A 115,343-nucleotide genomic window follows, 5' to 3' on the forward strand; every position below is an offset into this window, starting at 1 on the left:
GCGTCGCGCGTGTAGCGTCCGTACAACCGGTTGCCGAAATCAATCATTGTCTCCTCGGTTTCTGAACGGTAGATCGTATAGCCTTCATCGTCGCCCGCTTCATCCTCTACCGTGAATACGTCTTGAGACACATCGACTAAGCGCCGCGTCAAGTATCCAGAGTCTGCCGTCTTGAGCGCCGTGTCAATCAAGCCCTTGCGCGAACCGCGCGTCGCCACGAACGATTCCAGGCTCGACAGACCGTGCGTATAGTACGAACGAATCGGCAGCTCAATTTCGCGGTTAGCGGCGTCCACCTGGATACCGATCATCGCACTGGCAAGCTTTACGTTTGAAATATCACCACGCGCGCCCGAGTTGACCATCACGGAAATACTCGTATCCATACTGCCGAGCTTTTCTTTTAGCAGCTTCGTCACGCTATTATCAACTGTACGCCACGCGCCAACTGTTAGGTTATAGCGCTCCGACTCAGTGATCAACCCCTGATCGTACTGATCAGCAATCACTGCTGCGCGCTTGTCGCCGTCGGCAATGAAGCTTTCTGTCTCGCTAAAATGCACATAGTCGTCCTTACCAGTTGATACTGCCGCCACCGTCGCAAATCGGAACGCCAAGCCTTTCATGCGGTCTGCCGTTTTAGCAGTCTCTTCAGCGCCGTATTTGTCGAAGATTTGCGCCAGCACGCGCTTCAGCTCTTTCTTCGTTTGCACGTTATTGTTATACGGAAAATCATCCGGCAAAATCTCGTTAAAGAATACGCGACCGAGCGTCGTGTTGCGGATTTCGCCCTTAGCGCGAATGCGGATCGGGCTCTGCAGGTGCAATTCACCCATGTCGTATGCTAGCTCGGCATCGCGGCTGTCGGCAAACACCGCGACCGTATCGGTTTGCACGCTTGGCTTTTCGTACGTCAAATAGTAATTACCAAGCACGATGTCCTGCCCGATGTTTAACACCGGACTGCCGTCTGCCGGCTTCAACAAGTTGTTAACCGCGCTCATCAGCTCGCGCGCTTCAGCTTGCGCTTCTTTGCTAAGCGGCAAGTGCACCGCCATCTGGTCGCCATCGTAATCGGCATTAAAACCACTTGCTACGAGCGGATGCAGCTGGATCGCTTTCCCCTCAACCAATTTTGGCTGAAATGCCTGAATGCTCAAACGGTGCAGCGATGGCGCACGATTTAGAAGAACATATTTACCCTCAATTACAGCATCAAGCGCATCCCACACGACCGCCTCGCCTGCGTCAATCAAGCGCGTCGCTGAACGAATATTGTGCGCATATTCGCGTTCAATCAGCCAACTAATAACAAATGGCTTAAACAACTCAATCGCCATTTGCTTCGGCAGACCACACTGATTGATCTTCAATTTCGGACCAACCACGATCACTGAACGACCCGAATAGTCTACTCGCTTACCGAGCAAGTTCTGGCGAAAACGCCCTTGCTTGCCCTTTAGCATATCGCTCAAGCTCTTCAGGCGGCGGCGATTGCCTGCAGCGTTTACAGCACGTCCGCCGCGCGCCGCTGAGTTATCAATGAGGCTGTCAACTGCTTCTTGCAGCATGCGCATCTCGTTGCGGCGAATTACTTCCGGCGCATTCAAGTCAATCAACTTCTTCAAACGATTGTTGCGGTTGATGACGCGGCGGTACAGATCGTTTAGATCGCTCGTTGCAAACCGCCCGCCCGCGAGCGAAACCATCGGACGCAAGTCTGGTGGAATGACCGGCAGCACTGTCAAGCACAAACTTGATGGCTTAATTCCTGCGGACTGCATACCTTCAAGCACTTTCAGACGCTTCAGCAATTTCTTTTCACGCTGACCTTTTGCACCATCTGCTTCTTCTTGCAATTTAGCAATCAGCTCGCTCAGGTTGATTTCATCAAGCAACGCTTTCAACGCCGTGCCGCCCATACCAACTTCAATCAGCTCTTCATATTCTTCCGGCAAATTGCGGTAGTCGGTTTCGTTAATCAACGCGCGCCGTACCAAGCTCTCAAGCTGTGATTTCTTCACGTTGAACTGATCTTCCAAATCCTGCAACTCGCGTGTTTGCTCTTCTGCCAATTGCTTGATATCCGCACCATCTACGCCTGCTTCGCGCTCATAGCGAATTTTGATTGCAGCACGACCAGCTTCAGTCTCTGCCTCCAAGTCAGCCAGCATTTGATCGCGCTTTTCTTCGTCGACCTTCAAAATCACATAGGTTGCAAAGTAAGCGATACGCTCCAGATTACGCACCGTGATGCCGGTCAATAAGCTCATCGCACTCGGCGTACCGCGCATAAACCAAATATGCGCAACTGGCGCCGCCAGGTTGATATGCCCCATGCGTTCGCGGCGTACAATTGACTTCGTGACCAACTCGCCATTTTTATCAACCGCCGCTTCGCGCGAACGCACGCCTTTAAGTTTGCTGTCATGCGGGTTGATATCTTTAACCGGACCAAAAATCCGCTCGCAGAATAGTCCGTCGCGTTCTGGTTTTTGCGTACGGTAATTAATCGTTTCCGGCTTTGTTACCTCGCCGTAGCTCCACTTCAGAATGTCTTCCGGGCTCGCCACCGCCAGGCGAACTGCGTCGAAATCAGCGATACCATGCGTGTTAACTGGATACGCCATCTTACGCCTCCTCCCTATCTGCTTGCGTTGTTATTTCGTCGTACATTTCGTCTTCCTCTTCGCTTATATCTGAAATCTGACCTTCATCGTCAATAGCGCGCACGCTCATACCATCATCGTCGCCGACATCACCGATTCCATCAGATTCATCAAGATAGGTTTCTGCCTCATCGTCATCATCGTCGCCGTCATTCGTAGTCGACGTAGCTTTACCGGTAGATCCGCTTGATTCAATCAAATGCTCAGCGTCGATATTCTCGTTTTCGTCGACCAGGTCAACGCGTAAACCTAATCCCTGTAGCTCTTTCACTAACACGTTGAATGACTCTGGCAATTTTGGACCGGTGATTACGTCATTTTTGATAATTGATTCATATGCTTTCGCGCGACCATACACGTCGTCAGACTTAATCGTTAGCATCTCCTGCAATGTTGTTGCAGCGCCATACGCTTCAAGTGCCCACACCTCCATTTCACCAAAGCGCTGACCACCATTTTGCGCCTTACCGCCAAGCGGCTGCTGCGTCACCATCGTATACGGACCAGTGCTGCGCGCATGGATCTTGTCGCTAACCATGTGGTGCAATTTAATCATATGCATCACGCCGACGGTTGTGCGCTCCTCAAACGCTTCACCGCTACGACCATCAAAGAGCTGGCTCTTGCCGTCTCTCGCTAAGCCTGCTTTTTCAAGCTCGCGCTCAATCACGTCATTTGGCACTCCGTTAAACGGCGGAGTTGCAACTTTGTAGCCAAGCGCCCGCGCTGCCATGCCCAGATGCGTTTCAAACAACTGCCCCAGGTTCATGCGGCTTGGCACGCCAAGCGGGTTTAGAACGACATCAACTGGCGTTCCGTCTGCTAAATACGGCATATCCTCAACCGGCAAAATGCGTGCCACTACACCTTTGTTACCGTGGCGCCCTGCCATTTTGTCGCCAACACTGATTTTGCGCAATTGCGCCACAAAAATCTGGATCTGCATCAGTACGCCAGCTTTTAGTTCATGACCGTTTTCGCGGCTGAAAATCTTCACGCCGACGACTTTGCCGCCGCCTGCATTATTCATGCGCTGCGATGTGTCGCGCACGTCTTTTGCCTTTTCGCCAAAAATCGCGCGCAGCAGCCGTTCTTCCGAACTAAGCTCCTGTTCACCTTTCGGCGTAATTTTCCCGACAAGCACATCGCCCGCTTTCACTTCCGAGCCGATTTGCACGATACCATCTTCATCCAAATGGCGCAAACTGTCTTCGCTCACATTTGGAATATCGCGCGTCACGATTTCCGGGCCAAGCTTCGTTTCTCGTACTTCTACCGAATAGTCTTTAATATTTACGCTAGTAAGCGTGTCATCCTCAACTAATCGGCGGCTAATCACAATCGCGTCGTCCATATTGTAGCCGCCCCATGGCATGAATGCTACCAATAAGTCTTTGCCTAGCGCCAACTCACCTTCAGCGATCGACATGCCTTCAATGAGAATGTCGCCTTTTGCAACAGTTTCGCCGCGCGATACGCGAACTTTTTGGTTAACGCAACGATCATCGTTGCTCTTCGCGAAGTGAATGAGATCATAGCGTTTCACACCATCCTTATATTGCACCTCAACGGCATCACCGTCAGCGCGAACTACTTCGCCGTCGGCTTCCGCGACGATCAATTGGCTAGAATCGCGCGCAACGTTTGCTTCAATTCCCGCTCCAACCGTTGGCGCTTGCGGCTGCAATAGCGGCACTGCTTGGCGCTGCATGTTTGAGCCAGTCAACGCACGGTCGACACGGTTCTTTTCGATGAACGGCACGAGGCTGGCTGTTGATCCTAGAATCTGCTTGTGCGACGCGTCCATCAGCGTCACCTCGCTCGCATCTACGCGGCTCGGCTGCAAGAATTTGCGCGCCGACACGCGCTCGTTCACGAAGTTGCCATTATCATCAAGCTTTGCGCCAGCGTCAGCAATTACCTCATTCACCTCTTGCGATGCATCCAAATAGACAATCTCATCTGTCACGCGGCCATTCTCAACTTTGCGGTACGGTGTTTCGATAAATCCGTATTCGTTAATCCGCGCGTATGTAGCCAAATTCAATACTAGCCCAATGTTAGCGCCCTCCGGCGTTTCCACGCTACAAATACGCCCGTAGTGTGTCGGGTGGGCATCACGTACCTCAAATCCAGCGCGCTCGCGGCTGAGTCCGCCCGGCCCCATTGAGCTCAATCGGCGCTTGTGGCTTAACTCCGAAATCGGGTTTACTTCGTCAAGCAGCTGGCTCAATTGGCTGCTCGCAAAGAATTCGCGCACCGCCGCAACCACTGGGCGGGCGTTAATCAGCTGACTTGGTGTCACCGTTTCAATATCGCTCATACTCATGCGATCCATCGCATTGCGCTGCATGCGGAGCATACCCACGCGGAACTGACGCGCCACCAACTCGCCGACAAGTTTAATGCGGCGGTTATCAAGCGCATCAATGTCATCACCCGGCTCCTGCGTGTTATTCATGCGAATTAGCTCGCGGATAATCGCCACCAGATCGTCGAGCCTCAGCACACGATTCTCTGCGGTATTTGGTACATCCAAATTCAATCGTTTATTCATCTTATAGCGACCAACGCGACTGTAGTCAAACCTCTTAAAGTCAAAGAACATTCGCTCAATCATCTGGCGCGCGTTATCAACCGTTGCTAAGTCGCCTGGGCGCAAGCGGCGATACACTTCAATTAGTGCCTCGTTCACGCCGTGCGCCGGATCTTTCTCTAGTGTCGCCTCAATATATTTCGTTTCACCCGTATCAATGTCGGCAAATAGCTCACGAATTTCCGACACCTTACTATAACCAAGCGCCCGCAAAAATGTCGTTACGGCAATTTTGCGCCGACGATCAATTTTTACGTAAATCGCGCCGCTCGCACTTGTTTCAAATTCCAGCCACGCCCCACGGCCCGGGATTAATTTCGCGCTGTACAGATTTTTGCCCGTGCCTTTTTCCGGCGTATAAAACACGCCTGCCGAACGAATCAGCTGGCTCACTACCACACGCTCCGTACCGTTGATAATAAACGTTGCGCGATCCGTCATCCACGGATAGTCGCCCAAGTAAATTTCCTGCTCTTTGACTTCACCCGTCACTTTATTTGTTAGTTCGGTGGTCACCAACAGCGGCGCATCAAACGTCAAATTATTTTCTTTGGCAAATTTTTCATCATTTTTTGGCGCTTCAAATTTATAATCCTTAAAACGCAGTTCCAATTTCTGTCCAGTATAGTCCTCAATTGGATTAATTTCTGCGAAAATCTCGCTCAGACCCGTCTCGACGAAATCTTTCCACGATTCCTTTTGGTGGGTCAGGAGGTTTGGTACCGCCACCGCCGTGTCGTCATTCGTGAAAAACACGCGCTGTGCCGGAGTGTGATTTGCCGTGGTTGCTTTTGGCATGCGTACTCCCGTTTTGGTTAAATTTGAATAATCTCCGCGCTGATTGACAAGAGGTGGGTTGGCTCTATCATTCCCGCACGAGTTGGCGCCGAAGCTTTACTAACCATGGATTACCGCATACTAAAACGCCACGCCACAGGCGCAGTACACTATCAACCCACGTTACACAATCTTCATTGCCTTTCATTGTAAAGGGTTTAGGCGGCTATGTCAATGGGGTGCGTATGATTTTTTCAGAGATCCCAGGCAGTGCTAGCTTTCGTCGTAAAACCAAAAGAAAGAGCCTCGCTCCCCACGCGGGTTGCGCAGGGAACGAGGCTGGATGGGAGCGAGTTAGCGGACAGCCGCTGCCTCAAGCTCCCGTTGTCTGGCATTACGAGCTTGGTGCTCGTAGCGGGCAACAATAACAAGACCGACAATTGCCAAAATATCGCCAATCGCCATGACACTCATGCCAATCGTATACAGTGCAGGGTGACCGCTCACCTTACTCGTGATAACGACAGCAAGCCCTATGCAGTTTGTCGTGCTCATGAATAGTACTGTGCGCCAGTACCACCTACTTGCCCTAGCGCGAAGACTCTGGGACTCAAAGTAGATAACGAAAACTCTTCTGAACTTCATGGGGGCAAACAACTGCCACGCGCTGTACACTGCGCACGCAAAAATGCTAATCAAGAGAACCGCAGCGATGACAGACCAAACAACATCAGACATTTTCTCCTCCTATAACTAGAAATGTCTGTGTAGTCCTACAATATCACATCAATACAAAAATTGCAACAGTGCCTAGCGCCCGCGCCGGATCATTTCGTCTGCCAGCCCATACTTCACCGCTTCATCGGCACTCATCCAGTGGTCGCGCTCCATATCGGCTTTGACTTTGTCGAGTTTTTGTCCGGTATTTTTCGCGATCACTTTCGCAAGCAACTCTTTCATGCGCACCGATTCGCGCAGACTAATCTCCTGGTCGGTCACCATGCCCTGCGTACCGCTAGACGGCTGGTGAATCATCACGCGCGCATTCGGCAGCACGAACCGTTTGCCTTTAGCGCCGCTGCTTAGCAAAAACGCACCCATGCTCGCCTGCAGCCCGATACCTATCGTCTGGACATCTGGCTTGATATATTGCATCGTATCGTAGATTGCCAGCCCGTCGTACACGCTGCCGCCCGGGCTATTGATATACAGCTGAATATCTTTGTCGGGATCTTCGTTTGCTAAGTGCAGCAGCTGCGCCACGATCGTATTCGCCGAGCCTTCCGTCACCTCCTCGCCTAAAAAGATAATCCGATCCTCAAGCAACCGGGAATAAATATCGTACCCGCGTTCGCCATCGCGCGTGCGCACGATTACATTTGGCACTAAATAATTTCGCATATCATTCATAGGTTTCATTGTACGCTGAATATTAGCACTCGTCAAGGGAGAGTGCTAATTCGCCCAATCATTCCTACTGCGCCCTGGCCGCCAAACTACTACGTATCGTGGTTATCAACGATTAGTTTATTACGCTCGGCAGTCTTTTCGCGATCCTTGTTCAGCAGCATTTGCGCCTCATCGGTATCAAGCGCAAGAATCTTTGCATATACGCCGCTATCATTCCTGCCGGAGAGCACAAGTATATTTAGCTGCTCGTCGGCGTAAACAACATACTCGTCTCCGTTCTCTAGGTTGCTCATACCGAAACACGCGGTATTAATTTCGGCTGTTCTGCGGCCGTCTTTCGAGACGGCGTAAATACCAATTGAATCTGCCACAAACAGTCCTTCCGGTGTTGTATTGTCGCTTGCAATAAAACCATCCACGTTCGGCCCGATAAACAAGCTGTCGGCGTACGGTATTGCTTTGCGCAATGCGTGATTGCTTGGCAATTCCGCCGTCAAACCAAACATTTTGTCTTTTTCATACGAAAGGAAATGCGCGCCGAGCCGTTTGGCAGCATCCGCCGTCTTGCGCCATGGCTGCAAAAAGTATATTTCCGGCGGCGAATAAATCGGGCGTTTAATATGCGGATCTTTATGCAGTTCATCTTTCTCATTTATTGAATAACTTGAGTCCAGATGCCCCGAGCCCATCACTGTGTGATGTGACGCATACTCATTTGCTTTGAGCGCGCAGCCCTGCTTGAGCAGGTTCTGAATCGTATCAATCGCATACAATTGCACGAGACGCCCACTGCTTTTGTCTTCGACGCGAGCGTCAAGCATTCCCTCATGCTCCAGGCCTTCACCAATCTTCCTTGAACTAAGCAGATGGCCAATTTCATGCGCCGGTGCACAGCCGAACGGATCACCGTATGTTGATATATGAATTCTCGGATTACTCGGATCTTGGTAGGCGATGCCAATTGCTTTTTCGCTCAACTCGGAATAATGGCTATCGAAAACCACCATCGTAATAACCGGCTTGCCATCATAGTCATCGCTCTCTGTGATTTGCTTGCGCGCTTCTTTTACGTACCGCTTAAACTGATCGGTCGTGTACATCGGCGCTTCATCGCTATCGTCTTTGCGCGGGCGCGCACCTTCCGGCTCAACGACTTTTTCGATATGTTTAATGTCTATCTGGTACTGCCCGCCAAGCGTTTGTTCAATTTGGTCAACATTATCTTGCGCTGCGCTCTCTATATGCTCGCGTCCCCACCGGCGCCGACTGTCAGTGCCATTGCCATCGCAGCTATCAGGGTCAATTGCCGAACCGTAAATCGCAACGACTCCCAGCGTCATATCTACGGAATCATTTGGACCAATCCGCTCAAAACGGTCGTATAAATACTCGACCGCACCCTCGCCAACAGCGCCTACTGCAAGCCCTGCTGTAACGCCAACTGCAAAGTCCCACAAAAACGATCGCCGTGAAATACTCGCAGGGGTTTGCTCGTCCGGCTCAATACAATCCGAATCATCATCAAAGTCCTCCGAATCATCAGAGAGATCCGGCGTCTCTGCGGAATCCGAAGCGCACGGGTACGCAATCACCTCTTTGCAGTGTTCATACATATCTTTTTATTATATACCAAATATATACTTTTGTCAAAATAAACATGAGTAACCCACTCAGCCATGCCCAGAGCATCTATTTAGTGCCTTAATCCGCTACGAGTTCAGTTCAACCAGCTTGTCGATTGTTTTTTCAGTGATCAGCCGATTTGCAACCTCGCGCTGCGCCTCGGGTTTATCAAAGTGTTTTGCCATCTTGGGATTGTTCGAGTATTGCTGCTTATAGGCGTTGATATGCGCCGCCAACTCGTCTGCTGTCGCTTCAATTTTCAGTTCTTTACTTAACTGCGCCAGCACTAGACCCGCCTTGATGCGCGCGTCGGCGGCATCGTTTGCTTCGGCTTTCACCCAGGCATCGCGATCGGCATAACCCTTCTCTTCAAAATACTGCTCTAAAGTGCGGCCTCGATACATCAAATTTTGGCGTAAATCCTGCTCCAGCGAACGGATTTGATCGTCGCGCAATACCGATGGCACGCTCACTGTGCTCTTTGCAACCAGCTGTTTTACCAACTCATCTTTCAGGTCGTCCGTCGCCTTGCGCTCAGCTTGCGCTGTAATCTCCGCTTTTATATCCTTGCGCAAATCATCCATTGACGTAAATGGACCAGCCTTTGCGGCAAATTTATCGTCGAGCGCAGGCAACTTTACGCTATTCACTTTTTTCACTGTAACTTCAAACACAACGTCCTGCCCAGCTAAGTCTTTCGCATGATAGTCCTTCGGAAACGCCAGCTTAACATCTTTTGTATCGCCCGCTTTCAAGCCAATAAGCGCATCTTCAAACCCCGGAATAAAAGAATTTGAACCAAGCACCAGCGGATAATCCTTACCCGTACCGCCCTGAAACGCCTCGCCATCTTTTTTACCGACGAAATCAATCACTGTCTCATCACCTATTTTTGCAGCGCGTTTGACTTCTTTCTTTTCCGACAACCCTTTTTGAATTCGTTCAATTACTTCGTCAATTTCTTTTTTATCGACGTTAACCGCCGCTTTTTTTGCCTTAAGCTTTTTGTAATCGCCTAATTTCACTTCAGGCAGTACATCTGCTTCGGCAGTAAACTCTAATAGCTCGCCCGGTACGTATTTTTTAATTTCAACCTCAGGGCGGGCTAGCACCTGCAAATCGTTGTTCAAAAAAGCTTCGGCAACCGCACGGTTTAGCGCTGCGTCTAGCGTTTCCTGCGCCAACGCATTCAAATCGGCATGTTTTTTCACAATCTCAAGCGGCACATGCCCCGTACGAAATCCGTTAACTTTGACTGTTTTTGCTAAGCGCTTTAGCGCCACCTGCTCAGCTGCTGCCAGTTCGGCATGATCCGCCGCGACCACTACTTTCACGCGCGTATCTGATTCGTGTGTTACTGTCGTCTTCATAACAGCACATTATAACAGATATACCGGTGTCTGTCAGGCGTCAAAGCCGTCCAAAAACTCCGACAAGTCAAAATCATCATCTTCGCGGACGCGCACGCGGCGGTCGCTCACGGCTGTTACGATTCGTTCAAACCCGACTGTTTTGTCTGTGCCGTCGCGCAAATTTTTCAGCGTGTACGTCTGCCGTTCCACGCTCGCCTCATCAATAAGCATGACATACGTGATATCTTTTTCTACCGCCGTGACCAGCTGCTCTGCTAACGTTCGACCGGTATAGTCAACTTCGGTATGGATTCCTTCGCTGCGTAGTTTTTCGGCGATTCGCTCCGCCGTATCAAATACGCGCCCAACCGCCGCCACGTATACTTCAGTTGCGCTCGGTAATCCTGCATGTCCGCTTTCTTCCAGAGTCTCAACGATATGCGCCATATCGCCCAACGATGCAACTAACGTTTCCAGCGACGGCGCGACCATTCGCCCACCGCGATATAATAATTTTTCATCGTTCGCGACAATATCAAACAATACGCCGGCTGTGCAATCGGCATACGATAATGTTAAATCAAGTACTACGCCGGTGATACCGAGCACCTCAAGCCGCGCATACAATGCCGCTAAATCTTGGTATGCGTTATGCTCGCGCACCACTTCCGGTAGTTCCTCAGCATTTTTCGCCGCCAATACTTTGGCGAGCTGCTGCAAAATCGTGCCCGCTTGCATACGCCCAACGATATCGATCGCACGGTCGCGGAACTCTACAGGCGTAAGCATGCGCTTTTCTGCAAGCAGGCGCGTCATGAGCTCGGTCTGTATTGCATCCAGTTCTAAATAATCCTCCAAAATCGCTTGCACGATTCGCGCGTCGTTCAATCGTATACGATAGCTCGTGCGCGGCAGCCCGATCGCATCCAGGCTGCGCTTTGCAATAGCAATCGCCTCAACATCAGCACGCGGCGACTCGCAGCCAACATTGTCGTAATGAAAAACCCGCCCCGACCATGAATACGCCGGTCGTCCGAGCGAGCCGTTTGAGATCTTAAAGCGCCGCGCATAATGCACCGACACCGGCATGTCGTCGCCAAATTCTTCGTAGCCGTATAATTTTGCCGTTCGACGCCACGCCGATTCAATATGATAGCGCACACGAACAGATTGCGGGTAGTACAGCTCCTGGCCGCCCACCAAATTGGCTAACGAAGCTTTCATGGAATTTATTATAGCATACTTGACTATATTTTGCAAGCATTTTATATTATGGATACGCTTAATTTTTGTATTAGAAAACACCCTCTAACATAGATGTCATTACAGCCTATGCTGCTGCACCCACGCATACATCGCGATTCCAGCCGCTACGCCGACATTAAGGCTGCGCGTACTGCCAAATTGCTCAATCGCAATAGTCCGGGGAGCATACCGCAATAGCTCTTGGCGAATTCCTGAGCGTTCCGCGCCAAATAGCAGTACAGCATTTTTCGGTAGTTTCGTGCGGCTCAAAGGCTGCGAGCCATCGACATTGTCGATTGCAACCAGTTCTTTGCCCGTAATCGCATGTATAAAGTCATCCGCCGCCGCATAGTAGTGCACGTGCAAGTATTTGTCGGTCATCATTGCGCCGCGCTTATTCCATTGCCGCCGCCCAATAACATGCACGTGCCGCACGCCAAACGCATTCGCGCTGCGCACGATCGTGCCCATATTGAAGTCCCGCTCAACATTATCAATTGCAATCTCTAGCATTGAACCATGCGCGTCCAGATCATTGATAATTTGCTCCATCGGCACGCCTTTGTAACGGTTGACGACGTTGCGGGAGTCGCTAGGCGTCATCGGTAATTTGTTCCGAAACTGAAGCTTCTTCGTCGTTTTGCGTCTTCAAAAAAGCCTGTACCAGTGCATCGTGCGCAACAGCTCCGGCGCTAAATGATATTCGCCAAGAATCTTTTGGCCGCGTATCAAGCACATGCTCGTACTCGCCCTTTATACACGCGACTCCATCTTCTGCAGAAATATCATTTGGTATATCTACGAGCCTGTCCAGCACGGCAGTGGCAATAGCACGCGGATCATGCGGCAAGTCATCTATGCGTGTTTCGACTTGATTGCCATCAATGTCTTCGTGCTTTACCGTCTGCTTTGCCATAGCGCCAGCGAGCGTACCTTGTTGCGACCGAATTCGATCGAGTGGGAACCTTTCAACTGTCATATAATCCTTTCTCGTTTGCATCATGATATACGAGCGGCAAACGTTTGATTTATTATTGACAATCTCTACATTGTATCATGTTATATAATAAATATGAATTCATGCGGCTATTTACTTTGCGCCGAAGTGCCGGTATAATCAGATCGTAAGAGTCCGGAGCGACTAAAACTGGTGCACTTTTATACCCATTATGCATGCGGATGTGGCGGAATTGGTAGACGCGCTAGCTTCAGGTGCTAGTGCCAGCAATGGCGTGGAGGTTCAAGTCCTCTCATCCGCACCAAAATTGAGATTTATAGCCATAACTCAGGCGCAATGCGTCTGTTTTTTATATTTTAGCCTTTGTCGCGGATAAAGCGCCTACGCGCATCTTATGAACAAGTAGCCACGAAAGTCCCCCGCTAGATTAAAACCGAAGCGTACCATCAATCATGCCGGCAAGCTGGCGTACGTCATTGAGCTGCTTAACGCCAGGATTAAGCGTACCAAGCGGATCAAATAGCTTGCGGATCGCACGGTACATATCAACGCGCCGCGCGCCAATGCATTCGTACGCAAATCGGCTTAGCAACCGCCCTTCACCGTGCTGACCAACGATTGCGCCGCCATACTGATGAACGAGCCGCGCTGTTTCGTCAAACAAACGCATAAGCTTCTGGCGGTCGCTTGCCTGCGCTATCGGCGCAAGCGGATATGCCGACACGAGTTCAGTCAAACCGTCTACCGCAATTGGCAGATCCACGCGCAACTTATTACCGAGCGCCGCCAGCGCTTTCGTGAAATCCTCAAACCGTTCCGGCGGCACGAACCAATCGGACAACAATGGCGACATACCAACGCCTGCACGATCTGGCAGCGTAGAATAGCGCGCAATATCAAGGAGCGGCGATAGCGAAGCGTGCGCATCATCGTCCAATACCAGCGAAACGTCAGCTACGCCACCGCATAATTTTTCAAGCTTTTTCTTTCCTTTCGCACGGGCACGCGCGTTAAAATCGTCAAACCCAACAAGAATAACCGCCTGCGGCGCTTTACCGCCAACCTCTTGAAACCACGGCGCCTTATAGCCAACTTGTACCGCCCGCCGTACGAGCGCCGCATCAAAGTACTTCACAAACGCCGGCGCGAACCGGCGCAGTTCATCAAGCATGTCGCGCGCTGTGTCTGCCGAAGCAAATACAAGCGCCGCCGTATCCAAATGCTGGCTGCGAAAATCAACGCGCAAAATCATCTCGCTGATAATACCAAGCGTACCCTGGTTGCCGATAAAGAGCGGCGTCAGATCAATACTGCCATCGCGGTCGCGTACACGCACGATACTATTATAGCCAGTCTGATCGCGTTCGTGGATTGTACTGATTTCATCGGCGTAATCTTCCAAAATTGTTTCTACACCGCGGTAAATATCGCCCTCTAAATCCTGCTGGCCTTTCTTGCGGCTGAGCTCACGTTTACTAATTTTACCAGTCTGCAGCACATCGCCGTTCGCCAGCACAACCTCTAACTGGCTCACATTCGCCGCAAGCGAACCATACTTGCCCGCCAGATACCCCGCAGCATTGTCGGCAATCGCGCCGCCAATCGTGCCGCGCGAGTCAAGCCCATCAAGCGCCAGAACTCCCGTGCCCTGCAAGGCAAGCGCCGATTGAAGCGCCTGAATCGTTACGCCGGGCTGCAAACGTGCCAACCGTTGCTTACTATCGTATTCAAAAATCGTGTTCATGTGCGCCGCGAGAGAGATTTGTGCGCCGCGACCGACGGCACCGCCGCTAATGCCATAACCGGCACCGCGCGCTACGAGCGGCAACGCGTGTCCGCGCTCAGACAGCTGCCACGAAAAACGCGCCGTTTTGCGAATATCGCTCGTATTTCGCGGCGACACGACCATTTCAGGAGCAATCGCCAAAATCCCCGCGTCCCTGGCGCGCGCCGCACGCAAATCCGTGCGAAAATCTACCTCGCCTGCCAAGTGTCCGCGCAAATAGGTTGCGACTTTGCTCATTATTGCCCCTTATTCCTAATCATTTACGTCTGGGTTTATTTTAACACAAGCAGAGTTAGATAGAAAATAGTATTAGCAACAGACCCAATACTATTGACGAGCCACAAGGCTGTATGGCAACCTCTCGTAATTTCACTCGTTGTTTGCTATACTGGATTTTACGCGTTTACGCGCGCCATGCGGATGTGGTGGAATTGGTAGACACGTATGCCTTAGGAGCATATGCCTCACGGCGTGAAGGTTCAAGTCCTTTCATCCGCACCAAAAGATAAAACCCACCTAAAGGATTAGTGCTTTTAATTTGGAGCTTCTACCACCCGACTGCTAGCACTCCAGCACCATCACTTTTCAACTGATCGACAATTACGCCATTTGCATTGACTGCCATCGTCGGACCGTTAATACTTGCGGTTACTATGGTAGTTTGTGCTTGTATGGCATGTAAGCTTATGTCAGCAGCATGAAATTGTTTTTGTAAATAGCCGTAGACAACGTCGTCTAGCGGAGCATAAACTGTATCACTGCCTTTCATGCGATTTACAACATCGGGATAATGCAAATCATAGCAAACGTACGCAGTGATCGTCCGCCCTCCAAAACGTACATTTTGCGCCGAAACGCGCCCGACACCTTCTTCATCCGGCGCAATGTGCTGTTTATAATTCACCAGCGCGTCTTTGCCGTCTTCGTCTAATATGACGACCTTTTTGTAGCGTCGATCCCCGATAATTTCTTGCGTATGGTAAACTAACCGCAGATGATTATTTCGAGTAAAATCACGCAGCTGTTCACGACTTGACGCAGGTAATGAATTCTCCGGCCAGACTATCGTTACCCCTGGTTTGGCGTGGCGTGATTTTAGCGCTTGGAGAGATAGTTGCTCCAGTCGCTTAACGTCGTTTTTGGTCGCCGGCACGTTGACGCCGCCCTCAGTCATAGACTGAACTGCTATAGTCGGCAGTATCGGCTGGGCTGGCAGTTTTGCAACGACTATATTTGCTGCTATCACAACTACAGCTACTACCCCGCTGGCTATAATAAATTGCATGCGTTTTTGCCGACACCACAACCAGGCTAGCCCGACGCCGATTGCTAGCAATGCAAACTCAATCGCCGCTTCGCCGCCCCAGCGCCCTAGCATGAGTATTCCATTGTTGCGCCAAACTGTATAACCGAGATGCGGAATCCACCAGTCTTTCATTACTGGCGCATGCAGTCGTATCAAAGTAAAACTACACCAGACAATAACAAATAGTACGCTAACCGCTTTTACACCAATCCAGCGTCGTAGCAACACTATCCACCAAATATTTGCGAGTAAAAAGATAAAACCGACACTTGCCAACACCGCCACAATAGGCGTCATAAACTGATAGTACCAATATGTCGTCGGCAATAACCAGCAAGCGCAAAATGTTAGCCCTAAAAAATACGCATGCCGCGCTGTTGCTCGCCGCAGCACCACAAATACTGCCGCCACAGCAAACAACGCCGGCAGCTGCAACCACCACACTGACATATGCGCCGCAAGCGCCAGCATCACGCCAGACGCTGCCATAATTAGATAGTCCTTAAGAGAGTGGTGCTTCGTAAAAACTGAGTACTGCATTATTCTTAGTATAATATTTTTGACACAACGACAAACCCGACGTTGTGTCAAATTACAAATGACTGTCGTGCGTGCAGAGAGATCACCTCTCTCGGCGGAAAGAGGTGAGAAAAGCATTACCATAACTACGATTGTCCACCACAACAATTTCCTTAGTCAGATTTGGAAACTCACCTCTTCCTGGATGTGATAATACCATAAGCGCCCCAGGTTTGAGAAGACTTAAAAGTTTCAATACTGTGGAAAACTGCGTATCGTGATATGGCGGATCAGCAAAAATAATGTCATAATTTTCTGCCTTGCCAGATTTCAACCATGTGCTAACAGATGAGTATACCAATGAGACGTCGTTTTCGACACCAAGCGATACCATATTTTTACGTAATATATTTTGTGCAATTTTATCACGCTCAATAAATGTAACATGCGCCGCGCCGCGGCTAAGCGCTTCAAATCCAACCGCGCCCGTTCCCGCAAATACATCAAGTACATATGCACCGCGAACTTCACTGCCAACTCGATTGAACAGCGCATTGCGAATACGCTCGCCCATCGGTTTAGTGCGCGTATTGTTTGGCTTCGGCGCATCAAGCTTACGTCCGCCGTATTTGCCGGCAATGACGCGAATTGACGTCACAAAACCGCCTCGCGGTATGCCGCGTACCACGCATACATCACAACCGCACAGATTTTCGGGATTAGCGTGCGGCGCGTTTGGTTCGCGAGGCGCGCCGTCCACCCGTGCTTCCAAAATATTTCATACATATTTAACGCGTAGACCTCCTGCACTGCCTCCAAGAATATGCGCTCTAGCCCTAAGTTGTCCGCACGCTTCACCCATTCTTTACTCGGCGCAGAGTCAGCGAACGTCGTCGTTTTGATCGCTGTCGCCACGCCGATTTCAAACAGTAAATGCGTCGCAAACACGCCTTTTGCGCCCCAGTACTCCCAGTTGCGCCCCATCGTATCGCGCAGGTTATTGCCTTTAATAATATTCTTGTCCTTGATTGATAAGCGCTCTTCTTTCGGCTTGCCCCACAGTTCTTCAATCTTATCGCTAAGCGGATAGTGGTGCGCCGGCGTCAAACCGTCGGTAATCGCGTGCGCCATCCAGGCGGCTTCAAACGCAGCGCGCACCCGGTTCGTATCGCGAAGCGCCTGCACTAAATTTGCATAGTGATCGTTAATCATACCGGCAAGCGCCCGGTCGTTCGGATTTGCCGGGTCAATGTAGTGCCACGGTTCGTCAACGCTCGGGCTCTTGCGTTTAATGCCGTCCGGACCGTTATTACCTTCAAAGTGCAGGATCTCGCGCGTTGTTGGGAAAGAATGCTCTACACCCGTAAACTTTCGCATGTTGCGCCGCGCAATACGGTCAATCTTTTGATGAACCCCGAGAAAATTTCCTGAATGGGAACGAAATGTCGTACCACTGTACATAATTATTTATTATACCATGCTAGTTAAGCGTCGTTAGGCGTTGATTGCGGCGGACTTCGCGCGCAAGATCTGGGTAATCCGCCAGATTATCGCCGCTCGCGATAAATGCCTGCGCCGCCTTTTGGGCGCGGGCGATCAACTTCGTGTCGGCGAGCGTCGCGATTTGGAGGTTGAGCGCACCGTGCTGCATGCGCCCGTAAATTTCACCGGGGCCGCGCAAACGCATATCAACTTCTGCTAGATAAAACCCGTCGTTTGACTTCTCAATTTCGCGTAAACGCTCGCTTGGTTTATTATTCGTACTCATCATCAAATAGCAATAACTTTGGTGCTTGCCACGCCCGACACGCCCGCGCAGCTGATGCAGTTGACTGAGGCCAAATTGCTCCGCATCTTCAATCATCATGATAGTTGCATTTGGCACGTCCACGCCAACTTCAACCACCGTCGTACTCACTAAAATATCATATTTTTTATCTTTGAAATCCCGCATGACGCGGTCTTTTTCGTCTGGTTTCATTTTGCCGTGCAATAATCCGATCGTACGATGACCAAACACACTGTTTTTAAGTTTTTTGTACTCAGCTTCAACGCTTTTGCGATCGTTTTCGGGATTATCGCGGATCAGTCCGCAAATGATATACGCCTGACGACCAGCTTGCAGCTCACGCTCAACCCGCTGATAAATTTTATCGCGCGACGGTGGCGAGACGAGGCTTGTCTTAATCGGCTTCCGTCCACCAGGAAGTTCGTTAAGTACCGATACGTCTAGCTCACCGTATACCGTGAGCGCAAGCGAACGCGGAATTGGCGTTGCCGTCATTGCCAGCAAATGCGGCAGTACACCCGATTTACCAAGCAAGCGCTGGCGCTGCTCTACGCCGAATCGATGCTGTTCATCGATTATTACGAACCCGAGATTATGAAATACAACTTTATCCTGAAACAATGCGTGCGTACCAACTACCACATCAACATCACCATTAGCAATCTGCGCGTATAACGCCGCGCGTGCCGCGCCCTTCACGCTGCCAACAAGCAGCCCAACTGTCACGCCAAATGGCGAAAGAAGTACGCGTAGCGTTTCAGCATGCTGTGCCGCTAATATCTCCGTCGGTGCCATCAACGTAGTTTGGTAACCAGCACTCGCCGCCTGACGTGCCGCAATACCCGCTACTACTGTTTTACCGCTGCCAACATCACCCTGAAGCAAGCGATTCATCGGCGTAGCGTGCTCGAAATCCTGCAATATATCCCACGCCGCCCGACGCTGTGAATTCGTGAGCGCAAACGGCAATTGCGACACAAACTGCCGTACCACATCAGGCTCAAACGTAATCTGATAGCCCTGTAGTTTTTGGTTCTCAATTTTATTTAATTGGCTTGCCAAGATCAACTGGAATAGTTCTTCAAACGCTAGCCGCTCGCGAGCGCGCACCACGTCGCCCGCCCGGCGTGGAAAATGCATCGCGCTGATTGCATCGGCGCGCGACATGAGGGCTTCATGCGCAACAACGCTTGGCGGTAGCGTCTCCGGCAACACACTCATCAATGGGCGCAATTGCTCAATAATTTTGCGCACCGTTTGCGACTTAAGTCCATGCAGTTGGCGATATACCGGCAGCAGTCGCTCGGCTTGCACCGGCAATTCCTTTGCAAGCTCAGCGCTCGGGTTCGTCAATTGGTAGCGCCCGTAATTGTACTCAAACACGCCGCTAAAGAAAAAATATTCATCGCTTGCGCCAAGCTGCTGCGTGCGGTACGGCTGGTTAAACCACACGGCGTTTAGCTTACCGCTATCATCCGCTAATACTGCCGTCGTCAAGCGCAAACCGCGGCGTACGGGGCGCGTGTTAATCTTCTCGCAGCGGGCGCGAATTGTTACGTTTCCAGGTTTAAGTTCGACGATCGGCGCAACATTCGTGAAATCTTCGTGCTTGCGAGGCAAAAACGCCAGCAAATCACCGACCGTTTCCAGTCCCACACTACGCAACTGCGCCGCCGTTTTCGGTCCAACGCCTTTGACCTGCTCTAATTTGGTTGCTAGATTCACGTTCCCGACTATTCCGTCACGCCGAGCACGCCGTCTAACGCATATGCCGTCGTCTCCCAGCCGTCAACCGCAATGCTATCAACGCCCATCATCTTAACTGGGTAGTCGTTGCCGCCCTCATTGAGTTTGTCTCCAAAAAAGAGCACTTCATCTTTAGAAATGTCAAGCGCGTCGATCAGTTTGCCGATACCATACGCCTTATCAATGCCCGGGCGTGTGATATCCGTGCTCGTCGTACCGCCGATTCTTACCTCAAGTCCTGGCAGCTGTTCGGCGACTTTGTCGCGATATACCGGTCGCACATCTTTGAACTTCTCTGCCCACGCATACTTATCCTCGGGCGCCGCCTGCTGTCCAAGCGCCGACATCGTGATTTGGCTGATACGGTCTTCAATGATTTCTCCTGCCGGCTCCTCGCACCAAATACCCATATCTTTGGCGGTTTTTTCAAGCACGTCAACGATATGCGCACGCTCCTTTTCGCTCAAATCCTCGGCGTACTGCAGTTCCCATTCGCCCCCAAGCGCATCGTACCGGTAGTAGCGCGTACCGCAGGTCGGCATCGCATGAAAGCGCGCCAGTTGCTGCGGCGATACGTTCAAGCGGTCAATTACTTGCGAGCGAATTTGTTTGAACGTACCGCCCGTAATCACACAAACATCGTAGTGCTCTAATAAACGGCCTAGCAACACTGCCATGCGATCGCTAACCGGCGATTTTGTCACCGCCAGTGTGTCGTCTAAATCAAATGCCAGTACTTTCTTCATGTATTCTCCTTTAACGAACGAGTACGAACCCGTTTTTACCTCTCTTAATTAAATTGATGCCCGCTAATTCGCGATCGGCAGTAATCTTTTCGCCATTCACGCTAATAGCGTTGTTTGCGATCAAGCGCCGCGCCTCGCCGTTACTCGCGCATACGCCCGCCTCAACGAGCGCCGAGACGACGTTTTGCGGCGACACGGTCGGAATTTCTGCCGACAGCGCGTCAAGGTCTGCATCGGTCAATTTTTGAACGCTTAGTCCGCCGAAAAGCACGCCCGTGACACGCTCGACGCTCTCGCGCCGCTCGCGCCCGTGCACAAGGTCGGTGACTTCGCGCGCCAAGGTTTTTTGCAGTGCTCGCTCGCCCGGATTTAAGTGGTGGTTGTCAATCAGCGCTTCAACCGTCTCGCGCTCAAGCAGCGTATAAATCTTAATGAGATCTTCGCTTGTCAAATCGTCGCAGTTCAGCCAGAATTGATAGAATTGGTACGGACTGGTCTTGTTCGGGTCAAGCCACACTGCGCCGCCTTCTGACTTGCCAAACTTCACGCCGGTCTGCCTGTTGATAATGAGCGGCGCCGTAAATACATGCGCGTCGCCGCCTTCAAGTTTGCGAATCAAACTTACGCCCGTGACGCTATTACCCCACTGATCGGCGCCCGCTAACTGCAGCGTCGCACCCTTTTCACGATACAAATGCAAGAAATCATAGCCCTGAATCAGCGCGTAGCTAAACTCGCCATAGCTGATGCCGCTGCCGCCCTCGCCGATACGCTGCTGCACAAACTCGCGGTCAAGCAATTGCGTCATACTGACGTGCTTGCCGATTTGGTGTAAAAAATCAATATAGTTAATATCGCGAAACCAGTCAGCGTTATCAACAATTTCAAACTCTTTGCCGTTAAAAATCTGCGCAAATTGCCGCCGCAAGCCCTCAACGTTTCGCGCCACTGTCTCGGCATTACGCAAATCGCGCTCCTGCTTTTTACCGTCTGGATCGCCGATCATACCGGTCGCGCCGCCGACAAGCAGAATCGGCTTATAACCATGCTCGATGAACTGGCGGCACATCATCATTGCCGCCAAGTTGCCGATTTGCATGCTGTCCGCACTCGGATCAACGCCGAAATAAAACGTACGCGTCTCGCGGTCAAGTTCTTTGATATCAGAGAATGTCATTTGATTGACAAACCCGCGCCAGGTCAACTCTTCGCTCAGCGTCATTTCATATCCTTTCGTACGCTTATAAATAACTAGTGCCAGTGTACCATAAAAAGGCTAGGCACGCGACATAAATGGTGGTATGATGGAGGGTAATATTGCTTATGGGAAGAAAATTACTGTGGGGAAAAAACAGGGACCGACAAAGAAAGGCGTGAGCGTTTATTCTAACCTCGCCCGCAAACGACAAGTTAAAAAAGACGCTAAAGCACGAAAGAAAGCGGAGTACTTAGCGACGCTGCCGAAACATCCGCTGAAGCGTTTATTGTACCGGTTACACCCGAAACGCGTAGCGAAGTATTGGTTCAGCCGGCAGGGATTATTTATGTTCCTGAAGATTATCGGCGTATGCATGTTGCTGCTCGTACTGGCAGGCACGGCGCTTTTCGCTTATTTCCGCAAAGATCTCGACCAGATCAATCCCGACACGCTATCGCAGCGCGTACGCACCACAGTGACAAAGTATTACGACCGCAATAATAAATTACTATGGGAGGACAAAGGCGATGGCGACTATACGCTAGTTGTCGACCATAAAAATATTGCGCCATGCATGGATCAGGCGACGGTCGCGATCGAAGACAAAGATTTTTATAAACACGGCGGCATTAGCATTTCCGGCATCATGCGCGCCCTGCTGAGCAACGCCCAAGGAAACGCCGTGCAGGGCGGCTCGACACTGACGCAGCAGCTGATCAAGCAAGTGTTCTTCCGCGACGAGGCGGCAAAACGCGGACTAGCGGGTATTCCGCGCAAAATTAAAGAGATTATTTTGGCGGTCGAAGTTGAACGCATGTATAGTAAAGACCAAATTTTGGGGCTCTACTTAAACGAATCGCCGTATGGCGGACGGCGCAATGGCGTTGAGTCGGCAGCGCAGACATATTTTGGCAAATCATCGAAAGATTTGAATTTATCGGAGTGTGCACTACTCGCGGCAATCCCAAACAATCCGAGCGCCTATAATCCGTACAATATCGCCGGGCGTAATGCTCTGCTCGCACGCCAGCGCAAAGTGATTGATAATATGGTTGAGATGAAATATATCTCCAAGGAGCAAGCGAATCAAGCAAAAAGTGTCGCTATTATGGACACTGTAAAGCCGCTTGCCGATCAGTATTCTAATGTGAAAGCGCCTCATTTTGTGCAAATGGTCAAAGAGCAGCTGGAAGGCGAACTCGGCAAAACGATCGTCGGCGAAGGCGGACTAACCGTGAAGACGACGCTTGATATTGACGTACAAAATTTACTTGAGTCAAATATGACAGCGATGTTCAATGGCAGCATGACGAGCCGCGATTGCAACTATCGAAATTGTCCGAACCATGCCGGCTTTACGAACGGCGCGGCAGCGATTGAAGACACGAAGACCGGCCAGCTGCTAGCGCTAATGGGTAGCCGCGATTTCAATTACACCGGATTCGGCCAGGATAACGCCGCAAAAGCGTTTATTCAGCCGGGGTCGTCGATCAAGCCGTTCGTCTATGCGCAGCTATTCAGCGACCAAGGCAGCGGCAAGCAGAACTACGGCAGCGGTTCGACGCTCACCGATACCAAAACGACGTTCCCAGGTAATTACACGCCGCAAAACGCCGACAATAAGTTTCAAAATAACATTAATATCCGCCAGGCGCTTGACCGCTCGCGCAACATTCCCGCCGTCAAAGCGATGGCGATTAACGAGCAGAACAATTCTGGCAGCACCTGGTCGCTAATTCGTGCTGCCGGTAATAAATATTACTGCACCAATGGCGCCGACGCGCAGGCTGGCTTGTCGAGCGCACTCGGCAGCTGCGGCACGCGGCTGATTGACCACGTCAATGCTTACTCAACATTGAGCCGCCAGGGCGTCTACATGCCGCAAACGTCAATCATAAAAGTCACAAACAGCAACGGCGAAACACTCAAAGAATATAAAGCATCAAGCAAACAAGTCATCAACCCGCAGGCGGCGTACATTGTGACCGATATTCTAGGCGACGCGAAGGCGCGCGCCGGGCTTGGCTGGAATCAAGATTATCTACCGGCGCTCACCGGAATCGGTGTTCACGCTGCGGTCAAAACGGGAACAAGTAACGGCGAAAAAAACGGCAAGGTCGCGTCGAAAGATATCTGGGCGGCCGGCTACACGCCAAACCTGTCAATGGCAGTATGGTTCGGCAATTCCGACACATCGGTCCTCAAGAGCGGCAACTCGCTCATTCCTGCAATGTTCTTTGATAAAACGATGGCGGCAGTGTCGAAATCGTACGCCGACCAAAAGAAATTAGCCCTAAGCGATTGGTATACGGCACCGAGCGGTATCCAAAATATCAAAGGCGAACTCTTTCCGTCGTATTACAACAAATCAACCGGTACATCAACAGCAAAGATGACGTTCGATAAAGTGTCAAAAAAGAAGGCGACCTCATGTACGCCGGAAGATGCGAAAATTGAAATCGGCGTCATCAAAGCGAAAGATGATTTTACTAAAAAAGAAATCATCACCTCGACCGATAGCAGCTACGACGCCAACGCCGACGACGACGCCCACCAATGCGACGACGCCAAACCAACCGTATCAGTCAGCACAACATCAAGTGGCACCGTCTCCGTCACGTATACGCACGGGCGCTACACGCTTCAGTCGATTGAATTACTATCCGGCAGTACGGTTGTTGCCAGCAAACAGGTCGACAGCAACGGTACGTGGACATTATCGCCGACCGACTTGGCGTCCGCTACAAGCGGCACGATCACCGCAAAAGTGACCGACGTCGGCTACTACACCGCAACAAATAGCACGAGCTACCAAAAGAGCAGCAGTTCATCAAGCGGCAGTTAGCAATAAGTTCGTTTCCAAAGGCTGCCCGAGAAATCTGCTCGCTACTGCTCATTCACGAGAGCGATCAAGTCATCCTCGTGATTTTTGCGGCGCGAATGATTCGTACGGCGCGGCGCGGAATTTACATTTGGTTGCGAGCGCGAAGCCTGTGCCGCCGTATCGTCTTTTCCTTTTCGCGAAGTGCGCGTCCGGCGAGAAGCTTTGCTATCTTCGGGCGTGCGCTGCATGCGCGACGACTGCGCTGTTTTTACCGGGCGCGCTTGGGTTGCCGTACTACTACGCTGCACGCTTGACGTGTTTTTACCTCGACGGCGTTGATTTGAAGTAGACGGGGCAGCCAACTCGTTTGATGTATTGTTTGCTGCTTGCGATTTTGCCGTTTTGTTTAGTTCGCCTGACGCCGCAGTAGAGATTGCGCCGTGCGATTTTGACGATTGGCGCTGCGTACGGCGTTTTTCCGGCTGAACCTCATCTACTAGCTTCGCAAACATCATGCGCCCCGCCGCTGTTTGCAGGCTGCGCACGATTTCGACCGTATGTGTTTGCCCAATTTTACTGCTCGCCTGCTCAACGACGACCATCGTGCCGTCCGGCAAATAACCGACCGCCTGGTGCGAGTCTTGTCCTTTCTGAATCAGATCGAGAAGAAGCTTTTCTCCCGGCAAATATTCCATGCGCAGACTCTGCGCCAGCTCATTCAGATTCAGCACTTCCGTGCCTTCCACCGCTGCGACTTTGTTAAGATTATAGTCAAGCGTCATGATAACCGCGCCGTGTTGTTTTGCAAGCAATAGCAGCCGATCGTCAACACCTTCGCTGGCGCGGCTGCCATCCTGCAGCAGCTCCACTGCGACACGCTCCATCGCCTGCAACTCCGTCACAACGTCAAGCCCATGGCGCGCGCGAGCACGTTTATCGCTATCGGCATGGTCTGCCAAAAATTGCAGCTCACCGATCACCGAGCGCGGAATCACCAGCGTGCCGCCAATGAATCCCGTGCCCGCTACCGCAACAATCCTCCCGTCCATCAGTACCGATGTATCGACTAGAATCGCGCGGTCTTTCGCTTTAATATTCGTCTTTGGCAGCCGCGTCAATAAATATGATACTTCGCCCAAAATTAACAGCGTCACCGCTAGCAATACAATATCTTTTGTTTCCATACGTTCCTTTCTTTTCGCGAGATTTAATCTCTGTTGGCAACTACTTCATGTAGTCAATGAGCGCCTGGCGCAAATCATGCGCGCCGCGCACAAATGAATTCTTTTTGCCCGATTTTGGAGCAATCGCCTGGGTAAAACCGAGCTTCTTCGCCTCAGCAATACGCTTATTAGGTAGTCGCGCCGAGCGGATTTCACCGCCCAAACCAACTTCACCGAACACCACCAAGCCATCGTCTAGCTTGCGCCCCGCTGCCGCCGAAGCGATCGCCATCGCAACAGCCAAATCGGCCGCTGTATCCGCCAACTTCAGTCCGCCCACTACATTGATATAAATATCTTTGTCAGATAAGTTCAGTTTTGTGCGTTTCTCAAGCACAGCAATCAACAGGTTGAGGCGATTCAAGTCGAATCCGCTCGCCGTCCTTTTAGGATACCCGAAATTTGTCGAATTGACAAGGGCTTGAATTTCTACCAAAATCGGACGATTACCTTCAAGCGTAGCAAGCACTACCGATCCATCAGCATTTTGACGCTCGGCAAGTAATGCCGCCGACGGATTTTCGACCACGCTCAAACCGCGTTCACTCATCTCAAAGATCGCCGCCTCGCTAGTTGAGCCGTAGCGATTCTTTACCGCGCGCACTACTTTGAAGCCACCATAGCGGTCGCCCTCAAACTGTAGCACGACATCAACTAAATGCTCCAATACTTTTGGTCCGGCAATTGAACCTTCTTTCGTGACATGTCCGACCAAAATCACTGCTGCACCGGACGCTTTAGCGGCACGAATAATGACGTTGCTTGAGTTAGTAATTTGACTGACCGTTCCCGGCGCGCTCGCCACCTCTTCAAGGCTAAGCGTTTGAATGCTATCAATAATAACAAGTTTGTAAGCGCCGCTGCGAATCGTCGCCGCAATATCGTCAGCGCTCGTGCTTGCGACAAATTGCAAATGGTCGCCCGCCACCGCACCCAAGCGCCGAGCTCGCAGTTTAACTTGCGACGCCGACTCCTCGCCGCTCGCGTACAGCACTAGCGCGTCCTCAGAGATATGCGCCGCTATTTGCAGCAATAGCGTCGACTTGCCGATACCCGGTTGACCAGCCAGTAGCATAACGCCGCCCGGCAAAATACCGCCGCCCAATACCGCGTCTAGATCGGCAATACCCGTGCCAAGACGCGCGGTTGATACTTCTGCTGAGATTGAACGCATTGACTGCGCTTTCAATATATTGCCGTGCGCAGCACTCCGCGCCACTGCTGAATTGCCCGCCGCATGCACAACCTGCTCCACGAGTGAATTCCACTCGCCGCAATTCTCACACTTGCCGACCCATTTCGGGTAGCTCGCGCCGCACTGCTGGCACACAAATTGGCTGCGCGCTTTTACCACTACTTCACCTCGCTCGGCGCACTCACGCCGTTCATGCTTTGATTCAGCTGCTGCGCCCGCACGGCAAGCTTGTTGTATTCGACAATCATCGTATTATACGCTGATATACGTGCGTTTAACTGATTTTGCCGGCGATTTAACGCCGCAACGCGCCCTGAAAGCACATTTCGCGCCGCATAGAACTCTTGCGATGAAAAATCACCGCTTGCCGCCCGCTGGTTGAAGCTTTGAATATCGGAGTTCAGTTGATTCAATTCATTCTGATAAGTATCCGTCTCGGTTTTGAGCGCTGATTCTTCAGTAGAAATTTTCGTCTTTAACGATGCCGCTTGCTGGTCTAATTCCGAAAATACTTGCGTATAACGCTGGTTCAGCGCTACGATGCTCGCACGGTTCGTGAAATAGCGCGCGTAATGCCGCTCTAGTTCGCTGTCGAGATTTGCGATCGTTGTGCCTAAAATTGAGTGCAATTCATTAACCTCAGCGCCTGGCTCCGCCTGTTTATAATACTCCATTAAGCGTTTTAGCGTCGGCTCGTCTTTCACTTTTTGATACGCTGCGCGCACTAATCCGTCCACTTTCTGCCGTTCAAGTGCGTTCAACCGCGCATACGCTGCATGCAGCAACTCATGCGCCGCCGTCACGTCAAGCGCGCCATCAAGCTCATCGTTTTGCACATTATACAAATAAATCCGGTCACGGTAGTAGCACCCCAAGATTGCCGTCGTCCGCTCCACGCTATGACAACTGCTGTTAAATTGCTCTGAGCCCTGCACCTCAGGACTAGTCGCGTGAAAAATCCGTTTACCCGCCGATGTTAGCGTTACGCGCTGTTCAATCGCTGAGATCTGCGATGACGGCGTATATTGCTGCGCGCGAAACTCGTCAAGCAGCTGCGGGCCGAACCAATACGCCGCCGCCAGCCCGCCAGCAGCTACCGCGATCGCAGCAAACGATCGTATGAAGCTAGTTCGTTTCGGTTTCGCTGCTCCGTTCAATCGCAATTGCCTCCTTGGTTAATACTACTTCTAGAATATCGCCTTTTTTATACGAATTTGCCAGAACTCCCTCGGCAATCGCATGCTCAACCTCATCCTCAATGACACGGCGCAGCGGGCGCGCGCCATACTTCACCGTATAGCCTTTGTCGATCAGATAGCGTTTCGCTGCGGGCGCAACTTTCAACGCCAAACCTTGCCGCACGAGCCGCTGGCGCAACTCTCCAATTAGCAGGTCAAAAATCTTACCGACCTCCGCCCGCGTGAGCGCACGGAATGTAATGATGCCATCGAAACGATTAATAAGTTCTGGACGCATGTATTTTTCAAGCGCTTCGCGCGTTAAGCGGGCATTACGTTCGTGCAGCGAGTCAAGCTGCCCGTTCTTAACGCTATGCGCGCGAAATCCAAGCTCCGATTCTTTCATCATCTGATCGGCGCCAAGATTACTCGTCAGAATAATAATCGTGTTGCGAAAACTCACCTCCCTGCCTTTTGCGTCGGTCAACACGCCGTCTTCAAGCAGCTGCAATAGCAAATTAAATACGTCAGGGTGCGCTTTTTCAATTTCATCGAACAGCACAACGCTGTAAGGCTGCCGCCGGATTTTATCAGTCAACTTGCCGCCATCCTCATAGCCAACATAACCCGCCGGCGCGCCAACAAGCCGCGATGTATTGTGCTTTTCACCGAACTCGCTCATATCAATTTTAACAAGCGCGTCTTCGCTGCCAAACACTTCACGTGCCAGCACCTTAGCAAGTTGCGTTTTACCTACGCCTGTCGGCCCCATAAACACGAAGCTGCCAATGGGGCGGCGGCTGCTTGCGACGCCAGAGCGGCTGCGCCGAATCGCGCGCGACACTTTCTGAATCGCCTCGCGCTGTCCGATAATATATTTACTTAAATGCTTTTCAAGCTGCCGCAGTAACTTTGCTTCACTGGTCTGTACTTTCTCGACCGGTATGTTAGTCATTACCGCGATAGCATGCGCCACGTTATCATCGGTCAGACGAATCGCTCGTTTGCCCTCTTGCGCAATTTTTTCGACCTCTAGCTTTTCGTTAATCTGGCTAATCCGCTGCTTGTAGAGCGCCGCCCGCTCATAATCTTCATGCGCGACCGCCTCTTCCATACGCTCGTTCAAGTGCTTAAGCTCTTTCAGATAATCGCGCTGCCGGCTCGGCACATGCCCTTGCTTAACTCGCACGCGCGCAGCCGCTTCGTCAAGCACGTCAATCGCCTTATCTGGCATGAAGCGATCAGACACATAGCGGTCGCTCATGTATACCGCCGATTCGATCACATCATCAGTAATCGTCACGCCGTGATGTTTTTCATAATAACTTTTCAGCCCTTTCAAAATTGCAATCGTTTGCGCGATCGTCGGTTCTTTCACGACAATCGTCTGAAAACGCCGCTCTAACGCCGTATCTTTTTCGATATGCTTGCGATATTCGTCAAGCGTCGTCGCGCCAATCATATGCAACTCGCCGCGGGCAAGCGCCGGCTTCAAAATGTTTGCCGCATCCATGCTACCTTCGGCCGCGCCAGCGCCCACCAGCAAGTGCAGCTCATCAATAAACACGATAATATTCGCGTGCTTCTTGATTTCTGCGACGACCTTTTTCAACCGGTCTTCAAACTCGCCGCGATATTTCGTGCCTGCGATCATCGCCGCCATATCTAGCATAATCACGCGTTTGTCAAGCAAATGCGCCGGCACGTCCTCGTGCACGATACGCTGCGCCAAACCCTCAACGATGGCTGTCTTGCCAACGCCCGGCTCGCCAATCAGCACAGGATTATTTTTTGTACGCCGGCTCAGGATCGTGATCATACGCTCTAGCTCCTTATCGCGCCCGATCATTGCGTCAAGCTCGCCCGCTGCCGCTTTCGCCGTCAAGTCAATCCCGAACGCGCTAAGCGCGCCACCGCGTACCGCCCGCCGCCGCGGCTCGGTCGCGACATCGCCGTGCTCACTGCGATTTTCCTCGAACGAATCTTCAAGTTCATTCATTACTTTATCAACGTCCACGCCCATATCGCGCAACAGCGTCGTAGCCCGCGCGTTACCTTGGCGCAGCACGCTATAAAGAATATGCTCGGTGCCCAAAAAATCGTGATTATATTCTTTAGCAGCCTCCCACGCCATGCGCAGTGTCAACATCGCCGTCTCGCTTAAACCGACGACACCTGTGCTTGTTACGACGCGCGACGGTTTGATATCAAGCGCTATTTCCGCCTGCTGCAGCGTTACGCCCGCGTCTGCGAGCACTTTTGCCGCTGAACTTGAACCCTGCGCCAATACACCTAGCAATAAATGTTCGGTTCCAATATAATTACTCCCGTTACCACGCGCAATTGCATCAGCATGCTGCACGCTCGCGCGCGCATTATCAGTCAAATGTGAAATAAAATCTGCAAAATCCTCTGGCATTATTCGTTGTGCTCCGTTTCTCTGGTATAACAGCCCATATATCTTAGTATACCGATAATGTTAGCACTCGTCAAGGGAGAGTGCTAATTTTCTTATAGTTTTTACCCGCCTCGCCACACAGAACCGCCGATAACGCGCCCAGCCAAACAAAAAAGCCTCTCAGGGATTGGGAGACTTTCTGCTGTAGTAGTAAATTCTATTCTTGATTTTCAATCGCCGCGAACAGCCCATCTTCAATGTTTGTGCGCGGTTTTTTCTCGGCCGGCTTGGCGGTTGCTGTTTCGATATCCAGCTCGTAGCCCGTCAAGCGGCTTGCCAGACGTACGTTTTGTCCGCCGCGGCCGATCGCGATTGATTGCTGATCCTCTGTGACATAGACTTTCGCCGATTTATGTTCTTTATCAATTTCAACTTTCACAATTTCCGCCGGACTAAGCGCGTTGCGAATATACGTATCAATGTTCTCGTCGTAAGTTACGATATCAATTTTTTCCTGATCGCCGATCTCATTCATTACCGCATTCACGCGCGTGCCATGCCCGCCAACGAACGTGCCGACCGGATCAACGCCCGGCACTAAGCTCGCGACTGCCAACTTCGTGCGGCGGCCCGCTTCGCGTGCAATGCCCTTGATTTCGACCGCGCCGGTTTCCATTTCCGGCACTTCCTGGCGGAATAGATATTCAATAAAAGCTTCGTTGCCGCGGCTAAGTACTAGCTGCGCACCACGCCCGTCGCGCTCAATATCCTTAATAAATACTCTGAGACGCTGCCCAACCGAATAATACTCTCCTTGAATCTGCTCGCTTTGCGGCAAAATACCCGTCGCCTTACCTAGCTCAACGCGTACAACGCGCGGCTCTACACGCTGCACGACGCCCGTCACAACCGTGCCGATTTTATCCTCAAATTCAGCCAGCACAACCTCGCGCTCTGCTTCGCGCAGGCGTTGAATAACGACCTGCTTAGCAGTCTGCGCCGCTACGCGCCCGAAACTCGTAACGTCATGCGTTTCTGTTACGACCTCAGCGCCAAGCTCAGCGTTTTCATCAATTTTTCGCGCATCCTCCAGGCTAATTTGATTAGCGTCGTTCTCGACATCCTCGACAACCGTTTTCACGACCGATACTTTTGCCGTACCATCGTTAATATTGAGTTCGGCGCGTACGTTTTGCTCGCGCTCGCCGTTATCGCGGCGCCACGCCGCAGCAATGGCCTGTTCAATCACGCCTAGTATAACATCCTCGGGAAGCGCTTTTTCTTCAGCGATCGTGCGCATCGCCAGCGTCATTTGTTTCACGTTCAAGTCTTGCATAATGTTCCTTTCTTACGAAAAATTCCGACCTGCCGGCCGGATTAGTACAATTTTATTGTATCAATTGCAGCGTACGCTGTCAAGAACCGCCCGCTACGTCTTTCCTCACTATTTATATTGACGCGCTCGCCACTGAAAGACGTGCTATACTGATGCCTATGCAGCTATCCGATTTCCATTATGATATTCCACACGAGCTCATTGCCGACCAGCCGCCCGCTGTACGCGGGACATCGCGACTGCTTGCACTTAACCGCCGCACTGGTGTAATCAACGACCGCCATTACCCTGATATCGTTGACTACCTAAATGCGGGCGACGTGCTCGTCATCAACGATACGAAAGTACTAAAAGCCCGCCTGCACGCCCGCAAGCCAAGCGGCGGCGAACGTGAACTAGTGCTCGTCGAGCAGCACGGCTCACGCGACGACTGGTTTCGGCATAAAGTAATTTACCGCCGCAAGTTGCATGCTGGCGATACGCTTTTTGTTGGCGATGATGAATTAGTTGTTGAGGAAATTTTGGGCGGCGGGATTGCTGTCGTTCGCAGCCAGCGCAGCCTGCTTGACATTGCTGAGGAATACGGCTCAGTGCCGCTACCGCCCTACATGAACCGCGACGCCACGCCCACCGACATTGAGCGCTACCAAACCGTTTTTGCGCGCGAAATTGGTTCAGTCGCCGCACCAACTGCCAGCCTCAACATGACCGACGAGATCCTCGCGCAGCTGCACGCCAAAGGTGTTATTATTGCGCACGCTACGCTGCATGTCGGGCTCGGCACATTTCTGCCGATTCGCGTAGATGATGTCGCCAAGCACACGATGCACCAAGAATATTTTTCAATCCCTGCCGCCACCATAGCCGCAATCCAAGCTGCAAAGGCGAGTGGTAATCGCGTCATTGCACTCGGCACGACAATGACACGCACGCTTGAATATGCCCACCGGCAGATCCTGCACGAATCGCCGCACGACATCACCGGCGAAGCAGATATATTTATCTATCCGGGCTATAAATTTCAGGTAATTGATGCGCTGATTACAAATTTTCATTTGCCAGAAAGCACCGTCCTCATGCTCGCTGCGGCATTTGCTGGCTGGAATATACTACGCCCTGCATACGAGCACGCTGTCGCCGAGCAATACCGATTTTTTAGTTATGGCGATAGTATGATAATTGCATAGGGCAGCTAAACTGTGCGTGCTACTCTGTATCATTGGCAGCTAGGTTTATGCGATGATATTCAAACTATGAAAAGTGCCCAGGGATTGTACGCCCCCTGGGCCTTGGCGTTGACCGCTTCGCGCCTGTGCTGGGCTCTCCGAGCGAGCACAAGCAGCGAGCGGTTTATATTAAGAGAGCTTTATTGCTCAAGCGTGCAAACTTGAGCAATAAAGCCGCATGCAAGGACAACGAATGCTAGCGCTCGTTGTCCTTGTGCCGGTCGTGCCGGCGCGGCAGGAGCATCAGCGCAATGAGCGCTAACACTGCCACCACGCCGGAAACAGTAGCAGTATAGATAGGAAGCATCACACCTCCTTCCTCCTTTTGCGCTTCAGAAACAAGTTTTTTTCATCGCAGCCAGGTGGCGTACCTGACTGTAGTGAAACGACGAGGGCGCGCTCCAAAGAACGCGCGGCGCGCTGCAGCGACGCTGTCATAAGTGCCATCATTGGCAACAATATGACCCGCTCGCCTGAGAGGGTCATACTGAACGTTCCAGCACCCATCCTGGACGGCATACATACCGTCCAAATGAGCAGAACGTCTCGCGTTGCTAAAGTTAATCAATGCTCCCCACTGTTCATGGAGGATTTCACCGTCTTCGCAAAGAGCAAGACGGATAACAATCTCTTTGCTACCGCCCTCAGTGGCAGCTATAGCAAATTGCGAGGGGCTCGGCCCCCCCAATAATTTTTACTGAATGCAAAAAGACAGACATTCTGCCCTTTCTCTCAAAGTTCCTTGCCGCCAGGATCGGCGACAACACGCCTTACTATACCACATCCCATCTGTTGGCGCAAATGCGCTATACTATATTCATGGACACTGCGCTTACTTTTGACATTACCCGCCGCTTACCCGGTACGCTAGCGCGGGCGGGTGTCATTCATACGCCGCACGGCGAAATTCGCACGCCGGCATTTATCGTGGGCGGCACTAAAGCAACAGTAAAAGCGATCACTCCCGAGCAAATTCGCAGCTACGGCGGTCAGGCGGTGCTAGCGAACACGTACCACCTGATGTTGCGACCAGGCGCAGACATTGTGCGAGCTGGCGGCGGACTGGGTTCATTCATGAATTGGGACGGACCAACATTTACCGATAGCGGCGGGTTTCAAGTATTCAGTCTGGGAATCGCATACAAAAAAGGCATTGACGCGGTAGCACACACACAGAAAGGAAACGCCAAGCTGGCGGTGGTGTCGCGCAACCAACTGGTAAGAGTAACAGACGAGGGCGCAGAGTTTCGCTCGCATATTGACGGTGCGAAACTGCTAATGACACCAGAGTCTTCGATGGAACTGCAACATACAATCGGCGCAGACATTCACATGGCGTTCGACGAGTTGACTGCGCCTCTCGCCTCACACGAAACAATTGCGGCAGCGATGAACCGGACACACGCCTGGGCGGAGCGCTGTTTGAAACGCCACTCGGACCTCAATATGGAGCATACGGAGCGCGGCGAAAATCTACAGGCGCTCTACGGCGTCGTGCAAGGCGCGCGCGACAAAGCCTTACGGCGCGAATCAGCCGCATTTTTAGGGGCGCGCAAGTTCGACGGTTACGGCATCGGCGGCGTATTTGAGCCAGGCGAAATCTCAAGCGTCGTTCGCTGGGTGTGCGAGACGCTGCCGGCAGAAAAGCCGCGCCATCTACTCGGCATGGGGTCGCAGCCAGCGGACTTATTCCTAGGCGTAGAATATGGTATTGATACATTTGATTGCGTAGCGCCAACCCGCCAAGCGCGCAACGGTGCGCTCTACACGCTCAATGGTCGCATCAATATTAGCAACACGCGCTTCAAAGCAGATTTTTCGCCAATTGACGCCGCATGCGATTGCTATACCTGCCAGCATTACACTCGCGCTTACGTCAATCACTTATTCCGCGCCGATGAAATTCTAGGCGCGACGCTCGCAAGTATCCACAACGAACGTTTCGTCGTACGAACAGTCGACCAAATTCGCGAATCAATTATCAACGGCACATTTTTTGCATTCAAACAACAATTCCTGGCGCGCTATTACGGCGACAAATTACCGGCAGGCGTATCGTTATAGCTAATCCAGCAAGTGCTTTGCAGGCAATTCGTACACATCAGTTTGCTCGCGCTGCTTAATGGCGTGAATTAAACGCATCGTCACGGGCGAAATGATAATCTCCACTGCCATTTTGATCGCGAACACCGTCGCGATCAGCTGCACAAGCGATGCGGATGGCATCGTACCAATAAATGCAATGACACTAAACAAAACTGTGTCGACTGAGTCGCCCACCGCCGAGCTACCGATCAGTCGCAGCCACAAGCCGTTTCCCTTGGTCTGTACTTTGGCGCGCGCCATCACGTATGCGTTCAAGATTTCACCGAAAAATAGCGCAACAAGCGACGCCGCAACGATACGCCATACCACACCAAGCGTTAAATCATACGCCGCTTGGTTCGTCCAATCAGCGCTCGCCGGCAGCACCTGCACCAACCAAAAGGTCGCCGATGTCAGCAGCATCATCGCCACGCTAATGACAATTAGCCGGCGCATCCGCCGAAACCCGTACACTTCGGTGATGATATCACCCGCGATATACGCCAGCGGAAACAGCACCGTACCGGCGTCGAGGACTAACGGACCAACGGCAATGATCTTCGTACTAGCAATATTGCTCACGATAAGCGTTGTGAGAAAAAGCGCCGCGAGTACATCATAAGCGGAGAATGATTTTTTGCGTTTGCGCGTAAGAAAATTAAACATGGTAGAAATTATACTGCATAGAGCGTGCTTCAAGCAAAGTGTACCCATTCAGCGTGATACACTATTTACATGATCAAACCATGGAAATTCATCGCGCGAAAACATATTTTTCAGCATCCGCGGCTACAGCTTACCGAAGATACAGTCGCCCTGCCAAACGGCAAAGAAATATCTTATTTACGCGAAGAACCAGCGAAAATGCATAGCGTCGCCATCATCGCAATAAACGCCGACGAACACATTTTATTGCAAAAAGAATATAGCTACCCGCCGAATACAGTACTCTGGCAACTTCCCGGCGGTGCGATAGAATCAGGCGAAAATATTATTGACGCCGCCCGCCGTGAATTAGCGGAAGAATCAGGGTTCACTGCGAATAGCTGTACGGTAATCGGTAGTTACTATTTGAACAACCGCCGCTCCGACCGCAAACAGTTTGTTATAGCGTGCAGAGATCTGCGAGAGGAAACACTTCCATCAGACGATGAGGAATTTATCGAAAGCGTATGGACAGACCGCGCAGAAATCACACGCATGGTTGCGGCAGGTGAAATCGAGAATATCACATTGCTCGCAGCGCTGCAGTTATATGATTCGTTCAATAATTCCGCTTTTATAATTTATAATTTATCTATCAGTCTGAAAATCAGTAATTTACTTAATTGTATACCTAACCTCGCAGCCTTACGCCGGCATAATCTGCTCCGGGCACGACGATAATACGCGCGCCATGGCGGCTTTTTCCGGCTCGGTGACCCAGAGCGCATACTTTCGCTTGACGGCAATTTGGCGCGCAATATATTGGCAGCGAAACGGCTTGTTGCTCGGCAGCCACGTCGCAGTGTCGCCATCGCCTTTTTGCTGATTCGCCGGACCGTCCACCGCCAGCAGCTCCAGCGGATCGTTCGCCAACTGCACGCGGCGCTCAGCAGAAAGCTGCTGCGCTCCCGTTTGCCACGCATTGCTCAGCGCTACCACGTGGTCGATCTGCACCGCTGCGCTCGTCGACGCGCCGCGTGCAAACGCGATAGCCTTGCCGGTATACGGATCGTTCAACGCGCCCGCACGAACCTTGCACTTATCATCTTCTAATACAACGTTTTTCAAATCGCGCTGCAAAATCAAATTTCGGGTATCGCAATTGCCAAGCTTCGCCCATCCATCGCCGAATTGCGCCCGCTTATAGCCGGTCTTTGGCGCGCGGCCTTTCACCGGCAACATCTCCAGCGCTGCACTCGCTAGCTCGCCATTGCCACTTCGTTGCTGCGTCGGCGCGGCTGGCTGCGGTACCGTTTGCACAATCCACGCCACTAGTGCCGCTAGGAGCACTATCACTGCTATTATTCGTCGCCGCCGTTGCTGCATATGCTTAGTATAACGCACCTCTGCTATACTAAATATATGAACCGATTATTTTCTCAATTTATTCCCGAACATTATACAATTCAGTGGAATCTGTCGCGCGCACGCGACAAGCGGCGCATCACCGGTACAACGATTATCGTTGGGCAGCAAGTTGTCGACGGTACGATTCGCTTGCACGCAAAAGATCTGAGTATATCGCGCGTGCTCGTAAACCAGCAGGAAGTATCAGAGTTTTTTGCCAAAAACGACGAGCTGATTATTCCCCATCCAGGCGCAAATCAGGTGACAATTGCGATTGAGTTTTCGCTGCGCCTGACCGATGCCATGCATGGTATTTACCCTTGTTATTTCAAAGTTGATGGCAAACAGCGCGAGCTTTATGCTACGCAGTTTGAAAGCCATCACGCCCGCGAAGCTTTTCCGTGCATAGACGAGCCGGAAGCCAAAGCAACGTTTGATATTTCGCTTGTATCGGATCAACCTGTATTGCTTAGCAATATGCCAGTCGTTTCACAGCAATCAGGCGTCACAACTTTTGCAACCACGCCGCGCATGAGTACATATCTCGTCGCATTCGCTGCGGGCGATCTGCAGCGCGCTACCACGCGCACCGCAAGCGGCATTGAGGTAAACGTATACGCCACGATGGCGCAGCCCGCTGCCAGTCTCTCGTGGGCGCTTGATCACGCGGCACGGACGATTGACTTTTTTAACGAGTACTTCGGCGTACCGTACCCGCTGCCAAAATCCGACCATATTGCGCTGCCTGATTTTTCGAGCGGCGCGATGGAGAACTGGGGGCTTATCACCTACCGCGAGATCGCGTTGCTTGCCGACCCTGCCACTACCAGCATATCAAGCAAACAATACATTGCCACAGTCATCGCGCACGAACTCAGCCATCAGTGGTTTGGCAACCTCGTCACGATGAAATGGTGGAATAACTTATGGCTCAACGAAAGTTTTGCCACGCTGATGGAATACTTAGCGACCGACGCGCTCCATCCCGAATGGCGGCAGTGGGATGAATTTGCCAGCAACGAGGGCGTCGCTGCGCTGCGCCGCGATTGTATTGACGGCGTACAGCCTGTGCAAGTCGACGTATCAAGCCCAGCGGAGATCAGCGCGCTTTTCGACGGCGCAATCGTTTACGCCAAAGGTGGGCGCCTGCTGCGCATGGTGCAAACCTGGATTGGCGACGATGCGTTCCGCCGCGGTTTAACCGATTATTTCACCAAATTCCAATACGACAACACGACCGGCGACGACTTGTGGCAGTGTCTCAGCACTGCCAGCGGCAAAGACGTCGGCGCGCTTATGAATACATGGATTTCGCAGCCAGGCTACCCCGTCGTGCGGGCAACGCTTGCCGACGGCAAACTCACACTCTCGCAAGAGCAATTTTTCGTCGGACCGCACCAGCCGAACAACCGCCTATGGCCGATTCCGCTCGGCGCGAACGACTCGCGCATACCAGATATACTCGCCGACGCATCCGTCGCCGTATCATATGCCGGCAGCGACATGCTACTGTTAAACGCCGCGAATACCGGACACTTCATCACGCTGTACGACGATGAATTGCGCGGACGAATTATGCGCGAAATTTTGGCGGGCACGCTTGAATCATCGGTACGCGCGCAGTATCTAAACGAGCAACTGCTTCTGATGCGCGGCGGGCTGTTGCCAAGCAGTACGCTTGTCGATTTATTATCTGTCTACAAAAATGAATCCGACCAAAAAGTTTGGGAAATCATATCGCTCGCACTGAGCGAACTCAAAAAATTCGTTGATCATGATACAGCTGCCGAGCACATGCTGCGCACTTTTGCCGCCGACCTAGCACGGACGCAATATACACGCCTAGGCTGGAGCGCCGCGCCAGGCGAACCTGAACAGGACACCAAGCTTCGAGCGATCATCATCGGTTGCATGCTGTACGGCGAAGATGCCGGCGCAATCCGCCAGGCGCGCGAGTTGTATCGCGCCAACACGCTGGAGCAGCTTGATGCCGAATTGCGCCCGCTTATCATCAGTGCTGTTGTCCGCCACGACCAGCAACCACATAATATCGTCCGCACATTGCTTCAGATGTACGAGAACTCTGCATCTGCCGAGCTGCGCAGCGACATCGCATCGGGCGTCACCGCTACGCGCGACCTCGGTGAGTTAAAACACCTGATCCGCCTGCTCACCAACACGCGCGTTATTCGTACCCAAGATACCGTACATTGGTTTGTTGATTTATTGCGCAACCGCGAGGGGCGCGAGCTCGCCTGGAAGTGGCTGCGCGATAACTGGAGATGGATCGAAAAGACTTTTGCCAGCGACAAAAGCCACGATTACTTTCCGCGCTACGCCGCCAGCCTACTGATGACGCGTCAGCAGCTCGCTGAGTACCGCGAATTTTTCACGCCGCTGCGCAACGACCAATCGCTCGTGCGCGCCATTGACATGGGGCTATTAGACCTTGAAGGCAAGCTAGATCTCATCGACCGCGACGCTCCAGGAGTGATCGCTGCGTTATCGCGGTGATTTTGCGGAAAAACCAATGCGGCACTTATTATTATCCCGCAACTTGTCGCGCCTGCTCCATAGGCGCGCGCCTTGCCGACAAACCCAAAAAAAGATGAGAGTAAACTAATCCATCTCAACAATCTGCCGCACGCATGGCGGCTCGCCCGATGCATCCGCCGCAAGCAAGTGAACTTCGCACTTGCCAAATTGCGGATTCTGCGCCAAAAATAACTCCGCCGCAAACCGGATCTGCCGTTGCTTGCGCGGAGTAATCGCCGCCAAACCGTCGCCGTGAACAGTGTTTTTACGATACTTTACCTCGGTAAAATATAGCTTGCCGCCACGGCGCGATACAATGTCGATCTCGCACCACTTCGTACGCCAATTACGCGCCACAATCTCATGCCCGTCAGCTATCAACGCCTCAGCGACAGCCGCCTCGCCCGCGTCACCGATCAATCTAGTGGCTGTGGCTGATTTTTTATTACCTCGGACTGCAGGGTGCTTGGGGAACTTGCCGGCGCATGACGCCTCAAGATCCACCTCGCCATTTGCGTACTTTACGAGCGGCGCAAAACTCAGCCGATGCAACGGCGTCACGCCGAATTGCTCAATCGCCGCTCGATGCTTTGCAACGCCATAACCGGCATTGCTGCCAAAACCATACGCCGGATAGCGCGCGCCCTGCTCAGCCATGTAGTTGTCCCTTGCAACTTTCGCAATAATTGACGCCGCCGAGACGCTCGGCACCAGCAAATCCGCCTTTTTCATCGTTGTCACAAACCGCCCTTTGCTTGTATCACGCAAAAAGTTCACCGTTCCGTCAATGATAATTTCGTGATAACTCGCACCAGTTTTATCAACCGCTTCAACCGCCCGCCGCGCCGCCAAGCGCAGCGCCATACTCAAGCCAATATCATCAATCTCCGCCGCACTCACCCAGCCCAAACCATAGCCAGCCGCTTGTTTGCGAATCTCAATATCTAATGCTTCACGCTGTTTTTTCGTCAGCTTTTTACTATCCGTTAAACCATCAATTTGCGCGCCGCCCAGCACCACCGCGCCAACCACCAGCGGTCCCGCCCACGGTCCGCGCCCAACTTCGTCGATACCGAGGATCATACGTTTTATTGTAACAAAAATCTACAGATAGACCTGTCTATAGCCGCAAAATCCCCCGAAGCTAACGTTCGGGGGATTTTTTCGCTAAGAATCGTACGAGGAACTACGCTTCTTTGTGCCGCGCTGCAACTTCCGCCGCTTTAGCGTCAAGTTCAGCTTGCTTCGCATCTTCCGCGGCTTTCTTCTCGGCAGCCGCTTTAGCTTTCTCTTCTTTTAGGCGTTCCGCCTCGGCTTCGGCGTGCTCGTCGCGAATTGCATTAACAGCCTCGCGATCAAACTGCACAGCAGTCAAGCGAGCCGATTTACCGCTGCGCTGACGCAGGTAGCTAAGGAAGTTGCGGCGAACCTTTGCGCGGCGCACAACCTCAACTTTTTCGACCAGCGGACTATGCAGCAAAAACGATTTCTCCACGCCGATACCGCTCGCAACCTTGCGTACAGTAATACGGCTCGTGTGCTGTCCTTTGTTGTCGGTACGGATAACCACGCCTTCAAACATCTGAATGCGCTCTTTGCTGCCTTCTTTAATTTTTTGATGCACGCGCACCGTATCGCCGCTGCGCACATCGACGACTTGGGCTTTTTTCTGCTCGTCGTTCACCTTTTGAATCAGTGCAAAACTCATGTCTCTCTCGCTTATATCATTATTAGTACAATCAACTACCAATTTTAGCACGAAATGCTGAAGAGAGCAAGCGTTACGCCGCCACCTCACGCAAGTCCACGCCTGTCTGCCTGGCAATGTACTCAATTTGGCGCGTTTGGCGATCGTCGGAAGATTTAAGGGCGGCGGTTTCAGCCGTCAAATCTTCAAGCATAGCAGTATGTTGGTCGAGGATATTGTACACTTTTGAGATGTCGTCTTCTGTTGCCATGGTGTCAAGGCGCTTATCGATTTCATCAAAGCGCTTTTCCATATACCTAAACAATTTCGTAAACTGGTCGTCCTTCATGCCTCCAGTATACCAAATGAGCGTATAATAGACATATGGATTACGATCAATTAGCACTCACCCTACACGAAAAGTACAAAGGTAAAATCACCACGGCGCTGCGAGACACGCGCGAGCTCGGACGCGATGAACTCAGCGCCTACTATAGCCCGGGCGTTGCAGCAGTTAGCCGGGCTATTGCCGATAACCCGGCGAGCTTGCCGCGGTATACGTGGACGAATAACCTTGTGGCTGTTATTTCCGATGGTTCAGCAATCCTTGGACTCGGTGATCTCGGTCCAAAGGCTGCTATGCCGGTCATGGAAGGCAAGGCACTATTATTCAAGCACTTTGCTGGCGTCGACAGTGTACCGATCGTCCTTGACGTCCATACGCCGGATGAGATCGTAGCAGCCGTGAAAGCGATCGCGCCAAGCTTTGGCGCCATTAACCTTGAAGACATCGCGGCGCCGAAGTGCTTTGAGATTGAAGAGCGCTTAAAGGCTGAGTTATCTATTCCCGTCTTTCACGATGATCAGCATGGTACGGCTATCGTTGTGTTAGCAGGGCTTATCAATGCAATGAAGGTTGTTCATAAGAAGCTATCAGGCTGCAAGGTGGTCACTGTTGGAGCAGGAGCAGCCGGTACGGCTATCATAAAGCTACTACGCCTATACGGCGTCCGTGAGATTATTGCTGTCGATAGCCGCGGCATTATTAGCGATGCCCGTACCGACCTCAACAGTGAAAAGAAAGCGCTTCTCGAATTCGTAGACCGGGATAAGACCGGCACGATGGAAGATGCAATCGCTGGCGCTGATATCTTTATTGGCGTATCAAAAGGCGGGCTGCTTACGCAAGCGCATATACAGAGCATGGCAGCCAACCCTATTGTCTTTGCTCTTGCAAATCCAATTCCCGAGATTATGCCCGATCAGGCAAAGCACGCTGGCGTTGCCGTCATTGCAACAGGACGCAGCGACTTCCCAAACCAAGTCAACAACGCCCTGGCCTTCCCCGGTATTTTCCGCGGCGCGTTAGATAACGGCGTCAAAAAAATCACCGACCAGCACAAAATCGCCGCCGCCGAGGCGCTGGCCGCCCTGGTCGACAATCCAACCGCCGACCAAGTCATCCCATCGCCGTTTGATGAGCGTGTTGTATCAGCGGTCTCGGCAGTGATCAAATAATACCAAAAGTGAAAAACCCGCCCTTCCGGCGGAGATGGGAGTCTATTCGGTGGTTAAACCAAGACTCGACCATCTCCGCCAAGAAGGCGCGGGTGTGGAGACCTTGAGCGCACTCTCAAGGTCTCGGAAAATGAAATCTGATGCCCCGAGTGCGCGGGGCGATCTGGGCTACGCGGCGTAGCCTGGGGACGAGGTGGAGTATACCACCTCGTCATCGCCAGCGGACAGCGGGTAACCCGCTGCCTGACGCCAGGCCTCAAAATAGGCACCTCGGTAGTCCGGGTCGTACCCGGGCTCAAACTCCAGCCACACGCTGCCGACAAGGCTAGGCGTCGCCCGCAGCGACGACCTGGAGGTCGCCGATATGAAAACAACCTCCTCCCAGCCCGGCTGGGACAGGTCGAGGGTACTAAGCCCCCACCAGTACCAGTCGTCCTGGTACCTCATGGCGAGGGCAGGCACGAAGCCCACCGCCTCGTCGGAGGCCACCACGTGGCGACCTCCAATGGAGTTGTTGGCCACGAACACCGTGGCCGGCGTCACCAACGCAAACGCGTCGATAACCCTCTCCGCACACCGGCGGCGCGCGGGGGAGCCTGCGGAGATGGAGGAGCTGGCGTACGCCAGCTCCTCCTGAGCCTTACGGAGAGACTCCTCCGCAAGGCTGACATTCGTAAAGCGGTTAAAGGCCGCCGCAGCGGCCTCGGGGGTGACGATGGCGATGTACTCAGTGGAGGCCATTTTGACCCCTTTCTACGCCCGACTATGGGCGCGCTAGCGAGTCCAACCTTTTCAGACTCTCTACTCACACATAAACGCGCAAACAGCCAATGGCTATTCGCGAAAAATTTTTATATCTTGATAGAGAGTCTGAAATCCTACGGCGCTAGTCGGCGCTTCTCAGATTTCATTTTTAAGTATACATACCGACTCAACCTGCTAGAGGGAGTGGTATACTATTATACTATCACACATCACGCTGTTTGTCAAGAGTTTTAGAAGTGTTTTTGTTGTTTTTGTCAAATCCGGACAACCGTCACCACCCAACTTTCGCAAAAAACACCAAAAACCAGCTTAAATCACCCGAGCGACCTCTTCTAGAGTCGTTTCGCCGCGGAGTGCCGCCAGCACGCCGACTTGCTCCAATGTCAGCATGCCTTCAGCTTTGGCAGTTTGTTCAATTGATTCGGGATGGACATCTTCAACATCGCCGCGAATATATTTCTGGATTTCCTCGGTCACGATTAGCTGTTCCATAATCACGATACGCCCCTTATAGCCAAACGGCGCGTCATTACTAGGTTTCGGCCGCCATAACTTAAACGTATCTAAGTCCGGACATTCAACATCAGCCGGTATGCCTGCCAACACACGCTTCACGTAATTGCGCGTCGCCTCGTCCGGCTCGTATTCTTCTTTTGTCGCATCAACCAGCCGGCGCACTAAGCGCTGCGCGATCACTAAGCGAATCGCGCTTGAGAAAATCGGGTTCACGCCGATCATGTCAATCATGCGGCTAAATGCCGTGCTCGTTGAATTTGCGTGAAAGCTTGATAGCACCAAATGCCCTGTAATCGACGCCTGTATCGCGGTGCGCGCCGTGTCGGTGTCGCGAATCTCGCCGACCATCACGACGTCTGGGTCGAGACGAAGCACGCTGCGCAGTCCGTCCGCGAAACTCTGCCCATGCGTCGTGTCGATCGGAATCTGTGAAATACCACTCAAACTGTACTCAACCGGATCTTCAAGCGTAATCAGTTTGCGATCAGAAGTATTCAGCGCGTTCAGCACGCTATAGAGCGTAGTCGATTTACCGCTGCCCGTCGGCCCGACCATCAGCATAAGCCCGCGCGGGTGGCTCACTACTTCGTCAATTTCGCGGCGCTGGCGCGGCGGTATGCCTAGCAAGTCCAAGTTCAGCAAACTCTCGTCGAAGTTGAATAAACGCAGCACCGCGTCTTGCCCGTACACCGTCGGCACAGTCTCGACGCGGATATTAAGCAAGTGCGTACCCTGCTCGGTCGTAATCTCACGCTGCATATGCCCCGATTGCGATTGATACGCCGCCGTACTGATGCCGGCGCGGCTTGCGAGTTCGCCCATAATCACACGGTAACGATCGCGCTCCAAATGCGCCACCGGGTGCAACGCACCATCTACACGCAAACGTACGCGAATGTTATCGCGCTCATTTTCAATGTGAATGTCGCTCGCGCCCAGCCGATCCGCCTGTTGAATAATAAAATCAAACAGGTCACTGCTCGTCACTGTATTAAGCGTTTGACTAACTTGCGCGATCGTGTCGCTATCGCCCTCTTTGGCAATTTTGATATCCTGATACTCGGTGGGGCGCGGCGGGTCGTAGCGCAGCATAAGCGCGCGGTAGCCGCTCAGGCTAATTAGCGAAAATTGAATCTGATCGCCGCGCTCTTCGTACTGGCGGCGCATGACTTGCAGCACCGACTGCGGCGTCTGCGATGTCACGCCAAACTGGTACATCACTTCGTTGCCGCCGCGCACTAGCGGTACGATCCGATCCTGATGCATTTGTTGCACCGGAAGCATATCTTTTACGAGCGGGATTTCATGCTCCAGTTCACGCGTATCTAAATACGGCAACCCCAAAATCGCCGCGCGGCGTTGCGTGGCGCGTTCATCTTGTTCGCGGCGTCTACGTTGGACTTCTTCTTCGTTCACTAGTGCTAGTATAGCAAAAAGCTTACGGTTTTGGCGAGTGTTACAATAGAAAATATGAGAGAAATTATCGTGATCGCGCACAATATTCGCTCGACGCACAACGTGGGGGCGATTTTTCGCACCTGCGAGGGGCTCGGGATCCGCCGGATTATCCTGAGCGGCTACACGCCGTATCCCGACGTATCGCTCACCGCCGCTGCGCCGTTCTGCGCATATAGCGATAGCGAAATTTGCCGAACTGATCCGCGCTTGCCGCACACTCGCGAAAAAATCACAAAACAAATTCATAAAACAGCGCTTGGCGCCGAAGCAATCGTGCCGTTTGAATACCATGACGCGCCGAATTTTGACGAGCTGCAAGCAAATGGCTATCGGATCGCGGCGCTTGAGCAAGCAGAAAATTCAATCAATCTCGCAGACTACCGAGCGCCCGAAAAACTCGCGCTGCTACTCGGCGAAGAGGTCTACGGCGTACCGGCGGAGTTGCTGCGCCAAGTCGACGACATTGTCGAAATCCCAATGCGCGGACAAAAAGAATCGTTCAATGTATCGGTGGCGGCGGGAATCGCGCTGTACGAATTGACGAAATAATATCCTCAAACACTATGGCGCAGCGCTTTCCGGCGCCGGCGCAAAAAAGACCAAAGTCGAATCCTGCTATTTTATTGCCACGCATTCATCGCCGAGGATCTGCACCAAGCCGTCGTGCAATTCGCGCTGCGCATCAACGCGAAATGGCAATCGAATCGCGCGCGACTTATCGCTGCCTAGTACCATGATGATGTCGTTTTGCCCGGGGTGCTTACCGCATAATTGCTTGAGCGCTAACAGCGAATCGTGGTCGTTTGGATTTGCGATTTTGACATAAACTGTTTTGAGCGCAGGTAATGGAGTAGATGCAGCCGATTTTGGCATTTTTGCCGTCACAGCGGCAGCCGGCGCGCCCGCATTCGCCTTTTTAGGATAGCGCTTTTGTTTCACTGCCGCGCGGCCCGTCGGCGCGGTCATTTTGTGCCCATGGCTTTGGTATTCATTTAATTCCTTGTCGGTCACGACGCTAATTTCATCGGCAATCATTTTTGCCTCGTCGGTCATATTGCCGTCGCGGTCGCGCGCGCTAATCTTGCCGGATACTTTCAGCACAGCATCTTGCTGCAGTCCGTCGCCGAGCTGCTCGTACAGGCGCGGGAACACGATCACTTCGCCTTCGCCAGTTTTATCTTCCAACCCGACGAATGCCATTTTCGCGCCCGATTTCGTGACAATCGTGCGCACCGTCGACACCAGCCCGCCGATCGTCACCTGCTGCCCGTCAATATTTGGCGTACAATTATGCAGGGGAATCGTTTGCTCCTCAAAAAATGCATCGTAATTATCAAGCGGATGCGCCGAAATATACAGCCCGAGCAGCTCGCGCTCCCACATCAGCTGCTCCTTTGGCGTATGCTTCACTGGCGCGGTCTTTAGCTCAATCGACGGCATCAGCTTATCGCCGCCAAGCGCCGCGAACATATCGACCTGGCCGCTCAAAGCTTCCTTCTGCAATTTGCTCGCAAATGCCAAAATCGCGTCGAGGTTGAACAGCAAATCGCTGCGGTCGCCCAGCTCGTCAAACGCACCTGCCTTAATGAGCGATTCCCACGCTTTACGGTTCACCTTGCTCGTGCTCACGCGCTTCGCAAAATCCTCCACGCTTTTGAACGGACCGCCGGCATCGCGCGCACGAATGATTTCCTCAACCGCGCCCACGCCAACGCCTTTCACCGCTGCCATACCGAAGCGCACTTGTTTCGCTGCCGGCACGACCGCGAACTCAACATACGATTGGTTAACGTCCGGACTAAGCACTTCCATACCCATATGCTTGCACTCGGTGATTTCTATCGCTAAGCGATCAATATCATCATGGTCGCTCGTCATCAGCGCCGCCATAAATGCATCAGGATAATGCGCTTTCAAATACGCCGTCCAATATGCAATCAAGCCATAACACGCCGCATGCGACTTATTAAAACAGTAGTTTGCAAACTCTTCTAGCTGGCTCCAAAACGTCTCCGCCATTTCACGCGTGGCGCCGCCAACTTTGACCGCGCCCTCGACGAACTCCGGCTTAACCTTTTTCATTAGGTCGATTTTTTTCTTACCGACGGCTTTACGCAGCGTATCAGCCTGACCACCAGTAAAGCCGCACCATTCCTTAGAAATCTGCATGAACTGCTCTTGGTAAACCAAAACTCCGTAAGTGTTTTCCAGCGAATTACGCATACCTTCGTGCAAGTAGGTAATCGGCTCTTCGCCGTTCTTGCGGCGGATAAAGCTATCAATAAACTGTATCGGTCCCGGGCGGTACAGAGCCACCATGGCGATGATATCTTCGAAATGCGTCGGTTTGAGCGCCCGCAGATAGCGTTTCATGCCCGCCGACTCTAACTGAAACACGCCGGTGGTGTCGCCGCGCTGGAATAGCTCATACGTCTCCTTATCATCAAGCGGCAGCGACGCTAGGTCGATATTTTCCTTGTACACTTTGCGAATAATACGCATCGCATTGTTAATGATTGTTAAGTTTGACAGCCCGAGAAAGTCCATTTTCAATAGCCCCAACTCTTCGACCTCGCCCATCGGGAACTGCGTCGCAACCACGCCTTTTTGCGCCATTTCAAGCGGAATATAATTGACAAGCGTGTCAGGCGCGATCACCACGCCGCAGGCGTGCACGCCATGGCTGCGAATCGTCCCCTCTAGCTGAATCGCATAATCAAGCACCTCCTTAGCGGTCGGGTTGTTTTCGTATTCATTTTTCAAATCAACATCGTCAACAATGCTCTTGCTCAAAGGAACGTGGCGGCCCTGCGCCGGCGGCGGCACCAATTTTGCAAGCCGGTCGCTTTCAGCATACGGCACTTCCAGCACGCGCGCTACGTCGCGCACCGCCATACGCCCAAACATCTTACCAAACGTCGCAATATTACTGACATGATCTTCGCCGTATTTATTTGCACAGTATTGAATTACTTCATCGCGGCGCGTATCTTGAATGTCAACATCAATATCAGGCATAGAGATACGGTCAGGATTGAGAAAACGCTCAAACAGCAGTCCGTATTTCAATGGATCGAGGTCAGTAATATTAAGCGCGTATGCCACAATTGAGCCCGCTGCGCTTCCTCGCCCTGGACCAAATACGATCCCCTGAGACTTGCCCCAGTTGATAAAATCTTGCACGATCAAAAAATAGCCCTCGTACCCCATATTTGCCATAACGCCGAGTTCCATCTCAACGCGCTCGCGCACCTCAGGCGCGAGGATTGCCGCAATGTCGTCAACCGTCATCGACTCAACTTCGTCGGCAGTTTTGTCATTATAGCGGCGCGCCAAACCCTGATAGACGAGCTTGTGCAGATACGAATGCTCGCTTTCGCCATCAGGCAGCGGATATTTCGGAATTAAAATCCGCCCTAATTCAATTTCAACATTACATCGATCAGCAATTGCCTTAGTGTTTGTAATTACCTCAGGAAACTCATCGCCCCAATGATCAATGATGTCGCGCGGGTCAGTCAAATGCAACTCAAAATCTTTCAAGCTCATACGTTTTTCGTCGCTCAAATATGCGCCCGTGCCGACGCACAGCAGAATCTCATGCGCGTCCTGGTACGCATGCGTTAGATAGTGTCCATCGCAGGTCACGACCATTGGAATAGCAAGTTCTTTTGACAGCTTAATCAGTCCTTCGTTAATTTTTGCCTGCACATCCCAATGCGTGTTTGATTTCGGATGGCCGTGATCCTGCAGCTCTAGGTAATAGCGGTCGCCAAGTACTGATTTATACCACGCAGCAGTTTCTTTGGCGCGCGCGTAATCATCTTCCTTCAGCGCCACGCCGATTTCACCGCTGGCGCAGCCGCTCAACACGATCAAACCCTCGTTTAGCTCTTCAAGTAAATCGTGATCTATGCGCGGCTTGTAGTACATGCCTTCAAGGTTGGCGCGCGTTGATAACTTCATCAAATTATGAAAGCCGGTGCTATTCATTGCAAGCACAGTCAAATGAAAGCGCTGCTTATCTTTTGCAGGATCGCGGTCAAAACGCGAGCGCGCCGCCACGTACGTCTCAATCCCGAGAATCGGCTTGATGCCGGCAGCTTTAGCGGCTTTATAATATTCTAAAATTCCGCTCATCGTGCCATGATCGGTTACTGCCGCCGCCTCCATGCCGAACTCTTTCACCTTATCAACCAAATCGCCGATGCGCGTCAGTCCATCCAGCACCGAATGATACGTATGGTTGTGCAGGTGAACAAAATCGCTCGGCTGCAATGATTTTGCCGCCTGTTTCGTCTGTGTACTCCCCATAAATCACTTCTCATTATACCGCTTTTGCCTGGCGGTTTCACGAACTTCTTTGTAGTAAAATCAACGATACTTTAGTGGCGCGCCTGCACGATTCGTACGATTTCATCGACAAACCCTGCGATACCCGGAATGAATTGCCCTGTCAGATTCAGCAGCCAAATAGCGCCCGCAATCAGCACTGTACCACCCAGCACCGATCCAAGCCCGAAAAATATGCCGCGTATAAAATTAAATTTATAAACCTGCGCCCGGTTCGTATTAAAGTCGTTAAACAAATCCTCAAGCACACCCTTGCGCGCACCGACTTCGTTATCATGCGCGATTTTCTGCACGATCCGTTTCACGATATTCTGCTGTTTTGCCATAGCCCTAGTGTACGCGAAATAGATCGTTTTCACAATAAAATGCGCCGGAATTAACGCCGGCGCATACAGCCAAAACAGCAAGAGTTCTGCTGCTACTTTTTTCGCGTTTCGCGCGCGCTTTTGCTAAATTCTTCTTTTGCGCTCGCAGCTGCGCGGCCAGCACGCTCGCGGTAATCATCGACGGTTTTGCGTCCCTCTTCGACAGCGGTTTCGACATGTTTTTTCGTGTCTTTGTAGACTTTTTCGCCTTTTTTCTTGGCTTCGTCGACTGCCTTATCGGTATCTTTTTTCAGTTCGTCTGCTTTTGCCTTTAGGTCGGCGCGCGTCTCCTTGCCTGATTTCGGCGCAGTCAATACGCCAGCGATCACGCCAGCGACCGCTCCAAACAGTGCTCCGAGTGCAAATTTACCTTTTGACATAATTCCTCCTTTATTTTTTTGCTCGTTTAATAAACCGTGTGATAATTTTTAATAGCGCCATCGGCGACGTAACCGCCGCAACATTACCAGCGATGGTTTCAAATTTCACCGCTGTACGCTCCGCTACATCGGTGACGCGCTTAATCTGCCGGGTTAGCTTGATAAGTTTTATCGCCAACACAATCGCCAGTAACAAAAATACTGCTAAAAATACCGACAAAATAATGACCAGTACTTGCGCCCATATCATGCGCACGCTCCTTTTTATTTTATTAATGACAAACCAAAATGGTTACGCCTATAACTATAGCGCATTTTGCAAGAATATGCAAGAGTTTATTCGGATATTTCAGATAATTCCGCCACGCGCTGCAGCAAATGTTCGCGAAGCGCCGGACCAAGCTTGGGATGATCAAGCCCGAAATCAATCATTGTTTTCAAATATTCAAGCTTGTCGCCCGTATCGTAGAACTTACCGTCGGTGATTTCGCGCGCATACACGCCCCAGCCGTCGTTGATCATCGCTTGCACGATCGGCTGGATCATGAACTCGCCGTGCCCGTCAAAGCTAGCGTGCGCTTTTTCTAGATAATCAAATATTTCCGGCGTAAACAGAAATTCGCTTACGCTGCCGAGCTCGCTCGGCGCATTCGCTTTACCCGGCTTTTCGATAATACGATCGACTTTAACCTCGCCCGTCTGTTCTGCCGCACCGCTAACGAAACCGTACTTGTCGTACTCATCATCCTTCTCGGCACGTTTACACGCAAGCACGCTGCCGCCGTAGCGCTCGTACGTCTCAATCAGTTGTTTCGTAACACCTGGCCGGCTGACAAAAAAATCGTCCGCCCAAGTGTAGATAAACGGTTCGCTGCCCATCAAATGCGCCGCACACTGAATCGGCGTCGCGTTGCCATACGCGCCTTTTTGGCGCAGATAGACGAAATTCGCCAGATTTGCAATCGCCTCAACCTGGTCAAGCAGCGGTTTTTTCTTGTCGCCGCCAGCCCGCAAATTTGCAAGCAGGTCTTCGTTTGGCAAGTCAAAATGATCTTCAATTGCACGCTTGCTCGCACTCCCAACGATGATGATATCTTTAATGCCCGCGTCGACTAGCTCTTCAACGACATACTGAATGATCGGCTTATCAATAAGCGGCATCATTTCCTTCGGCATTGCCTTAGTCTGCGGCAAAAAGCGCGTACCGAATCCGGCGGCAGCAATAATAGCTTTGGTTGGTCGTTTCATCATTTATAACCTTTCTCGAATTAATTTCTGCGCCAAACTTGGGTTCGCTTGCCCTTTCGACCGCTTCATAACTTGACCGACAAGATAGCCGATAGCCTTATCTTTGCCCGCTTTAATGTCAGCAATCGAAGCGGCGCTCGCAGGATCATTCATAACGTCGTCAACAATAGCAGTGATAGCACTTTCATCCGACACCTGCAATAAATTCTTCTCTTTAGCGATGTCGCGCGGCATCTTGCCGGCGAACGATTCGTCGAACAAAAAGAGAAAAATCTCTTTGGCGTTATTTGAGCTAATTTCGTTTTTTTCTGCCAACAGCGCCAAGTGGACGAGACGGCGCGGCTCAACCAAGCCAGACCGAATACACGCAAGATCAATCATCTCACCAGGCGTTGACGCAAACCAGTTGAAGATCCGGCGCATCAGCGCCGCGTAGACTTGTTTATCCACGCCCAACTCGCTCAGCACACCGCCTTGATCCGAATCTGCCAGGCGATACGTCTGCTGCAATAAATCGGCAACTTCTTGATGACCTAATATCGTATCGACTACCGATTTATCAAGAGATAAGCCAGACCACGACTCGCGATATTCACCCGGCAGCATCGGCATGCCGGCTTGAATATCGGCAATTTCTTCATCAGTCAAAACGATCGGCGGAATGTCGGGATCGGGCATATAACGGTAATCTTGCGCGTCCTCTTTGCTACGCTGGCTCGTCGTTACTCCTCTGTCGTCGTTCCAACCGCGAGTTTCCTGCACAACCGGCTCGCCCGCTTCAACTAATGCAACCTGGCGCTCAAATTCATATTGCGCAGCGTGCTCAACACTCCGAAAACTATTCAGATTCTTCACCTCGGCGCGCTTGCCAAGCGTCGTTGAGCCTTTTGGCGCAATACTAATGTTTACGTCAAACCGCATATTGCCATGGTATAAATCACCATATGTCACGCCTGCGTATGTCATTAAACGGTACAACTCCGTCGCATAGGCGCGCGCTTCTGCTGCCGAATGCATATCCGGCTCAGACACAATTTCGATGAGCGGCGTGCCAGCGCGGTTCAAATCAACGAGCGAGTAGTCATCGTGATGCGTTAACTTACCCGCATCTTCTTCCATGTGCGCGTGCTCAATACGCACGCGTTTTACCGCGCCATCCTCAAGCGGCGCATCAACGTAGCCGGCGAGAATAATCGGCTGGTACATTTGGCTTGTCTGATAACCCTTCGGCAGGTCAGGATAAAAATAGTGCTTACGATCAAAGCGCGACACGTTCGCAATCGGCGCGTTAAGAGCTTTTCCGGCGCGAATCGCTAAATCAACCGCACGCCGGTTCAACACCGGCAGCATGCCCGGCAGCCCAAAATCAATCGGATGAACTTTAGTATTTGGCGCCGCATCGCGCGCATCGTTGTCTGCTGGACTAAATAATTTCGTATCGGTCGCAAGTTGGACATGGCACTCAATGCCGATTGTCATTTCATATTTCTGCAATATTTCTGCGGATGCTGCCATTAAATCGCTCCTAAATCTTTCAATGCTTGTTTATAGGCTGATAATGCGCGCAGGGCGAGATCGTGCGAAAGTTTTACCTCGGTGTCGTGCGCCAGGCGATTACGAATTTTGTGTGCGCCCCAAATATGATTCGGATGCGACCAAGCGTCTTGCGCCGATTTCATACGCTCGCCCATCGTCTCGCCTTTGTATCTGCTTTCGCGCAGAGCTTTATCAACGAGTTTATCGGCATTGAAAATTGCAACGTGCCAGCTCGCCGGATTACTTTTTGAAAAACTATTCTCGATCGCTAACCACTGCGTACGAAACCTCGTTACGTTAAGTTTTGGCGTGGCGCGCGCAAACGCCAAATACAAAATCCCAACGACCGCCAAAATCAAAATAGCAATCAAAATAAACCAAATCGCGAAGCTATTCATACCCGAGCCTCCATACTACCCGCAAGCGCGATCAGCGCCGCATCCGACTTAGTACGGCCGACCAACTGCGCGCCAATCGGCAATCCTTGCGTACTTGCACCCGCCGGCACGCTCAGCGCCGGCAAGCCCGCCAGGCTCGGCGGCACAGTCATGACGTCTGCTAAATACATTTTAACCGGATCGTTCGCATTCTCGCCAATACCGAATGCCGGCGTCGGCGCGGTCGGCATCAACAAGAAATCATACTGTTCAAACAATGCATTAAATTCATTGATAAGCACCGTGCGCGCTTTTTGCGCCTGCAAATAGTAGGCATCAAAGAACCCGCTGCTCAGCACATAGCTGCCGATCATAATACGGCGCTTATTTTCGGTAACAAAGCCCTCGCCGCGCGAACGCCCGTATAGTTCTGCCAGCGTTTTCACGCCTTCGGCGCGGCGACCGTAGCGCACGCCGTCGTAACGCGCTAAGTTCGACGAAATTTCCGCCGGCACAACGATATAATAAATTGCAAGCGCGTGCCTGATGCTCGGCACAGCAACCGTTTCAACCGTGTGCCCTGCCGCACGCAGCCTATCAGCGTAGTTATTCACTGCCGCGCGTACATCTGCATCAACATCGTCAGTCATTGTTTCGCGAATCATACCAATCTTCAGGTTTTTTGGCGCATCATGCTGCACTTCAAAATAATCCGGCAGCGTCGTCGTATCACGCGGATCACGCCCCGCCATCACGCTCGTAACCAGTGCAACGTCGTCGGCAGATTTAGCAAAACAGCCCATTGTGTCGGTGCTTGACGCCATCGCCACGACACCGTAGCGGCTACTCAGTCCATAGGTCGGCTTAAACCCAAGCACACCGTTGAAGCTAGCTGGCTGACGAATTGAACCACCCGTGTCGGTGCCAAGCGCAAACGGCACGACATCAAGTGCCGTCACGACCGCCGATCCGCCGCTTGAGCCGCCTGCAACCTTTGTTGCATCAACTGCATTGTGCGTCACGCCGAACGCCGAATTCTCGGTACTGCCGCCGTGCGCAAACGCATCCATATTTGATTTACCAATACAAATTGCGCCTGCCGCCTCAAGCTTTTCGACGACCGTCGCCTGCAGCGGCGCGTTAAAATATTCAAGCATTTTACTCGCCGCTGTCGTCGGCGCGCCAAACGCCAAGTAGTTGTCCTTTACCACAAATGGCACGCCCGCCAGCACACCCGCGTCTTCGCCATTCGCAATTTTCGTATCAATCTCGCCAGCACGCGCCAACGCCCGCTCTTCAGTCAAACTCAATAATGCATGGTATTCTTCAATACCGCGCGTTTTAGCAATAGACGCTTCGACTTGCTCGCGCGCTGTTGTTTTACGCGCCGCAATTTGCTGTACTAATTCCGCAATTTTCATATTCTATAACACCTTTGGTACTTTTACGCAATGACCGCTCTGTTCTGCCGCTAGATCAAGTAGTTGCTCCGGCGTTACGCTGCCAGCGTCAATTTCGTCGCCGCGCCACACGTTTTCAAGCCCCGTCACTTGGTATGTCGGTTCGACGCCGCTCGTATCGACTTCGTTCAGCTGATTGATATGGTTGATAATATTTTCGAGATCTGCGCGTAGATTTTCAACCTCGCTATCAGATAACTGTAAACTGCTTAACTGTGCCAGATGGTGCACATCATCGGTAGTAATTGTACTCATCAACCCTTAGTATAACGCAAAATTGCGCCAGATGGTAATCGTTTTTGCCTGAGATAACCGCTTATGGTATAATTTGAGAAAATGGCACATCAAATCAAAAAGAACCTGGGCGTCATCACGCACAGAGGCGGCGCGGAGTTTCGCGTGTGGGCGCCGTTCGCCAAACAAGTTTACATTGACGGCACATTTACGCCGAACGGCAAGCAGCCGCTTACCAGCGAGGACGACGGCTATTGGTTTGCGCTGATTCACGGCGCAGAACCAGGACACCAATACAAATATATCATCGAGACGCCAGACGGACGCTTGCTTGAAAGAAACGACCCGCGCGCTCGGGCTATTACGTCAAGCGACAAAGGATTCTCAGTAATTGTCGACAATGAATTCGACTGGCAGAGCGACAATTTTGTAATGCCGCCAAAGTGCGACCACGTTATTTACGAACTGCATGTTGGCACATTCAACCGTCCCGATGCCGCAACTTCCGGCACATTTGATTCGGCAATCGAAAAACTTGATTACTTGCGCGATCTCGGTATCAATATTATTGAGCTTATGCCGGTCACGAGCATGGCATTTAGTAATGGTTGGGGCTACGCACCAAATCATATTTTCAGTGTCGAAAGTATGCTCGGCGGACGGCATGGACTGATGAAATTCGTGCGCGCCTGCCATCAGCACGGTATCGGCGTTATTCTCGACGTTGTATACAACCATTTTTACGGCGATACTGATTTGTGGCGCTTTGATGGCTGGAGTGAGAATGATCGCGGCGGCATCTATTTTTATAATGACGAGCGCGGCGATACGCCGTGGGGCGGACGACCCGACTACGGGCGGCCGGAAGTACGCCAATTCATCCTTGACAACGTCGCGATGTGGTTCGCTGAATATCATATAGACGGTTTGCGCGTTGATAGTACGATTTACATGCGCAATACCGCCGGGCGCGACAACGACCCTGATCACGACATTAGCGACGCCTGGAGTTTGCTGCAAGATATTGTATCGTTAGCGCACAAGATTAAGCCCGACTCGCTCATTATCGCCGAAGATTCTGCGAGCAATGCGCAGATTGTCGCGCCGCGGCTTGATGGCGGCTGCGGGTTTGATAGCCAGTGGGAATTAGGCTTTCCGCACGCCCTGCGCGCCGCGCTCGGGCTATCAACCGACCAGCCAAATTTAGACGGCATCCAATATGAGTTCAACCATGCTTACGGCAGCGACGCCTTTGCGCGTACAATTTTCAGCGATTCGCACGATACTGCTGCTAACGGCTCAGTCCGGCTAAACGAAGCTGTCGCGCCCGCAGGCGGCGCCACGCTCTTCGCGCGCGAAAAAACACTGCTCGCAAACGCTGTTACGCTGACGTCTCCTGGTATTCCAATGCTCCTGCAAGGCAGCGAGTTCTTGCAAGACGGCTCATTCAACGATTGGGCCGCGCTTGAATGGCAAAAAACTGAAAAATACGCCGGTATTGTGACAGCGCACCGCCATTTGCTTGATTTGCGACACAACCGCTACGGACATACTGGCGGGCTGCAGGGGCAATCAACCGCACTCTTCCACGTTAACACCGACGGGCTTGTCATTGGCTATCACCGATGGAATAACGGCGGCATAGGCGACGATGTGATTGTTGTCGCTAATTTCAGCAGCACCGATTACAACCATTACGCTATGCAATTTCCGCTCGGCGGCAAATGGCATATTCGATTTAACAGCAGCTGGCGCGGGTACAGCAAGGATTTTCGCAGCGGGCATCAAAGTATCATTCACGCCGACAAGAATTCCACCGCACATTTTTCGCTGCCGGCGTATACGCTGTACATTTTGTCGCAGGAATAATCACAGAAGATTATGAAAAGGGCGCCCCAAGCATAGAGATTATTTCTACACTTGGGACGCCGGAAAGCGGTTGCTACCGTTTGTGAGTCGTCGGCTGGGGGATGGTCAAATTGTCAACCTGCCGACTCAGCTCAGCGTCAAGCAGCTCAAGCATCCGCTGAGCGCGGGAAAACTCTTCACGAGCACAAATCAGGTGTCGCTCGGCGGTCGCAAATGCATGAAGTGCCTCGTCGCGCAAAACCTGCAGTCGCGCCTTAGCATAACCGCTACCGATATGAGTAATCCAATGGTTAAGCATATCGAGTCGAGTCCGCAGGTCACTCATATGCGACTCAATGCTAGCGATGTAGCTCCCGCACATGTCAACTCTCTCTTGCGCGACCTCATAACGTCGCCCGACCTTCGCTGGCTCAGTAATGTCCATCATGATTTGTCCTTTCACTCGACGGACACAACAGTACCTAATACTATCACACATTACCACCGTAGTCAACAAAGAATAACCGCACCAACTGAGCTCTAGCGCATCACATATCACATATTCTGCTTAATCTCTGCGATCAAATCGCGCAGTTCAGCGGCACGTTCAAATTCCAGGTTTGCGCTCGCTAGCTTCATTTGCCCTGTTAGGTCTTTAACTAAACTTGCGTATTCATCTTTTGGAATCTTTTTGAGGTCAAGCTTCGGCTTTTCATCCTCTTTTTGTGGAATAATCGCGCGTAATCCCTCGTCGATCGCTTTCGTAATTCCCCGCGGCGTAATGCCATGCTCCTGATTATATGCCTGCTGAATACTACGGCGACGTTTAGTTTCGTCAATTGCCAAACGCATACTATCGGTAATCGTATCACCGTACATAATAACCGCGCCATCGACATGGCGGGCGGCACGCCCGATCGTCTGGATAAGAGAACGCTCGCTACGCAAAAAGCCTTCTTTATCGGCGTCCATAATCGCAACCAAACTTACTTCTGGCAAGTCAATTCCCTCGCGCAATAAATTGATGCCAACTAAAACATCATACACGCCCATACGCAGGTCTCGTAAAATATCGCCGCGCTCTAGCGTATCAATTTCACTGTGAATGTACGCCGTTTTCACACCCATATCCGTCAGATAACTTGACAAATCTTCTGCCATACGCTTCGTCAACGTCGTCACGAGTACGCGCTGCTTTTTATCAATGCGATCTTTGATTTCAGTGATCAAATCGTCAACTTGCCCGTCCGTCGGGCGCACACTAATCTCTGGGTCAAGCAGTCCCGTAGGGCGAATCACCTGCTGCGCCGGCGCAGGCGATCGCTCCAACTCATAGTCGCCCGGTGTCGCCGAAACGTAAATCACCTGGTTAATATGGCGATCAAATTCATCAAAGCGAAGCGGGCGGTTGTCAAGCGCACTCGGCAGCCGAAATCCGTGCTGCACCAACACCTCTTTGCGCGCACGGTCGCCATTATACATGCCGCGCACCTGCGGTACAGTCACGTGGCTTTCGTCAATCATCATCAAAAAATCGTCCGGAAAATAGTCAAGCAACGTCGCCGACTGCTCGCCTGGCTCACGATTCGTTAGATAGCGGCTATAGTTTTCAATACCTTTCACAAATCCAGTTTGTTCAAGCATTTCCAAATCATATTTCGTACGCTGCGCTAAGCGCTGCGCTTCCAGCAACTTATTATTCGCCTCAAACCACGCCACGCGCTCATCATATTCGCGGCGGATCCCCTCAATCGCCGCCTGGATTTTCTGCTTCGGCGTAGCATAGTGGCTGCTCGGAAATAATGTGAATTGGCTTGGCTCGTCAATGATTTCGCCTGTTAGCGGGTCAATATGCGTAATCCGATCAACGTCGTCGCCGAAAAACTCCACGCGATACGCCGTCTCGCCGCTCGCCGGAAAAACATCAACCACATCGCCGCGCACGCGAAAGGTACCGCGCGCAAAATCAATGTCGTTGCGGTGATATTGAATGTCCATTAGCTGGCGCAGAAATTTATCCTGCAAACGCCGCTCGCCCGTTTTCACTGTAATTGATAAATCGTAATAATCGCTCGGGCTACCCAAACCGTAAATACAGCTGACGCTCGCGACAATAATTACATCGCGGCGCGTCAACAACGCATCAGTCGCAGCATGGCGCAAGCGGTCAATTTCTTCATTGATCGCCGAATCTTTTTCTATGTATGTATCACTTGAGGCGATATATGCCTCTGGCTGATAATAATCAAAATAACTGACAAAATAGTGCACCTCGTTATCGGGAAAAAATTGCTTAAACTCGCTAAATAATTGCGCCGCAAGCGTCTTATTATGCGCAAGAATCAGCGTCGGCACATTACGTTCAGCAATGATGTTCGCCATCGTAAATGTCTTGCCGCTGCCCGTCACGCCGAGCAGGGTTTGCTCGCGCTCGCCTGACTGCAGACCGCCAACAAGCTGCCGAATAGCCTGCGGCTGATCGCCGGTCGGCCGATAATCGGAACGAAGAATGAATCGATTCATGCAGCTATTATAACAAGCTTGCGCAATGCAGATACAGCCACACTATCACGCTCAGATATTGCTAACACCAAAAACTAACTCCAGCCCTCTTGGTTTCATTCGTTCATGACTGTTGCATGAATAATTTACTGCTTAGCTTCAATAGTCTTCAAAAACGCATTGACTTTCAAATTCTCCGCCACTTCGACTTGCTGTTCGGCTGTTGTTGTTCCGCACGCTGCCTGCGGAGTCATATGAAGATAATCGTAGCCGTTAATACTGCCAACAATTCCCGGTTTTCGAGCAGCATCTACCGTACCTGCCGCATAACGAATAATCCTATGGAATTTGCACATATACGTTCCGTCTTTATTTCTTTTTACATAATCACCGCCTAAATCAGTCTGCCGCTGCGTTCGAAAATCATACGCGTCTAAGCCTGGTACTTTTTCAAACGTAAACGTATTGCCGACGCTCGGCTTAAACCGCACACCCCAATCATCAAGAACGACATAGCCGCCATTAGGGTCGGCCTTCGGCTGGGGTGTTTGAGTAGGCGCAGGAGTTTCTTTTGGCTTTGCTGTCTTGCTTTTATCTGATGTTTCAGTTCCCTTAGTCGTCTTAGTTGTTTCTGCCGTTGTATTATCTATCTTTTTTACAGTGAACATATCCCGCGCGAAGAATCCTAGCGCAGCAACCAGTACAACTGCTAGAACTATAGCCGCAATAACGAGTACTTTTTGCCGCTTAGTATTTTTCTTAACGGGTGATGTCTTAATCTTATTTCTTTTCATATCTTATATACCTTTCTGCTGTTATTGTATAACCATATGCACCACAGGGTAACCATCAAACCGTTGACTACCTTGTCTGTTATGCCATCATAATCTACCAACCTACCGCTATCGCAGGCGCGCCGTCAGTCCAGGCATGAGCATTGTCATTCTGCCGCCATACTTAGCTTCCGAAAAGTTGTTTGAACTCATCGTAATCGTATTCAGCCTGCCTTCACGATCATACCACGTCAATTGGTCGGTCTCTATCTTGCTGTTTCCGTTTTCTACCCGCGAGTCACACACGTAACGAAGACTCACCACGGGCGTACCGTCGGTAATTTCACTTGTGTTAACGGTAAGATCAGAAAAATCACTCGGCTCGTATTTTTTGCAGATAAGCTGCTCGTGGCGCAGTACATCAGTAAGACCGCTGCCACCGGACTGAGCCCGCTCGAACAACGAATTCATCTCGCTTTTCATCTGCGATTTAGACATACCAGCCGAGGTGCCCATCGTCTTTAATTTGCGTGTAGACGACGAAATAATTCATATCTTTATCGCCAAAAACGCGGCGATCGCTAATCGTTCCTTTACGAACAGTATAGTCCCAGCCCTCAAGCGACATTTCTTGCAAGCTGCTCGGATATCTAAATGAAATCGTATCGTTTGTGTAGGTTTTATGCTTTGCGGGATTTGTATAAGGTTCGGTTTTCCTGTCATAATAATCCTTTGTATCTTTGACTGCGCGGTTCATGCTCCCGCTCAGCGCAATAACTCCAACGATGATGACAACGATAGCGACAATAGCACCAGCAACCGCAATACTGACGATCTGCCAAGTTTTTATGCCGCGCGGACGAGGCGGCATCGCCGGCGGTTGGTATGGTGATAGCGCATATGCAGCCGGCTGATTCTGCGAAGGACTATTATTGTCGGCTATGTTTGGTTGGTTGGTTGTCCATAGTTTACCTCTGAATCATCTTATTTCGACACGCCTACTTGTAATAGACGCTGCGAGCTATTTCGAAAGCCTGTTTGTAGTCATCACCCTCGAAAGCCCGCCTTGCCTCTTCGCGTATTTTGTATGATTTATTCTGGAAACTAGCCGTGTAGCCACCGAGCTCTTTTGTGCCCAAAAAATAGGCTGCCGTGGTCTGAATTGCCAGAAGTTTTTGAGCTCATATTGACATTCTTTGCAACAACAATACCAGTTCCTCTGATATCACACCTGTTAGCCTGACTACTATTTATTAACTTGCTAGAGTTCGACAAACCAATGTCCGGAGTAAACTCTGTCTCATCATCATTCGGAATCACCATCGCAACAGCAAAGATTGAATCGTCGACATATGTAGCGTACTCGGCTGGTACAAACGCCCGATACCCCTTGAGGCTGGTCGCTTCTTTGCGTACAATATCGACCGAAAGTTTATTATCATTTTCCGTACACACCCCGCCTAAAGCAGTTAACCCGCTAGCAAACGCCAGTTTTAAGCCGCTTGGATGAGTAAAAGTGATTTTATCGGCATGATACGACTCGCTTGCTTGCACGCCAGTAGGGTGCAGTACTATATCTTCGGCCTCTACGTTCCAGTTGCTCGGATATTTCATGCAGAGTTTTTCATTCGTAGCACACACTTCCTTCGTCTGGGGGTGCCTCCGTTTGCTTTTCATTCGACTTAGCGACTGACGACGAACCGCTGCCTGAGGTCGTACTCTGAGGCGAACGGTCTTTCATCGTGGTATAGGTATAAACAATATATGCCAGCGCCAACAAGAGAAAAACCGACAAAATAACAATTGCCGCTTTATATTTGCGATGATTATGCATTGATGTGTCGTGCTGTGGTTTCATTTTTTGTCTCTCCTTTTATTTGGCAGAAAATACTAGCGTCTATTTAGCAGGATATACGTCATTTGCTGTAATGTCAATTGACCCTACCCATTATGCTTCGCGCTCACCTGCGAGTCGGTGCCGTCGTGCTCGAAGTCGGCGTATTTTTTGTCGAGCGCTTCGACAACGCGCGCCACTAGGCGTTTTGGGTCGGAGTCATAAATTACATCTTTTGCGCCTGGTGCTTCAACGTTTTTAAGCAGCTGCGCCGCATAATCCGCCAACCCGCCACTGCCCACCAAGATACCACACACTTTGCGGCTTTCAAGCGCCGTTGAAAACTCGTGCAAACTACCCATGCGCCCGCCGATCGTGATCACTGCATCAGCGCTGCGCACCAAGTACACGTCGCGCCCGACATATTCCATGCTGGTGAAATTGATATAGTCAAACTCTACAGTCGGCAACCGGTAGGTTGATACATGCTCGCGAAAACTGCTCGCCGGCGAAAACCCCACCGACACGCCTTTAGTATTACTAACGCTCTTGAACCCGCGCGCAGCAGCATGCGGCAATCCGGTTGTCGCGCCCGTTAGCAATGTCTTACCGGCGCGCGCAATCTCCGCACCGAGCATAAACGCTAAATCGTTCGACGCCATCACAGTTTCGCCAGATGCCGCACCCGATACGCAAATTTGATACTTCATCGCCTCCTCCTATCTTGCAATTGGTTTTTCGCTAATTGGCATATCGTGCAAATGCACGCCGCGGCGCAAAATGCCGGCTTTAGCGCCGATTTTTGTCACGACGCTCGTGCTGTTTGCACTCGCGAAAATAATTGAATCTTTCAAACTTTTACCGCGCGCCCATTGGCTCAGAAAACCGCTCGCGAACGCATCGCCCGCGCCTGTCCGATCGACCACCGGCACATCCTCGTACATACCAGCGCGCACAATCGTTTTACCGTCGGTCGCGACTACGCCGTTCGGACCATCGCTTACAATCGCAACTGGCACATAATTCAGCGCGTGCAGCGCTAGCTCCTCGCAAGTCTTACCGCTCACCAGTTGCTGCATCTCTTCCTTATTTGTAATGAGCACGTCAACCGTTTCAAGCAGCGGAATTAATTTGTCTTTTTCCGCCAACTCCGGACCAGCCGGATTAAGCATCACGCTCGCACCATATCTTTCTGCCGCATCAATAATTTCGCGCAGCAACTTCAAACCGCCATGGCCTAAACTCGTCGGATAAATCCAGTCGTACCCCTCAATTGCCGATAGATTAAAATTATGCCGCCCGCTGCGCCCAAACGCATTGCCGCGGTGATTTAAGATCGTACGCTCGCCGTTCGTCGCAATCATAATCACCGAGTAGCCTGACTGATAATGCGGATCTTGCACGACATGGCGCGTATCAACGCCCTCGCGGTCAAGTTCGTGCAAAATCGACTGGCTCGCCGGATCTTCGCCCAGCCCCCACATATACGCCGTCTCAATCCCCTGGCGCGCTAGCGTCGTCGCCACGTTCGTCGCATTACCGCCCGTACTAAATGTAACGTCGTCGACTTCCATTTTGAGCCCGAGCGGAATTTCAGTATAAACTTTTTTGCCGCGCGTGTGCGGATCAAACTCGTCGCTGCGCAAAAATACGTCTTGCGTACCCTTGCCGATCGCTAAAATTTTTACCACTTACGCCGCCTTACCCACGCTGCCAAATGCCTGGATTTTTTCCTCGACGACCGCCTGCACCGCCGCGCACACCTGCGGCATCAATTTATATACTGCGTACTCGTCAGGATTCTCGCGCAGCACTTTCTCAAGCGTCGTACGGAACGCATAGCGCAAATCGCTATTGATATTGATCTTGCTGACGCCGATTTTTGCTGCATCTTCAAAATAATGGAGCGGTGTGCCGCTGCCGCCATGCAAACTAATCTGACAGTCAATCGCCGCACGGATTTCCCGCAGTAAATCTAAATCTAAAATTTTCGGCACGGGATACAATCCGTGCAGATTGCCGATTTGCACCGCCATCGTATCAATTCCCGTCGCCGCTACAAAATCGCGCGCTTCATTTGGCTTGGTGTTCCATTTTTTCACCTCTTCATAGTCAATCGCTTCCTTGTGTACGTTCGAGTCGCCGAAGAAATAGCGCTCTTCCGCCTCGACAAGCGCACCGGTTGAACGCGCATACGCTACGACGTCTTTTGTCTTCATGATAATTTCTTCAAGCGTCGCGTCATGATTCGCCTGCGAAATATCAATATGAATAAATTCAAATCCAGCGTCAATCGCCTGCTGGCACAGTTCAACCGTCGGCGCATGGTCAAGGTTGATATACATCTCTATATTATACGTACTGCGGTAATTACTCACCATGTCGCGGATGTTTTGGCAGCCGCCCATCGTCTTAACTTCGCCGGCGCTCACTTCAACCATTACCGGCGCTTGCAGCTTTTGCGCTGCTTGCGAAATCGCTTGCAATGTTTCTTGGTTATCAATATTAAACGCCCCGACCGCAAAGCCCTCCTGGCGGCTGCGGTGCATTAGTTCGCGCGCGCGCGCGGTATTTTCATAGATTTGCTCGGTAATCAGACTCATAGGCTTCTCCTAAAACACTATTATGGCTATCTAGAGCCTAGTATACCACTTATGGCTTATCGGCGTAACTATGTTGGCTATTCCGTAATAGAAAGGCTATATTTACGCGGCTAATCAAATATTTACTGCTTAAAATCCAGCGCGATATTGCGGGCAATGCGCAATGAACTCTTTTGTTTTTGCAATAATTGCATCGTCTGCCAGTCCAAACTTTTGATGGACTTCAAGCGGTTTACCCGACTCGCCGTAGCGATCTTGCACGCCAATACGCAATAAAGGCGCCGGCATTTCATCGCACAGCAGCTCAGCGACCGCGCCGCCAAAACCGCCAGCAACCTGCGCATCTTCGCACGTTACTGCGCGGCCGGTTTTCTTAATGCTCGCGATAATTGTTGCGCGGTCAAGCGGCTTCACTGTCGGCACGTGCACAACCTCAGCCTGCACGCCATCGCGCGCCAACGCATCTGCTGCCCGCAGTGCGTACGACGTTTCAATACCCGTACTCAAAATCGTCACATCGCCGCCTTCGCGCAGCACATACGCTTTTCCAATCTCAAACGGACTAGCGTTTGTACTGAAAACCGGCGTTTTTTCGCGAGCTACGCGCAAATAATTCGGACGGGAATCGCGCGCCATCGCGCGGGTTGCTTTGTCAGCTTCAATGCTATCGCCTGGGCAAATCACCACCATATTCGGCAATACGCGCATAAGCGCAATATCCTCGAACATCTGATGCGTTGCGCCGTCTGGACCGACCGTACTACCACTATGGCCGCCGATGATTTTCACCGGCACATCATTCAGGCACGCTGTCGTCTTGATTTGCTCCCAGTTGCGCCCGGGGCTAAACGCCGCGTAGCTGGCTGCAAACGGGATTTTACCGGCGCGCGCTAATCCCGCTGCCACCGTCACGAGATTTTGCTCGGCAATACCAACTTCAATATAGCGCTCGGGAAACTCGCGCGCAAACGCATCCATTTTGACGCTTTCTACCAAATCAGCGCATAGCCCAACGATACGTTCGTCCGCTTGTCCGGCAGCCTTTAGTCCACGTCCAAACCCGGTACGCGTTGGCTCAACATCAGGGCTATCGGTGTAGATATTATCGTTAAGCGGGTACATTTATATATCCTCCTGATTAGCCGGTAACTCGGCAAGCGCCTGTTCTGCCTGCTCACTATTTGGCGCGATACCGTGCCACGTGTAATCGTATTCCATGAAATCGACGCCCTTGCCGGGAATTGTGTGCGTAATGATGCAGCACGGTTTATTTTCGACCGCTTTTGCAAAATTCACTGCGTCGATCACAGCACGTACATTGTTGCCGTCAATTTCTTGCACGTGCCAACCAAAACTTTCCCATTTTTCACGAAGATTTTCAAGCGGCATAACATCTTCCGTCGGACCGTCAATTTGGATATTATTACGATCAACAAAGACAATCAGCTGCGCCAATTTGTATTTACCGGCAAACATTGCCGACTCCCAAATATTGCCCTCGTCAAGCTCGCCGTCACCCGTAACGACATACACCCAGCGATGACGCTGCTTATCAAGGTACTGCAGCACATACGCCATGCCCGCGCCTTGCGCAACACCGCAGCCAAGCGGGCCGCTGGTCGTCTCAAGTCCTGGCAACATCATGCGCTCGGGATGCCCTTGCAAGCGCGAACCCCACTGGCGCAAGGTCATTAGCTCGCTTTCGGGGAAAAATCCCGCTTCCGCCATCGCGGCATACTGCACCGGCACGGTATGCCCATTACTAAGCATGAACAAATCGCGCTCCGGATCTTCAGGATTTTTTGGATCAATATTCATAACACCGAAATACAGCGCCGCCACCAAATCCGCCATGCCGAGCGCGCCCGCCGAATGCCCGCTGCCAGCATGTTCAAGCATACGAATGATATTTCGGCGCATACGTGTTGCTTTCTGCTTAATTTCTGCTTCGCTGTACACCATTAGATAACGCTCTCTCTGTTAATTTCAGTCACGAGCTGCTGGTAGGCTTGTGCCGCGTCGGCTGCCTGCGAAATCGCACCGCCGCAATTAATGACGTCAACGCCACCCTGCGCCAAACTAAACGCATTTTCAAGATTCGCGCCGCCGTCCCAGCCAATTTCAACATCGGGATGAATGTTGCGTATTAGCCGCACTTTTTCGAGCTGCATCAGGCTAGCTTTGCCGCCATAGTGTCCCAAATTACCGCAGAACACCAAGACATGATCTGCTGTCTCAATATATTCCGTGACGGTATTTGGCACTGTCGGTTTGAGCAATCCAACGCCTGCGCGAATACCGACCGCTTTCAGCTGCTGAATAACCGGCGCAAGATCTTCTTTTACCTCAGCATGGAAAATCACCGTTGCCGGGCGCATTTGCATCAGCGCTTGAACGTATTGGCTCGGGTGCGCCACCATAGCGTGAATGTCAACCGCCCACTCCTGCGGCCACCAGATTTTATTGATCGGAATACTTTTAGTCGGCGCAAATTCGCCGTCCATGATGTCAATATGTACGCGCGTTGCAAACGGCGACAAACGCTCAACTGCCGCTTTGTAATCGTCTTCCGACTCTACGGTGATACAAGGAACGATGTGCGCCATTAAAACTTGTCCAGTTCTGCGTTTCGCCGTATATACCGCGCTGCGCCGGCAAACGGTGTATCAAGCCATTCGTCGACGATTTCTTTCCAATTATCACGCGCTTCGCCTGGCGGATCAACGACGCGCGCCGGCAGGCACAATACATTCGCGTCGTTATCATGGCGGCATTCATGCGCTTCAAATTTATCCCAAATCACTGCGGCGCGAATACCGCTGAAGCGATTTGCCGCCATCGCCATGCCCTGACCGCCCGTGCAAATCAGAATCGCGCGCGGGTCGTTCGCGTCATCCTCGCCCAGCACTTTGGTTGCTGCCATTTGCGCAAACTGCGGGAAGTCATCGTTCGGATCAAGCTCTTTATCACCGACATCTTCCCATTCAAAACCACGCTTTGTCAAATAAGCCTGCAATTTTTCTTTTAGATAGTATCCGCCATGATCGGCGCCGAGAAATAATTTCATAATAGTAAGTATAAGCGCTATTGCTCTCCCTGTAAAGTTATTGATTATGTACGATTCCGCGCCACGCGCCCAGCGTCGACAGACAACTCAACGAGACGGTTCGCATAGCCCCACTCGCTATCAAACCATACCGCCAACTGTACTAAGTCGCCGCCAATTACGCGCGTCAGCTGCGTATCAACCGTCGCGCTATAGCTGCTGCCGCGCAAATCGAATGATACGAGCGGCTTATTAGTCGTATTGATAATTCCCTGATAAAACGGCTCTTTAGCAGCACGCTCAAAGACTTGATTTACAATCGCTGTTGTTGTCGGTGCAGCAAGCACTGCCGTAATAACCGCCAGCCCGACATTTGCAACTGGCGTATGGATCGACAAGCCGTCAATTGTCTGCTGCCCAAGCGCCTGACGCGACGGCGTTAACCCCGCAAACGGCGCCGGAATAATATTCTGTTGCTGCGTACGCTTCGTACGGAGCGTATCGTCGACCGGCGAGCCGCCGTCAATCACCGTAAGCGCCGATTTCTTCGGCGCAAACGCTTGCTCAAGTACAGCGAGTACAGGCGCAATTGCTACTGCACCCGGCTCGCCAGCGCTGACGACCGGCGAGATCGAGCCGATCGAGTCGTCGTTCACGCCCATAATAATCGTCTCAATCGTGTCCGCCGTCGACATCGCAACGACCTGCTTTGCGCCGGCTACGATATGCTCTTTCAGTCGCACCGAATCGGTATTTGTCGTATCAATCACGACGTCAACCATGCGGTCTTGCCACGACTTTTTAACTGACTGCAAATTTGACACAATATCAATCCGCGATTCGCCGACAGCAATATAATTATCCTCAGGCTTCACGGCGCGCGCATAATTGCCGTACACGGAATCGTGCTTCAATAAATACGCCGTCGTGTTAACATCGTACTCGCTCCGAATTGCGACAACATGGACATCATTGCGCCCCTGCGCGATCTTGAACGCGCTGCGCCCGATTCTATCAAAACCATTGATTGCTATTTTTATCGCTGCCATCCCCACTCCTTGATTTAGCGCTAGCTCTTTAACCTCTAGTGTAGCGCGAATCTGAATTTTTCGCAACTTTTCGCTATACTAAGTGTATGAATAAGCACGAGCTAATCAAACTTGCCAGAGAGCACTACACCGACGCGCAAGTCGAACTGCTCACGCATGCGATTGATTATGCTACCGAGCAGCACGCCGGGCAAATGCGCCAAAGCGGGGAACCGTACATCTCGCATCCGCTGCAGGTAGCAGCGACACTCATTGACTGGGGTATGGATATTGATTCAGCCGTTGCAGGCGTCTTACACGACACAGTTGAAGATACCGACGCAACGCTTGAAGAAATTACTGAACTGTTTGGCAAAGATATTGCGTTTCTCGTCGACGGCGTCACAAAAGTTAGCCAAGCGCGCGCTGGCATGCGCGATCTAGCAAGCTACCTGCCGGCAACACGCGATAATCTGACAAAGTTGCTCATCGCCGTCGGGCAAGACGTTCGCGTCATCATTATCAAGCTATCCGACCGCCTGCATAATATGCAAACACTGCAGTTCAAGAGCGGAGGAAAACAGAAAAAAATTGCCCGCGAAACGCTTAACGTCTTTGCGCCGCTTGCCGACCGCCTGAATATGGGGCGGCTGCGCGTGCAGCTTGAAGAACTCAGCTTCAAATATCTTATGCCCGAAAAGTACAACCAAACCGTCGCGCTCAAAGACAGCCGCATCAAGAAAAGCCAGCGCAAACTTGATACAGTGCGCCGCGCCGTCGACGCGCACCTAACCAAAGAAAATATCGCACACGACATCGACGGGCGCGTGAAAAGCACCTACAGCCTGTACAAAAAAATGCAGCGCGTGCCGAACATCGACGATATTTACGATTTGATAGCTTTGCGCATTATTGTCAACGATATTGACACATGCTATCTCGTACTAAGCGAACTGCATAGCATGTACGAGCCGATGGTTGGACGCATCAAGGATTATATTTCCAAGCCAAAACCAAACGGCTACCAGAGCCTGCACACAACGGTCACGACAAAAAACGGCCAAGCGGTGGAATTTCAAATTCGCACGCACGAAATGCACGACTACGCCGAGCGCGGTTTGGCGGCAAGCTTTCACTACAACGAACAAAAACTGACCGATGCCTATAAATCCGGCACGATGGCGTCGCTGCCGACGGACTTGCATTGGATCCGGCACCTACAATCGGCGGCGGCGCTGATTCGCGAGGGCAAAGAATTTGATACTGAAAATCTAAAAGTTGATTTGTTTGGCGACCGAATTTTTGTGTACTCGCCGAAGGGCGACATTTACGATTTACCGGACGGCTCGTTTCCGCTTGACTACGCCTACCGCGTGCACTCTGATCTGGCGGCGAAAGCAAGCGGCTTTTTGGTAAACGGCAAGATGGAGCCGTTTAGTTATAAATTACAGCATGGCGATACGATTGAAATTCTTACCAACAAAAAAGCCAAGCCGAAACCAGGTTGGAGCAACCATATGATCACCGGACACGCGCGCATGAAGTTCAAAGCGCAGCTGCGTAAAAATAGCTTGCTCGGACAACTCGGCCACGTCGGCGAAATTATTCACCGGACGGCGCGGCGGCGGAAAAATAAAAAATAGCCGGACAACTACCGTACCGGCTATTTTTATGCTCTCCATATATTATGGACTATTTCGCTTGCGGCGGCTGTGGCTGTCCGCTATAGCCTTGAGCCGGAGCTTGCGCTGGTTGCGCTGGCGGCTGGGGTTGACCAGGCTGATAAGCTGGCGCACCCGGATATGCCGCCGGCATCGCCGCGACCGAACCCGCATACGCCGACTTATCGAAACCGAGCATCATATAGCCGACAGGCGGCAGCAATATCAAGAGTGCCGCGAATCCGCCCGATTTACCAAACGCTTTCGCCAAGTCAATCGCCACCATGATGACTACATAAAGGTTTGCGAACGGCACAAATGTCAAAAGCACCCACCATGCCGGACGGCCAACGATCTCAAGCAGCGTAATTAAATTATAGATCGGCACAATCGCCGCCCAGCCTGGCTTGCCGGCTTTGGTGAATACCTTCCACAAACCAATAATCATCAATACCGACGCGACCACTGCCACCAACGAAAAGATCAGCGAAACGACCAGCATCGCACCCGCCGCGGCGCTCGTCGCTGTACTTGTCGTTGTGTAGCTATATGTATCATAATTACTATAGTAATCCATTTTCCCCCCCTTACAGTTACTATTTCAGTGTACTAACGATTATTCCAGCGTTCAATAGCGGCGCGGATAATTTCTTTGGCGCGCGCAGCATCACCGAAGCCTTTCACAACGGTTGAACCTGGCTTTTTCAAGTCTTTGTAATGGTTAAAATGATGTTCAATCTGCTTGAGCAATTGCGGCGGCACGTCTTCTAGCGAATTAATCGCGTTGCCTGTATTGCGGTCGTCTGCCGGCACAACAATAACCTTATCGTCAACTTCGTCGTCGTCCACAAATTCTAATACGCCGATTACTTTTGCCTCCAAAAATACGCCGGTTGCAAGCGGCTGGTCGGTGACAATGAGCGCATCTAGCTCATCGCCGTCCTCATCAAGCGTTTGCGGAATAAATCCGTAGTTCGTCGGTTTCGCAAAAATCGCCGGCTCAACGCGGTCAAGCTGCATCACTGCGAGGTCACGATTCCATTCGATTTTGTGGTTTGATCCCTGCGGAATCTCTACCACCACATTAACAACGCCGCCGTCAACATCGCCTGGCGCGAGTATTTGATTAAAATCTGCCATTATACCTCCTTCATAGTTAGCTATGTATCTAGTGTACCAGCTTTTAGCAGAGAGTAGTATACTAGACGAATGAACGCGTTACATTCACCGAAATTATTACCTGCAGCCGATTATGCGCGCGATGTGGCGAAAAAAATTGCCAAAGCCCGCTACCGCGTCGCGATGATTGCGACGACATTCCGAGCCAACGATGAGCGGTCGCAAGCAATCGTCGACGAACTCGTACGCGCTGCCGAACGTGGCGTTGACGTCTGTATTTGCGCCGACACCTTTACCTACATCGAACCGAAAGAATTTATTTTGCGCGCGCCGAAGCGCCAGCCAGCACGCGCCATGCAGGCGCTAAAATTAGAACGGCGTATCAAAAAAGCCGGCGGATCATTCCACTGGCTCGGGCGCAAAGCAAATACGCTGTTTGCCGGTCGAACGCACAGCAAGTGGACGGTCGTCGACGATACCGCTTACGTCGGCGGCGGCGTTAATATGGACGACGAAAGTTTTTCAAACGTCGATTATATGTTTCGCTTTTCCGACCAAGCGCTTGCCGATAGGCTCATACAGGAACAACAGCACATCTACCGCGCCGATCGCGGCGGCGGTGCGGCGCGCAACCACTCAGCGCCCGTGTCGAAGACCACGACAATTTTGTTTGACAACGGATTGCCGACAAATTCACTCATATACAAACGAGCGCGCGCCCTTGCAAAACAAGCAGAGCACATTGCACTTGTATCGCAATATTGTCCGACAGGCGCACTCAACCGCACGCTAAAACGAAAACAAGCGGTCCTTTATTTTAATCACTGGCGCACTGCTTCATCGCTCAATAAGCTGCTCATTCGCCTCGGTATGATGACGGCGAGGCAAAAAACACTATATAATCATGATTGTTATCTGCACGCAAAATTTTTAATCGCAACAATGCCGGACGGCAGCAAAGCTGCGATTACCGGATCGCATAATTTTATGTACGGGTCGGGGCTAGTTGGTACGCGCGAAGTCGCCCTTGAAACCTACGACCCGCACCTGATACGGCAGCTTGAAACATTCCGCCGCCGGTACGTCGAATAACCCCGCAATGATATAATAGGAACGTTATGCTTGTCATTGGACATCGCGGCGCGGGCGGCTTAGCGCCTGAGAATACGCTGCCGGCGTTTCGTGCCGGCTACGAAGCTGGCGCCGATATGCTTGAACTTGACGTGCGCTTGACAGCCGATCATCGGCTTGTCGTTATCCATGACGCCTTGCTGCTACGCACGCATTATGTCGCAGATAGCGTCGCGTCACTGACGTACAAAAAGCTGCAGGAACTAACGCGCGATAATCCCGTGCCGCTGCTTGAAGACGTGCTACACGAGTTCTTTGGAAAAATCTTGCTTAATATCGAAATTAAAAGCCGCCACACAGGCGACGCGCTCGTGCGGCTGCTTCGGCGTCATTTCATCACTTGCGCCGATGATTGGGATCTGGTGCTGATTTCGTCGTTCAAAGCGCGCGAGCTCATGCGCGTTCGCCGGCGGTCGAAACGCGCTAATCTTGCGCTTTTACACCATCAAAATCCGTTTGCATTTATCGCGTACCACCGCTATCTTAAGCTAACGGCAGTTGGTTTTCACCGCTTGTATTTGCATCGGCTTGCGCTTGAAATTGCGCGGCGCGCCGGCATTTTCATTTACGCATATACTGTTGATCGTACGAGCGCAATACACCGCCTAGAGCATCAGGGCGTGCAAGCAATTGTCACTAATTACCCCGACAAGTGTATCGCGTACATAAATACGCACGCCGAAACACGCGATTAGCTGCCTCTAACCTATATCCAGCCGCGCGGACATAGTACATACAAAACTTATATTATTTACGATCTAAATATTCGCGAATGCTCAGCGCCGCTGTCGCACCCTCGCCGACCGCGCTCGCGACTTGCATCGTCGCGCCGCTGCGCACATCGCCGCTTGCAAACACACCCGGCACATTCGTCGCCAAGTGCTCGTCGGTTTTGATGAGCCCGCGCGCGTCAAGCTCAACGCCGCTGCCCGCCAAAAATTGTGTATTCGGCTTTAGCCCGATGAATATAAATACGCCGTCAACCGCAAATTCAACCGGCTTGCCGTCGCACTGCGCCCGAACCGCCTGGACTGCGCCATTTTCTGCAACAATTTCTTGCGGCACCGTTTTCACATGCACCGCCACCTTGCCGTCGTCAATATACGGCCGCAATTCGTCTTGCAGCACCTTGCTCGCTTTTACCGTACTGCGCACCAGCAAATCAATATGGCTCGCAAACCGCGTCAAAAAAATCGCTTCTTGCACGCCAGAATTACCGCCGCCGACAACCGCCAAGCGCTTGCCTTTGTAAAACGCGCCGTCGCACGTCGCACAATAATGCACGCCGCGCCCGTACAATTCCTTCTCGCCCGGAATACCAAGTTTATTATAGTCACTGCCCGTCGCGATCAGCACGGCGCGCGCCGCCATATCCTTCCCGTCGACCGTCACAATGTTCACGCCGTTTTCGTGCCGCAATGCCGATACATCGCCGTATTCAATTTTCGCGCCGAAACGCTCCGCCTGCTTTTGCAATTGTTCCGCTAGCTGCATACCGGCAATGCCATCAGGAAAACCCGGGTAATTATCAACTTGATCGGTAATAGCTGCCAACCCGCCGACGACACCTTTTTCGTACAGCACCGTATCAATCGCTTCGCGCGTTGTGTAAATTGCTGCTGCGAGCGCGCTCGGTCCAGCACCGACCATTACGACTGGAATAATATCATGTTTCATTTGCACCCCTTATTGATTTCCATACATTTTCATATACGCTTCCATCAGTTTTGATGAGTCCGGCTGAGGAATAGTCGGCGGCTGCGGAATCGCCATGACGACAAATTTCAGCGGCATATTTGCAGGAATTGTCTGCTTGCCGTTCTTGTCTTTCTGCCCCGCTTCGCCGTACGCCTTATCCGACGGGATACTCAGCAAACGCACGCCGCCGATTTTCATACCTTTCAAGCCCTCTTTCCAACCAGCGATTAATCCGGCTTTGTCAAGTCCGTTCGCTACAGCAGTCGGCTCTTTCAGTTTGCTGCCATCAATACTTTGGTCAAATACATTGCCGTTCGCGTCCCAGCCGATATAATACGCCGCAAATTTTGTCGAGCCGTCAATCACTGCGCCGTCGCCTTCAGTTAGATCTTCCGTTTTCAACTCTTTGACGCTATTCACATCATACGTGCCCGCCTGCGTACTGTACTGCTTAAATGTATCGTAATATTTTGCTGACAACTCATCTGCCTGCGCCTGCACTTTTGCCTTGTATGCTTTTAATTGCGTCTGGTATTCATTATTGACTTTTTCATAGTCGGCTTGTATTCGCTGCTGATTTTGCATTGATAAAATCATCACTGCAAACGACCCAAGCGTACCGACTACCGTCACGATCAAAATCGTCATAATTCCCCAACGCTGCACTTTCGATGTTGCCATATTCCCCTCTCGTTATAATCAGCCTATAGTATAGCAAATTCTCTCTGCGCGCGCTAGGCGATTCCGGCGGCAAAAACAAAAAATCATAAGTAACTTTTCGCGTGCAGCTTGCTATAATGAACGGTATGAATTCATTTACGCAACTGGTTCGCCGTTCGTTCGGCAAAATTATTGCCGCGCAAGGTTCGGTAAAAATCGCAGATTTCGAAAAAATCGACAACACGCTCACGCCAAATATGCGTGCGTTGCGCCTCGTCATGACGATGGCAGACCAACTATCGTCAATGGGTATGCCGGCGCATAGCGTCACGAATTTAGCGCTCAATATTACCGATGTTTATTGCCAGCAGAAAGTCCATATTGATATCAGCTACACGCAAATTTTTGTTTCGCAAGACCGCGGTGTCGACCGCGAACCGCTCACGCTAATCCGCACAATCACGCCGCGCGAAACGAACTACCAGCTCATGCAGCAATTGCAAGACCTGAGCGCAAAAATCGCCAACCACACGCTCACGCTTGACGATGCCGAAAAGTCTCTCGACAAAATATTATCGCGCGTGCGCCGTTATCCGCGCTGGGTCATCTATATCGCGAGCGGCGGAATCAGCGCCGGCTCAGCGATTCTCTACTCAGCAACCTGGCCGCTTGTCTTAATTGCATTTTTCGTCGGCGCCGTTACAGCATGGCTGCTCGGAAGGCTCGGGCGGTTGGCTTTACCGCCGTTTTTCACGCAAGTCGTCGCATCGCTATTTATTACGCTATTCGCTTCCGCGCTTATGTGGTTCGTTAGCCATGGCTATGTCGACTTCATGGGAAGCGTCAACCCGACACTCATCACGGTCGGCGGAATCGTCTTGCTTGTTGCCGGTATGGCGATTGTCGGCGCCTTTCAAGACGCAATCGACGAATATTACGTTACCGCCGGCGCACGGCTATTGCGCGTCGCCATGATGACGACCGGTATCGTCGCCGGCGTTGGCATCGGCTTATACGCTAGCCGGAAACTCGGCATTTCGTTCATTCCAACGCCCGACCGCTTAACATTCGCAAGCGCGAGTTATCAATATCTAGGCGCTGTCATTATTTCGGCATCGTTTGCGCTTGGCAACCATACGCGGCTCGGCGGCATTATTTTGACCGGCGCGACCGGATTGCTCGGCTATTACACCTTTTTAGCAAGCAGCGGCGCGGGGCTTTCATCAATCCCTGCTAACGCGCTTGCCGGCATTACGATTGGATTTATCGCCACGCTTGTGTCGCGCGTTTGGCACATGCCAAGCCTTGCGATCGTCAATGCTAGCATCGTGCCGCTCGTGCCGGGGCTAATTCTGTACAACGGGCTAATGGGGTTAATCGCACCGGAGAATGCGCCCGGCGGAGATGATTTGCTGCTGCGTGCTATTCTTATTTCTGTTGCTATTGCTGCGGGCGCATCGTTTGGCGTGCTTGTCGGGCGCCCGACGCGCCGCAGCTTTGTGCTGATTCGCAACAGCTTGCCACAATGGCCATTGCGCAGCGAAGATCGAGAGTAGTATTTTCTCTTATATTTATTACACGCACTCCGCGCCAAGTTTTGCGAGCGCCATCGTCGCCACACGGTCGACAATCGGTTTCGCGTCCGCATCCGTCAGTGTGCGCTCATAATGCGTCATGCGCAATCGGAATGTCGTCGTCTTTATTGAGTGATCATTCGCCGGCTGAAAAATCGCGCGCGGCTCAATTGTCACGGTGATATCGCCTGCCGATTCGTCAACTGCCGCTTGCACCACATGGTAAAGCTCAGCATACGATACATCGCGCGGCGCCCGCAGCGACACGTCGCGGCTCGTCGATGGAAAGCGGCTCAGCGGCCGATAGGCTTGCTCATCGCGCGGCTGCGCTAACAACTGATCAAAATTAATCGAAAATCCAGCAGCATATTCCGGCAGTTTGAAATTCCGGCGTACCGCTTGCTTAAATTCACCAACAATACCAAGCCGCTCCTTACCGCACAGTATCCACGCGCTTCGCTGCCGATCAAATGGCGCAGCGACCTCAAACTCAACGCCGCTTAGTTCTTTACCATCATCGTTCTCAGCCGCCATTGGGATTAATTCAAACTGCGCGCCCAATGAGCCGAGCAATCGCACCGCTATGCGCTGCACCTGGTAATACGGCGCGCTAGCGCGTGCTTTCTTCGCCGCATACACCGCATCAACAAATGTCCGCTCGCTCGGCAAACCATCTTCGCTATGCGGCAACCGCACATCGTGTCCTTTGCCGATCTCGAATAAACAAAACTCATCATGCCCCGCCTTGATATTCGCATGGACTTTGTCAAGCAAACTTGGCAGCACGCTCAAACGGTAGTATTGCAAATCAGGACTTAGTGCATTGCTCAGCTTATACGCTTGGTCCGCATGTTGCTCGGCGCGCTTCAATATATGCTCGTGCACAAAACTATAGGTAAGCGCTTCGTTTGCGCCAGCGCGCGACAGCTGCTCGCGAATTTGCCGCTTCAATTCGCGCCGCGGATTTTTTGGCGCCGGCTTTGTCGAACGCTGCGGCAGCTCGCGCGGTAATTTGCTAAAGTCGTACAATCGCCCCACCTCCTCGACGACATCTTCTTTCAATTCAATATCAGTACGCCAAAACGGCACTTGTACACACGTATAGCCGAGCTTATCTTCTGGACCGTGGCTATGAACCTCAACGTTATTGAGCAACGTATATATGTCGCTATCTGTCAGTTGCAGCCCAAGCCGCTGATTGATGAACGAACTATTAATGTCAATGTTCGCCGGCGTATACTTACCCGCAAAATATTCATCAAATTCATCGCTAAATTGTTTCTTGTCGTGCACTTCACTTGCTTGCTCGCCGCCGATCATACCCATCAACCGCTTCAATACGGGCGCATTTTGCAATGGCGACTGGCCTTTGTTAAACCGGCTTAGCGCGTCGGTAAATACGCCGTGGCGCATAGCAGTTTTTCGTACTGCATACATATCAAAACTCGCGCACTCTAGCACGACATTGTTCGTATCGCTCGAAACCTCCGTATCCGCGCCGCCCATAATACCGCCCAGCGCTACCGCTCGTTCGCCGTCCGCGATGACGATATCGTCTGTGCCGAGCGTGTACGTTTTGCCGTTCAATAGCGCGATAGTTTCGCCTTCGCGCGCCATACGCGCGCCTAACTTACCGCCGCGCAATTTATCATAATCGTAGGCGTGCGTCGGTTGCGCCGTCATGAGCATGATGTAATTCGTCGCGTCAACGATGTTGTTGATCGGCTTACCGCCCATTGCCACTAACTGGCATTGTAGCCACAGCGGGCTCGGCTGCACCGTTACGTTCTTCACCGCTACCGCCATAAACCGCGGTACTAAATCCGGTATATCGTTGTAGACGTTAAGCTTTAGCCCGCTGCCATCGGCAAATTTCTGCGCCACCGTATACCAATCCGGGCTAGTAAATGCCTGTCCGAAAATTCCGGAAATTTCGCGCGCTACACCTAATTGTCCGAAACAATCCGGCCGGTGCGTAAACATCTTATTCTCAATATCAAGCACAACATCGTCCAAGCCAAACACCTGCGCGAAACTATCGCCCGCCTGCAATACTACGCCTTTTGGCATATCTCGCCCGCTGATTTCAACAATACCGTCATGATCTGTGCCAATCGCCAACTCATCTGCTGCCGCCAGCATTCCTTGGCTCAGCACGCCGCGCAGCTTGCGCGCGCCTAATACAAACGGCTCCGCGTCGGCAAAGCTCGCCGGCACCGTACTGTTCGGCGGCAGCCACACTGCCCACATATCGGCGTGAACATTCGGCGCGCCGCAGACCACTTGCACATAGCCTTTATCATCGCGCGGTATATTAGCAACAGCGCCGCCATCATCTATTAAACATACATGCAACCGATCAGCATTCGGGTGCGGCTCGCACTGTACAACATGCACGATCCGCGCGTCTTTGTACTGAGCGCCCAGGTCAATGACCTTCTCGACGCTGCCTAACTGTGCATTCACCCGCGCCACCAGTTCATCTACCGGCGGCAACTCAAAATTAACTAAACTTTTAACGATATTCAGACTGACTTTCATACTATCCCAATTATACGCCATATCTGGAGCATTTTAAAAGCCGGCAAGCCGCTTAGCCGCAATTAGTAGCTGCAAAATAGTTACCCGCGACCCAAAATCGCGTCCAGCATTTTCATGCGCGACGCCATAATTGCTGGGATCGCGCCGCTGATAATTGCCACGACTAAAACGATTTCCGCACGGAAGACCAACTGCGGCGGCGACACATACAATGTCACGTCGGCAATCGGCAACCGAAATGGATGCGCCAGAAAGAACGGCACGAGCCCGCCGAAAAATATCGCCAGCCCCGCCGCCACACCGCAAACCGCATAAAATAACGATAGTAAAACATAGCTAAACACAATCACGCGCGGCTTCACGCCGATCGCCCGCTGAATCCCAATCTGGCGGCGCTTATTGATGATATCAACATAAATTACGATAAAAATCGTCACTGCCGCGATGATAATCCCCACAAGCAGCATAATTGCATCAAGCGATATAAAGCTGCCGGAAATCGTATCCATATACGACGCCGCATCGCGCCAGTCGTGTATCCGCACGTCGGTGTATTTTAGATTTTCAAGCGCCTTCTTTACCTCATTGTCTTTGCCGTTCGCGGCGCGCACGATAATCATAGTCGCAGCAGTACTATTCGCTTCACCAGAAATCTTTTGCCACAGCACCCGAGAAATATATGCCGCATCGTCGGCGTAAATATATTTCGTGTTAGAAATACCGCCAACCTTAACTTTTATGTCCTTGCCGTTAATCTTCATTGAGATCGTATCGCCCACTTTTGCGCCATCAAGCGCCGTCCGTACGAGCAATCGGCTGCCCAAAACAATTTCGTCGTCATTCTTCAAAAACGTGCCGCTCTCAATATGTTTTTTAATATCAAGCGTCTCGCCAAATGTTTTCGAGTCAACGACGTTTACCGCCGCGCGCGTATAAACGTCTCCAGACACCAGCAGCGTATCGAAACTCAGAACCTTATCCGCCATGCGCACACCGTCGATTCGCTTAATCGCAGCAATCTTTTCATCAGCGTTAGCGATAAATTTGCCCGGTTCTTTAGCGTCGAGATATATCTCACCGACCATCAAGCTTTTGACTTGATGCTCAATCGCATGCGTAATACCAGTCAACAGCGACGACGCAAATGCTAAATTTATAAACGCCACCGCTACCAGCAGTGTCGTCAGCGCCAACGTCCATTTTCGTCCGCGCACGATATATTGCCGCATCAGCCGCCAGCCAAGCAAAAACTCACGCCATAAGTTATTTTTCGGAATATTCACAATAATTCCCCCGCCGCCGGCGTGCGCTCGGCTTTTACCACGCCGTTTTCAAACACGATTTGCCGCTTAGCATATTGCAATTCATCCGCTTCGTGCGAAATCATCACCACCGTAATACCGTCGGCATTGATCTTTTTTAGCGTCTCCATCACATTTTTCGACGCAACCGTATCAAGGTTAGCTGTCGGCTCATCGGCGAAAATAATGTGCGGGTCGTTCACCAATGCGCGCGCAATCGCAACGCGCTGCTGCTCGCCGCCCGACAATTCAGACGGGAGGTGCCGCGCCTTTTTCTTCAGACCGACGCGGTTTAATTCCCGTAGCGCCTTTTCGCGCGCCACTCGCGCCGAGCACCACATCAGCCGTGGCAACATTACATTTTCAAGCGCCGTCAACTCGCGAATCAGTGCGTACTCCTGAAAAATATAGCCGATTTCGCGCAAGCGCATTTCGATCCGCTGCTTTTCCGGCAACGCCGCAACGTTCACCGCATCGGCATCGTTCTTTTTCAAATTAAATAAAATCCTGCCTTTTGTGGGATAATCCAGCATCGCTACCTGGTGCATAAACGTCGATTTTCCCGAACCATTACGCCCTGTGATCATCAAAAAATCGCCGTGAAAAATCGAAAAACTCACCTTTTTTAGCGCCTGAGCCGCACTATCACCCGACCCGTACGTCTTGCTCAACTGCTCAACTTTGATGACTTCATGCGGCATACGATAATTATATCGCGCGCCGCATATCCGCGCAACGACGCTCCGCTTAGATTTATAGACCGCGCTACCGCAGAAAACCGCCCTTATACTCCAGCCTGTACATGTGCGACAATAGCTTCACCGAAATAGTTTCCATAGCAAGCTGCTATCCTATGGTCGCTATCAACACTCTGGCGATTTAATCGGTGGACAATACCGTGCATCATCTCCGTGCCATGCCAGAAAATTTTAGCCGCAGCATTATTAAATAAGGAGTCACCTGCTGCCATCTCGCACCAAGCATAATGAGCCAGTGCATGCGTCCACATGTAATACGTGTCACCCGCCGGATCTTGTGGTCCTCTATCAATAGTTTTATACGCCCGCAATGTACGCCGCCACTCTTGCATTTCATGAAGCCGATCATTTTTTGTTGTCAGTTCATTTAACAGCATGTTGCTATCAAGCCATCGCGCATATTGACGAGAGGCTGCCCACAAAAGCATGAGCGCTCGTCCAATATCATCTCCTGCAAGCTGCAACGCTTCGTCAAACTGCTGAACCGCATTTAAGCAGCCATCCCTAGCTGAACACGCGACAAACACATCTTTTAACCGTGCAATGCTACTGAAATCAGGAATTATTTCCAGGTCATTTGAAGTGATTCCTGAATGGTCGCTGAACTGTATAAGGGCACCGCTAAGCATCATATCAGCCCTGCCTAAACAATTCGCCACTACTAACGGTTCCCGCTGCAATAGTAATGCGTGAAGCTCTTCCGTCATCTCCTGAATCGACGGCATCATCGGTTGATAGTTGCCGCAAGACAACCTTTCGCTATCAACATGCAGCGTTTCGTGTGATGGTGTATAGAACAGCGTAAACGCACTTTTTTCCAAAACAACGCATGACTCTTTCGGTACTTTTAGCCGCAGGAGCATATTCAATACTGCGTTCCATAGCTGTTATAATATTATTGCAGGCATTAATTTTCAACTATATGAAGTATTCAAAGCGCTTTTCACATCCAACAGGTCAAACAACGAAAGCAACATTGATTGGCTGTTTACAAGCGATCAAGACCGTAATCTGGACACCGCCTCACGAAAACAGAATCATACACCGAGATGTTAATCAAGCGCTTCTGCACGTAGCCCAGCCAACGAATCCCTCGCTCGCAGAAACGCTCAAGCAAATCCGCTCTATCCTACCCGTGCAATTTACTGTTCATGCAATTTCAGCCAAGGAGCGTCTCGGGTTATTTGCGGCACTGATGCAATTTACGATGTATCTGCCAACAATCCGTCCGTATTTTCGTGCGGACGCCACCGACATAGCAGCTCTCCATCGGCGAATTGCCAAGCAGTACCTACTTTCATCGCGTCCAGTTACTATAGCTGAGCAATTTCATATAGCCGCAGAAATGACTAACGACCCTGTAGAGGCTCTATGGATTCTGCTCGTTACGACTCGACAATACGCACGCTGGTATGATGGTGAAGCAATTATTGGGTTTCGGAACGACCCTACGCCTATCGCCAGGCGGCGAATGATATCGTGGTATAAATCTGTTGCCGCACTTAAACAATATGACGGCATTCACAGTCAAGACAGCGCCGGTGACACATATTATGTATGGACTCACGTTATTGCTAAGCTCGTGTTTGGTCCGATGTCGCCGTGGTGGGCGATTGATGCGTATATCTATCGCTCGGCATTACATATTGGCACGTGGTTAAATCATAATATTGCACATAAAGTCTCACCGCAGTCTACTCCGAGCAATCATACAATCGCTGCACGATATGGTAATGCGATCGGTAAATGCATTGCACAAGTCGCAAAACATCATGTTTAATCGCGAAGGCGGGTGCTTTCTAATCATACTCACGTTCACATCAGCCGCCTTAGCACTATCAGACGACTGTACAAAATTTGATCTACCCACGAAATCACCTACAAAATCGTCAACCTGATGGCGTACTACGATATCAGCGGAAGCGACCACACGCTGTATAAAACATGAGACTTAACGAAGGAAATCGAAACGATGAGTTTGGCGGAGGTTGAGGCGTCTGGGAAGTGGGGTGAAATGGTTGAGTTGATGAAGAAATTGCATTCTTAGTTATCATGAGTTAATTTGACACATCCGCATCCGGAGAAAAAGTTACTGAATTTATCTCCTGTGCCAACGGCACCGCCAAATCAAAATTCCGCTTCGTTCGCTGGATAATTTTATACTGCTCAGGTAAGTCCAATCGTGGTGTTAGAGCAATTATTTTGCCAGCATTGTAAACCGTTCCGGAGCGATAAACATTTTGAATCAGCACGGCTTCAGGCATCGTCTCACTCACGCGGCGAAGCGCCGAAATGTGGCGGCTAGTTTTGCGCGGACGCGTATGCCAATTACCCATCACGCAAAGCGTCGGCTGCGACAAATCCAGCCGCTCAATATTACGTGCCATCACCACCTCGCGCCAGTCTGGGTCGGTAATTTGCCGCCACTGATCAATCGTGTAATCAAACGTTTCGTCGATGTACGCCACCTGGTCTATCGCGCCAGTTCGCAGCAATTCCACCACGGTTTTTAGCATCTCAATCGACAAAACGCTGCTGTCAAACATCGCAGGGTTTAGAAGCGAAATATCCACATCGCCGCGCACCGCCCGCTGCACAAAAACGTCAACCGAAGCGCTATACTCCAGCGCCAACTGTTTAATGCCGAGTGAATAACACAAAGTCCAAACAGCATCGGCATTTTGCCGCGCGCCATGAATCTCGCCACATAAATACAGTCGGCTAGCCGGCAATAAACCTAGCGACTGAATTGGCAGGGTTTGTGGGGTGTGGGTGGTGAATATAGTGTAAATTTGCACTGGCTTAGCCATATTACCAATTTTACACCAACCGCCAACATAAAGGTGTGAGTACAGGTTATATGTTTCTCGCGCACTAACTACAGCCGCCGACGAGATAAAACTGCTCACCTACTCTGAAGCATTCCCCACGCCGCCAACATAGCGTAATTGCGCACTTCACCACGACGAATCATTTGGCTAATTTGACCATTCTCAATCCACTCAGACTCGATAAACTCCGTGTCGTCCGGTCGAGCTTTTTCGTCATCAGTCACGTAATCACACTCAACCACAAATAACCTTGCATTAGTTCGGCGATTATCGGGGTAAAACCAGCCGATACACTTCGCATTTTCCGCTTTAATCCCCGATTCTTCAGCCAGCTCCCGCGTCGTCGCCTGTTCGGGCGTCTCGTCAGCCTCAATCTTCCCGCCCGGAAACTGCCATAAAATCTCATCCACCGGGTACGAATATTCGCGCTGAACCAGTATTTTATCGCCCTTTCGGCAAATCACAATCACCCCGCCGCGACCGCTATATTCTTGCCGCAGATACTGAATCTTTTTGCCGCTCGGTAGCTCAACCTCATCCTCTACCAACTGCATTCGCGGATGGTCGAGTATATGCCGAGAGCTTATTTTTCGCCATTTTTGTATAGCCATAGTCATTGCCTTCTATTATATATCTTTGTACTGTATTGATTCAATCCATCAGAAGAAATAATTTCAGCATCTATAATACCAGACTTAATAGCAGTCGACCCTATAAGAACCGATCTAGAGACGGTCGCCTCACCACCTATCGTAGCTTCATCATCCAAAACATTATTTGATAAACTCAGTCTCATGTTGTTATCATAGTACCTTTTTATAGTGCCAGCATCGTCCCAATAGCCTTCGTCTGGCAGTCTATGTGAAACAACGTTACCAGTATAGATTAACGGCGTGATAAAATCTCTCATTAAACTTCGATGTTCGCCATTCCAACCATTGCGCTTATTGCGAGCTATCCATTCTAGCAACTTTATGTTACTTATTATATAAATCCCGGATGAACTCATATATTCTGACCCTCCTGGGTGGTCACTTATTTCACCAACCGTACCATTATGCGCATGTATGTACTGACCATAAGGTTTAATATCAACACCCAGTATAGTAACATCCGCGTCCATTTCTAAGTGCTTTTCGTAAAACTCACTCAAGTTAATATTCTCTACTACGTGGTCTGCGGGTAATATCAATGAATTGCCTTCGGGATAAGGTTCAAACAGGTCGTATGAAAAAGCAATTAATGAGGCTGCGCCCATACGTCTACTGTCTCGCAACGCAGCAACTTTATCTTTTTTTGACTCCAAGTGATTTTCAAGGTCTTTAGTTTTAGACTCATCAAAATGTAGAGTAACCGTCGTAGACTCTGTTTGACTAGCAATATTCAGCGACCAATCTATTATTTTCTTGCCATCAGACCCCATGGGCAACATAGGCTTTTGCTTTACTAGTGTATGCGGTCTTAAGCGTGTTGCTTCACCAGCGGCTGGTATTATTGACCTAAGCCCTCTTAACATAATCTTGCAACCTTTTTATACTCATCTTCTATATAGTCAACAAAAAACCTCATATCAAATTTCTCAATGGAACTGGTTGCGTTATTCATTAACTTATCTTGTAATTTATCATCTCCAAGCAATCTTATAATAGCATCTGCTAGCGACCGCGAGTTGCGAGGCTCTACAGTTAAGCAATTGTAGCCATTAATACCTATTTCATCCAACCCAGAAGTATTAGACACAATTGTTGGAAGCGAAGCTGCTAGCGACTCGATGGCAGTAAACCCCAGACCTTCATAATATGACGGTATAATAGATATATTAACGCTTTTATACAGTGCTCCCATGTCTTCCTGCGAGACTGGCTTATTCGAAATCAGGATTCTATCGTTGACATTAAGTAAAGTAGCTAACCTTTTCACTGCCTCCTCATATCGGCCTCCACGTCCATCACTTGTTAATAGCAGCTGTGCATCGTATTTTCTGCTTACTTCAGATAACGCATATATTGCCTCCTCGACGCCTTTTCGTTGTGTAATACGCCCTGGAAGCAAAATTAATCTATTTGCGGTAGGTCGCCTGTTAAAATACTTACTAAAGACATCAATATCTCTGTATAGCGACTCCCTAAAAGCTTTCAAGTCAATCCCATGATAGCAAAAAGAGGTTAACTCGCTTTTTGCCCCAAGATGAAGAGCGGAATTATAACTAGCCTTGCTACCGAGAACCATTTTATGATACCTCCCAGACTCTATGATGAATCTAGCTAAAGACAAATCGAGAGGTGAATCGTCATAAAAACCTAATGCTCTTTTTCCAATATCAGGAGCATTCCAGAACGTAAAAAACACTTTTGTATCACCGATAATATCACCAAGAGTGGATAGTAGTAGCATAGGCATGTAGCTATATACATGGACAACGTCATAGTTTTTTCTTAGCTCTTTTGCTATTGCCCGCGCAGGCTTACCGAAGCCTGCTAAACCTGTCATAAAATCTTTGTATTCAGGAATATGTATAATTTTGAAGTCAGGATGACCATTAACCTCACTTAAATATTGATTGTCTTCATCCACGCAGACAGTTACGTTATGACCTCTTTCTGCCATAAATCGCGCTATCAAGCATGTCGCTATACCACTGCCTGCTAAATCAGGATAAAATTGACCGGCTAAAATTAATATTTTCATAAGGATCCATATAACTTTCTAGAGACAGTATTTATTAGCCGGCTATAGTCAGAAGTAGCCCCAGGCTTGTCCCGTTTAAAAACGTGTAAATTCTTACCGAAAATGTAACCTATAGGCGAAAACTCACCGTACGCAACACTGCCAAGCGATGGTGATTTTATATAAACTACACAGCCTCCGCCGTCTTTCTTTATGTCTTCAAGTATATTCAATTGTTGCCTGTTTAATATGTTCCCGTCTTTGAAATTCCACCTACCATTCATGTCACTCTTAATAAGCTTTGGTTCACGCGGAGCATATAACTTCAAATAGTAAACACCTGGGCTGCTGACGCTTTTCACATTATGGTCTTCGCTACTTCCAATCGTCCCAAGCACCTTATTATTTGCGCCTCCTTTAGATAATTTTAATATATAATGAATCAACTCCAGCGGTATCCCATTCGATAAAATAGCATTATAGGTTTGATATAGCGTAGTACCCTGCCACCGCGGATTTATTTCCGTAACATACAGCCTGTATTCATTTTTTTCTCGTTTCACCAAGAAATCAACACCAACGATACCAAAATAACCATACTTCTTGTAAAGAATTTCGCCGATACTTTTTGCAATCTCCATATACAAACTATTAACGGCCTTCGGCCAATTAATCCCCCAGTCATTACCAACACTACAATAAGTACCGTTACTACGACAATCTGCGTCAAGCACTTTGTGAGATAGCGGATCTACAAACACCATACATTCTGCACCCCTTGGAACGATACATAGCGATCCATTGGCAGAATAGGCATTTGCAATTTCAGTACTTACTTTTACTCTCATACCTTTAGGCAGAATCTTTTGAACCCTATTAAAATCACTTTGGTTGCTAATTTTATATGTTCCACCACCAGCAGCAGACACCGCCTCCTGAACGAAAAAAGATTCTCCCGCTTCGGCGTTAAATATTTTTTGAATATAATGATAATTCTTATCTAGCGACATGTTCTTTGATTCTGCTAAAATGCGGTAGCCTAATTTTGACTCAATCCCAGAAAGTATATCTTCAAGTAGAGTCTTATTCTCTAGGTCAATATATTTATCAAAATCGTCCACGGGTGATGTTATCGTAAATTTCTCCCACGCACTCCTCTTTTTGATATAATCAGACAGGGGTTTGTTCGGCGAAGACGCCAATATAGCCACCCTAAGGTCATCTCGGATAACCCTATCCACTTCATCGAAAATGCGATCATCTACTACGCTAAATATTCCATCAAAACTCTTTGAGCTAATTTTAGGCGGAGTTAATATTTTAGAGTTTTTAAACTTACGTCCTAGATCATTATGAGTATGCACTACAGTGAAATCGTCTTCACAAACTATACCCAGGTCGATAAGATTATCACAGTGGTCACGCCGCGCAGATACAAGCCACAGTTCGTCATATGCCGAGAATGACTCTCTACACATAGATATAATAGTATCTGTATTCATGAAAATATTATACAATAATAAAGGTATTTATCAAATTTTATAATCACACTCTTAAATTTTCGGACGAAGTGAGCTTTTAACATAACTCTAAAACTGCCGCAAAAAATCCAACTTCCCACTCTCAAAATGCCGTACGTCCTCAATGCCGTAGCGCATCATGACCAGGCGGTCAATACCGCAGCCGAACGCAAAGCCGGTGTACTCATCCGGGTTGATGTTGGCGGCGCGCAATACGTTCGGGTGAATCATGCCGCAGCCCAATAATTCAATCCAACCCTCGCCGGAGCAAACTTTACAAGACGGATCTTTACCCTCGCAAAATGGGCAGCTCAAGGCAAATTCAAAACTTGGCTCAGTAAATGGGAAATAAAATGGATTGACACGCACGTCAAGTTTTTTACCGTAATATTCCTGCAAAAATGCCTGTAGCGTGGCAATCAGGTTACCGACAGCGACACCCTTGCCAACATAGACGCCTTCGACTTGATAAAACGTATGTTCGTGCCGCGCATCCAGGTCTTCGTTACGGAAGACGCGGTCGGGGACGATAGCAGCAATAGCTTCGCCTCGCTCCAGCTGCGCGCGATACTTTTGCAAGACGCGGTTCTGCATGGTGCTGGTATGTGCCGGCGCAATCAGACGGTCGCCGTTTACGTCCGTCTGTTCGGTCATAAATGTATCGTAATCGTCGCGTGCCGGGTGGCCCTTCGGGAAATTCAAACTTTCGAACATGTGGAACTGGTCGTCGATTTCGCGCGACTCTTCGATACAGTAGCCCATGCGGTTAAATATACCGCTGATGCGTTCAATCTCGGCACTTAAAGGGTGTATCGTACCCTGATCGCTTGGCAAGAGCGGCGGAATATCAGTATTAACATCCATCGGCGCAGTAACATCAATCGGCGGCAAATCAACTTTCTCTAATTCCGCCTGGCGCGCCGACACTGCTAGCTCAAGCGCCTGCTTCAACTCGTTAACGCGTTTGCCAAAGCTGCCGCGCTCGTTAGATGGCAGCGTTTTGATATGCTCGTACAGCGCTTTTAACTCTGGCGCGCGCAAAACTTCGCGCGGTGCGCTTGAGGCGAGCGCTCGGTCGGTCAAAGTCTTTGCAATCGTTTCTATATCCATACGCTACCTACCGGCTCACCAAATACACGAAATATCCAAACACGCCGGCCGCCATCAAACCGACGAGTATCCACGCCGGCGCTAATGTCGTCGTTAATTTCGTACCCTGCAAATACGCTGTATCGTCCACGCCGTCGCGCTCACGGTAATAATTATCGTCGTCGCTGTCTGACGTTTGCTTTGATTTCGCCTCAGCTTTGGCGCGAAGTTCCGCCGCGATTCGCTGCTGCAGTTCGCTTCGCCCTTCGTGTTGTTCTAGATATCGTCCCATGCACGTATTATACCACTCTATCTCTATAGCGCACAGATGAGCGTATGTGGTATACTTATCATATATTTCAGTAAAGGAGGGATATACATGGCTACTAGAAAAGCCGCTTCTACCAAAAAAGCGACCGCCAAAAAGCCGGCCGCAGCCAAGGCAAGCAAAACGACTGTGCGCACTGTAAGCGCAAGCGCTCCCAAAAAGAAAGCGCCCGCCGTGAAGACAGAGCCAGTCGTCACCGTTGCTAAGCGTGAAAAAACAACCACGCTGCCGAAAAATATTATCAACGTTATTTTCGCCGAGCTGGTCGGCACGTTTATTCTGACGCTCGTCGCGCTGACATCGTTTAATGATGGCAGTATCGGCGCAATCGCGATTGGTTTTGCGCTCAGTATTATTGTCATGACGGTCGGCGCCGTATCAGGCGCGCATGTCAACCCGGCAGTAACGCTCGGTTTGTGGTCGGTTCGTAAATTAAAGCCAATTTTACTGCCATTCTACTGGGGGTCGCAGTTCCTCGGCGCGATGCTGGCTGTCATTCTGACAAACACAATCGCGCACAATTCTATCAACTTTAGTTTTGACAACTTTACCAGCATGGACTGGTCAATTTTCGGTATTGAGTTGGTCGGTACGGCGGTGTTTTTGTTTGCATTAACAGCTGCAGTTACCCGCGAGCAACTAAACGTAGGACTTCGCGCATTAACAATTGGTTTGGCGCTCACTGTCGGATTACTCAGCTCAAACTATTTGCTGAATAAAACAAAAACACAGGCGGTCGCCGACTACCAAAAGGCTTCGCAATCGGCGAACAGCAGCAAAGACGTTGAAATTCCGCATTCAGCATACGTCAAAAGTGCAAGCCTGAACCCAGCTATTGCGCTCGCGATGACCGATCACACGAAAGCCGAATTAACAAATAGTTCCGCGTCGGCAGGTGAAGTCAGCAAATCGCGCTTCACGCTTGAATCACTGCTTGGCGCATTGATTGGTGCGATGGTTGGCAGCAATTTATACTTGCTTATTGCAAACAGCAAAAAGAACGACTAGCTGTTGCTACACCTTACCATAAAATAAAAATCCCTTCGCTTAGCCGGAGGGATTTTTTATTTTTATCAATCACGCGCACTCGGGCGATCAATCAATAGCGGCTCAACCGCCGTGTCTCGTCCGGTAATCTTCACGACATCCTTATCGACTTTGCCGAATTCTTTATATGCATTGTTGTAATGATTCACCGTCGTACCAAGCGAGTTACCGAGCTTATTCATATACTCGTCGTACTTCGCGATATGCTGCCCTAATTTACCGACGCGCACTTGAATATCCTTCGCCTGCTCTTCAATCTGCAAGCTGCGCAAGCCCTGTAGCACTGTTTGCAGATACGCCATAAAGCTCGTCGGGCTAACAATGATAACATGCTTATCGCGAAACGCGTATTCAATCAAATCGCGCGAGCTGCCGCCGTTGCCGACGTTATTGATCAGCAGATCATAATATAGCGATTCACTCGGGATAAACATAAACGCAAAATCCATCGTACGCTCGCCCGGGCGGATATATTTGCTCGTTTCGTCAATACGCCCTTTCAAATCGGCTTTTACTTTCACGAGCAATTGCTCGCGCTCCTTGCCGCTGGCGTTAATCATACGATTGTAATTTTCCAAACTGAACTTGCTGTCAATCGGCAAAATCCGCCCTTTGTCAAGCAGAATCACCGCGTCAACAATTTCACCGTCCTTAAACTTATACTGCGTCTGATACTGCCCGGGCGCAAGCACATTTTCGAGCACGCTTGATAAATAATATTCGCCAAATACGCCGCGCTGCTTTGGATTTTGCAAAACATTCTGCAGCGTCTTCAAATCAGTCGCCACATCGACGACGCGCTTGTTTGTTTCGTCTAATTTCGTCAGGCGCTGCGTGACATCTGCGACTAATTTTGCGCTTTCGCTCAGCTGCTTTTGCACCGATTGCTGCGTTGCGAGCTGCGAACGCTCTAGCTTGTCGCCCATGGTCTGCTGCAGCGCCGCAATCGACCGCGACAGCTCCACGACATCGCTCTTTACTAATTCGACCGCGCTTTGCTGCGTAAGTTTGTTAATCTTTTGCGCCAGAATTATTAAGCCGCACGCCAACCCAACGATAATAGCGATAAGCAAAACAACAAGAATAAGTTCCATAGCTTTCATTATAGCACTCAAGGCTACAATACGATGATGCAGCGGATAATCACCGCGATCACAATCGCCACCACTGCCGACAGAATAAACGAACGAATGCGCGCAATCCACGCGAACAAACTGTACGCCAAAGCGCCGACCGCTATCATGCCGGCAAGCGCCCAATACCACGGCAGTACTGCCACAATCGACTGAATGCCCCACAGCGCCAAAATCGCCGCGAGAATAATCAGTAGCGGACGATACACGCGAATATGAGCCAACACTACCACGGCAACAAACGATGCAATAAATGCTGTCGTGATCGCCGCATACGTCGCCGCCTGCCCGCACGCCGCGTTCGCCTGATCGCGGCACAGCACCGCTTGGAATATGTACGTATGGAACAACACGTACAAACCAACGCTCAACGCGCCTATCACCGCACCAATCGCACCGATTCGCGCCAACTCGCGCCACGTCATCGGCACAAGGTTTGATCTCGTTTCGCTCGCCGTTTCATTCATTACTATATTGCTCCGCTCGGTTAACTTTATGCTATTTTACTACATTTTTGCGTATTTTACTAGATCTATTCATAATTTTATCAACGCCGTACCACAACGACCCGACGCACGCAATAATTACACCGCCCGCTACATCAAGCGGCGTATGTACAAGCGCCGCCACGCGCCCCACGCTAATTACCGCCGCTAAAACGACCAACGTTATCCCAAGCCGGCGGTTACGTGTACCATACCAAACAGCGAGCGCTAAAAACATCGTGAAAAGCGCGTGATCCGACGGAAATCCCGGATTATTCAAATATGCCGCGCCCGGCTCCGCGCCAATCAGTTCGAACGGGCGCAGTTGTTCAGGCTGCCACAACAGCCCCGCTACCTTTGCCAACGTATACGCCGTAGCGCCCGCCATCAAAATACAACAATACCGCGCATACCGCAGCCGGTTCGGCACGCGCCAAACAAGCGCATAGAGTGATACAAGCACGACCGGAATCATCAGCCAATCAGCAACAAAGCGGACAAGAAACTGCATGGCTATAGTATAGCGCGCTTACGAACGTTTTGCCACTACGCCCGCAGCTTGCGTGGCGCGCTTGCCGAGCGTGCGGCAAAACGGCTCAACAAGAACGCGAACCATTTCTCCGAGAAAAGAATTTTCCTTCCCGCGGGACTGATTTCTTTTCACTGATCGCGCTTTCTCCTGCTGCAATTTATTTTGATGCATTTTCTGCCGCGCGCGCACGTTTGCCTGCTGCTCGCGCTGGCGTTTGAGCTGCAAATCACGCTGCTGTTCGGCGCGGCGCTTTTTTTCTGCTGCGATTCGTTCTAATTGCTTTTGTTTCTCTATGTTCTGCTTCTGCGATGGCACGCGGTGCAAATCAGTCGCGAAAACCATGTTTCGCGAATTATCACTAAACTGTTCTTTCGTGCTCGGTAAATATTCCCCGCCGCCCAAATCACTCTCCATATGCTCAACGACCGCTTGGCAATTATCATCGTTCACGATATCTGGGCGTTTCAGGCGTGCCGCCTGGCATAAATTAACGAGCGGGCAGGCAGCGCATTTCCCCATATTCACCGCTACCCGCGGATTAACCCGCGGACGCTTCTTTGTTTCCATTTTCTCAAAGTTCTGTTTCATTCAAAAAATGTCTCCGTACTAATACTGCCGCCATCCACGCCGCGCTCGACCAACCCGCGCCACATATCACGCACAAAGTCTGCAGATCCGCAAATCAAATATGCAACCTCATTTGGCGCCGCGCCCACGCATTGGTCTAGGTCGATCCGACCCTTTTTCATACTCGCCGGCACGTCGTGCTGCCTCGTAATGTAATGGTAGATCTTTACGCTGCGGTGTGCCGCCCGGCACGCGTTCAAATCATCAAAAAACGGAATAGAGTCAACCGTTTTATTGCTAAAAAAGAGCTGTGCCCGCCGGCTTGTATTGCGGTGAAGCTCGTTTTTAAGTACGCTCCATATCGGGGCAAGCCCGCAGCCTGCGCTGATACACGCCAGCGGTTTCGTCGTCTGCGGATTAAATGTCCCGTATGCTTCGGAAATCATGAACGAATCGCCCTCGCGGAGCGCATGCAATCGCCCAGAATACTCGCCAACCTTTTTTACCGTAATGCTCAGTAATTTTTCATACGGCGCACTCGACAAGCTATACGCTTTGCCTTCCGGCGTACTGCTTTGTTCGAAAAATACCGTGATGTACTGTCCCGCTATATAATGAAAATCCCGCCCCGGCACCGTGAAAAAAATCGTCGCTATGTCGTCTGTTTCGCGCCGAACGCGTAAAACCTTTGCCGTTAGCCACTCCATCAGCGCACCACGCATTCCGCCACGTGCCGCAGCATGATTTGTTTCGCTTGTTCCATTTCGTCCGGCGAAAAACTCACGCGGTCGCGAAACTGCGGACTAACAAGCGTCGGACCAGTCAAAAAATATTGCAATGCAAACCGCTGCGCGCCATCTACCAGTTCGCCGACCGCCTCAAAATCATCAACCTCCAACTGTCCTTTCACGATCGTCGTCCGAAATTCATGATCAATTGTTTTTATCAGCCGGATTGATTCTTTGATCGCATCCAAATTCACTGGTCGAGCGGCGATTTGCGAATACTTGCTCAGCGGACCTTTTATATCCATCGCGATAAAATCAACCAAACCTTCCACCAAAATATCGCGCAGCATATCCGGATGCGTGCCATTCGTGTCTAGCTTCACCCGAAAGCCCATGTTTTTGCAACGACGTATTAAATCTGGTAGGTCATCGTGCATTGTCGGCTCGCCGCCGCTGATAAATACACCGTCCAGTTTGCCGCGCCGCGACTCCAAAAACTCAAAAATCTCATCTTCGGGAATGCCGCCTGCATATTGCTCTGGCAACACTAGTTCGGGATTATGGCAGTATCCGCAGCGCATATTGCAGCCAACGGTAAACAATCCCGCTACTACATAGCCCGGGTCGTCTACTGTGCTAAATTTCTGTACGCCACCGATTACCATTTCCGCTACCTGTATAGCGTCTCGGAATGCGGTAACTAAACCGTATTCCGAGACACCGCCTCTCCTACTTTTTTACTACTTCAACCACCTTATCATAGTGTTCGCGCATCGCAAACTCAGCCTGCTTGCCTTTATTCCATTGCTCGACCGGGCGCAAGAAACCAACCACGCGCGAATATACTTCGCATGGCTCATTACACTTCGGACAATGCGCCTGCTCGCCAAGCAAGTATCCGTGATTGCGGCAAATACTGAAACTCGGGCTAAAGGTAAAATACGGCAAACGGTAATTATCGCAAATCTTCTTCACGAGTCCTTTAAGCGTTTTTGCATTTGCCATGCGCTCGCCCAAGAAGAAGTGAATCACCGTGCCGCCTGTGTACTTCGTTTGCAACTCATCCTGCAAATCAAGTAGTTCAAACAGGTCGTCAGTATAATTAACCGGTAAATGCGTCGAGTTAGTATAGAACGGATGCTCAACCGCCGCACCGATACCGTTCGCGAAATGCGCCGTTTCTGGAAAGTCCGCTTTGTCAATTCGCGCTAAACGGTACGTCGTACCTTCAGCCGGCGTCGCTTCCAAATTATAGTTATTACCCGTCTCCTTCTGAAATTCAACCAAACGATTGCGCATATAGTCAAGTGTGCGCTCTGCGAACTCCCTGCCTGTGTCGCTACCGATGTCCGCACCGAGTAAATTCAGCGCCGCCTCGTTCATGCCGATCAGCCCAATCGTCGAAAAATGATTTTTCCAATACACACCAAAACGCTTTTTTATATCGCGCAAATAAAACTTCGTGTACGGATAAAGGTTTTTGTCGGTCAGGACTTCAAGCGTTTTACGCTTCACTTCAAGCGACTCCTTCGCCTTCTCCATTAGATAGTCAAGACCCTTACGAAATTCTATTTCATCTTTTGATTTCAGAGCCAAGCGCGGCAAGTTAATCGTCACTACACCAACCGAACCGGTCATCGGATTGCTGCCAAACAATCCGCCGCCACGATATTCTAACTGGCGATTATCAATGCGCAGGCGGCAGCACATACTGCGCGCGTCCTCCGGGCTCATATCGCTATTGACGAAATTGCTAAAGTATGGAATGCCATACTTTGCGCTTGCTTCCCACAAATTCTCAATCACTGGATTATCCCAGTTAAAGTCCTTCGTGATATTGTAGGTTGGAATCGGGAACGTGAACACGCGCCCGCTTGCGTCGCCCTCGGTTAAGACTTCAAGCAGCGCGCGGTTAAACATGTTCATCTCTTCTTGGTGATCGCCGTAATTCGTGTCTTGTAATTCGCCGCCGATCACCACAGGCTGCCCCTGCATATAGCTCGGACATTCCAAGTCAAGCGTAATGTTTGTAAATGGCGTTTGGAAACCAACACGCGTCGGTACGTTTACATTAAACACGAATTCCTGCAGCGACTGTTTCACCTCGTCGTACGACAACTTGTCGTATTTGATAAATGGCGCAAGCAGCGTATCAAAGTTACTAAATGCTTGCGCGCCTGCCGCCTCGCCTTGCAGCGTATAGAAAAAGTTGACAACTTGCCCGAGAATCGCGCGAAAGTGTTTCGCCGGTTTACTGGAAATCTTGTTTTGCACACCTGTGAATCCGCTGCGCAGCAAATCCTGCAAATCCCAGCCCACACAGTACACGCTCAACAAATTCAAATCATGAATATGCATATCGCCCGAGCGGTGCAACCGACCGATTTCCGGTGTGTAAACCTTATTAAGCCAATATGTTTTGCTAACTTCGCTCGCGATGTAGTTGTTTAAGCCTTGCAAGCTATACCCCATATTTGAATTTTCGTTCACACGCCAGTCAAGCCGCGACAAGTACTGATCCATCAAGTCAAGGTGCGCCGCATCGGTAATTTCGCGCAGTTTCTTATGCTGATCGCGATAAATAATATATGCTTTGGCGGTTTTTTTATAACGGCTGCTAAGCAAAACCTCTTCGACAATATCTTGAACTTGCTCGACACCCGGCACTTTTTCCGTTAACTCTTTTTCGGCGCGCGCCAATACTTTTTTCGTCAGCTTGTCTGCTTCGGATTCTGCAAACTCGCCCGTCTCAAGTCCAGCGCGTTCAATCGCCGACATAATCTTGCGGTCGTTGAATTTGACCTTTCGGCCGTCGCGTTTTTTGATGTAGTTATACATACCCCTCCTTGTATAATTTTAAGCGCACAAAAACGAAACACCAACGACGTCAGCGCGCTCCTACTTATTATTTGTTTATTATAATACCGCCGATCGCCCTCCAGAGATACAGCGAAACGCTATATATAGCGTATGTATTTCATGATAGTATACTATATATGCTTATGTCAATTCTTGAAATTAATAATTTTAGTAGCATAACACTAGCGATAGTGTCCCATTCATGTTTATATACGCTATTTATGCCGTTAATGCACGAAAAATCTGCCCGAAACCATCAATTTCCGAGCAGATTTTTTACTAAGAGAACTACGCCGCCGCGCGGACTACGCGCGCCGCCATATACGCGTCAATTTTCGCTCGCGACCAGCCGCGGCGCAACAATTCATCGCGTAATCGCCCGAATAATGCCAAGCGAAACGCACGCGTCGATCCAATACCGCACTCGCGCACGATCTGCGCAAATGAACGCGTGCGGCTCATCTGGCGAAACGTGAGCGCGCTAATCCCCAAAATCTCTGCGCGTAATTCACCTTTGCGATCATGAACCGCTAGTAATTTATCAAATTGTGATTTGCGACGCTGCCGCGGCACGCCAAGCTGGCTTGCCCCAGGCATCGCAGAAGCAACCGCCGTCACCACCATTAGTGATGCAATTGTCTTGGTGGACATTTTCATGTTGTCGTCCTCCTTTCGTTTTTAGCATGAGCTTTGCTCATACTTCAAGTATACTACGTGAAAACGCGTGAAAAGAAAGTGGTTTTTGCAACAGATTTTTAGCAAAACTCAAGCATAAGCGTCTTACGCTTGCAGCAGATCGCAAACATTGCGCACCGGCATGCGGCGATTCTCGCCCGTCTGCATATCTTTTAGCGTTACGTCGCCCGCCGCTGCTTCATCTTCGCCGATCAGCACTGCGTAGCGAACGCCAAGTTTATCGGCATATTTCAACTTTTTACCGATTGCGACATCATCAACGTACGTTATCACCGGACACACCGCGCGCAGTTCATGCGCCGCATCAAGCGCGCGCGCCAACTGTACGGGACTAAGCGGCGCCACCATCACGCGTGCAAGCGTTTGCTGCGCCGGCTTAATAATCCCCGCTTCGCGCAATTTATAGAACAACCGCGACAGGCCGATCGAGATCCCCACGCCCGGCAACGACCGCTTGGAATAATTCGCCGTCAGATTATCATACCGCCCGCCCGAACACACGCTGCCGACCTCTGAGTGGTCGTTCAAACTCGTTTCGTACACCGTACCGGTGTAATAGTCCAAACCGCGCGTAATTGTCAAATCAAGCTTCACGCGGCGCTCCGGCACATGCATTGCACGCAGCGCTGTCAGCACCTCATGCAATTCACGCGCGCCCGCCTGGAATTGTTCGTTATTGATGCCAACCATTTCAAGTTTGTGCAGAATTTCGTCATTCTCGCCCTGAATCGTAATAAACTCTAACAAGCGCGCAACTTGCTCGCCGCTGCAACCAGCATCGTGCAACTCAGCCACCAAATCGCCGCGGCTGATTTTTTCAATTTTGTCGATAATCCGCAGCACGTCAGTCGCCGCCGCACTCAAGCCAAGTTCCTCAAAAAATCCATTTAGCACTTTACGGTTATTGATACGGATCGTAAACTCGCCAAAATCAAACTGCTCGAAAATCTCATTGATGATCGCCGGAAATTCCGCATCTACCACCGAACTATCGCTGCCGATTACATCAATATCGCACTGATAAAACTCGCGGAATCGCCCCGCCTGCGCCCGCTCCGCGCGGTGCACTTTGCCAATCTGATAGCGTCGAAACGGAAACGCCAGCTCGCCTTGATGCTGCGCAACATAGCGCGCAAGCGGTACCGTTAAATCAAATCGCAGGCTTAAATCGTTTTTACCGCGTTCAAACCGATAAATCTGCTTTTCGGTCTCGCCGCCGCCTTTGGCGAGCAACACCTCGCTCAGTTCGATGTCTGGCGTATCAAGCGGCGCGAAACCATAGCGCTCATACACCGTGCGGATAATCCCCAGCAATCGGTTAAACTCAATCTGTTCCGCCGGCAAATATTCATTAAACCCGCTCGGCAAACGCGGCGTCGTAATCTTACTCATACCTCTATTATGTCGAGGTTAGGGCGATTTGTCAAAGGATGAATTACATTATCTATCTCGTCATATTCTCAGGCTGGTCATCTGGAACAAATTCTAGCTGAATACCGCGTTTGTTACGAATGAACCGTCCATCCGCGATCGCGCCGATGGCGATTGCCCTGATGTAGTCTGGGTGTAAATACACTGGGTTATCGGGCTGAAAGACCTGCCCTTCCTCGGTATTCACAAGAGACTCGGCGGGTCGATTTGGATCGTCGTTATCAAACGGACTAGCCATAATGATTGCCCACTCGGGAACATTATAATACGACTCGCCTTGCGCTACGCAGTAGTAGTTGCCTCGTATTATTTCAATATCTTCGCGCGAGAGATCGCCCCAGTACACCTTTGTGCCATCTGGTCGAAAATACGACGGGTCTTTGTGCGGAACGACGCGCGCATCACTCGATTGACCGGTATGATCATATTCCCTGATAATCTGTGGATTATTAGGAAACAAACTAATTTGCTCGTCCGGCTGATTTTCGTCAAACGGAGGCTTGAACCAAAATGAATCAGCGGGCTGCCACTCAGCCAACAAAGTTTCTCCAGCCTGGTCTTTGATAACAGCTGGCTTGAATAGTGCGCCCTGAATCTCCTCGGAGTTAATGCCCTTGGGCTTGATATACTTGAGCAGAATTGTCAGCACTTCTTCAGTATCTTCGCGCGCCACACTGTCGCTGATTTCACTAGCGATTTGCTGCCGACGTCGATAGTCATAGCGAGGATCGCCAAGCTCTAAAATATCGAGTTCTCCAATCATCATACCTACCAGCTGCTCAACACCAACTGACCGGCTATCTTCTCCGTTTTCAGCCCGTCGAAAACCTTCATTATACAAACTAGAGGCGTACTCCCAGAAGCATTTCACCACTTCAGGAGTATCCATTCCACGCTCTTTAACATACTTGGCTGCGAGATCTTCTGAAATGAATTGCCCCCACAAATAACCATGCCAGTTAGTCAAAGTCTTGTCTTGAAATAACCATCGAGTATAGGTTTCTAATGACGATGGAATATAGAGGTCGTCAGGGCTGTCAGGGTCGTAGCAAAACGCCTCGGCGGCACGTTTGTTCGAGAGTGGCGGATTATCCATCACTCCTTCTAGCTCTTTTAGCACATCAAACAGCGACTCAACATCGCCAATTTCAGTTGCGTCCGTCCAATCACTTGACGAAGACAAAGAAATTATATCAGCCAGATGACTATTAGGGAGCCTGTCAAGAGCAGCTAACAATTCTTTAGCTTCCTTGGCGCGGCGATTCCGCTCCGCACCGGCTTCATGCCGCAAAAATTCAGGGAAACCCTTGATAAAGTCATCGAATGCAGCACGTCGGCTTAAGGGTGAGTCTGACGATAGCTCATACTTATCGGGGTCGTATAAGTCTACTCTGTTAATCTCAAAACTACGTTTCTCTACAAAATCCTCTATAGACATAACGCTAATAATACCATAACTTGCTTCTAAAAGCAAAAAATCAAAGCCGGTAGTTAGTTGAACGAATCCGACGCGCATAACTTGACTATATCAGCAAAGTGTGTTATTATAAAAAGATATGGCACATGAGCGAGACGAATACTCCAGTAGATTAACTAGTGATGCGCACGAATATGCTTTGGGGCAGCCTCATTTTTCGAGCGAAGCAGCGAATTCTACGATAGGAGAGGTAGATATCGATGAAAATTCTAGTGCAGAAGCCACAAGAGAGAAAAGAGCATACGGGGCGATGTCCGCTATGGCAATCATTCATTCTTTTCGCGAGACGCTATCAAGCTCCGCGTACGTAAACACGACAGAGTCGGAGTGTGCTTATGACAACCAACCGCGCTTTCAGGGCGATACTACCGACCCATCTCAGCATGACCCGACGAATTTTAGGTATTTAGTTCATGCTTTGAATCCGGGCGCAAAGATGAGCGCTATGCGTATAGCGGTTGATTTTAGCGATCACATCGATTCTTCGCACGGCAACCAGTCAATAAACATGTATGAACAGCCAGAGAGAGTGGCGGAGCGCGTCTCTTTAAGTATGTCGCTGATTGATCAAGATCACACTGCTACATGGGGACGTGGAGGCTTGATAATTTCAGCGCCTGAAGAAAATATCGCTTTGACTTCGAGGACTGATGCCGGTGCGCATAATAACGACAAGAATTTTCTCTTGGAGCAAAGTGTTAGACACGGCGTAATGTCGGCGGAGCAATTGTTAGCTAGTACATCACCGCAGCAATACAACGAAGTTGTAGCTTTGGCGGACAACGACGGTAGTAAACTAGAGACGATAGGTTTTTTCTATAAGGTTACTTCCAAGGGCGAACCGGTTGATTTAGTGATTGCGCAGCAGATGCGGATGCATGCCGAACGGTTGGGTTTGCCGGTGGTAGAAATTCTACAGGAGAATAAACTGGGCGAAGATAGAGTCGATCGTAGCACAGACGATGACCAGAAATTACTTGCAATTGTATACGGCGGCGAGCGGTATTTATTGTCAAACTCGGATTATAGAATACTTGACGAGGCTAGTAGCTTCAGATTGCCTCGCCCGAAGAGGTGAGCGCTGCGCTTCAGTTTGCTGTTAATGCAAACAATATGACCGAGGCGGAAGCGCAACAGATACTGGATGATTACGCCGAAGTACGCGAGCGTCGAATGACGCCGACGGCTTATTATGACGACGAGGGTAATTTCGAAAAGATTGTGTATTATGATGGCTATGGCGACGATGAATTGAGAGTTACGCTTTATAATTCGGGGTATATCCGACGAGTAAATACAAAGCGGGAGAGCGAGAAGAGGAAGAGGGCGATGTTAGGTGGTTTTGTCCGTCGTGACACTCAAAGCCGTAGTATTCCAGTTCAACCGCATAAAGCTGACTCTATGGTGAAACGCGCCAAAGAAGGTTTAGACGAGGCTAAGGCAGATGAGTTGCAGCAATGGTACGATAGGTGTCGAGAAGCTATTGAGCAAAACTGGAGCGTATACGTGCAGAGACGCTGTAGAGAAAAATCAGTGAAGCTCAGCCCTAAAACTATATCTCAATTGAAACCCTTTAGACAAAAAAGTTGAGTTTTTGACCCGAAGATGCTATAGTCTAAAGTACTCGTCGTATTTCATTTGGTGTTTCGAGCCAGTATGTTGGGGATTCGCCAAGTGGTAAGGCACCGGGTTCTGGTCCCGGCATTCGGGGGTTCGAATCCCTCATCCCCAGCCAAGTGAAATATGATGAAAAACAGAATTTTGCGCTACGCTTTTTAGGTTAGTAGATCGCGTGTGCTACTTTCTATTTCTATTGAAGACTAGCCCGCGCGAACAAACCGCCAGAATACTCAACCATACGACACTTAGCACGGCATAAACACTAGACGGCAGTCGCGAAACAAGCGCACCAAACAAGGCAATCGACTCCCCAGAGAGCAATGCATACATGCTAGCGACAAACCATAATGTAGGCGCAACCACCGCCAGCACGCCAGAGAACCGCCGAACAGCACGCGGCAAATCCATCGACAGCAAAAAAGGCAGCGACATCAGCTCGACAGCGACGATTGCGACCGCGAGCCAGGTTTGTACATCGCTCGGCAAGCCGCCAAATGCGCCGGGAAACTTTTCAAACGCAAACAATTGCAGTACAAGTACCGCGACCGTCCACCACGCCAAACCAAACGCGGCATAATTCGCCCGTGTTGTAAAAAATTCTTTTGGAAAAATACTAGCTATAAACTGTTTCATATCTTTAGTATACCGTTTTTCCACATGATTTTTTCAAATTTGTCCAAAAAATACTTGCCACATACCGTAATTCCGTGTATTCTACAGATAGCGAAGTTACAAAAACAAACACCAAAACTTGTATCGATCGCTCTCCGATATATCCACCACAACATCCTAAATGCCCTGCTTTTTGCAGGGTGTTTAGGTTTCTGGGAGTGCACATAGTCTGCAAAAAACTCGGGCGAGATACACCCCGAAACCGAATGACCCCTAGTCTGCCTTGCGGCTATGTACTGCACGCCACGTAGCGATATTATCATGATGACCGCTCAGCAACACCTCGGGAACTTTCATGCCGCGCCATTCTTCGGGGCGCGTGTACTGCGGAAACTCAAGCGTTTCGCCATCACTGAAGCTTTCAATTGCCGCGCTGTTTTCGCCGCCAAGTACGCCCGGAATAAGTCTCACAATGCTATCGATAATCGTCATCGCCGGCAGCTCACCGCCTGTTAACACATAATCGCCGACGCTCAGCTCTTGATCGACAAGCGCCATAATCCGTTCATCATATCCTTCGTACCGTCCGCAGATAAAGATGTACCCGTGATCTTGCTCGCTATATTCTTGCGCAAGCGCCTGCTTCCAACGCATACCACGCGGCGTCATGATGACAACTTTTGCAGTTGGATCGTTTTCTTTCGCCTGCTCAACCGCCCGCCATAACGGCTCGACCATCAGAAGCATACCATCGCCGCCGCCATACGGCGTATCGTCAACCGTTCGACGCGGACCAAGTCCAAACTCGCGCAAATTAATCGTCGATAGCTCAACATAACCGTCCTTTTGCGCTTTCCACATCATAGAGTTGCCAAAGACACCGGTAAACATCTCAGGGAATAAGGTGACGATTTGGAATTTTCTCATAATTTATAGTATAGCAATATTTGACTAAAGCGTCTATTTATATTTTTAGTGTACTTGCGTATACGCTTACTTCATTGTTATATATAAGTAGCATTATTTGTATAATTTATTTTATAGCTATGTTTGTAAAAATATACGTAATATTATAAATTATACATTGCTACTTTCATCAAATAATCCTTACACGTCTTGCAAGCTGCGCCGCCAAAAATAAAATACTATACTCTTTTTTCACGCAACCAACAAAAAAGCCACTCCGCTAGATAGCAAAAGTGGCTTTCTTGCACAAATAAGTCTCTCAAACCATTTGTTGGTTCGCTCGCAATAAGAGCAATTTGTATGTTTTCTCGCAGTTCAAGGTTCTCGCATGAACTTACTTATGATTATATATCAAGGTCGTCTAGTTCCGCAAGCTCTTCGCGTGACTTTTTTGCGAATTTACTTGGTTCATCAGCACTGTTTTCCACAGTATCAGTAGTTGCACTGTCCACAGGTTCTTCGCTTGATACATTTGCTACTGCTTCGTCCGGGTTGTCGTTGTTGACAATTTTCAGGTTGTAGCGCGCGCTATTCTTCGTTCCGAGCGCCCGCAGTAGTGTCCGCAAGCTTTGCGCTGTACCGCCGCGACGACCAATTACACGGCCTAAATCTCCAGGATTAACCGTCAGCGTCAATAGCACGCCCTTCTCATCAACGATACGGTCAACCGATACATCGTCTGGGTGTTCCACCAAAGATTTTACGATATATTCTACAAATTGCTGGTCTATTGTCGACATATGCCCTCATGCCTCCTTTTCGGTCTTACAGGTTATCGTACTTTTTCAGTATACCACGGAACACAAGCAAAATAAAAAGCTCGCCGCTGTAAACTTTGGGCGAGCTTTTCGCACTTCAACTCTCTAAGTTAGGCTTCGGCGGCCTCGGACTCTTCTGCAGCGTCTTCTTTTGGCTGATTCTTACGCAACTTCTCGGCGTTTTTCACCGCTTTCGTTTTGTTGCCCTCAAACTCTTTTACCCAACCCGGCAACTTCACGCCAGCACTTTTGAGCAACTTAACAACACGCGGCGTCGGCTGTGCGCCATTATCCAAATATTTTTGCGCCAATTCAACATTAATATTTGAATCTTTAGTGTGCGGATTGTAGCTGCCGACATACGCGACCACGCGGCCGCTTGACGGATGGCGCTGAGCTTCTTGTACCGCCAGCCGGTATACCGGATAAGCTTTGCGGCCGAGGCGTTGCAAACGAATTGCGAGCATAAATGTAATATTCCTTTACTTCACTTTACAGGTTTACTCTTTTACTTCTTAGACATTCTACCGGATTTTACGATAAAAGTCAATCTGACTTAGCGCTTTTTTGCTTCGCATAGGCTTCAAGCGCTGCTTTTGCCGCTTCTTGCTGCGCCGACTGTTTGCTTGACCCAATCCCTTTGCCCATCAGCGTATCGTTGACATATGCGCCGAGCGTGAATACTTTATCGTGGTCTGGCCCCTCCTCAGAGAGAACCTTGTAAACCGGCGTTGCGCTATCAACCTGCTGGCTAATTTCTTGTAAATGGCTTTTTGGGTCGCGCCATGAACCCTCGGCAAGGATTTTATCAAGCTTCACGATCGTATACTTCTGTATAAACGCCGCTGCGTCATCGTAGCCGCGCTCTAAATAGATTGAGCCTATCACTGCTTCGTACGCATTTGCTAGAATCTGACGCCGCGCTCGATCTGAACCATGTTTCTCACCTTTACTCATACGCACCAATGGCTCATACCCCAACTCTCTTCCAGATTCTGCATTGCTAATCGTATTCACTAATGCCGCACGCCAGCTTGTCAGAATTCCCTCCGGTTCGCTATAGTGCTGAAACAGATAATCGGTCACGACCAGTTCAAGTACTGCATCACCCAAGAACTCAAGCCGCTCATTGTGCTCGCTTACCGATTTACGGTGCTCGTTTACATAGCTGCGATGCGTCAAAGCAGTAATCAGAAGTTGAATATCGCTATATTCAAATCCCAATTTCTGCTTCGCCCAGTCCTGATATGGTCCTGTCGGCATGCCTGACATTTATAACTTCTCCTCTCGTATACGTGTTTTTGCCTTTAACATTAGTTTTGCAATATCTTCATATTCAATTAAGTCGAGAGCTTCATTGAATGGAAACCACTTAATACCTTTCATCCAATCCTCTTTCTGAATTTCATCGCCGCTCGTACGGACGCGCACTAGATAGATTTGCGTTGTCATCAGTACGAGCTTATCAATCCGGCGGTACCGAAAATGAATTTTACCGAGCCATCCGAGCATATCAACATCATGCAATCCTGCCTCTTCGCCAATTTCGCGGCGCGCTGTTTGCACTGCAGTCTCACCCTCTTCAATATGCCCTTTCGGGATCGTCCAACGATCTTTGGCGTCTTGAATCAATAAGATTTCCAGCCCATTTACGCCATGGCGAAAGATCACGCCGCCACTTGTCGGCTCGCGTACAATTTCTTGAATCGATGCCGAACGCGAACGCGTCAAGTACTTGCGGATGTGATCAAATCTATTTTTGCTTTGTTGTTTCTTTGGCGGTTTCGTCATTATCCGATGCCCCCTTTACCAGCGTGCGGTATGCCGTACCAAGCACACCGTTCACAAACCGGCTTGAATTATCGGAACCAAACGCTTTCGCAAGCTCAACCGCTTCGTTGATTGCTACTTTTGGCGGCACGACATCGCTGCGGTATAGTAATTCGTACAGGCCGATTCGCAGCACCGTGCGGTCAACACGCGCTATCTGCGAAATCGGCCAATCTGGCGCAATCGGCTGCAGCGCCGCGTCAAGCTCCGCCTGCTTATCGACGACACCATCTGCAAGCTCTTTTACAAACGTAACGTCGTCAATCGCTGATTCGTACCGAACAATATCGCGCGCAACAATAGCCTCAAGCGTATCCGATGTGTCGCCCGCTTGCGTGCGGACTTCATATTCATACAGTGCCTGCAATGCGACAATTCTACCCAGATGCCGGTTTGATGCCATACGCGTCAGTTCCTTATTTAGTATTTTTCCTCTTAAAATAAGATTCTATTAACCTACTACTTCGCAGATTTTTGCTTCGCTGCTTTTACCGGCTCGCTCGTTTGATTATCTGCTAGTTGCGCCACCTGTGCGGTTGCCCGTTTATTCTTGCCGATATACACTCGCACCGGCGAGGTGCGGTTAACGCGCTTCGCGAGTTTCTCGACCAAGTGGCTGCGACGCAGACCAGTCTTGCGAGGACTTGATTGCTTCTTTGGCTGTGCCATGAAATATTCTCCTTCTCTCGGATTTCTTGTATAAACTTGAACTGTATTATACGCGAAAATGATGTTTTTCTCAAGTTACTTGACTAAATTGCCATTTTTATTATAAAATATTGACTTTTCATTATGCTTGTGTTATTGTAATATCTATGAATACATTACATGAACTATCCAACACAGAAAAATCAAAATCAACCGCAAACCGCGTCCTAGCGCTCGCGAAAAAGACAAGCGCTGAGATTGCTGTTCTCGCCACGCTGGCAACGGGGTTAGGAGCGTGCGGCAGCGAGACAGAAAGCGGCGAAGCAAAAGAGCCGCTATCACCAGAGACACAGGTTGCTCAAATTGTTGATAATTACATTAAAGACCCCGAAAATAACCCATTACCTGAGGGCGTTGAGATCGTGGAAGTAACTATAAAGGATGGCGACGGTTCCCAAAGCGCCGGTGAAAGGATTATAGCTGAGCAACAAAAATCGGGCAATTTTTCTAACGCTGATGCTAATAATGCACGAAGCACTTCAGCCGCTACGTCAATAAATCTATCAAGAAGCATAGAAAGTGACGGCAAAGGCGCTATGCACCCTGGAGATACAGCTTACGTAGCCGTCGGACGCATAAATGGTGACAAACTCATAGATGTCGCGAATTTACGATTAGAGCGAAAGGCTGAGGATTAGGCTAAATTACTATACTAATTAGCTTACCTTTCACATAAATCACTTTCTTCGGCTCGCCCACGACATAGCGCATGACACTTTCATCGCTCAGGGCGAGCTGTTTGATTTTATCTTCACTCGCGCCGGTTGCTACCTGTAATTTGGCGCGTACTTTACCATTGACTTGCACGACAATCGTCATCGTATCCTGCATAATTTTTGCATCGTCAAAATCTGGCCAATCAACGAAATCAAGCTGCGAATCATGCCCAAGTTGCCGCCACAGCTCAGCAGCCATATGCGGCGCAAAAGGCTGCACAAGCTGCACAAGCGTCTCAAGTGCCGACCGCCACGCAGGCGAAAAGCCCTCAGTTTTTAGTTTGTACAGATCATTCACATACTCCATCAGAGCGGCAATCGCCGTATTGAAGCTTAAGCGGTAAATATCGTCGGTAACCTTTTTAATTGTTGCGTGCGTCAAACTATCAAGCTTTTTTACGTTTACTTGCGCTGATTTATCGCTTTCGTCGTATTCTTGTACAAGCGTCCACAAACGATTCAAGAATCGATACACGCCAGCGATGCCGCGGCTCGACCAACTGGAGTTTTCGGTAATTGGTCCTAGGAACAACTCAAATGTACGAAGCGCATCGGCGCCATAGCCTTGATCAATAACATCAAGCGGGTCAACAACATTGCCGAGGCTTTTGCTCATTTTGCGCCCATCTTCAGCTTGAATTAGCCCATGATATACAAGCCGCTTAACCGGCTCGGCAAATTCTGTCAGCCCGAGATCGCGAAATACGTGCGTCCAAAAACGAACATAGAGTAAGTGCGCCGTTGCATGGTCGCCGCCGACATACATGTCGACCGGCGCCCAGTAGTTAACTTGTTTCGTGCCCCATGCGCATTGATCATTGTGTGGATCTGTGTAGCGTAATAGATACCACGAGCTGCACGCATAGCCATCCATCGTATCTGTTTCGCGCATTGCTGGACCGCCGCACTTTGGGCAAGTCGTATGCACCCAATCTTCTTGCGCCGCCAATACAGATTTACCGTCGCCGCGCGGCACAAAATCGTCAACATCTGGAAGTAGCACCGGCAAATCATGTTCCGGTACAGCTACTGCACCGTCAATCGGACAATGAACGATCGGGATTGGCGCACCCCAATAACGCTGGCGGCTAATTAGCCAATCACGCATCTTATATGTTGTCTTAGCGCGGCCAACACCTTCTTGCTCCAACCACGCAACGATCTGCTCGCGCGCGTCTTCACTCCGTGCGCCGTCAAACGCGCCAGAGTTTACGAGAATCCCCTCGCCATGATAACACTGCTTAGCACTCGCGTCGTCCTCGGGACGCTCAATGACTTCAACGACCGGCAGCTCAAATTTCTCTGCAAATGCAAAATCGCGTTCATCATGTGCCGGCACGCCCATCACTGCACCCGTACCGTAACCACCGAGCACATAATCAGCCACCCAGATAGGCATTTTTTCGCCATTCGCCGGATTGACCGCGTAGCTGCCGGTGAAAACGCCCGTCTTCTCTTTAGCGTCATTCGTGCGATCAATTTCAGTTTTTTTCACCGCTTCGTCAATGTATGCATTTACTGCCGCCTGGGTATCTCCGTCCGCTAGCATTCGCGCCAAGGGATGCTCAGGCGCAAGCACTAGATACGTCGCACCAAAAATCGTGTCGGGGCGCGTCGTGAAAACGGTAATTGGCGGAATATATTCAAAATCATATACCGCAACTACGCTATCTAGCGTCACATCATTACCGTAAAATTTCTGAAAATCAGCAAGCTTTTCATTATCATCGCGATAACTCTCATGTCCGGGCATATTATTCGGTACTTTTTTAAGCGGTAGTTTCTGAGCATTCGTAATTTTCGCATAACCAAACGATTCTACGGTATCACCGTCGCGCATCATAAGTTCAGCGACATCGCCCGCTGCAAGATTTTTTGCTCCTAAGCGAATCGTATTCGTCTTAGCGCCAGCCTTGATTTTCTCTGCTAACTCAGGCGTAAATTTCAGCGAATCAGACGGCTTACAGTCAATCAGGAAATTTACCTCCGCACCCTCGCTTTTGCCGATCCAGTTTCGCTGCGCTATTTTAATTTTGTCCGGCCAATCCATCTCGGGCAGCTCGGCGAGTAATTCATCAGCGTATGCCGTAATTTTGAAGAACCATTGTTTCATCGGCTTCTTGACGACCACAGAATCACAGCGCCAGCACTTGCCATCAATCACCTGCTCATTCGCAAGCACTGTTTTGTCTTTTGGACACCACCATTGGAGCGAATCTTTCTGATACGCGAGTCCGCGCTCAAATAGCTTCGTAAAAATCCACTGCGTCCACTTATAATACGCTGGGTCGCTAGTGTTAATTTCGCGCGTCCAATCAATGCTTGCACCAACGCGCTGCAGCTGATTTTTGAAGTTCGCAATATTTTCGGGTACGGTTTGTTTCGGCGACTTGCCTGTTTTAATCGCATAATTTTCCGCCGGCAATCCGAAGCTGTCCCAACCCATCGGATACAATACGTTATACCCAAGTGCCCGGCGAAACCGCGCAACCGTATCAACGATGGAGTGCTCCAAAAAATGCCCTGCATGCATACCTGCGCCGCTTGGATACGGGAACATACCCGTAATGTAGTATTTTGGTTTATCGCCAAAATCAACAGCGCGGTAGCGGGCATCATTCGCCCAGATTTGCTGCCACTTCGGCTCAATTTCAGATGGATTATAGCGTTTCATTAGCTATAGTATATCAGATTTTGCGCCGATCAGCAGAGGATAAAACTAGCTGTCGCCGCTTGACGACGCCGAAGAATTGCTTATATTCATTGCCTCGTTAAGACGTTTATTCCATTCGTCGGCATGTATCACTTCCGAGTCATTCGGCTTCGCAGTCGCCACGCCTTTCGAGAAATCGAATTTAGTGTGGCTCTTCGGCGAGAACCGTGCGTCAGACCCGCCTTCAATATCAAGCGCGCGCAGCTCGTGCGACCATGGCGATATCCACATTGTAAATTTCGTTTTACTGTGTCCGAGCACCGAATGTGAAGGTGCAGGATTGGCGTAGTTATCATCTGTATCGTCCGGCACTACAGAGGAATTATCGTGCGTTGATGGGCCGCAAGCTTTTATATCCTGCGCAATTGCCGTATGCGCGAATGCCTTGTTGAATTGCCGCCATGTCACTGGTTCAATCCATACCGTATACCCGACATTACCGTCCTTTGGCTGTGCCATACTTTCAATCATCACAAATGGATATTTGCGGTAAGTACTCACGATTTCCCTACGTTTTTTACTGTCTTTAAGACTACGTTTATAAACATTTTGTACGCACCGCGCCCGTTCTGCCGCGCGCTGATTATTCTTGTATAAATCATTAATCTCGTATCTCACCCACTTATTGCTCACTTTTTCAAGCTGATTTTTAGCGGACGCCGGCAATTCCTTGCTGCCCGTAAATGCACTCAGCGCTTCTGCGAGATTTTTAACTTTGAAATATATCGTGCCGTCGTCAGTCATGAGTGCAGACGCTTTCACCGAAGTATCACGACCGCCGACGCTCATTTGCAATGTAGCATTAGCATCAACACTTGGCGACGAATTCATGCCGGTATCAAGCGTCAACTTTTTGAACGAAACATCTTTCGCGCCGGCATCATATTTATAGTCCATAGTGATCTCTGTATGCGTCGAAAACTTATTCGCTGATTGCAGTTTCGTAATCGCGTCAAGCACGACATTTTCGGGGCGCTGATATATTGAGTACGCCAGCACGCCGCCGCAAATCGCGAGTAAGAACAGCACGCCGCCCGCGATACAGCCAATAATAATAAGCACTAACTGCGACGACGATGTGCGCGGCATGTATGGTATGGGCTGCTGCGGCAATGCCGGCTGCAATGGCTGCGGCGCTGGCTGAACGGGCGCGACAGGTTTCGATGATTCCGTGTTAGCTATCGCCTGTTCTGCGTTCGTGCTGGCAGTTGGTCGTTCTACATCTTTCTTCTTCGCGCGTTTCTGCTTCGGTTTCGGTTCTTTCTCTTTCGCCATAGTGTTTGCTCTCCTTACTTAAATTGCTGGAAAAACGCTTCTTTTTTCGCCATCCACTGCGCATCTTGGCGGACAAGTTTAACATCTTCTGTCATATTACACAATACTTTCACGCATTCTTCCAGATAAATCGTGTCCTGCGACCCCTTCACGAGCACAATCGCATTTCCCTGCGTCACCGAACGCACGAACTCGCCTGCTTCAATCGCATTCCGCGCAATATGAACCTGGCAACCGCGCCGCCGCGCCGCAGGAGCAATATAATGTTCAGACTCCGGACCAACGGTAACTACCCAGGCAAGTAAATTCGGATCGCACATTGAGCCGAGCTTTTCGTGCTCCATTTGGCTGCTTGCGCCAAGTTCGCGCATATCGCCGAGCACAACAATGCGTTCGGCAGCATCGTCAAACGAATAGAGCGTTTGGAGCGCGGCAGCGGCAGCGGCTGGACTTGAATTATACGTATCATCAATCACCGTAACACCGCCGATCCCGTGCAGAATATTCATGCGCCCCGGCACAGGCTTGATCATACTCAAGCCGCGCACAACTTCTTCAGGCGCAAACCCAAACATAATTGCAGCAGCAACCGCGCCCATAATCGGACGCAGGCTGTGCTCGCCCGCAACTTTGATCGTCGCCGGAAACGAACCGTACTCCGACGCGATAATCGTACCACTATAGCCGACATCAGCATCAAATCGCTGCGGCTCAAACCGAAACTCAGCGCTGCCAGACGTACCGTACGTACTGAAATTTGGATTGTTAATGAGATCCGCAAACCGCCCGTCGATATCATCGCGGTTGATGAGTCCGACTTTCGAAAACGACAACACCGACAATTCTTCTTGCGCCACTGCCTCAATCGTGCCAAAGAACTCCATGTGCTCTGGCGTCACCGCAGTCACAAGCGCAATATCCGGACGTAAGTATTCGCCAAACGCTGCCATATCGCCCGGATGATCAACGCCAAGTTCTTGGACGATAACATCAACATCAGTTGGCTGCCGAATCCGCCGCCGCGCCGCACGAAATACGCCGAACCACGAAAACGGATTTTTTAACTTCGTTGGCAAAGCAATACCGAGAATCGCGAGCGGTACCGACACTTCAGAGTTATGATTGCCTTCATGCATGCGCACGCGGTAGCGCTGTACGAGCAGATCGCCAAGTGCACGCTTCGTACTTGTCTTGCCAACACTGCCGGCAATAACAATGAGTTTGATTTCGGGGTGATACGCAAAATAGTCAATGACGTATCGCTTCATTTTCTTCAGGACATATTTTTTGAACATATACTTATGATACCGTATGTGGTAAAAATACGAAAATAAAGGCAAAAGAAAAACACCCTCTATACCATCCTAGAGCGTGCTTTTCTGGTGGCTCCTACTAGACTCGAACTAGTGACACAAGGCTCTTCAGGCCTCTGCTCTACCAACTGAGCTAAAGAGCCACACCTCCTCTATTCTACTAAACTCTCTTTGTTTGCACAATAGAGGAGAGCGTGCCATTATTCTGTCCGGTTTTCCTCAAGCGATGTTATCTTCTTAATCATCGGCAGCACAAGATAAACGCCAACGGCTGCCGCCGCAAGCAATCCGCCAACGATACAATAATATGTCAGTGTAAGCGTTGGCTTAACTGTGTTTGAAAGCGACGATAAGAATATAGTCGAAACCCACACTCCCAAACCAGCCGCCACAAGCGATACGCTCACGAGCGGGATAAGCGACTCAATCATCACAATCTGCTTTAATTGTCCAATCGTCATACCGCCGAGGCGCAGTGTCAAGAGCGAACGCCGGCGCTCCAGCAATCCGCCAATTGTCGATACGATCATACTGCAAACCGCTACTGACATAGTCAAACCGATACCAGTATATGCCATTTCGGCAAAACTTTTAACCACCGGACTGATGTGCGGCTGCTGTGCGTACGTGCCGCTGATAATATAACGATTCGCGGTTTGCGAACTATTCTCTGCAATAAGCGTACGCAGCGCGTCGATATTGTCATTGCTATTCAATGCCACCATATACGTTGACAGCGTCGCGCCTTTATCAACAGCATCGACTGTCGCAACCGTTTTAACCACTTTTTCGTTAAAATTCACCACCGCATACTCTTTATTGTCTGGACAAATGTGGCGCGTATACACGGGCAGGGCTTGGCACGGAATGTATGAGTTGTCATCTTTACGATACACTTTTTCGACCGACCTTACATAGCTCTGCGAACGTAGTGTCTCAGCCAAATCATTTCCTGCCGGCTCAACCATAACGAGCGCCGTATCTTTTTTAAGCTGTGAATAACCATTATCGTTCACGGCGTCGGCATTTAGTTTATCGACGCCGCCAACTGCTGTGAGGTAAAAACTACCCGCAAAGAGTGCTAAAACCACGCCGCTCACACTACGGAACACCTGTTTTGATTGGCCAGAAATTCGCCTACCTGCGATAAGCGTTGACGGACGTGCCGTGAAGCGGGCGGCAACGCGAGACAATATATATGTTAGCCACGATCCCGCCAGAACCAAACCAAACATCACAAGTACAATACCGCCCATCAACGCCAGCATTGGCATCATAGCATCATCTGCACTTTTTACCCATTTTACACCCTCCGGCAGCGTCATCCAGACAAAGATACCGAGTCCAGCGAGCAATGGAATTACGCGCCATAACCGCGGTTTTTTCGCGACTTTCTGCTTGCGCGCCACACCAAGCGGCGACGTTTGCACGTGGCGCATACCCCACCAGTTTGCCGCCAGGCTAAGCACGAGTGTCAGACCGACAATCAACGCGTATTGCCCCCAGCCAACGACCATGTCCTGCGACATAAAACGCATATCGTCAAATTTATATTGCTGCAAGAGAGGCAATGTTACTAGATACGCCAACGAGCCGACAACGACTCCGGCGAGCGTTGCGATAAATGATTCAAACAAGAGAATCTTCGTCACTTGGCGCCGCGTACCGCCGATTAGTCGAATTGCTGCGTAACGCT

At 50.5% G+C, this 115,343-nt stretch carries 107 protein-coding genes and 4 tRNA genes (2 of these 111 only partly in view); 20 read left to right on the plus strand and 91 right to left on the minus strand.

What is annotated here, in order from left to right; translation table 11 throughout:
* The 9 genes from rpoC to SEML1_RS02465 all read right to left on the minus strand — a co-directional run.
* Window positions 1–2,630: the 5' portion of a DNA-directed RNA polymerase subunit beta' gene (gene rpoC / locus SEML1_RS02425; protein WP_376753657.1), read on the minus strand. Its footprint begins 1,240 nt before the window's first position; only the first 2,630 of its 3,870 coding nucleotides appear in the window; the start codon lies at window positions 2,628–2,630; its stop codon lies off the left edge, out of view.
* Between the two features lies 1 nt (window position 2,631).
* Window positions 2,632–6,063, minus strand: a complete 3,432-nt coding sequence (gene rpoB, locus SEML1_RS02430; protein ID WP_376753658.1) for a DNA-directed RNA polymerase subunit beta — start codon at window positions 6,061–6,063, stop codon at window positions 2,632–2,634.
* Between the two features lie 333 nt (window positions 6,064–6,396).
* On the minus strand, window positions 6,397–6,597 hold the full coding sequence (locus SEML1_RS02435; RefSeq protein WP_146425207.1) for a hypothetical protein: 201 nt from the start codon (window positions 6,595–6,597) through the stop codon (window positions 6,397–6,399).
* 255 nt (window positions 6,598–6,852) lie between these two features.
* Window positions 6,853–7,452 (minus strand): ATP-dependent Clp protease proteolytic subunit, encoded by a 600-nt coding sequence (locus SEML1_RS02440; protein WP_376753659.1) that lies wholly within the window; start codon window positions 7,450–7,452, stop codon window positions 6,853–6,855.
* 89 nt (window positions 7,453–7,541) lie between these two features.
* Window positions 7,542–9,065 (minus strand): hypothetical protein, encoded by a 1,524-nt coding sequence (locus tag SEML1_RS02445; RefSeq protein WP_376753660.1) that lies wholly within the window; start codon window positions 9,063–9,065, stop codon window positions 7,542–7,544.
* 96 nt (window positions 9,066–9,161) lie between these two features.
* The gene (gene tig, locus SEML1_RS02450; RefSeq protein WP_376753661.1) at window positions 9,162–10,445 is read right to left on the minus strand and encodes a trigger factor; all 1,284 of its coding nucleotides are present in this window, start codon (window positions 10,443–10,445) and stop codon (window positions 9,162–9,164) included.
* Between the two features lie 33 nt (window positions 10,446–10,478).
* The gene (locus SEML1_RS02455) at window positions 10,479–11,651 is read right to left on the minus strand and encodes a His/Gly/Thr/Pro-type tRNA ligase C-terminal domain-containing protein (RefSeq protein ID WP_376753662.1); all 1,173 of its coding nucleotides are present in this window, start codon (window positions 11,649–11,651) and stop codon (window positions 10,479–10,481) included.
* Window positions 11,652–11,750: 99 nt separating this feature from the next.
* Complete coding sequence (locus tag SEML1_RS02460; RefSeq protein WP_376753663.1) at window positions 11,751–12,275, minus strand: TrmH family RNA methyltransferase; 525 nt, start codon at window positions 12,273–12,275, stop codon at window positions 11,751–11,753.
* Window positions 12,265–12,588, minus strand: a complete 324-nt coding sequence (locus tag SEML1_RS02465; RefSeq protein ID WP_376753664.1) for a hypothetical protein — start codon at window positions 12,586–12,588, stop codon at window positions 12,265–12,267. Before SEML1_RS02465 ends, SEML1_RS02460 begins: the two co-directional genes overlap by 11 nt.
* A gap of 259 nt (window positions 12,589–12,847) precedes the next feature.
* Between SEML1_RS02465 and SEML1_RS02470 the strand changes: the two genes are divergently transcribed.
* A tRNA-Leu gene (locus SEML1_RS02470) sits at window positions 12,848–12,934 on the plus strand.
* Window positions 12,935–13,057: 123 nt separating this feature from the next.
* Here the strand turns inward: SEML1_RS02470 and SEML1_RS02475 are convergent.
* Window positions 13,058–14,653: an FAD-binding oxidoreductase gene (locus tag SEML1_RS02475; protein WP_376753665.1), complete on the minus strand. Its 1,596-nt coding sequence runs from the start codon at window positions 14,651–14,653 to the stop codon at window positions 13,058–13,060.
* A gap of 179 nt (window positions 14,654–14,832) precedes the next feature.
* Between SEML1_RS02475 and SEML1_RS02480 the strand changes: the two genes are divergently transcribed.
* A tRNA-Leu gene (locus SEML1_RS02480) sits at window positions 14,833–14,917 on the plus strand.
* A gap of 46 nt (window positions 14,918–14,963) precedes the next feature.
* Here the strand turns inward: SEML1_RS02480 and SEML1_RS02485 are convergent.
* The 6 genes from SEML1_RS02485 to tyrS form a co-directional block, all read right to left on the minus strand.
* The gene (locus SEML1_RS02485) at window positions 14,964–16,262 is read right to left on the minus strand and encodes a hypothetical protein (protein ID WP_376753666.1); all 1,299 of its coding nucleotides are present in this window, start codon (window positions 16,260–16,262) and stop codon (window positions 14,964–14,966) included.
* 82 nt (window positions 16,263–16,344) lie between these two features.
* Window positions 16,345–16,899, minus strand: coding sequence for a 16S rRNA (guanine(966)-N(2))-methyltransferase RsmD (gene rsmD / locus SEML1_RS02490; RefSeq protein WP_376753667.1), 555 nt, complete (start codon window positions 16,897–16,899; stop codon window positions 16,345–16,347).
* A complete protein-coding gene (locus SEML1_RS02495; protein ID WP_376753668.1) occupies window positions 16,896–17,702 on the minus strand; it encodes a hypothetical protein in 807 nt (268 codons plus the stop codon). The genes rsmD and SEML1_RS02495 overlap by 4 nt, the downstream gene beginning before the upstream one ends.
* Before the next feature lie 19 nt (window positions 17,703–17,721).
* Window positions 17,722–19,755 carry an ATP-dependent DNA helicase RecG gene (recG, locus tag SEML1_RS02500; protein ID WP_376753669.1) on the minus strand — a complete coding sequence of 678 codons (2,034 nt, stop codon included), beginning with the start codon at window positions 19,753–19,755 and terminating at the stop codon, window positions 17,722–17,724.
* An 8-nt stretch (window positions 19,756–19,763) separates the two neighbouring features.
* Window positions 19,764–20,522, minus strand: a complete 759-nt coding sequence (locus tag SEML1_RS02505; RefSeq protein ID WP_376753670.1) for an HAD-IIB family hydrolase — start codon at window positions 20,520–20,522, stop codon at window positions 19,764–19,766.
* A 10-nt stretch (window positions 20,523–20,532) separates the two neighbouring features.
* Window positions 20,533–21,744: a tyrosine--tRNA ligase gene (tyrS, locus tag SEML1_RS02510; RefSeq protein ID WP_376753671.1), complete on the minus strand. Its 1,212-nt coding sequence runs from the start codon at window positions 21,742–21,744 to the stop codon at window positions 20,533–20,535.
* Window positions 21,745–21,823: 79 nt separating this feature from the next.
* Between tyrS and SEML1_RS02515 the strand changes: the two genes are divergently transcribed.
* Entirely contained in the window at window positions 21,824–24,565 is a 2,742-nt protein-coding gene (locus SEML1_RS02515; protein WP_376753672.1) for a transglycosylase domain-containing protein, read from the plus strand.
* Window positions 24,566–24,606: 41 nt separating this feature from the next.
* Here SEML1_RS02515 and SEML1_RS02520 read toward each other — a convergent pair whose 3' ends face one another.
* The 5 genes from SEML1_RS02520 to nusA form a co-directional block, all read right to left on the minus strand.
* Window positions 24,607–25,728: a PIN/TRAM domain-containing protein gene (locus tag SEML1_RS02520; protein ID WP_376753673.1), complete on the minus strand. Its 1,122-nt coding sequence runs from the start codon at window positions 25,726–25,728 to the stop codon at window positions 24,607–24,609.
* Between the two features lie 40 nt (window positions 25,729–25,768).
* A complete protein-coding gene (gene radA, locus SEML1_RS02525) occupies window positions 25,769–27,121 on the minus strand; it encodes a DNA repair protein RadA (protein ID WP_376753674.1) in 1,353 nt (450 codons plus the stop codon).
* Window positions 27,121–28,119, minus strand: coding sequence for a GumC domain-containing protein (locus SEML1_RS02530; RefSeq protein WP_376753675.1), 999 nt, complete (start codon window positions 28,117–28,119; stop codon window positions 27,121–27,123). Before SEML1_RS02530 ends, radA begins: the two co-directional genes overlap by 1 nt.
* Complete coding sequence (locus SEML1_RS02535; protein ID WP_376753676.1) at window positions 28,088–30,559, minus strand: ATP-dependent Clp protease ATP-binding subunit; 2,472 nt, start codon at window positions 30,557–30,559, stop codon at window positions 28,088–28,090. The genes SEML1_RS02530 and SEML1_RS02535 overlap by 32 nt, the downstream gene beginning before the upstream one ends.
* A gap of 196 nt (window positions 30,560–30,755) precedes the next feature.
* Window positions 30,756–31,874 carry a transcription termination factor NusA gene (gene nusA / locus SEML1_RS02540; RefSeq protein ID WP_376753677.1) on the minus strand — a complete coding sequence of 373 codons (1,119 nt, stop codon included), beginning with the start codon at window positions 31,872–31,874 and terminating at the stop codon, window positions 30,756–30,758.
* A gap of 158 nt (window positions 31,875–32,032) precedes the next feature.
* On the opposite strand from nusA, the gene queA reads away from it, so the two are divergent.
* Window positions 32,033–33,061, plus strand: a complete 1,029-nt coding sequence (queA, locus tag SEML1_RS02545; RefSeq protein WP_376753678.1) for a tRNA preQ1(34) S-adenosylmethionine ribosyltransferase-isomerase QueA — start codon at window positions 32,033–32,035, stop codon at window positions 33,059–33,061.
* Between the two features lie 345 nt (window positions 33,062–33,406).
* Here the strand turns inward: queA and SEML1_RS02550 are convergent, their stop codons facing one another.
* Window positions 33,407–33,550, minus strand: a complete 144-nt coding sequence (locus SEML1_RS02550; RefSeq protein WP_376753679.1) for a hypothetical protein — start codon at window positions 33,548–33,550, stop codon at window positions 33,407–33,409.
* Window positions 33,551–33,919: 369 nt separating this feature from the next.
* Between SEML1_RS02550 and tgt the strand changes: the two genes are divergently transcribed.
* On the plus strand, window positions 33,920–35,164 hold the full coding sequence (gene tgt, locus SEML1_RS02555) for a tRNA guanosine(34) transglycosylase Tgt (protein ID WP_376753680.1): 1,245 nt from the start codon (window positions 33,920–33,922) through the stop codon (window positions 35,162–35,164).
* Here the strand turns inward: tgt and SEML1_RS02560 are convergent, their stop codons facing one another.
* Window positions 35,165–35,851, minus strand: a complete 687-nt coding sequence (locus SEML1_RS02560; RefSeq protein WP_376753681.1) for a queuosine precursor transporter — start codon at window positions 35,849–35,851, stop codon at window positions 35,165–35,167.
* Between the two features lie 69 nt (window positions 35,852–35,920).
* On the opposite strand from SEML1_RS02560, the gene SEML1_RS02565 reads away from it, so the two are divergent.
* On the plus strand, window positions 35,921–36,571 hold the full coding sequence (locus SEML1_RS02565; protein WP_376753682.1) for an NUDIX hydrolase: 651 nt from the start codon (window positions 35,921–35,923) through the stop codon (window positions 36,569–36,571).
* Here SEML1_RS02565 and SEML1_RS02570 read toward each other — a convergent pair.
* Window positions 36,536–37,216, minus strand: a complete 681-nt coding sequence (locus SEML1_RS02570; RefSeq protein WP_376753683.1) for an HNH endonuclease family protein — start codon at window positions 37,214–37,216, stop codon at window positions 36,536–36,538. The two genes, SEML1_RS02565 and SEML1_RS02570, sit on opposite strands and share 36 nt — an antisense overlap.
* A 36-nt stretch (window positions 37,217–37,252) precedes the next feature.
* On the opposite strand from SEML1_RS02570, the gene SEML1_RS02575 reads away from it, so the two are divergent.
* Window positions 37,253–39,751: a M1 family metallopeptidase gene (locus tag SEML1_RS02575; RefSeq protein WP_376753684.1), complete on the plus strand. Its 2,499-nt coding sequence runs from the start codon at window positions 37,253–37,255 to the stop codon at window positions 39,749–39,751.
* A 105-nt stretch (window positions 39,752–39,856) separates the two neighbouring features.
* Here SEML1_RS02575 and SEML1_RS02580 read toward each other — a convergent pair whose 3' ends face one another.
* The 3 genes from SEML1_RS02580 to SEML1_RS02590 all read right to left on the minus strand — a co-directional run bounded on the left by SEML1_RS02580 (window position 39,857) and on the right by SEML1_RS02590 (window position 41,808).
* Window positions 39,857–40,855 carry a ribonuclease HII gene (locus SEML1_RS02580; RefSeq protein WP_376753685.1) on the minus strand — a complete coding sequence of 333 codons (999 nt, stop codon included), beginning with the start codon at window positions 40,853–40,855 and terminating at the stop codon, window positions 39,857–39,859.
* A gap of 103 nt (window positions 40,856–40,958) precedes the next feature.
* Window positions 40,959–41,480, minus strand: coding sequence for a 50S ribosomal protein L19 (gene rplS, locus SEML1_RS02585; RefSeq protein WP_376753686.1), 522 nt, complete (start codon window positions 41,478–41,480; stop codon window positions 40,959–40,961).
* Between the two features lie 73 nt (window positions 41,481–41,553).
* On the minus strand, window positions 41,554–41,808 hold the full coding sequence (locus SEML1_RS02590) for a hypothetical protein (protein ID WP_376753687.1): 255 nt from the start codon (window positions 41,806–41,808) through the stop codon (window positions 41,554–41,556).
* A 35-nt stretch (window positions 41,809–41,843) separates the two neighbouring features.
* Here SEML1_RS02590 and SEML1_RS02595 point away from each other — a divergent pair, with 35 nt between their 5' ends.
* Window positions 41,844–42,977, plus strand: a complete 1,134-nt coding sequence (locus SEML1_RS02595) for an NAD(P)-dependent malic enzyme (protein ID WP_376753688.1) — start codon at window positions 41,844–41,846, stop codon at window positions 42,975–42,977.
* 168 nt (window positions 42,978–43,145) lie between these two features.
* Here SEML1_RS02595 and SEML1_RS02600 read toward each other — a convergent pair whose 3' ends face one another.
* Both SEML1_RS02600 and SEML1_RS02605 read right to left on the minus strand, forming a co-directional pair.
* On the minus strand, window positions 43,146–43,718 hold the full coding sequence (locus SEML1_RS02600; protein ID WP_376753689.1) for a hypothetical protein: 573 nt from the start codon (window positions 43,716–43,718) through the stop codon (window positions 43,146–43,148).
* A gap of 333 nt (window positions 43,719–44,051) precedes the next feature.
* Window positions 44,052–45,674: a GspE/PulE family protein gene (locus tag SEML1_RS02605; RefSeq protein ID WP_376753690.1), complete on the minus strand. Its 1,623-nt coding sequence runs from the start codon at window positions 45,672–45,674 to the stop codon at window positions 44,052–44,054.
* A gap of 54 nt (window positions 45,675–45,728) precedes the next feature.
* Between SEML1_RS02605 and SEML1_RS02610 the strand changes: the two genes are divergently transcribed.
* A complete protein-coding gene (locus SEML1_RS02610; protein ID WP_376753691.1) occupies window positions 45,729–46,265 on the plus strand; it encodes a TrmH family RNA methyltransferase in 537 nt (178 codons plus the stop codon).
* A 66-nt stretch (window positions 46,266–46,331) separates the two neighbouring features.
* Here SEML1_RS02610 and dnaE read toward each other — a convergent pair whose 3' ends face one another.
* The 9 genes from dnaE to gatC form a co-directional block, all read right to left on the minus strand.
* Window positions 46,332–50,030: a DNA polymerase III subunit alpha gene (dnaE, locus tag SEML1_RS02615; protein WP_376753692.1), complete on the minus strand. Its 3,699-nt coding sequence runs from the start codon at window positions 50,028–50,030 to the stop codon at window positions 46,332–46,334.
* A gap of 71 nt (window positions 50,031–50,101) precedes the next feature.
* Window positions 50,102–50,395, minus strand: a complete 294-nt coding sequence (locus SEML1_RS02620; RefSeq protein WP_376753693.1) for a DUF5665 domain-containing protein — start codon at window positions 50,393–50,395, stop codon at window positions 50,102–50,104.
* A 92-nt stretch (window positions 50,396–50,487) separates the two neighbouring features.
* Window positions 50,488–50,814, minus strand: coding sequence for a YtxH domain-containing protein (locus SEML1_RS02625; RefSeq protein ID WP_376753694.1), 327 nt, complete (start codon window positions 50,812–50,814; stop codon window positions 50,488–50,490).
* Window positions 50,815–50,824: 10 nt separating this feature from the next.
* Complete coding sequence (locus tag SEML1_RS02630) at window positions 50,825–51,064, minus strand: hypothetical protein (RefSeq protein ID WP_376753695.1); 240 nt, start codon at window positions 51,062–51,064, stop codon at window positions 50,825–50,827.
* A gap of 86 nt (window positions 51,065–51,150) precedes the next feature.
* Complete coding sequence (locus SEML1_RS02635; RefSeq protein ID WP_376753696.1) at window positions 51,151–52,065, minus strand: UTP--glucose-1-phosphate uridylyltransferase; 915 nt, start codon at window positions 52,063–52,065, stop codon at window positions 51,151–51,153.
* Window positions 52,066–53,577: an Asp-tRNA(Asn)/Glu-tRNA(Gln) amidotransferase subunit GatB gene (gene gatB, locus SEML1_RS02640; RefSeq protein ID WP_376753697.1), complete on the minus strand. Its 1,512-nt coding sequence runs from the start codon at window positions 53,575–53,577 to the stop codon at window positions 52,066–52,068. It abuts the gene before it with no gap.
* The gene (locus tag SEML1_RS02645; RefSeq protein ID WP_376753698.1) at window positions 53,577–53,996 is read right to left on the minus strand and encodes a hypothetical protein; all 420 of its coding nucleotides are present in this window, start codon (window positions 53,994–53,996) and stop codon (window positions 53,577–53,579) included. The genes gatB and SEML1_RS02645 overlap by 1 nt, the downstream gene beginning before the upstream one ends.
* Window positions 53,993–55,396: an Asp-tRNA(Asn)/Glu-tRNA(Gln) amidotransferase subunit GatA gene (gene gatA, locus SEML1_RS02650; RefSeq protein ID WP_376753699.1), complete on the minus strand. Its 1,404-nt coding sequence runs from the start codon at window positions 55,394–55,396 to the stop codon at window positions 53,993–53,995. The genes SEML1_RS02645 and gatA overlap by 4 nt, the downstream gene beginning before the upstream one ends.
* Window positions 55,397–55,399: 3 nt before the next feature.
* Complete coding sequence (gatC, locus tag SEML1_RS02655) at window positions 55,400–55,690, minus strand: Asp-tRNA(Asn)/Glu-tRNA(Gln) amidotransferase subunit GatC (protein ID WP_146425654.1); 291 nt, start codon at window positions 55,688–55,690, stop codon at window positions 55,400–55,402.
* Window positions 55,691–55,771: 81 nt separating this feature from the next.
* On the opposite strand from gatC, the gene SEML1_RS02660 reads away from it, so the two are divergent.
* Window positions 55,772–57,538, plus strand: coding sequence for an alpha-amylase family glycosyl hydrolase (locus SEML1_RS02660; RefSeq protein WP_376753700.1), 1,767 nt, complete (start codon window positions 55,772–55,774; stop codon window positions 57,536–57,538).
* Window positions 57,539–57,611: 73 nt separating this feature from the next.
* On the opposite strand, the gene SEML1_RS02665 is transcribed toward SEML1_RS02660, so the two are convergent.
* The 15 genes from SEML1_RS02665 to SEML1_RS02735 form a co-directional block, all read right to left on the minus strand.
* Complete coding sequence (locus SEML1_RS02665; protein ID WP_376753701.1) at window positions 57,612–57,965, minus strand: hypothetical protein; 354 nt, start codon at window positions 57,963–57,965, stop codon at window positions 57,612–57,614.
* A 107-nt stretch (window positions 57,966–58,072) separates the two neighbouring features.
* Window positions 58,073–60,040: an excinuclease ABC subunit UvrB gene (uvrB, locus tag SEML1_RS02670; protein ID WP_376753702.1), complete on the minus strand. Its 1,968-nt coding sequence runs from the start codon at window positions 60,038–60,040 to the stop codon at window positions 58,073–58,075.
* A 125-nt stretch (window positions 60,041–60,165) separates the two neighbouring features.
* Complete coding sequence (locus SEML1_RS02675; protein ID WP_376753703.1) at window positions 60,166–60,813, minus strand: hypothetical protein; 648 nt, start codon at window positions 60,811–60,813, stop codon at window positions 60,166–60,168.
* Window positions 60,814–60,921: 108 nt separating this feature from the next.
* Window positions 60,922–61,290, minus strand: coding sequence for a hypothetical protein (locus tag SEML1_RS02680; protein WP_376753704.1), 369 nt, complete (start codon window positions 61,288–61,290; stop codon window positions 60,922–60,924).
* Complete coding sequence (locus SEML1_RS02685; RefSeq protein ID WP_376753705.1) at window positions 61,283–61,663, minus strand: hypothetical protein; 381 nt, start codon at window positions 61,661–61,663, stop codon at window positions 61,283–61,285. Before SEML1_RS02685 ends, SEML1_RS02680 begins: the two co-directional genes overlap by 8 nt.
* Window positions 61,664–61,896: 233 nt before the next feature.
* Entirely contained in the window at window positions 61,897–62,406 is a 510-nt protein-coding gene (locus tag SEML1_RS02690) for a hypothetical protein (RefSeq protein ID WP_376753706.1), read from the minus strand.
* Between the two features lie 10 nt (window positions 62,407–62,416).
* Entirely contained in the window at window positions 62,417–62,650 is a 234-nt protein-coding gene (locus SEML1_RS02695) for a hypothetical protein (RefSeq protein WP_376753707.1), read from the minus strand.
* A gap of 83 nt (window positions 62,651–62,733) precedes the next feature.
* A complete protein-coding gene (locus tag SEML1_RS02700; RefSeq protein ID WP_376753708.1) occupies window positions 62,734–63,336 on the minus strand; it encodes an SLOG cluster 4 domain-containing protein in 603 nt (200 codons plus the stop codon).
* A gap of 9 nt (window positions 63,337–63,345) precedes the next feature.
* Complete coding sequence (locus tag SEML1_RS02705) at window positions 63,346–64,317, minus strand: carbohydrate kinase family protein (protein WP_376753709.1); 972 nt, start codon at window positions 64,315–64,317, stop codon at window positions 63,346–63,348.
* Complete coding sequence (locus tag SEML1_RS02710) at window positions 64,318–65,229, minus strand: class II fructose-bisphosphate aldolase (RefSeq protein WP_376753710.1); 912 nt, start codon at window positions 65,227–65,229, stop codon at window positions 64,318–64,320.
* Window positions 65,230–65,358: 129 nt separating this feature from the next.
* Window positions 65,359–66,351, minus strand: a complete 993-nt coding sequence (locus SEML1_RS02715; RefSeq protein WP_376753711.1) for a transketolase family protein — start codon at window positions 66,349–66,351, stop codon at window positions 65,359–65,361.
* Entirely contained in the window at window positions 66,352–67,191 is an 840-nt protein-coding gene (locus SEML1_RS02720) for a transketolase (RefSeq protein WP_376753712.1), read from the minus strand. It abuts the gene before it with no gap.
* Window positions 67,191–67,835, minus strand: coding sequence for a beta/alpha barrel domain-containing protein (locus tag SEML1_RS02725; protein WP_376753713.1), 645 nt, complete (start codon window positions 67,833–67,835; stop codon window positions 67,191–67,193). Before SEML1_RS02725 ends, SEML1_RS02720 begins: the two co-directional genes overlap by 1 nt.
* Window positions 67,835–68,296, minus strand: coding sequence for an RpiB/LacA/LacB family sugar-phosphate isomerase (locus tag SEML1_RS02730; RefSeq protein WP_376753714.1), 462 nt, complete (start codon window positions 68,294–68,296; stop codon window positions 67,835–67,837). Before SEML1_RS02730 ends, SEML1_RS02725 begins: the two co-directional genes overlap by 1 nt.
* 44 nt (window positions 68,297–68,340) lie before the next feature.
* A complete protein-coding gene (locus SEML1_RS02735) occupies window positions 68,341–69,324 on the minus strand; it encodes a glyceraldehyde 3-phosphate dehydrogenase NAD-binding domain-containing protein (protein WP_376753715.1) in 984 nt (327 codons plus the stop codon).
* 86 nt (window positions 69,325–69,410) lie between these two features.
* Here SEML1_RS02735 and SEML1_RS02740 point away from each other — a divergent pair, with 86 nt between their 5' ends.
* The gene (locus tag SEML1_RS02740; RefSeq protein ID WP_376753716.1) at window positions 69,411–70,946 is read left to right on the plus strand and encodes a RelA/SpoT family protein; all 1,536 of its coding nucleotides are present in this window, start codon (window positions 69,411–69,413) and stop codon (window positions 70,944–70,946) included.
* 49 nt (window positions 70,947–70,995) lie between these two features.
* On the opposite strand, the gene SEML1_RS02745 is transcribed toward SEML1_RS02740, so the two are convergent.
* Together SEML1_RS02745 and SEML1_RS02750 are read right to left on the minus strand one after the other, a co-directional pair.
* On the minus strand, window positions 70,996–71,541 hold the full coding sequence (locus SEML1_RS02745; protein ID WP_376753717.1) for a DUF5684 domain-containing protein: 546 nt from the start codon (window positions 71,539–71,541) through the stop codon (window positions 70,996–70,998).
* Between the two features lie 32 nt (window positions 71,542–71,573).
* Window positions 71,574–72,104: an inorganic diphosphatase gene (locus SEML1_RS02750; protein ID WP_376753718.1), complete on the minus strand. Its 531-nt coding sequence runs from the start codon at window positions 72,102–72,104 to the stop codon at window positions 71,574–71,576.
* A 69-nt stretch (window positions 72,105–72,173) separates the two neighbouring features.
* Between SEML1_RS02750 and SEML1_RS02755 the strand changes: the two genes are divergently transcribed.
* Entirely contained in the window at window positions 72,174–73,175 is a 1,002-nt protein-coding gene (locus SEML1_RS02755; RefSeq protein ID WP_376753719.1) for a phospholipase D-like domain-containing protein, read from the plus strand.
* Between the two features lie 26 nt (window positions 73,176–73,201).
* A complete protein-coding gene (locus SEML1_RS02760) occupies window positions 73,202–73,909 on the plus strand; it encodes a glycerophosphodiester phosphodiesterase (protein ID WP_376753720.1) in 708 nt (235 codons plus the stop codon).
* Window positions 73,910–73,961: 52 nt separating this feature from the next.
* Here the strand turns inward: SEML1_RS02760 and SEML1_RS02765 are convergent, their stop codons facing one another.
* Both SEML1_RS02765 and SEML1_RS02770 read right to left on the minus strand, forming a co-directional pair.
* Window positions 73,962–74,891, minus strand: coding sequence for an NAD(P)/FAD-dependent oxidoreductase (locus SEML1_RS02765; protein ID WP_376753721.1), 930 nt, complete (start codon window positions 74,889–74,891; stop codon window positions 73,962–73,964).
* A gap of 9 nt (window positions 74,892–74,900) precedes the next feature.
* A complete protein-coding gene (locus tag SEML1_RS02770) occupies window positions 74,901–75,593 on the minus strand; it encodes an FKBP-type peptidyl-prolyl cis-trans isomerase (protein WP_376753722.1) in 693 nt (230 codons plus the stop codon).
* Window positions 75,594–75,718: 125 nt separating this feature from the next.
* On the opposite strand from SEML1_RS02770, the gene SEML1_RS02775 reads away from it, so the two are divergent.
* Window positions 75,719–77,128, plus strand: a complete 1,410-nt coding sequence (locus tag SEML1_RS02775) for a threonine/serine exporter family protein (protein WP_376753723.1) — start codon at window positions 75,719–75,721, stop codon at window positions 77,126–77,128.
* 18 nt (window positions 77,129–77,146) lie between these two features.
* Here the strand turns inward: SEML1_RS02775 and pheT are convergent, their stop codons facing one another.
* The 4 genes from pheT to SEML1_RS02795 form a co-directional block, all read right to left on the minus strand.
* Window positions 77,147–79,687, minus strand: coding sequence for a phenylalanine--tRNA ligase subunit beta (gene pheT / locus SEML1_RS02780; RefSeq protein WP_376753724.1), 2,541 nt, complete (start codon window positions 79,685–79,687; stop codon window positions 77,147–77,149).
* A gap of 80 nt (window positions 79,688–79,767) precedes the next feature.
* On the minus strand, window positions 79,768–80,970 hold the full coding sequence (locus tag SEML1_RS02785; protein WP_146425936.1) for an ABC transporter permease: 1,203 nt from the start codon (window positions 80,968–80,970) through the stop codon (window positions 79,768–79,770).
* Entirely contained in the window at window positions 80,967–81,689 is a 723-nt protein-coding gene (locus SEML1_RS02790; protein ID WP_376753725.1) for an ABC transporter ATP-binding protein, read from the minus strand. The genes SEML1_RS02785 and SEML1_RS02790 overlap by 4 nt, the downstream gene beginning before the upstream one ends.
* An 83-nt stretch (window positions 81,690–81,772) precedes the next feature.
* Window positions 81,773–82,567, minus strand: coding sequence for a hypothetical protein (locus SEML1_RS02795; RefSeq protein ID WP_376753726.1), 795 nt, complete (start codon window positions 82,565–82,567; stop codon window positions 81,773–81,775).
* 101 nt (window positions 82,568–82,668) lie between these two features.
* Here SEML1_RS02795 and SEML1_RS02800 point away from each other — a divergent pair, with 101 nt between their 5' ends.
* The gene (locus SEML1_RS02800) at window positions 82,669–83,526 is read left to right on the plus strand and encodes a hypothetical protein (protein ID WP_376753727.1); all 858 of its coding nucleotides are present in this window, start codon (window positions 82,669–82,671) and stop codon (window positions 83,524–83,526) included.
* A gap of 277 nt (window positions 83,527–83,803) precedes the next feature.
* On the opposite strand, the gene SEML1_RS02805 is transcribed toward SEML1_RS02800, so the two are convergent.
* From SEML1_RS02805 to SEML1_RS02835, 7 genes are all read right to left on the minus strand, one after another.
* Window positions 83,804–84,556 carry a hypothetical protein gene (locus SEML1_RS02805; protein WP_376753728.1) on the minus strand — a complete coding sequence of 251 codons (753 nt, stop codon included), beginning with the start codon at window positions 84,554–84,556 and terminating at the stop codon, window positions 83,804–83,806.
* Between the two features lie 95 nt (window positions 84,557–84,651).
* The gene (locus tag SEML1_RS02810) at window positions 84,652–85,131 is read right to left on the minus strand and encodes an NUDIX hydrolase (protein WP_376753729.1); all 480 of its coding nucleotides are present in this window, start codon (window positions 85,129–85,131) and stop codon (window positions 84,652–84,654) included.
* A 59-nt stretch (window positions 85,132–85,190) separates the two neighbouring features.
* Window positions 85,191–86,093 (minus strand): nucleotidyltransferase family protein, encoded by a 903-nt coding sequence (locus SEML1_RS02815; RefSeq protein WP_376753730.1) that lies wholly within the window; start codon window positions 86,091–86,093, stop codon window positions 85,191–85,193.
* On the minus strand, window positions 86,087–87,265 hold the full coding sequence (locus SEML1_RS02820) for a glycosyltransferase family 4 protein (RefSeq protein ID WP_376753731.1): 1,179 nt from the start codon (window positions 87,263–87,265) through the stop codon (window positions 86,087–86,089). The genes SEML1_RS02815 and SEML1_RS02820 overlap by 7 nt, the downstream gene beginning before the upstream one ends.
* Window positions 87,262–88,746 (minus strand): hypothetical protein, encoded by a 1,485-nt coding sequence (locus SEML1_RS02825; protein WP_376753732.1) that lies wholly within the window; start codon window positions 88,744–88,746, stop codon window positions 87,262–87,264. Before SEML1_RS02825 ends, SEML1_RS02820 begins: the two co-directional genes overlap by 4 nt.
* Window positions 88,747–88,833: 87 nt before the next feature.
* Window positions 88,834–89,874, minus strand: coding sequence for a phenylalanine--tRNA ligase subunit alpha (locus tag SEML1_RS02830; protein ID WP_376753733.1), 1,041 nt, complete (start codon window positions 89,872–89,874; stop codon window positions 88,834–88,836).
* 7 nt (window positions 89,875–89,881) lie between these two features.
* Entirely contained in the window at window positions 89,882–90,145 is a 264-nt protein-coding gene (locus SEML1_RS02835; protein ID WP_146425917.1) for a hypothetical protein, read from the minus strand.
* A gap of 87 nt (window positions 90,146–90,232) precedes the next feature.
* Between SEML1_RS02835 and SEML1_RS02840 the strand changes: the two genes are divergently transcribed.
* On the plus strand, window positions 90,233–91,189 hold the full coding sequence (locus SEML1_RS02840) for an MIP/aquaporin family protein (RefSeq protein WP_376753734.1): 957 nt from the start codon (window positions 90,233–90,235) through the stop codon (window positions 91,187–91,189).
* A gap of 65 nt (window positions 91,190–91,254) precedes the next feature.
* On the opposite strand, the gene SEML1_RS02845 is transcribed toward SEML1_RS02840, so the two are convergent.
* From SEML1_RS02845 to SEML1_RS02890, 10 genes are all read right to left on the minus strand, one after another.
* A complete protein-coding gene (locus tag SEML1_RS02845; RefSeq protein WP_376753735.1) occupies window positions 91,255–92,322 on the minus strand; it encodes a DNA recombination protein RmuC in 1,068 nt (355 codons plus the stop codon).
* 23 nt (window positions 92,323–92,345) lie between these two features.
* Window positions 92,346–92,828 (minus strand): hypothetical protein, encoded by a 483-nt coding sequence (locus SEML1_RS02850; protein ID WP_376753736.1) that lies wholly within the window; start codon window positions 92,826–92,828, stop codon window positions 92,346–92,348.
* Window positions 92,829–92,859: 31 nt separating this feature from the next.
* On the minus strand, window positions 92,860–93,357 hold the full coding sequence (locus tag SEML1_RS02855) for a phosphatase PAP2 family protein (RefSeq protein WP_376753737.1): 498 nt from the start codon (window positions 93,355–93,357) through the stop codon (window positions 92,860–92,862).
* Between the two features lie 18 nt (window positions 93,358–93,375).
* A complete protein-coding gene (locus tag SEML1_RS02860) occupies window positions 93,376–93,966 on the minus strand; it encodes a hypothetical protein (protein ID WP_376753738.1) in 591 nt (196 codons plus the stop codon).
* Window positions 93,963–94,652 (minus strand): ferredoxin--NADP reductase, encoded by a 690-nt coding sequence (locus SEML1_RS02865; RefSeq protein ID WP_376753739.1) that lies wholly within the window; start codon window positions 94,650–94,652, stop codon window positions 93,963–93,965. The genes SEML1_RS02860 and SEML1_RS02865 overlap by 4 nt, the downstream gene beginning before the upstream one ends.
* Window positions 94,652–95,338, minus strand: a complete 687-nt coding sequence (locus SEML1_RS02870; RefSeq protein WP_376753740.1) for an anaerobic ribonucleoside-triphosphate reductase activating protein — start codon at window positions 95,336–95,338, stop codon at window positions 94,652–94,654. The genes SEML1_RS02865 and SEML1_RS02870 overlap by 1 nt, the downstream gene beginning before the upstream one ends.
* Before the next feature lie 64 nt (window positions 95,339–95,402).
* Window positions 95,403–97,511, minus strand: coding sequence for a ribonucleoside triphosphate reductase (locus tag SEML1_RS02875; protein WP_376753741.1), 2,109 nt, complete (start codon window positions 97,509–97,511; stop codon window positions 95,403–95,405).
* 309 nt (window positions 97,512–97,820) lie between these two features.
* Entirely contained in the window at window positions 97,821–98,189 is a 369-nt protein-coding gene (locus SEML1_RS02880; RefSeq protein WP_146477281.1) for a hypothetical protein, read from the minus strand.
* Between the two features lie 123 nt (window positions 98,190–98,312).
* Window positions 98,313–99,620: a histidine--tRNA ligase gene (hisS, locus tag SEML1_RS02885; RefSeq protein WP_376753742.1), complete on the minus strand. Its 1,308-nt coding sequence runs from the start codon at window positions 99,618–99,620 to the stop codon at window positions 98,313–98,315.
* Between the two features lie 52 nt (window positions 99,621–99,672).
* A complete protein-coding gene (locus tag SEML1_RS02890) occupies window positions 99,673–101,175 on the minus strand; it encodes a hypothetical protein (RefSeq protein ID WP_376753743.1) in 1,503 nt (500 codons plus the stop codon).
* Between the two features lie 40 nt (window positions 101,176–101,215).
* Here SEML1_RS02890 and SEML1_RS02895 point away from each other — a divergent pair, with 40 nt between their 5' ends.
* The 3 genes from SEML1_RS02895 to SEML1_RS02905 all read left to right on the plus strand — a co-directional run bounded on the left by SEML1_RS02895 (window position 101,216) and on the right by SEML1_RS02905 (window position 102,871).
* On the plus strand, window positions 101,216–102,214 hold the full coding sequence (locus SEML1_RS02895) for a hypothetical protein (RefSeq protein ID WP_376753744.1): 999 nt from the start codon (window positions 101,216–101,218) through the stop codon (window positions 102,212–102,214).
* Window positions 102,215–102,249: 35 nt separating this feature from the next.
* Window positions 102,250–102,726: a hypothetical protein gene (locus SEML1_RS02900; RefSeq protein WP_376753745.1), complete on the plus strand. Its 477-nt coding sequence runs from the start codon at window positions 102,250–102,252 to the stop codon at window positions 102,724–102,726.
* A 70-nt stretch (window positions 102,727–102,796) separates the two neighbouring features.
* Window positions 102,797–102,871 (plus strand) — tRNA-Gln (locus SEML1_RS02905).
* 62 nt (window positions 102,872–102,933) lie between these two features.
* Here SEML1_RS02905 and SEML1_RS02910 read toward each other — a convergent pair.
* From SEML1_RS02910 to SEML1_RS02945, 8 genes are all read right to left on the minus strand, one after another.
* The gene (locus SEML1_RS02910; RefSeq protein WP_376753746.1) at window positions 102,934–103,389 is read right to left on the minus strand and encodes a hypothetical protein; all 456 of its coding nucleotides are present in this window, start codon (window positions 103,387–103,389) and stop codon (window positions 102,934–102,936) included.
* Window positions 103,390–103,641: 252 nt separating this feature from the next.
* Window positions 103,642–104,295: a tRNA (guanosine(37)-N1)-methyltransferase TrmD gene (gene trmD, locus SEML1_RS02915; protein ID WP_376753747.1), complete on the minus strand. Its 654-nt coding sequence runs from the start codon at window positions 104,293–104,295 to the stop codon at window positions 103,642–103,644.
* A gap of 383 nt (window positions 104,296–104,678) precedes the next feature.
* On the minus strand, window positions 104,679–105,074 hold the full coding sequence (locus tag SEML1_RS02920; RefSeq protein WP_376753748.1) for a KH domain-containing protein: 396 nt from the start codon (window positions 105,072–105,074) through the stop codon (window positions 104,679–104,681).
* Window positions 105,075–105,202: 128 nt separating this feature from the next.
* Complete coding sequence (rpsP, locus tag SEML1_RS02925; RefSeq protein WP_376753749.1) at window positions 105,203–105,559, minus strand: 30S ribosomal protein S16; 357 nt, start codon at window positions 105,557–105,559, stop codon at window positions 105,203–105,205.
* A gap of 79 nt (window positions 105,560–105,638) precedes the next feature.
* On the minus strand, window positions 105,639–106,355 hold the full coding sequence (rnc, locus tag SEML1_RS02930; RefSeq protein ID WP_376753750.1) for a ribonuclease III: 717 nt from the start codon (window positions 106,353–106,355) through the stop codon (window positions 105,639–105,641).
* 9 nt (window positions 106,356–106,364) lie between these two features.
* Window positions 106,365–106,883 (minus strand): NUDIX hydrolase, encoded by a 519-nt coding sequence (locus SEML1_RS02935; protein ID WP_376753751.1) that lies wholly within the window; start codon window positions 106,881–106,883, stop codon window positions 106,365–106,367.
* On the minus strand, window positions 106,846–107,325 hold the full coding sequence (gene nusB / locus SEML1_RS02940; protein ID WP_146477265.1) for a transcription antitermination factor NusB: 480 nt from the start codon (window positions 107,323–107,325) through the stop codon (window positions 106,846–106,848). The genes SEML1_RS02935 and nusB overlap by 38 nt, the downstream gene beginning before the upstream one ends.
* 56 nt (window positions 107,326–107,381) lie before the next feature.
* Complete coding sequence (locus SEML1_RS02945; protein ID WP_376753752.1) at window positions 107,382–107,591, minus strand: hypothetical protein; 210 nt, start codon at window positions 107,589–107,591, stop codon at window positions 107,382–107,384.
* Between the two features lie 146 nt (window positions 107,592–107,737).
* Between SEML1_RS02945 and SEML1_RS02950 the strand changes: the two genes are divergently transcribed.
* Window positions 107,738–108,268: a hypothetical protein gene (locus SEML1_RS02950; protein ID WP_376753753.1), complete on the plus strand. Its 531-nt coding sequence runs from the start codon at window positions 107,738–107,740 to the stop codon at window positions 108,266–108,268.
* A 1-nt stretch (window position 108,269) separates the two neighbouring features.
* Here SEML1_RS02950 and leuS read toward each other — a convergent pair whose 3' ends face one another.
* The 5 genes from leuS to SEML1_RS02975 form a co-directional block, all read right to left on the minus strand.
* Window positions 108,270–111,020 (minus strand): leucine--tRNA ligase, encoded by a 2,751-nt coding sequence (gene leuS, locus SEML1_RS02955; RefSeq protein WP_376753754.1) that lies wholly within the window; start codon window positions 111,018–111,020, stop codon window positions 108,270–108,272.
* 45 nt (window positions 111,021–111,065) lie between these two features.
* Window positions 111,066–112,334, minus strand: a complete 1,269-nt coding sequence (locus tag SEML1_RS02960; RefSeq protein ID WP_376753755.1) for a hypothetical protein — start codon at window positions 112,332–112,334, stop codon at window positions 111,066–111,068.
* 14 nt (window positions 112,335–112,348) lie between these two features.
* Entirely contained in the window at window positions 112,349–113,629 is a 1,281-nt protein-coding gene (locus SEML1_RS02965) for a Mur ligase family protein (RefSeq protein WP_376753756.1), read from the minus strand.
* Window positions 113,630–113,714: 85 nt separating this feature from the next.
* Window positions 113,715–113,790: transfer RNA gene (locus SEML1_RS02970), tRNA-Phe, on the minus strand.
* A gap of 57 nt (window positions 113,791–113,847) precedes the next feature.
* Window positions 113,848–115,343, minus strand: partial view of an FtsX-like permease family protein gene (locus SEML1_RS02975; RefSeq protein WP_376753757.1) — the 3' portion only. It continues 694 nt past the right edge of the window; the window shows 1,496 of its 2,190 coding nt (coding positions 695–2,190); its start codon lies beyond the right edge, outside the window; the stop codon is at window positions 113,848–113,850.

It is taken from the genome of Candidatus Saccharimonadaceae bacterium ML1, from assembly GCA_030253535.1.
Taxonomy (GTDB): Bacteria; Patescibacteriota; Saccharimonadia; order Saccharimonadales; family Saccharimonadaceae; genus Saccharimonas; species Saccharimonas epibionticum.

Bases quoted from the DNA above. Each gene is read 5' to 3' on its own strand.
- SEML1_RS02725 (WP_376753713.1), bottom strand. From the start codon at position 67,835: ATGGCGCACATCGTTCCTTGTATCACCGTAGAGTCGGAAGACGATTAC.
- SEML1_RS02625 (WP_376753694.1), bottom strand. From the start codon at position 50,814: ATGTCAAAAGGTAAATTTGCACTCGGAGCACTGTTTGGAGCGGTCGCT.
- SEML1_RS02920 (WP_376753748.1), bottom strand. From the start codon at position 105,074: ATGTCGACAATAGACCAGCAATTTGTAGAATATATCGTAAAATCTTTG.
- tgt (WP_376753680.1), top strand. From the start codon at position 33,920: ATGGACACTGCGCTTACTTTTGACATTACCCGCCGCTTACCCGGTACG.
- SEML1_RS02610 (WP_376753691.1), top strand. From the start codon at position 45,729: ATGAGAGAAATTATCGTGATCGCGCACAATATTCGCTCGACGCACAAC.
- leuS (WP_376753754.1), bottom strand. From the start codon at position 111,020: ATGAAACGCTATAATCCATCTGAAATTGAGCCGAAGTGGCAGCAAATC.
- SEML1_RS02845 (WP_376753735.1), bottom strand. From the start codon at position 92,322: ATGGAACTTATTCTTGTTGTTTTGCTTATCGCTATTATCGTTGGGTTG.
- SEML1_RS02950 (WP_376753753.1), top strand. From the start codon at position 107,738: ATGAATACATTACATGAACTATCCAACACAGAAAAATCAAAATCAACC.
- SEML1_RS02750 (WP_376753718.1), bottom strand. From the start codon at position 72,104: ATGGCAGATTTTAATCAAATACTCGCGCCAGGCGATGTTGACGGCGGC.
- SEML1_RS02865 (WP_376753739.1), bottom strand. From the start codon at position 94,652: ATGGAGTGGCTAACGGCAAAGGTTTTACGCGTTCGGCGCGAAACAGAC.
- SEML1_RS02535 (WP_376753676.1), bottom strand. From the start codon at position 30,559: ATGCCAGAGGATTTTGCAGATTTTATTTCACATTTGACTGATAATGCG.
- SEML1_RS02895 (WP_376753744.1), top strand. From the start codon at position 101,216: ATGGCACATGAGCGAGACGAATACTCCAGTAGATTAACTAGTGATGCG.
- SEML1_RS02620 (WP_376753693.1), bottom strand. From the start codon at position 50,395: ATGGCAAAACAGCAGAATATCGTGAAACGGATCGTGCAGAAAATCGCG.
- uvrB (WP_376753702.1), bottom strand. From the start codon at position 60,040: ATGAATCGATTCATTCTTCGTTCCGATTATCGGCCGACCGGCGATCAG.
- SEML1_RS02560 (WP_376753681.1), bottom strand. From the start codon at position 35,851: ATGTTTAATTTTCTTACGCGCAAACGCAAAAAATCATTCTCCGCTTAT.
- SEML1_RS02755 (WP_376753719.1), top strand. From the start codon at position 72,174: ATGAACGCGTTACATTCACCGAAATTATTACCTGCAGCCGATTATGCG.
- SEML1_RS02505 (WP_376753670.1), bottom strand. From the start codon at position 20,522: ATGAAGAAAGTACTGGCATTTGATTTAGACGACACACTGGCGGTGACA.
- SEML1_RS02805 (WP_376753728.1), bottom strand. From the start codon at position 84,556: ATGGCTAAGCCAGTGCAAATTTACACTATATTCACCACCCACACCCCA.
- SEML1_RS02735 (WP_376753715.1), bottom strand. From the start codon at position 69,324: ATGGCAGCGATAAAAATAGCAATCAATGGTTTTGATAGAATCGGGCGC.
- pheT (WP_376753724.1), bottom strand. From the start codon at position 79,687: ATGAAAGTCAGTCTGAATATCGTTAAAAGTTTAGTTAATTTTGAGTTG.
- rpsP (WP_376753749.1), bottom strand. From the start codon at position 105,559: ATGCTCGCAATTCGTTTGCAACGCCTCGGCCGCAAAGCTTATCCGGTA.
- SEML1_RS02810 (WP_376753729.1), bottom strand. From the start codon at position 85,131: ATGCAGTTGGTAGAGGATGAGGTTGAGCTACCGAGCGGCAAAAAGATT.
- SEML1_RS02570 (WP_376753683.1), bottom strand. From the start codon at position 37,216: ATGCAGCAACGGCGGCGACGAATAATAGCAGTGATAGTGCTCCTAGCG.
- SEML1_RS02745 (WP_376753717.1), bottom strand. From the start codon at position 71,541: ATGGATTACTATAGTAATTATGATACATATAGCTACACAACGACAAGT.
- nusA (WP_376753677.1), bottom strand. From the start codon at position 31,874: ATGCAAGACTTGAACGTGAAACAAATGACGCTGGCGATGCGCACGATC.
- SEML1_RS02960 (WP_376753755.1), bottom strand. From the start codon at position 112,334: ATGGCGAAAGAGAAAGAACCGAAACCGAAGCAGAAACGCGCGAAGAAG.
- SEML1_RS02595 (WP_376753688.1), top strand. From the start codon at position 41,844: ATGGATTACGATCAATTAGCACTCACCCTACACGAAAAGTACAAAGGT.
- SEML1_RS02660 (WP_376753700.1), top strand. From the start codon at position 55,772: ATGGCACATCAAATCAAAAAGAACCTGGGCGTCATCACGCACAGAGGC.
- SEML1_RS02600 (WP_376753689.1), bottom strand. From the start codon at position 43,718: ATGGCCTCCACTGAGTACATCGCCATCGTCACCCCCGAGGCCGCTGCG.
- SEML1_RS02580 (WP_376753685.1), bottom strand. From the start codon at position 40,855: ATGATCCTCGGTATCGACGAAGTTGGGCGCGGACCGTGGGCGGGACCG.
- SEML1_RS02590 (WP_376753687.1), bottom strand. From the start codon at position 41,808: ATGAAGGACGACCAGTTTACGAAATTGTTTAGGTATATGGAAAAGCGC.
- SEML1_RS02440 (WP_376753659.1), bottom strand. From the start codon at position 7,452: ATGAATGATATGCGAAATTATTTAGTGCCAAATGTAATCGTGCGCACG.
- SEML1_RS02575 (WP_376753684.1), top strand. From the start codon at position 37,253: ATGAACCGATTATTTTCTCAATTTATTCCCGAACATTATACAATTCAG.
- SEML1_RS02830 (WP_376753733.1), bottom strand. From the start codon at position 89,874: ATGGATATAGAAACGATTGCAAAGACTTTGACCGACCGAGCGCTCGCC.
- SEML1_RS02790 (WP_376753725.1), bottom strand. From the start codon at position 81,689: ATGCCGCATGAAGTCATCAAAGTTGAGCAGTTGAGCAAGACGTACGGG.
- SEML1_RS02860 (WP_376753738.1), bottom strand. From the start codon at position 93,966: ATGAAACAGAACTTTGAGAAAATGGAAACAAAGAAGCGTCCGCGGGTT.
- tyrS (WP_376753671.1), bottom strand. From the start codon at position 21,744: ATGACGCTGAGCGAAGAGTTGACCTGGCGCGGGTTTGTCAATCAAATG.
- hisS (WP_376753742.1), bottom strand. From the start codon at position 99,620: ATGAGTAAGATTACGACGCCGCGTTTGCCGAGCGGGTTTAATGAATAT.
- SEML1_RS02520 (WP_376753673.1), bottom strand. From the start codon at position 25,728: ATGGAAACAAAAGATATTGTATTGCTAGCGGTGACGCTGTTAATTTTG.
- SEML1_RS02455 (WP_376753662.1), bottom strand. From the start codon at position 11,651: ATGAAAGCTTCGTTAGCCAATTTGGTGGGCGGCCAGGAGCTGTACTAC.
- SEML1_RS02770 (WP_376753722.1), bottom strand. From the start codon at position 75,593: ATGGCAACATCGAAAGTGCAGCGTTGGGGAATTATGACGATTTTGATC.
- SEML1_RS02515 (WP_376753672.1), top strand. From the start codon at position 21,824: ATGATGGAGGGTAATATTGCTTATGGGAAGAAAATTACTGTGGGGAAA.
- SEML1_RS02475 (WP_376753665.1), bottom strand. From the start codon at position 14,653: ATGAGCAAAGTCGCAACCTATTTGCGCGGACACTTGGCAGGCGAGGTA.
- SEML1_RS02645 (WP_376753698.1), bottom strand. From the start codon at position 53,996: ATGAATAGCTTCGCGATTTGGTTTATTTTGATTGCTATTTTGATTTTG.
- SEML1_RS02720 (WP_376753712.1), bottom strand. From the start codon at position 67,191: ATGGTGTACAGCGAAGCAGAAATTAAGCAGAAAGCAACACGTATGCGC.
- SEML1_RS02465 (WP_376753664.1), bottom strand. From the start codon at position 12,588: ATGGCAAAGCAGACGGTAAAGCACGAAGACATTGATGGCAATCAAGTC.
- SEML1_RS02730 (WP_376753714.1), bottom strand. From the start codon at position 68,296: ATGAAATTATTTCTCGGCGCCGATCATGGCGGATACTATCTAAAAGAA.
- SEML1_RS02945 (WP_376753752.1), bottom strand. From the start codon at position 107,591: ATGGCACAGCCAAAGAAGCAATCAAGTCCTCGCAAGACTGGTCTGCGT.
- SEML1_RS02630 (WP_376753695.1), bottom strand. From the start codon at position 51,064: ATGATATGGGCGCAAGTACTGGTCATTATTTTGTCGGTATTTTTAGCA.
- SEML1_RS02675 (WP_376753703.1), bottom strand. From the start codon at position 60,813: ATGAAAAGAAATAAGATTAAGACATCACCCGTTAAGAAAAATACTAAG.
- SEML1_RS02800 (WP_376753727.1), top strand. From the start codon at position 82,669: ATGAAGTATTCAAAGCGCTTTTCACATCCAACAGGTCAAACAACGAAA.
- SEML1_RS02870 (WP_376753740.1), bottom strand. From the start codon at position 95,338: ATGGTAATCGGTGGCGTACAGAAATTTAGCACAGTAGACGACCCGGGC.
- SEML1_RS02890 (WP_376753743.1), bottom strand. From the start codon at position 101,175: ATGCGCGTCGGATTCGTTCAACTAACTACCGGCTTTGATTTTTTGCTT.
- SEML1_RS02695 (WP_376753707.1), bottom strand. From the start codon at position 62,650: ATGAAACCACAGCACGACACATCAATGCATAATCATCGCAAATATAAA.
- SEML1_RS02910 (WP_376753746.1), bottom strand. From the start codon at position 103,389: ATGAAACAGTTTATAGCTAGTATTTTTCCAAAAGAATTTTTTACAACA.
- tig (WP_376753661.1), bottom strand. From the start codon at position 10,445: ATGAAGACGACAGTAACACACGAATCAGATACGCGCGTGAAAGTAGTG.
- SEML1_RS02815 (WP_376753730.1), bottom strand. From the start codon at position 86,093: ATGTTAAGAGGGCTTAGGTCAATAATACCAGCCGCTGGTGAAGCAACA.
- rnc (WP_376753750.1), bottom strand. From the start codon at position 106,355: ATGCCGACAGGACCATATCAGGACTGGGCGAAGCAGAAATTGGGATTT.
- SEML1_RS02665 (WP_376753701.1), bottom strand. From the start codon at position 57,965: ATGATGGACATTACTGAGCCAGCGAAGGTCGGGCGACGTTATGAGGTC.
- SEML1_RS02850 (WP_376753736.1), bottom strand. From the start codon at position 92,828: ATGAATGAAACGGCGAGCGAAACGAGATCAAACCTTGTGCCGATGACG.
- SEML1_RS02855 (WP_376753737.1), bottom strand. From the start codon at position 93,357: ATGCAGTTTCTTGTCCGCTTTGTTGCTGATTGGCTGATGATTCCGGTC.
- gatB (WP_376753697.1), bottom strand. From the start codon at position 53,577: ATGGCAGCATCCGCAGAAATATTGCAGAAATATGAAATGACAATCGGC.
- SEML1_RS02900 (WP_376753745.1), top strand. From the start codon at position 102,250: ATGACCGAGGCGGAAGCGCAACAGATACTGGATGATTACGCCGAAGTA.
- SEML1_RS02700 (WP_376753708.1), bottom strand. From the start codon at position 63,336: ATGAAGTATCAAATTTGCGTATCGGGTGCGGCATCTGGCGAAACTGTG.
- SEML1_RS02715 (WP_376753711.1), bottom strand. From the start codon at position 66,351: ATGTACCCGCTTAACGATAATATCTACACCGATAGCCCTGATGTTGAG.
- SEML1_RS02565 (WP_376753682.1), top strand. From the start codon at position 35,921: ATGATCAAACCATGGAAATTCATCGCGCGAAAACATATTTTTCAGCAT.
- SEML1_RS02965 (WP_376753756.1), bottom strand. From the start codon at position 113,629: ATGTTCAAAAAATATGTCCTGAAGAAAATGAAGCGATACGTCATTGAC.
- SEML1_RS02765 (WP_376753721.1), bottom strand. From the start codon at position 74,891: ATGAAACATGATATTATTCCAGTCGTAATGGTCGGTGCTGGACCGAGC.
- SEML1_RS02880 (WP_146477281.1), bottom strand. From the start codon at position 98,189: ATGAAAATGTCCACCAAGACAATTGCATCACTAATGGTGGTGACGGCG.
- queA (WP_376753678.1), top strand. From the start codon at position 32,033: ATGCAGCTATCCGATTTCCATTATGATATTCCACACGAGCTCATTGCC.
- rpoB (WP_376753658.1), bottom strand. From the start codon at position 6,063: ATGCCAAAAGCAACCACGGCAAATCACACTCCGGCACAGCGCGTGTTT.
- SEML1_RS02690 (WP_376753706.1), bottom strand. From the start codon at position 62,406: ATGAAATATCCGAGCAACTGGAACGTAGAGGCCGAAGATATAGTACTG.
- trmD (WP_376753747.1), bottom strand. From the start codon at position 104,295: ATGAGAAAATTCCAAATCGTCACCTTATTCCCTGAGATGTTTACCGGT.
- nusB (WP_146477265.1), bottom strand. From the start codon at position 107,325: ATGGCATCAAACCGGCATCTGGGTAGAATTGTCGCATTGCAGGCACTG.
- gatA (WP_376753699.1), bottom strand. From the start codon at position 55,396: ATGAAAATTGCGGAATTAGTACAGCAAATTGCGGCGCGTAAAACAACA.
- SEML1_RS02760 (WP_376753720.1), top strand. From the start codon at position 73,202: ATGCTTGTCATTGGACATCGCGGCGCGGGCGGCTTAGCGCCTGAGAAT.
- SEML1_RS02485 (WP_376753666.1), bottom strand. From the start codon at position 16,262: ATGCAGTACTCAGTTTTTACGAAGCACCACTCTCTTAAGGACTATCTA.
- SEML1_RS02835 (WP_146425917.1), bottom strand. From the start codon at position 90,145: ATGGGACGATATCTAGAACAACACGAAGGGCGAAGCGAACTGCAGCAG.
- rplS (WP_376753686.1), bottom strand. From the start codon at position 41,480: ATGAGTTTTGCACTGATTCAAAAGGTGAACGACGAGCAGAAAAAAGCC.
- SEML1_RS02435 (WP_146425207.1), bottom strand. From the start codon at position 6,597: ATGAGCACGACAAACTGCATAGGGCTTGCTGTCGTTATCACGAGTAAG.
- SEML1_RS02685 (WP_376753705.1), bottom strand. From the start codon at position 61,663: ATGCCGCCTCGTCCGCGCGGCATAAAAACTTGGCAGATCGTCAGTATT.
- SEML1_RS02775 (WP_376753723.1), top strand. From the start codon at position 75,719: ATGAATTCATTTACGCAACTGGTTCGCCGTTCGTTCGGCAAAATTATT.
- SEML1_RS02710 (WP_376753710.1), bottom strand. From the start codon at position 65,229: ATGAGTCTGATTACCGAGCAAATCTATGAAAATACCGCGCGCGCGCGC.
- SEML1_RS02445 (WP_376753660.1), bottom strand. From the start codon at position 9,065: ATGTATGAACACTGCAAAGAGGTGATTGCGTACCCGTGCGCTTCGGAT.
- SEML1_RS02820 (WP_376753731.1), bottom strand. From the start codon at position 87,265: ATGAAAATATTAATTTTAGCCGGTCAATTTTATCCTGATTTAGCAGGC.
- SEML1_RS02460 (WP_376753663.1), bottom strand. From the start codon at position 12,275: ATGACGCCTAGCGACTCCCGCAACGTCGTCAACCGTTACAAAGGCGTG.
- SEML1_RS02935 (WP_376753751.1), bottom strand. From the start codon at position 106,883: ATGACGAAACCGCCAAAGAAACAACAAAGCAAAAATAGATTTGATCAC.
- dnaE (WP_376753692.1), bottom strand. From the start codon at position 50,030: ATGGGGAGTACACAGACGAAACAGGCGGCAAAATCATTGCAGCCGAGC.
- SEML1_RS02680 (WP_376753704.1), bottom strand. From the start codon at position 61,290: ATGTCTAAATCGCAGATGAAAAGCGAGATGAATTCGTTGTTCGAGCGG.
- gatC (WP_146425654.1), bottom strand. From the start codon at position 55,690: ATGAGTACAATTACTACCGATGATGTGCACCATCTGGCACAGTTAAGC.
- SEML1_RS02495 (WP_376753668.1), bottom strand. From the start codon at position 17,702: ATGTACAGTGGTACGACATTTCGTTCCCATTCAGGAAATTTTCTCGGG.
- SEML1_RS02550 (WP_376753679.1), bottom strand. From the start codon at position 33,550: ATGATGGCACTTATGACAGCGTCGCTGCAGCGCGCCGCGCGTTCTTTG.
- SEML1_RS02840 (WP_376753734.1), top strand. From the start codon at position 90,233: ATGGCTACTAGAAAAGCCGCTTCTACCAAAAAAGCGACCGCCAAAAAG.
- SEML1_RS02635 (WP_376753696.1), bottom strand. From the start codon at position 52,065: ATGATGAAACGACCAACCAAAGCTATTATTGCTGCCGCCGGATTCGGT.
- SEML1_RS02875 (WP_376753741.1), bottom strand. From the start codon at position 97,511: ATGTATAACTACATCAAAAAACGCGACGGCCGAAAGGTCAAATTCAAC.
- SEML1_RS02740 (WP_376753716.1), top strand. From the start codon at position 69,411: ATGAATAAGCACGAGCTAATCAAACTTGCCAGAGAGCACTACACCGAC.
- SEML1_RS02825 (WP_376753732.1), bottom strand. From the start codon at position 88,746: ATGAATACAGATACTATTATATCTATGTGTAGAGAGTCATTCTCGGCA.